This window comes from Streptomyces sp. TSRI0281, assembly GCF_001905125.1.
GTDB lineage: Bacteria > Actinomycetota > Actinomycetes > Streptomycetales > Streptomycetaceae > Streptomyces.
This window is the reverse complement of the sequence record NZ_LWLE01000006.1, coordinates 116,230-225,539: the sequence shown is the minus strand read 5'-3', so window position 1 is coordinate 225,539 and position 109,310 is coordinate 116,230. Positions and strand designations below refer to the sequence as shown.

Below are 109,310 nucleotides of genomic sequence, written 5' to 3'. Positions count from 1 at the left end.
ACCATCCTCAACAGCCTCACCGGCGCCGAGCCCTACCCCCTCCCACAACGCACCGCCTTCACCACCTTCGGCCTCACCCCCCAACCCACCCCCCTAATCACCGCACAGGGCCCCGCCCTCATCCCCCTCACCCAAAGCAACTGACCCACCCCCAGGACCCCCGGCGAACCCCATACCCCCAGCGCACCCAGCCCATAAAAAAGGGCGGCCGCCCCCGAAAACCCACCGGAGACGGTCGCCCCACACCACAAGCCCACCCGAACTAGAACACCGGCACACCATCCCGCGTCAAACGCCATCCCACCGAAGCGAACGCCGCCGGATCCACCGACCCCTTCGCCTGAACCCAGCCGATGATCGTGTTCCGGATCTCATCCGAATTCGCCCACAGCTGCTTCGCACCCGGCACATGCGGGAAGTTACCCCCACCGCTCGCCCGGTAGTTATTCACCGCAAACACAAACTGCGCCGCCGGATCGATGGCCTTCCCCTCAAAGGAAAGCCCCACGATCCGCGAACCCACCGGCTTCGCGATATCGACGTCGTACGTCACACCCGACACCGCATCATAATTGTAATCCGGAGTGTTGTCCGCGTTCGTCAGCTTCGACGTATCCACCGGAGCGCCGGCCGCCGTCCGCACGTAATACTTCGCCGAATACTCCAGATAATCCTTGAGCTGCGCACCCGTCAACAACCGCGCCTCAAGCGTGTTCTCGAACGGATACAGACCGGCCGCATCCCGAATCGTCACCTCACCCGCCGGAATCGCCGCCGTCCGCGAGAAGCACGACGCCTGCGACAACACCGGCAGCGCCGCGTACTCGCCACCCGCCAGAGCCGCCTTCACCGTCTCCGCCTGAACCTGATTGATCAGATCGATGATCGGCTCGTCCTTCCACGGCGCCGCCGCCGTCGACATCGCCACCACCGACGTACCGATGACCTGATTCACATAGGCCACCACCTTCCGGTGCTCGTCCCGCAACAGCGACGTCACCTTCCGGTCCTCCGCCACCGCATTCGAGTTCAGCACCTGCGCCCCGGCCCTCTCGACCGTCCAGCGCCCCTTCTTCCACACCAGATCGAAGTCGAACAGCGTCAGCCGCTGCCCCCACTTCGCCGGCTCCGACAGAACAACCTGCTTACCCGTCGCCTTGTTCGTCACGAAATGCTCAGGAATCTCCAGATGGGCATGCCCCACCAGAATCGCATCGATTCCCGGCACCTGCTCCGCCACCAGACCCGCCGCATTCTCCACATACGGCAACTGATCACCGTACGACGACGTACCCGACGAACCTGAATGCGCCGACACGATCACCACATCCGCGCCCATCGACCGCAGCTTCGGCACCCACTTCGCCGCCTGCTCCTCAAGACCCGGGAACACCATCTTCCCGCCCACATTCGCCTTGTCCCAGATCGCGATCCCAGGATTCGTCAACCCCAGCACCGCCACCCGCACATCACGACCGTGCGGAGTACGCAGCCGCTTGATCACATACGGGGCGAACGCCGGCCGCAACGTCTTCGCATCCAGCGCATTCGCACCGAGCAGCGGGAAATCACACTGCTCCTCGAACTTCCGCAGCACCGGAATACCGTAATTGAACTCGTGATTCCCCAGCGCGGCCGCGTCGTACCCGATCGCGTTCATCGCCTGCGCCATCGGATGGACCGGGCCACGCCTCGCCGTGATCGGATCGATCTTCGCGTAGTAGTACGACAACTGGGTGCCCTGGATCGTGTCACCCGCATCGATCAGCAGCGTATTGCGGCGGCCCTTCTCCTTCCGCACCTGATCCACGAGCGTGGAGATCTTCGCCAGGCCCACATCGTTGTGCGCCGCGTCGTCGAACTCCTTGTCCGTGAAGTAGTCCCAGTTGAAAACATTGCCGTGCAGATCCGTCGTGCCCATCACCGTGAACGAATACCGCTTCGCCGGACGGCCATGGCCATGACCGTGCCGCCCCTCCGCCCCCGCAGCCCCGGCAGACCCCACGACAGCCCCGCCGGCCATCGCCACACCCGCACCGGCGGCTGCCGAACGGCCCAGAAACGTCCTACGGTTCAACGGCATTCTTACTCCTCGTTCAGTTGGGCAACGCGCGTAGATTCTGGCCCAGCAACCACACCCGGCAACACCCCGCGCAGGTTTCGATCTGATGACCACCGGAGCACACATCCCCCGTGCCAGAGTGAACGCATGACCGACACCACCCACCACCACCCGTACGGCACCCCCCAAACCCCCCACCTCACCGTCCGCGGCGAAGCCCACCTCGAAGTCGACCCCGAGACCGCCCACGTCACCATCACCCTCAGCGCCCGCGGCACCGACCGACGCACCACCCTCGACGACCTCACCCGCCGCAACACCCACACCATCGACCTCATCAAGAGCTACGGAGACGCCGTCGACACACTCCAGACCGGCACCCTCACCATCAGCCCCGAACTCACCCGCCACGGCCGCGGCGAACGCGTCCGCGCCTACCACGGACGCATCCAACTCACCGCCACCCTCACCGACTTCACCGCTCTCGGCGAACTCACCGCCCGCCTCGCCGACCAGGACCTCACCCGCGTCGACGGACCCTGGTGGGGCCTGCGCCCCGACTCACCCGTCCACGCCGCCGCCCGCCGCCAAGCCGTCCACGAAGCCCTCCAGCGCGCCCGCGAATACGCCGAAGCCCTCGACACCCGACTCGGCGCCCTCCTCGAACTGGCCGACACCGGCACCGGAAACACCCGACGCACGGCCCGCGCCGACTTCGCCCACCGGGCCATCCCCTTCAGCGCCGCCGGATCCACCGAAATGGCCGACGAGGCCACCCCCATCGACCTCGAACCCGTACGCCAGAACGTCGACGCCCAGGTCGAAGCCTCCTTCACCCTCGACCCACCCCCACTGCACTGAACGCTCATCGGAGCGCCCGGGCGCACAATTCAACACTTGTCAATAACCCTTCACCCAAAGGTTGTTGAGGTGTCATACGGAGCCAAATACCTACCCGTAGGTAAGGTCTAGGCTCAAACCATGCGCCGAGCAAAAATCGTTTGTACCCTGGGACCCGCCACCGACACATACGACCAGATCAAGGCCCTGGTCGAAGCCGGAATGGACATCGCCCGCTTCAACCTCAGCCACGGCACCTACGCCGAACACGAAGAGCGATACCACCGTGTACGCAAAGCATCCGAAGAGACCGGCCGCAGCGTAGGCATCCTCGCCGACCTTCAAGGCCCGAAGATTCGCCTCGGACGCTTCCGCGAAGGACCTGTACTCCTTGAACGCGGCGACACCTTCACCATCACCGTCGAACCCCTCGAAGGCGACCGCCACACCTGCGGCACCACCTACGACGGCCTCGCCGCCGACGTCACCACCGGCGAACGCATCCTCGTGGACGACGGCCGCGTCACCCTCGAAGTCACCCGGGTCGAGGGCCCCCGCGTCCACACCACCGTCATCGAAGGCGGCATGGTCTCCGACAACAAGGGACTCAACCTCCCCGGCGTCGCCGTCTCCGTACCCGCACTCTCCGAAAAAGACATCGAAGACCTCCGCTGGGCCCTGAACATCGGCGCCGACATCATCGCCCTCTCCTTCGTCCGCAGCGGACGCGACATCGACGACGTCCACCGGATCATGGAAGAAGAAGGCCGTCGGCTCCCGGTCATCGCCAAGGTCGAGAAGCCCCAGGCCGTCGAGAACATCGACGACATCGTCGCCGCCTTCGACGGCATCATGGTCGCCCGCGGCGACCTCGGCGTCGAAATGCCCCTGGAGCAGGTCCCGATCGTCCAGAAGCGCGCCATCAAACTCGCCAAGCGCAACGCCAAGCCGGTCATCGTCGCCACGCAGATGCTCGACTCGATGATCGAAAACTCCCGCCCCACCCGCGCCGAGGCATCCGACGTCGCCAACGCGATCATCGACGGCACCGACGCGGTGATGCTCTCCGGCGAGACCAGCGTCGGCAAGTACCCCGTCGAGACCGTCCGCACCATGTCCCGCATCGTCGAAGCGGCCGAGGAGGACATCCTCGGCAAGGGCCTCCCGCCCCTCACCGACCGCAACAAGCCCCGCACCCAGGGCGGCGCCGTCGCCCGCGCGGCGGCCGAGATGGGTGACTTCCTCGGCGCGAAGTTCCTGGTGGCCTTCACCCAGAGCGGCGACACGGTCAAGCGCCTCTCCCGCTACCGCTCGCCCATCCCGCTCCTGGCCTTCACCCCCGACGAGGCCACCCGCGCCCAGCTGAACCTCACCTGGGGCGTCGAGACCTTCCTCGGCCCGCACGTGGAGTCCACGGACGCGATGGTGGCCCAGGTCGACGAGGAACTGCTGCGGATCGGCCGCTGCCAGAAGGGTGACGTCGTGGTGATCACGGCGGGCTCCCCGCCCGGAGTCGCGGGCTCCACGAACCTGGTCCGCGTGCACCACATCGGTGAGGACGACAGCCCGAAGTAGGGCGGCTCAGTATTTCGGCCCGACGTGAGCATCCATGAGGGCGACGGATGCCCGTCGGGCTACGGAGATGTTGTACGCCTTCCCGGCGCGCGTGCAGTGCTTCCAGTCGACGCCGAGCTTGTCGAGGGTGTCGGTGTAGAGCTGCCGGATGTCGTCGGAGACGTTGGTGAAGTAGTAGCGCGGATACTCATAGCGCTTCCGTACGCCGTCGACCACCCGGGTCGTCCAGTTCATGTTCCGGCAGCCGTCGGAATGGATGAGACCCCGGACGAAGTCCCAGCGGTGCGCGTTCACGATGTCTTGCTGCCAGGGTTCGAGGACGATGGGCCGCTCGTGTTTCCGCCCCGGGCCGTGCTGAGGGAACAGGCAGGGAAGGTGCTTGGAGTAGACCTTGATGTTGTGGCAGCCCGTTCTGCGCACCCGGCATGTCGCGTTGTCCGGGAACACCTTGCGCATCGCTGCCTCGGCCTCGTTCTGAATGCCGGGCCAGGAATCATCGAGAGTGATCATGAGATTCGGCACTCGGTGCTGGAAGGGCCGGCTTATGTGGCCATCACCCAGGTACAGGGCCAGCAGATACGCGTAGGCCGTCGTGTCGAGGGGAATGCCGTCACACCGATGACACGGTGGATTGTGTCTGCCCGGGCACTCGCCCCGCTCGGAGCGATCCATGTGGAGCCAGTACGCGACGGTGCCGCGCGGCACATTCAGCTCGCGTGCCACATCCGCGCCTTTCGAGCCGGACCGGAGGAGGGCGAGCGCCTTCTGACGCACTTCTATGCCGTGGAGGTTCACATCGCCACTCTGCGTGAGGCGATGTTGCCGCAGGTAGCGAAAAGCGGATGTTCACGAGAACGTGAACATCCGCTTCCTTGATCCGTGCCGAGTGCGGGATTCGAACCCGCAAGCTCTTTCGAGCAGATGTGTTTGAGACATCCGTGTATACCCTTCCACCAACCCGGCGAGGGTGCTGCCGAGGAGTGTACCGGGTGACCTGTCGCCCCCGCTGCTAGGTAGGCTGAATCGCAGCAGCACCTGCCCTGAATCAAGGAGCCCCGTGACCACCCCCGAGTCGCCCCAGCCCGTAGACGCCGCCGACGACGACAAGTCGCACGTCCCGCCGCTGACGACCCGTGTCGTCATCGCCGAGGACGAGGCTTTGATCCGTCTGGACCTCAAGGAGATGCTGGAGGAGGAGGGCTACTCCGTCGTCGGTGAGGCCGGGGACGGTCAGCAGGCCGTCGAGCTGGCCCGGGAGCACAAGCCCGACCTGGTCATCCTCGATGTGAAGATGCCGGTGCTCGACGGGATCTCCGCGGCCGAGAAGATCGCCGAGGAGTCCATCGCGCCGGTCCTGATGCTCACCGCGTTCTCGCAGCGCGACCTCGTGGAGCGGGCCCGGGACGCCGGGGCGATGGCGTACCTGGTGAAGCCGTTCAGCAAGAGCGACGTGGTGCCGGCCATCGAGATGGCGGTGTCGCGGTTCGCGGAGCTGAAGGCGCTGGAGGGCGAGGTCGCGGACCTGGCGCAGCGGTTGGAGACCCGGAAGCTGGTGGACCGGGCGAAGAGCATTCTGCAGACGGATTACGGGCTCTCCGAGCCGGCCGCGTTCCGGTGGATCCAGAAGACGTCGATGGACCGGCGGCTGTCGATGCAGCAGCTGGCCGAGGCGTTGATCGAGGACGCCGAGGAGAAGAAGAAGTCGGCCGAGTAGCTTTCGCCGTACGGATACGGACGAAGGAGGCCCGCACCCCGGATCGATCGGGGTGCGGGCCTCCTTCGTGTGTACCGGTACGGGAGGGTCAGTCCTCGCCGAGGTAGGCCTTGCGGACCGACTCGTCGTGCAGGAGGTCCGGGCCGGTGCCGGAGAGGACGATCTTGCCGACCTCCATGACATGTCCCTGGTCCGCGAGGGAGAGGGCGGCCTGGGCGTTCTGTTCGACGAGCAGGATCGTGGTGCCCGCCGCCTTCAGCTCGACGATGGTCTCCATGATCTTCTGCATCATGATCGGGGAGAGGCCCATGGAGGGTTCGTCGAGCATGAGCAGTTTGGGCTGGGACATGAGGGCGCGTCCCATGGCGAGCATTTGCTGTTCGCCGCCCGAGAGGGTGCCCGCGGCCTGCTTTCGGCGTTCCCCGAGGATGGGGAAGAGGCTGTAGGCGCGGTGGATGTCCTTCTCGATGCCCGCCTTGTCGTTGCGGAGGTAGGCGCCGAGGAGGAGGTTCTCGGTGATCGTCAGCCGGGGGAAGATGTGGCGTCCCTCGGGGGAGTGGGCGATGCCGAGGGAGACGATCTTGTGGGCGGGGATGTTGGTGAGGGGTTTGCCCTCGAAGAGGATGCGGCCGCCGAGCGGCTTGAGCAGTCCGGAGAGGGTGCGCAGGGTGGTGGTCTTGCCCGCGCCGTTGGTGCCGATGAGGGTGACGACCTGGCCGGCATCGACGCTGAAGGAGATGCCCTTGACGGCTTCGATCTTGCCGTAGGCGACGCGGAGGTCCTCGACCTCTAGCAGTGCGGTCATCGGGTGTCCTCCTCCTCGGTGCGAGGGGTGTCGGGTGTGGTGTCGGTTGCGGCGGGGGCCGTCCCGGCCGCTTCGGCTTGCGCTTCCGCCTCGGCTGCTTCGACTTCGGCGACTTCTTCGGCGCCGGGGGCGCCTTCGAAGGGGGTACCGAGGTAGGCGGCGACGACGCGTTCGTCGCGCTGGACGACGTCGGAGGTGCCTTCGACGAGCTTTTCGCCCTGGACGAGTACGGCGACGCGGTCGCAGAGGTTGAAGATGAACCGCATGTCGTGCTCGATGACGAGGATGGCGATGCCCTGGTCCCGGATGGCGAAGATGAGGTCTTCGGTGACGCGGGTTTCCTGGGGGTTCATCCCGGCGGTGGGCTCGTCCAGGAGCAGGAGGCCGGGGTCGCTGGCGAGGGCGCGGGCGATCTCCAGCTTGCGCTGGTCTCCGTAGGGGAGATTGCGCGCGAGGTGGTCGGCCTTGTCCTGGAGTCCGATGAACTCCAGGAGTTCCATGGCGCGTTCGCGGCTGGCGTTCTCGGCCTTCTTGTAGCCGGGTAGGCGCAGGAGGGCGGACCAGAGGCCCTCTTTGGTCCTGGTGTGGCGTCCGACGAGGACGTTCTCCAGGACGGTCATGTTGGCGAAGAGCCGGATGTTCTGGAAGGTGCGGGCGATGCCTGCCTGGGTGACGAGGTGGGGCTTGGGCGGCAGGACGGTGCCTTTGTAGCTGACCTTGCCCTCGGTGGGGACGTAGAGGCCGGTGAGGCAGTTGAAGAAGGTGGTCTTACCGGCACCGTTGGGGCCGATGAGGCCGACGATCTCGCCGGAGTTGACGGTGAGGTCGACGTTGCGTACGGCGGTGAGGCCGCCGAAGCGCATGGTGACGCCGCTGGCGTCGAGCACGGTGGTGGCGGTTTGGGTGGTGGCTGTTGTGGTCATGATGGTCACGCCCCCGCCTTCGTGGTGCCGGCGGCTGTGTCGGTGAGTGGTGTGTCGGGTGGTACGTCGAGCTGGCCGGTCTCGTGGAATTCGAGCTGCTTCCTGCGGTCGGCGACGAGGCCCTCGGGGCGGAAGCGCATCAGGAGGATGAGCGCGATGCCGAAGAGGAGCAGCTGGTAGTCCTGCATGAACTGCAGCTTGGCCGGGATGAGGTAGAGCAGCGCGGCGCCGACGAGGGGTCCGCTGAGGGTTCCCATGCCGCCGAGGATGACGGCGGCGAGGAGGAAGGCGGAGTTGGGCGGTGCCGAGCCGGCGAACTGGTACTGCTCGGGCGTCACCGTGTAGGAGACGTGTGCCTGGACGGTCCCGGCGAGTCCGGCGAGGGTGGCGCCGAGGGCGAAGGCGAGCAGTTTGAGCCGGAAGGCGTTGATGCCCATGGCGGTGGCTGCGGTTTCGTCCTCGCGGATGGCGACCCAGGCGCGGCCGATGCGGGATTCGCCGGAGCGGCGGAAGACCATGACGACGACGGCGGTGAAGACGAGCATCAGCAGGTAGTAGTTGGCGGACCTGCCGAGGGTGAAGCCGCCGATGTCGTGGCTGATTCCGAAGTCGAACCCGAAGAGGTTGAGGTCGGGGATGCTCGGGATGCCCTGGGAGCCGTTGGTGAGGTCCGGGCCGCTGACGCCGTTGAGGGCGTTGACGGTGAGGCGGAAGATTTCACCGAAGCCGAGGGTGACGATGGCGAGGTAGTCGCCGCGCAGCCGCAGGGTGGGGGCGCCGATGACGACGCCGAAGACGAGTGATGCGGCGGCGCCGGTGAGGACGGCTGCCCAGAAGGGGAACTGGACGCCGATGGGGGAGAGCGGCGAGCCGGATACGAGGGCGGCGGCGTAGGCGCCGACGCCGAGGAAGGCGACGTATCCGAGGTCGAGGAGCCCGGCGAGGCCGACGACGACGTTGAGGCCGAGTGCGACGGTCGCGAAGATGAGGATGTTGGCGCCGATGAGGGCGTATTCCTCGTTCTGCTGGGTGAAGGGGAAGCAGAAGGCGGCGACGAGTGCGGCGGCGAGGGTGACGTTGCGGTGCTTGGTGGTGAGTGCGGTGATCCGGGCGATGAGGCCGGCCCGGTTGAGCGCGGTGAAGCCGAAGCCGACGCTGATCAGGAAGCCGATGAAGAGTTCGGCGTATTCGGTGTCGATGCCGTACGTGAAGACGTAGAGGGCGACGCCGAAGGATCCGGCGATGATCAGGATTTCGGCCCAGGAGGGGAGTTCCTTGGCGCGTGCGGGCGCGGGGGCGCGCAGGCTGTTGCGGAAGCGTTCCCAGGGGTTGGGCGTGGTGGTGTCGGTGATGTCCTGGTCGGCGGGGAGGCCGAGGGCGGCGATGACGGCGATGAGTGCGCCGATGCCGCTGACCCAGGCTCCGGGTTCGAGGTTGACGACGCCGCCGAGTTTGGAGGAGATGGCGCCGATGGTGTAGCCGGTGGTGCCGAGGACGCCGAGTGCGGCGAGTCGGACGGGGCTGTTGGTGCCGCCGGGGGTGAGCCAGCCGAGGCCCTTGATGCCGTACCCGGAGAGGGCGAGGAGCAGGGTGAGGGCCGCGCCGATGAGGGTGAGGACCTGGAGGCCGCCGGGGTAGCCGGTGACGGTGAGGTCGCCGGGGAATTCGTCGGTCCAGGTCCAGGCGAGGAAGGTGCCGATGAGGGCGACGGCTGCGCCGAGGGTGGTGAGGGCGCGGGCCGCGTTGGCGGGCAGGGGGAGGAGGGCGCCGGTGTGGGGCGTGGTTTTGGTGGTCATCCGTATCACGCCCGATCCGCGACGCGTTCGCCGAGTAGGCCCTGGGGTCGGACGAGGAGGACGATGATGAGGAGGGCGAAGGCCCATACGTCCTTCCAGGCGCCGCCGCCGAAGAGTTCCATGCCGGGCACCTCGCTCATGTAGCCGGTGGCGAGTGCTTCGGCGACGCCGAGTACGACGCCGCCGAGCATGGCGCCGTAGATGTTGCCGATGCCGCCGAGTACGGCTGCGGTGAAGGCTTTGAGGCCCATGATGAAGCCCATGCGGAAGCCGATCTGGCCGTTCTTGAGCCCGTAGGCGACGGCGGCGACGGCGGCGAACGCGGCACCGATGGCGAAGGCCATGACGATGATGCGGTCGGTGTTGATGCCCATGAGCTTGGCGGTGTCGGGGTCCTGCGAGGTGGCTTGCATGCCGCGGCCGGCTCGGGTCTTGGAGACGAAGAGGCCGAGGGCGAGCATGCAGATGGGGGCTGCGACGAGGACGAAGAGGTCGCCGCGCTGGATGTTGGCGCCGAGGACTTCGAAGGCTTCGCCCTTGAACTGGGGGAAGGACCGGTCCTTGGTGGCGTCGGGGTACCACATCCAGACCGCCTGCTGGAGAGCGAGGGAGAGTCCGATGGCGGTGATGAGGGGGGCGAGTCGTGGCGCGGTGCGCAGTGGCCGGTAGGCGAATCGTTCGGCGGCCATGCTGATGGCGACTGCGGCGATGATGCCGCCGACGATCATGAGGGGTATCGCAGCTATGAGGGAGAATCCGGACGGAAGCCCGAGGTAGACCGTGAGGGCTCCGAAGCCTCCGATCATGAAGATCTCGCCGTGTGCGAAGTTGATGAGCTGGATGATTCCGTAGACCATCGTGTATCCGATCGCGATGAGACCGTACATCGCGCCGAGGATGAGTCCATTGGCCAGCTGTTGCGGCAGTTCGTTCACCGCAGGGCCTCCGTGGAGTGGTTCGGATATGGCACCGCGCGGGAGCGCTCGTAGCGCTCCCGCGCGGTCTGGTTGCTTCCGGGTGACCGGGAGGGGCCTGGTCGGTGCTAGTTGACCGACTCGCTGAGCTTGGAGGCCCACTTGCCGCTGGTGACCTGGTAGGCGGTCATCATGGTGTTGGTGGTGTCGCCGTACTCATCGAAGGAGACGGGGCCGGTGACGCCTTCGAACTTGACCTTGGCCATGGCGGCGAGGACCTTTTCGCGGGCGTTCTCGGGGAGCTTGCCATCGTTGTCGGCGACGACGATCTTGACGGCTTCGATGATGGACCAGGTGGCGTCGTAGGTGCCGCCGCCGTAGGCCTCGTAGGCGTCCTTGTAGCCGGCCGTCTTGTAGTCCGCGATGAACTTCTTGGCGGAGTCGAGTTCTTCGACGGGCTTGCCGACGGAGGTGGCGATGTCGCCTTCGGCCTTCTTGTTGAGCTTGATGAAGTCGGCGCTGTACATGCCGTCGCCGCCCATGAGCGGGATCTTGACGCTGTCCTTGAGCTGCTGGCTCAGGGGTGCGCCGGCGGGGTACTCGCCGCCGTAGTAGACGGCCTTGGCCTTGGTGCTCTTGACCTTGGTGACGATGGAGTTGAAGTCGCGGTCGTCGGGGTTGACGTGGTCGGTGCCGACGATCTTGCCGCCGAGTTCGGTGAACGTCGTCTTGAAGGAGGCGGCGAGGCCGGCGCCGTAGGGCTTCTGGTCGTCGATGAGGTAGACGTCCTTGATCTTCGCGTTGTTGAAGAGGTACTTGGCCGCGAAGGCGCCCTGGATCTGGTCGGTGGTGGCGGTGCGGAAGTACGAGGCGTACGGGCGCTTCTTGTCGCCGGTCTTCCAGTTGTTGCCCTGGGTCAGCTCGGTGCCGGTGTTGGCCGGGGAGACCTGGGTGAGCTTGGCGTCGTTGAGGGGCTTCTGCATCGACTGGGAGACGCCGGAGTTCAGCGGGCCGACGACGCCGAGGAGGTCTTCGTTGCCGATGAACTTCTGGGCGTTCTGCTGGCCGACGGAGGGCTGGGCCTGGTCGTCGAGCGGCTGGAGCTCGAACTTGATGCCGGGGACCGTCTTGTCCTTGTTCGCCGTGTTGACGGCGAGGTCGGCGGAGTTCTTGATGCCGAGGCCGAGGGCGGAGAGGTCGCCCGTCAGGGGGGCGTCGACGCCGATGACGACGGTCTGGGTGTCGCCGTCGCCGCCGCTCTTCTTGTCGTCGTCGCGCGACCCGCAGGCGGTGAGCGTCAGTGCTCCGGTGGTGAGCACTGCAGTGAGTATGAGCAAAGAACGGTGTCGCACGAAAGGTCCTTTCCCTGGCGCGGCCTCCTCTGCTTGAGGTGCCGTCCTCGATCGCCGGGGCGTGCTGTGGGACAGAGTCGTGCAGCGGACGCGCCCGGCGGCGCGGTGACTGGCGGTGACTCTAGGCGCAGGTGTGGGGGTCCGGGATGGGTCGAGTCAGGATGTGACTCTCTTGTTATGCCCTTGAGGAAGGCTTGAGGTGGCTGTGCTGACATGTGCCGTTTTTTCACTGAACGGCGAAGTGACCGCATCCTGAGAACGCGCAGCTCTGCTAAGGGGCTTGAGCCGATCATGGTGCTGTCGCACGGCGCGGGGGGTGGCGGTGGAGGGGGGCGTGGCGAGATGGCCCCGTGTCTTTCGGGCCGGTGGAGCGGCCTGTTTTCGCATTGCCTGAATGTTACGCAGCGTGACATTGATCGTGGGGTGTCGGGGGTGCGTCGGCAAGCGGGGCTGCTGAGTGGCTCATGGAACGGCCCTTGTGGTCAAGGGTGTTGACCGAGTGTGTTCGTCAACGCCTTTGATCGGGTGGGGATATGGGTCTGCCCGGCCGGAAATGCGCTGGTGCGTTCCGGCCGGGCAGTGGTGTGTGCTGGGAGCGTTCGGTGGTGGGTGGGATCAGCCGGCGGTGGGCTGGGGGTTGTCGCGCAGGAGGCAGGTGAGGCGGGCGGTGCAGACCCGCTTGTCCTTTTCGTCGGTGATGACGATCTCGTACGTGGCGGTGGAGCGGCCGCGGTGTACGGGGGTGGCGACGCCGGTCACGAGGCCGCCGCGAACGCCGCGGTGGTGGGTGCAGTTGAGGTCGACGCCGACGGCGAGCTTGGTGGCGCCGCCGTGGAGCATCGTGCCGATGGAGCCGAGGGTTTCGGCGAGGACGGCGGAGGCGCCGCCGTGGAGGAGTCCGTAGGGCTGGGTGTTGCCTTCGACGGGCATGGTGCCGACGACGCGGTCGGCGGAGGCTTCGGTGATCGTCACGCCCATGCGCTCGCCGAGGTGTCCGGCGGAGAACAGTGCGGGGAGGTCGACGCCGAGTGCCGCGTACTCGTCGATGACTTCCTGGGGGAACTTCGGGGTGGTCTGCTCGCCCATGGGGTCCGGCTCCGATCGTCTGTGCTGGTTCGTTGCTGTGTGCACTGTTCTTATCAGACGGCTGAGCGAACGCTTAGGGGGGTGGGGCGTGTGCTTGTCAGTGGGTGTTCTCGAACCGCACGACGACGGATTTGCTGGCCGGGGTGTTGCTGGTGTCGGCGGTGGAGCCGAGGGGGACGAGCACATTGGTCTCGGGGTAGTAGGCGGCGGCGCAGCCGCGTGCGGTGGGGTAGTGCACGACGCGGAAGCCCGCCGCTCGGCGTTCGGCGCCGTCCTTCCACTCGCTGACGAGGTCGGTGTAGGCGCCGTCGGGGAGGCCGAGGGTGTGGGCGTCGTCGGGGTTGACCATGACGATGCGGCGGCCGCCCTTGATGCCGCGGTAGCGGTCGTCGAGGCCGTAGATCGTGGTGTTGTACTGGTCGTGGGAGCGCAGGGTCTGCAACAGCAGTCTGCCTTCGGGGAGTTCGGGGTACTCGACGGGTGCCGCGGTGAAGTTGGCCTTGCCGGTGGCGGTGGGGAAGCGGCGTTCGTCGCGGGGGGCGTGCGGGAGCGTGAAGCCGCCGGGGTGGGCGACGCGGGTGTTGAAGTCGTCGAAGCCGGGGACGACGCGGGAGATGCGGTCGCGGATGGTGGCGTAGTCCTTTTCGAACGCTTCCCAGTCGGTGCGGGAGGCGGGGCCGAGGACGGCGCGGGCGAGGCGGGCGACGATGGCCGGCTCGGAGAGCAGATGGGGGCTCGCGGGGGTGAGGTTGCCGCGGGAGGAGTGGACCTTGCCCATGGAGTCCTCGACCGTGACGAACTGTTTGCCGGCTGCCTGGATGTCCTTGTCGGTGCGGCCCAGGGTGGGCAGGATCAGGGCGCGGGTGCCGGTGACCGCGTGCGAGCGGTTGAGCTTGGTCGACACCTGGACGGTGAGGCGGGCGCGGCGCATGGCGGCTTCGGTGACGGTGGTGTCGGGCGTCGCGGCGACGAAGTTGCCGCCCATCGCGAAGAAGACTTTCGCTTCTCCGTCGCGCAGGGCCTGGATGGACCTGACGACGTCATAGCCGTGGTGGCGCGGGGAGGTGATCCCGAATTCCTTGTCGAGGGCGTCGAGGAAGGCGGGTGCGGGCCGTTCGAAGATGCCCATGGTGCGGTCGCCCTGGACGTTGGAGTGGCCGCGGACGGGGCAGACTCCGGCGCCGGGGCGGCCGATGTTCCCGCGGAGCAGGAGGAAGTTGACGACTTCGCGGATGGTGGGCACGGAGTGTTTGTGCTGGGTGAGGCCCATGGCCCAGCAGACGATGGTGCGTTTCGAGGCGAGGACCATGGCGAGGGCCTGCTCGATGGCGCCGCGGTCGAGACCGGTGGCGGTGAGGGTGTCGTCCCAGTCGGCGGCGCGGGCGGTCTCGGCGAACTCTTCGTATCCGTGGGTGTGTTCGGCGACGAAGGCGGTGTCGACGGCGCCTTCGGTGTCCAGGATCATTTTGTTGAGGAGGCGGAAGAGGGCCTGGTCGCCGCCGATGCGGATCTGGAGGAAGAGGTCGTTGAGAGCGACGCCCTTGATCATGCCGGTGGGGGTCTGAGGGTTCTTGAACCGCTCCATCCCGGCTTCCGGCAGCGGATTCACCGAAATGATCTTCGCTCCGGCGGATTTGGCCTTCTCCAGGGCGGAGAGCATCCGGGGGTGGTTGGTGCCGGGGTTCTGTCCGGCGACGAGGATCAGGTCCGCCTGGTGGAGGTCTTCCAGGGAGACGCTGCCCTTGCCGACGCCGATGGTCTCCGTGAGTGCGGACCCGGAGGATTCGTGGCACATGTTGGAGCAGTCCGGCAGGTTGTTGGTGCCGAATTCGCGGGCGAAGAGCTGGAGGAGGAACGCGGCCTCGTTGCTGGTGCGGCCGGAGGTGTAGAAGAGGGCCTCGTCGGGGGAGGCGAGTGCCCGGAGCTCCTCGGCGATGATCGCGAAGGCGCGTTCCCAGGTGACGGCCTCGTACCGGTCGGCGCCCTCGGGCAGATACATGGGCTGGGTGATACGGCCCTGCTGGCCGAGCCAGTATCCGCTGCGGGCGGCCAGGTCGGAGACCGGGTGCGCGGCGAAGAAGTCGGGGGTGACGCGGCGCAGGGTCGCTTCTTCGGCGACGGCCTTCGCCCCGTTCTCGCAGAATTCGGCGGTGTGCCGCTTGTCGCCCTCGGGCCAGGCGCAGCCGGGGCAGTCGAAGCCGTCCTTCTGGTTGACCTTGAGGAGTGTCTGCGCGGTGCGCCGCACTCCCATCTGCTGCTGGGCGACGCGCAGGGTGTGGGCGATGGCGGGCAGCCCGGCGGCGGCGTGCTGGGCCTCCGCTACCTGCGGGGCGTCCTGGACCGGGTCACCGGTCGGGGGCTTGGTGGCCATGGTGCTCCTCTTCGAGCGCTTTTTCCTCCTCTCGATCCTGTCACGTGCCACCGACAGGGCGCCTGCCCGGACACGGAGGTGATGTGCGGGGGCGGTGGCGCGGGGCCGTGGCCGGTCCGGAATGTCAGTGGGCCGTGGCAGGATCGGGGGCGTGGCTGAGACGGCATCGAAGAAGACGGCAGACAACCGACCGCGCCTGCTCCTGATGGACGGGCACTCCCTGGCGTACCGGGCGTTCTTTGCGCTGCCTGCGGAGAATTTCACGACGGGGGCGGGGCAGCCGACGAATGCTGTGTACGGCTTCGCGTCGATGCTGGCGAACACGCTGCGTGATGAGGCGCCCACGCACTTCGCGGTGGCTTTCGACGTGTCCCGCAAGACGTGGCGTTCGCAGGAGTTTCCCGAGTACAAGGCGAATCGTTCCAAGACCCCCGATGAGTTCAAGGGGCAGGTCGAGCTGATCGGTGAGCTGCTCGACGCGATGCACGCGGACCGGTTCGCGGTCGACGGTTTCGAGGCGGACGACGTCATCGCGACGCTTGCCACGCAGGCGGAGGCGGCGGGCTTCGAAGTGCTGATCGTCACCGGTGACCGTGACTCGTTCCAGCTGATCACGGACAACGTGACCGTGCTGTATCCGACGAAGGGTGTCTCCGAGCTGACGCGGTTCACCCCGGAGAAGGTCGAGGAGAAGTACGGGCTGACGCCGCAGCAGTATCCGGACTTCGCGGCGCTGCGCGGCGACCCGTCGGACAATCTGCCGGGGATCCCGGGGGTCGGTGAGAAGACGGCCGCGAAGTGGATCAACCAGTTCGGTTCGTTCGCGGAGCTGGTGGAGCGTGCGGACGAGGTGAAGGGCAAGGCCGGGCAGAATTTCCGGGATCACCTGGACGCGGTGCGGCTGAACCGCAGGCTGACCGAGATGGTCCGCGATGTGGAGCTGCCGAAGGTCCCGGCGGATCTGGAGCGTGCGCCGTACGACCGCACGGCGGTCACCGGGGTGCTGGATGTTCTGGAGATCCGTAACCCGAGTCTGCGGGAGCGGCTGCTGGCCGTCGACCCGGGTGCGGCCGAGGACGAGGGACCGGCTCCGGCGGCCGGTATCGAGCTGGACGGTGTGGTGCTGGGTGCGGGTGAGGTCGCCCCGTGGCTGGCGGCCCATGGTGGGCAGCCGCTCGGTGTCGCCACCGCCGATACCTGGGCGCTGGGCAGCGGCGCGGTGACGGAGGTCGCGCTCGCGGCCGCCGACGGCGCCGCCGCCTGGCTGGATCCGGCGCAGCTCGACGAGGCCGATGAGCAGGCGTTCGCGGCGTGGATCGCGGATGCGGCGCAGCCGAAGGTCATGCACAACGCGAAGAGCGTCATGCGGGTCTTTCCCGAGCACGGCTGGCAGGTCGAGGGCGTCACGATGGACACGGCGCTGGCCGCCTATCTGGTGAAGCCCGGCCGCCGGTCCTTCGCTCTGGACGCGCTGGCCGTGGAGTATCTCGGCCGGGAGCTGGCCCCGGCCGCCGCGGCCGACGGGCAGCTGGCGTTCGGTGCCGACGACCGGGCGGAGGCCGACGCGCTGATGGCGCAGGCGCGTGCGGTCCTGGATCTCGGTGACGCGTTCACGACGCGGCTGAAGGAAGTCGGGGCGGCCGGGCTGCTGCATGACATGGAGCTGCCCACGTCGATCCTGCTGGCCCGTCTGGAGCGGCACGGTATCGCCGCGGACCGGGCCCATCTGGAGGGCATGGAGCAGCAGTTCGCCGGTGCGGTGCAGCAGGCGGTGAAGGAGGCGCACGCGGCGGTGGGCCGTGAGTTCAACCTCGGTTCGCCCAAGCAGCTCCAGGAGGTTCTCTTCGGCGAGCTGGGCCTGCCGAAGACGAAGAAGACGAAGACGGGTTACACGACGGACGCGGACGCGCTGGCCTGGCTCGCCGGGCAGACGGAGCACGAGCTGCCGGTCATCATGCTGCGCCACCGTGAGCAGGCGAAGCTGCGGGTCACTGTCGAGGGTCTGGTCAAGACGATCGCGGCGGACGGCCGTATCCACACCACGTTCAATCAGACGGTGGCGGCGACCGGCCGGCTCTCGTCGACCGATCCGAACCTGCAGAACATCCCGGTCCGTACGGACGAGGGGCGGGCGATCCGCCGGGGCTTCGTCGTCGGTGAGGGCTTCGAGTCGCTGATGACGGCGGACTACAGCCAGATCGAGCTGCGGGTGATGGCCCATCTCTCGGAGGACGCCGGGCTGATCGAGGCGTTCACGTCGGGGGAGGACCTGCACACGACGGTCGCCTCGCAGGTGTTCGGCGTCGACAAGTCGGCGGTCGACCCGGAGATGCGGCGCAAGATCAAGGCGATGTCCTACGGGCTGGCGTACGGGCTGTCCGCGTTCGGCCTCTCCCAGCAGCTGAACATCGAGGCCGGTGAGGCCCGTGGCCTGATGGACACCTACTTCGAGCGGTTCGGCGGGGTGCGCGACTATCTGCACCGTGTGGTGGAGGAGGCCAGGGCCACGGGTTACACGGAGACGGTCTTCGGCCGCCGCCGCTACCTCCCCGATCTCAACAGCGACAACCGCCAGCGCCGTGAGACGGCCGAGCGGATGGCGTTGAACGCCCCGATCCAGGGGACGGCCGCCGACATCGTGAAGGTCGCGATGCTGAAGGTGGACCGGGCGCTGACCGAGGCGCGGCTGACGTCACGGATGCTGCTCCAGGTCCATGACGAAATCGTCCTGGAGATCGCGAAGGGTGAGCGCAAGCGGGTGGAGGAGATCCTTCGCCATGAGATGTCGACGGCGGTGGAGCTGCGTGCGCCGCTGGACGTCTCGGTCGGCGTGGGCACGGACTGGGAGTCCGCCGCACACTGATCCGCCGCGTACGGATCTGTCCAGCTCCGACCCGTCGAGCTCCGATCCGTCGGGGCGGACCCGCGCACAGCGGGTCCGCCCCGACGGATCGTCGCTTCAGCCGCTGGTTTAGTCAGCGGTCCGGCCGCCGGACCTGCCGCTGGTTTCGGCGCGGTCCCGGACGGGAGCGTTCCGCGGATTCTCCGGGCGGGTGTGTGGCGGTGGGGTCCAATGCGGGCACGGCCCGGTTCGCCGGGGGCCGGCCGCCGGTGCCGCGCATGCGCAGCCGTATCCCCGCCCCGTACAGCACCAGCCCGACGGCCAGTCCGGCCCCGGCGCCGAAGCACGCGGTGGGGATGATGTCGAGCGGGGTCGCGATGTGCCCGAAGTAGGCGTACCAGCGGGCGCACCGGTGGAGGACGCCGAGGAGCACGCAGAGTGCCAGCAGACCTCCCGCGAACCAACGCTCCCGCCGGTCGAGCACCGGGACGGACGGTGGCACCGGGGCAGGCCCGGTCCGGCGCAGCGCGGTGACGGTGAACCAGGCGAGCACCGTGAGGGCCACCGCCGAACTGCCGTACTGCACCACCTGGAACACCGGGTGGCCGCCGACGCTCCGGGTGAGCACCGGCAGCAGTTCCGTCCCCCACCGGCTGTGGTGGGTGAACGCGTCCCATACGACATGGCTGCTCGCGCCGATCGCCGCGGAGAGGACGAACCACGCCCCGTCCAGCGGCCCGAGGGACGCGCGGTCGCGCCGCCGCCCGCTGACGAGGGCGTGTACGCGCCCCTGCTGGGCGGCGGGCAACAGCGCCACCAGCGGTTCGCGCAGCAGCAGCCACACGGCCACCAGGATCGCCGTGATCAGTACATCCACGGTGAACACACCCCAGAGGGCATGTGTCACGTCGCCGAACTCCATCGCTCCGGGGATCACCGAATCCGCGAAGTAGGTGATGTCGGGCGCGAACGAACCGGCGACGAGCGCGGAGGCGAACAGGGGGCCGCGGCCGGTCCCGTTGCGCCGGATTCCCGGGAGTACGGCGGCGGCATGACTGAGCGTGAACGGCATGTCGGTCAGTATGCGTGAGCGCTTCGTGGCCGCCCGGGGCCCCGTACGTCTCACGTTCATGAACGTGAGAAAACAGTAAGAACCGGTCAACGCCCGGTGTTCGGGCGGCACAAGTTGTCGTAGGGTCGCCTGAGTCCTCGCGCTGGGGAGCGCGAGCAGCCGTCGACGGGGAGGGACCAGAACGTATGGCAGCGCAATTCGGCCGCCGACTGCGCAGGGGGGCCACGACCACTGCGGTGGCCGCAGCTGCCGTCGCGGCGCTCTCGGCCTCGCAGGCAGCACCCGCCGCATCACTGGCCGACACCTCCGGGGGCGGTGACCAGCAGGCGGCCGGTGCCGAGTCCGGCGACGGCGCGGCCACCGGCAACTCGCCGTACTACACGGATCTGCCGCCGCTCGTCACGCCCGACAAGCCCGGAGCGTCCAGCAATCTCCCGGTCACCGGCAGCGCGGAATCAGGCATTCCGGCCTCGATCCTGGCCGCGTACAAGGAGGCCGAGCAGACCATCGCGGGCACCGACGCCGCCTGCCGTCTGCCCTGGCAGCTCCTCGCGGCGATCGGCAAGGTCGAGTCCGGTCAGGCGCGTGGCGGCCGGGTCGACGCGAACGGCACCACGTTCTCCCCGATCCTCGGCCCGGCCCTCAACGGCCAGGGCTTCGCGCTGATCAAGGACACCGACGGCGGGGAGTACGACGGCGACGCCACGCACGACCGCGCGGTCGGCCCGATGCAGTTCATCCCCTCCACCTGGGCCACCTGGGGCCAGGACGCCAACGCCGACGGCCGCAAGGACCCCAACAACATCTACGACGCGGCGCTCGCCGCCGGACGCTACCTCTGCGCCGGAACCCGCGATCTGGCCGTCGCGGCCGACCTCGACCGTGCCGTGCTGAGCTACAACCACTCGCAGGAGTACCTGCGGACGGTGCGCTCCTGGTTCGACTACTACCAGCGCGGCACCCACGAGGTCCCCGACGGCACCGGTGCGCTCCCGACCGGCCCCGGCAGCGGTTCCGGCTCCTCGCCGAGCCCGTCGCCCTCCCCGAAGCCGTCCCCGTCCGGCCCCGGCCCCAGCACCAATCCGGGCCCGTCCAAGCCGGGCGACGGTGGCACCACCCCGACGCCCAAACCGCCCACGACCCCGACCCCCAAGCCGACGCCGTCCAACACGTTCGGCAGCATGGAGAACGCGGGCACCGGCACACTGAGCGCCACGGCGGGCGGCGTGTTCACCGAGCGGATCAAGGTGCGGGCCAAGAACACCCTCGGCGCCCCGCTCGCCAAGGTCTCCGTCACCTTCACCGTCACCGGCGACACCGACACGCGCTTCGCGGGCGGGAAGACCACGGTGAAGGTGGCCACCGGAGCCGACGGCACCGCCACCGCACCGGAACTGAAGGCGGGCGAGAAGACCGGCGGGTTCAAGGTGACGGCCGTCGCGGGCACCACCGAACCGCGCACCACCCTCACCTACGCGGCGAGCGTCACCGCCCGCCAGGCGGACAAGATCATCCGGACCGGCGAGAAGGCGCTCGTCGCCGCGCCCGGTGCCGAGTTCGCGGACGCCGTCGAGGTGAAGGCGACGTACAAAAACGCGGTCGCCGCGGGGGTCGCGGTGACCGCCACGATGATCACCGACGACGAGAAGCCCGTCGAGAACGGCAAGGGCCCGTACTTCAAGGACGCGAAGGGCAAGACGGTCCGCACCCTCGCGGACCTGAGGACCGGCGCCGACGGCCTGCTCAAGCTCCCGAAGATCTACGCCGACGACGCCACGGGCACGTACAAGCTGCGCCTCACCACCGAGGGCGGCGCCACGGTCGTCATCGAGCTCACGATCGAAGCGACTCCGACGGCCCCGGCAACCCCGGCGGCCTGACCCCGCACCTGGCAGCCGTATCGTCCGGCCGCACCGGACAACCGCACCGGACAACCGCACCGGACAACCGCACCGCGCAGCCCCACCGAACAGCCCCTTCACCGGCACCCGGTGAAGGGGCTGTTCTACGTGTTCTCATCTCGCGCCCCGATTGCTACGGTGCCCCAGCCCTGACTGACGATGCATCAGATCTTCGCTCCCCGGGAGGCCGAGCATGCGTGCCCTCGTCGCCGCCGCCATCGGGCTGGCCGCCGCCCTCGCGCTCGTGTTCACCGTCACCGTGATCGGCGCGCCGCCCGGAGAGACCTCGCCCAAACCTCTGCTGACCACGGTCCCGGGCCCCAAGAGGTAGCCGATCACGCCGGAAGCTCACGCCGGAAGCTCACGCCGGAAAGAACGAAGCAGAGGGAGGACTCCACCATGCGCCGCCGAGCCAGCCTCGTACTCCTGGCCTTCGCCGTCTTCTTCGCCGCCATGTCGCCACTGCTGCGCTGGTACGCGTTTCCCCGGCTGGCGAAGATCCCGCCGAGCCAATATCAGGAGACGGTCCTGGAGGCGAAGCCGGCCACGCTCCTCGACTACGCCACCCTGAAGGCCAAGAAGGTCGACAAGGTCACGATCGTCCAGACCCTCAAGGGCAATGTGGAGGAGTCCGAGAAGATCGAGCGCAGCTCCGGCCGTGATGTCGTCGTCTGGGACGCGCTTTCCTACATCCAGGGCCCCGACGGCAAGATGGTCTCCCAGATCCCCGAGCGCTACATCTTCGACGCCCACTCCCAGGCGCCCGTCCACGCCACCGGCGAAATGGTCGACGGCGACCCGGTCCGGCGCGAGGGCATCGAGTACAAGTGGCCCTTCCTCACCGAGAAACGGGACTACGAGTACTTCGACGCGCAGAGCCGTACGTCCGCGCCCATCCACTACAAGGGCACCCGGACGTTCCGCGGCATGGACGTGTACTACTTCGAGCAGACCATCCCCTGGACCAACGTCCCCATGCCGCAGAAGATGCCGCTCAAGGGAGTCACCGCCGAGCAGGTCACCAGGACGGGCATGACCCGCTGGTACTCCACCAAGCGGATGTTCTGGGTCGATCCGGTCACCGGCGCACCCGTCAACGGCGAGGAGATCCACAAGGAGGAGATGCGCGACGCGAAGAAGATGGGGATGCCGGAGGACACCGTCACCGCGTTCGCCGGACACGTGAAGATGCGCGAGGACTACATCGTCGCCATCGTCGACCAGGTCAAGTCCCAGCGCGTCCTGATCCTGCTGCTCACCTTCTACCTGCCCTGGGGCTTCCTGTTCGCCGCCGCCGGACTCCTCGCGCTCGCCCTGTGGCTGGAGGCGCGCTCCCGCCGGGCCGCTAGTCCCGCCTGAGCCGCGCCGAGGTGAACCGGGTCGCCTCCATCGTCGTCGGGTCCTCGGGCCACGGATGCTTGGGGTAGCGCCCGCGCAGCTCCGCCCGCACGGCCCGGTAACCCTCCTGCCAGAAGGACGCCAGGTCCGCCGTGACCGCCGCCGGGTGTCCGGCGGGGGAGAGCAGATGGACCAGGACCGGCACCCCGGCCACCCGCGGCGTCTCGCGCAGCCCGAACAACTCCTGGAGTTTCACCGCCAGTACGGGCTGTTCGCCGCCGTACTCCACCCGGATCCGCGATCCGCTCGGCACCGCGATCCGCTCCGGCGCCAGCTCGTCCAGCCGCGCGGCCTCACCGGTCGCCCAGGGCAGCAGCCGCCGCACGGCCTGCCCCGCGTCGATCCGGGCCAGGTCCGAGCGCCGCCGGGCCCGCGACAGCTCCGGCTCCAGCCACTGTTCGGTACGCGACAGCAGGGCCTCGTCCGACACATCCGGCCACGGCGCCCCCAGCACCCGGTGAAGAAACGCGAGCCGCAGCCGCAACTGCTCGCTGTCCCGGGTCCATCGCAGCAACCCGAGTCCCTCCCGGCGCAGCCCCTCCACCAGGGCCCCGCGCACCAGCTCCGGGTCCGGCCGCTTCAGCGGCCGCACCGCCAGCTCCACCGCCCCCAGCCGGTCCACGGAACGCGCCACCACGTCGCCGTCCACCCAGCGGACCTCCTCGCCGCGGAACCGCAGATGCCCGGCGGCCAGCCGGGCGGTCTCCTCGTCCACGACGGCTGCCAGCCGCACCTGGGCGGACGCCGCGTGCGCGGGCCGGTCCGCGACCGCGACGGCCAGCCACGGCGCGCTGCGCAGCCGCGAACCCTCCCGCAGCTCCGCGCCCGTCCCCGACACCATCAAGAACGCCCCCTGGCCCCGCGCCCGCGCCACCCGCTCGGGAAACGCCAGCGCCGCCACCAGCCCGGCGGCGGCATCGTCGGAACCGGCCTCCCCCTTCACCCCCGCGACCGACTTCACCCCCGTGACCGACGAGGACAGCCGCCTGACCTCCTGCCGCCAACGTGCCGCGTAGCCGTCGCCACCCCGGCGTGCGGTACGCAGCGCGGCCGCCAGATCGTCCCCGTAATCCCTGGGCGGCTCCTCGCTCAGCAGTGCCACCACCTCTGCGGCCCGCCGCCCGCCGACCTCCGCCGCCCCGTCCAGCAGGGCCCGCGCCAGTCGGGGGTGCAGACCCAGCCGCGACATCCGTACGCCGCGTTCCGTCACCCGCCCCGTCCCGTCCACCGCGCCGACCGCAGTCAGCACTTCCCGGGCCGCGCCCATCGCCCCGGCGGGCGGCGGATCGAGCAGCGCGAGGCCGGTGGCGTCCGGGTCGCCCCAGCACGCGGCCTGGAGGGCGAACGCCGCGAGATCGGCGACCTTGATCTCCGGGGACGGGAACCGGGCCAGACGCCCGTCCTCCGCCTGCTCCCAGCACCGGTACACCGCACCGGGCGCCTCCCGCCCCGCCCGGCCCGCCCGCTGTCGGCCCGCCGCCTGCGAGGCCCGTACGGTCGTCAGCGCGCTCAGACCCCGTGCGTGGTCGGTGCGCGGCTCCCTGGCCAGCCCCGAGTCGACGACCACCCGCACGCCCGGCACCGTCAGGGACGACTCCGCCACCGAGGTCGCCAGCACCACCCGGCGGCCGGTGGACGACCCGGCCAGCACCGCGTCCTGCACGGCGGCCGGGGCCCGGCCGTGCACCTGGAGCACCTCGGCGGCCACCCCGGCGAGCTGCCCGGCCACCCGGCCGATCTCACCGACACCGGGCAGAAAACACAGCACGTCCCCGTCCCGCTCGGCGAGCGCCCGGCGCACCATCGAGGCCACATGCGTCAGCAGCGCCGGATCGACCCGCATCCCGTGGGGCGGGCGCACCGGTCGCGCGGGCGGCGCCCACACGACTTCGACCGGGTACGACACCCCCTGCGCCGCCACCACCGGGGCATCGCCCAGCAGTCGCGACCAGCCCTGGGCGTCCGTCGTCGCCGACGCGGCCACCAGCCGCAGGTCGGGCCGGATCGCCTCCCTTACGTCGAGCAGGAACGCGGCGACGGTGTCGGCGTCCAGATGCCGCTCGTGGCACTCGTCGATGATCACGACATCGACCCCGGCCAGTTCCTGGTCGCGCTGGAGGCGCTGGAGCAGTACCCCGGTGGTCACGACCTCCACCACGGTGTCCCGCCCCACGAGGCGCTCGCCCCGGACGGTGAAGCCGACCCGTCCGCCGGCCTGCTCGCCCAGGAGCCAGGCCATCCGCCGTGCCGCCGCCCGTGCGGCGATCCGGCGCGGCTCGGCGACCACGACCCGGCGGACGGGGCCGCCACCGTTCAGCCCGGCCAGGACCAGGGGGACGAGGGTCGTCTTCCCGGTGCCCGGCGGCGCGCAGAGCACCGCCACACCCCGGTCGTCGAGCGCCCGCTCCAGGGCGGGCACGGCGGTGCGTACGGGCAACTGCTCCAGGGCTTCGGTACGGATCACGCCCCCAGTCTGGTCCAGGACCCCGGCGCGGATCACGCCCCCGGTCCCGTACGCGCTCCCGCCGGGCTTGCTTGCGCGCGCCGGCGGGAGTTTCCTGCGCGCTCCCGTCGAGTTTGCCTGCGCGCGCTCCGGCGGGAGCCTGCGTGCGCGCTCCCCGCCGAGTTTCCCCACGCGCTCCGCCGAGAGATTCCGCGCGCTCCCCGCCGAGCTTCCTTGCGCGCTACCGGCGGGAGCTCCCTCGACGGGGAGGGCGAGCTTTCCTGCGCGTTCCGCGCGAGCTTCCGTGCGCCCCCTGGGCTCAGTCCCGCTCGCAGACGAAGATCGCGGTTCCCGGGATCAGGTTCCCGCGCAGCGGCGACCAGCCGCCCCACTCCTGGTTGTTCCAGGCGGGCCATTCCGGTTCGACCAGGTCGACCAGCCGGAATCCGCCCGCCACCACGTCCCGTACCCGGTCGCCGAGCGTCCTGTGGTGCTCGACGTAGACGGCGTCGCCCCGCTCGTCCTGCTCGACATAGGGGACGCGGTCGAAGTAGGAGGCGGCGACCGAGAGGCCCTCGGGCCCCGGCTCGTCCGGGAACGCCCAGCGGATCGGGTGGGTCACGGAGAAGACCCAGCGTCCGCCGGGCCGCAGCACCCGGCGCACCTCGCGGAACACGCGCACGGGGTCGGCGACGAACGGCACCGCGCCGTAGGCGGAGCAGGCCAGATCGAAGCTGCCGTCCCGGAACGGCAGCTTCCCCGCGTCCGCCTCGACCAGCGGGACGTCCTCGCCGATCCTGAGGGCGTGCTGGAGCTGGCGGTGGGAGAGATCCAGCGCCACGGGCCGCGCCCCCTGACCGGCCAGCCAGCGCGAGCACTGGGCGGCGCCGGCGCCGATCTCCAGGATGTCCCGGCCCTTCAGCGACGCGGCGGGCCCCAGCAGGGCGGCCTCGGCCTCGTCGAGCCCTTCGGGGCCCCAGACGAACCGGTCGTCGCCGAGGAAGGCTCCGTGGTCGTTCTGGTACTCGTCGGCGTTCCGGTCCCACCAGCCGCGACTGGCCCGGCTGCTCTCCGGTTCCCCCGCGTCGCGGCGGGTCGCTTCGGGTTCGGACCCGTGGATCTCTTGGCTCATCGTGCCCGTCGTTGTAGTTTGCCTTCACTCGCCCGGCGCGCGGTACATACCCGGAGGTACCCGGCAGTACCGGTGGAGTACGGATGCGCGTGGGCGAAACCTTGCCGTGCGTCACCGCGGCCGACGCGGCCCCGGAGAACATGAGTTGTGCCGGGTATGGGCTGTTGCGCCCCGGGTGTGCGCCTTCGCGCATTGACCCTGTCCGGCTGCCCCCGTATGCTACAAGTTGCGCCGCGAGCCTGCGCGCTTCAGACCTAGCAGGCCGCGCTCGCATCTGTTGTATGACCCTCGGTTGTCGAGGCGCCTCCTCCCGGTCACGGGTCGGGCGCTTTCCAGGCTGTCCGGCTGCTGCAGAGGCGATACGGGCTTACGGCGTAGCAGTACCTACGACTCACTGTCCGTACCGGAGCCCTTTCCCACATGACGAGCAGCACCGAGACCACCGCCACCACTCCGCAGGTTGCGGTCAACGACATCGGCGACGCGGACGCGTTCCTCGCGGCGATCGACGAGACGATCAAGTACTTCAACGACGGCGACATCGTTGACGGTGTCATCGTCAAGGTTGACCGGGACGAGGTTCTCCTCGACATCGGTTACAAGACCGAAGGCGTCATCCCGAGCCGCGAGCTCTCGATCAAGCACGACGTCGACCCGAACGAGGTCGTCAAGGTCGGCGACGAGATCGAGGCCCTGGTTCTCCAGAAGGAGGACAAGGAAGGCCGCCTGATCCTCTCGAAGAAGCGCGCTCAGTACGAGCGTGCCTGGGGCACCATCGAGAAGATCAAGGAAGAAGACGGCATCGTCACCGGTACCGTCATCGAGGTCGTCAAGGGTGGTCTCATCCTCGACATCGGCCTCCGTGGCTTCCTCCCGGCGTCGCTCGTCGAGATGCGTCGTGTCCGCGACCTTCAGCCCTACGTGGGCAAGGAGCTCGAGGCGAAGATCATCGAGCTGGACAAGAACCGCAACAACGTGGTCCTGTCCCGCCGTGCCTGGCTCGAGCAGACCCAGTCCGAGGTTCGCCAGACGTTCCTCACGACCCTGCAGAAGGGTCAGGTCCGCTCCGGCGTCGTCTCCTCGATCGTCAACTTCGGTGCCTTCGTGGACCTGGGTGGCGTCGACGGTCTCGTGCACGTCTCCGAGCTCTCCTGGAAGCACATCGACCACCCCTCCGAGGTTGTCGAGGTCGGCCAGGAAGTCACCGTCGAGGTTCTCGACGTCGACATGGACCGCGAGCGCGTCTCCCTGTCGCTCAAGGCGACGCAGGAAGACCCGTGGCAGCAGTTCGCCCGGACGCACCAGATCGGTCAGGTCGTCCCGGGTAAGGTCACCAAGCTCGTTCCCTTCGGTGCGTTCGTGCGCGTCGACGAGGGCATCGAGGGTCTGGTCCACATCTCCGAGCTGGCCGAGCGCCACGTGGAGATCCCGGAGCAGGTCGTCCAGGTCAACGACGAGATCTTCGTCAAGGTCATCGACATCGACCTTGAGCGTCGTCGCATCAGCCTCTCGCTGAAGCAGGCCAACGAGTCCTTCGGTGGCGACCCGGCCTCGGTCGAGTTCGACCCGACGCTGTACGGCATGGCCGCGTCGTACGACGACCAGGGCAACTACATCTACCCCGAGGGCTTCGACCCCGAGACCAACGACTGGCTCGAGGGCTTCGAGGCTCAGCGCGAGGTGTGGGAGACCCAGTACGCCGAGGCGCAGACGCGCTTCGAGCAGCACCAGGCTCAGGTCATCAAGTCCCGCGAGGCCGACGAGGCCGCTGCGGCCGAGGGCGCTGCTGCCCCGGCCGGCGCCGCTCCGGCCGCCTCCGGTGGCACCGGTGGTGGCGGCGGCGGTTCGTACTCCTCGGAGTCCGCGGACAACTCCGGCGCCCTGGCGTCGGACGAGGCCCTGGCCGCGCTGCGCGAGAAGCTGGCGGGCGGCCAGAGCTGACGCTCTGACCCCCTTCGCTCCTCGGCTGCGTCAGCTGTAGAGCAGTAAGTGAGGCCCGCTCCCTTCGGGGGGCGGGCCTCACTCGTGTTCCAGGGGCAGCTTCTGCGGGGGTGCGGTGGTTTGCGGTGGTTTGCGGTGGTTGGGGGGGGCTTGCGGTGGCTTGCGGGGGGTGCGGTGGCTACGGGGTGACGGCGATGTTCGTCAGGCCCTTGCCGCCGGTGACGGTGTTGCTGCCGTACACGGTGGTCCGGCAGCTGGTGCTGCTGTTGGTGACGTTGATGGCGAGCTGCTTGTCCCCGGTGGCGCCGGAGAGGTTGGAGGCGTTGTTGCGGAAGACGGTGCCGCATCCCCAGCCGCTCTGCTGGGTGTGGGTCTCGTAGCCGTTGTTGGTGGTGCGGGAGCCCTTGTTGTCCTCGACCAGGACGTTGTTGCCCTTCACGTCGACCCAGGAGTCGTCGTAGTTGGCGCCGGTCAGCCCGTTGCCGTCGAAGGTGTTGCCGATGATCTTCGCCCCGGTGGTGCCTTCCTTGATGTCGATGCTCTCGCCGCCGACACCGGGGCCGATCGTGTTGTTCAGGATCTGGGCGTCGTCGCTCCGGTCGCCGAGGTCGCCCGCCGTACCGACGTACACGCCCTCGCCCATGCCCCGGCCGTCGTGCCCGGTGTCGTAGATCCGGGAGTTCTTGAGGACCCCGTTCCTGCTGGACTTCCGGAAGTGGACGCCCTCCATGTCGAGGTCGTGCACGGTCACCGAGTCGATGAGGACGCCGTTCGCGGTGTCGGTCATGATGCCCTTCTGGCCGCCGGTGACGGTGATGCCCCGGACGGTCCAGTAGGAGGCGCCGTTGAGATGCAGCCCGTAGCCGCCGCCCGCGGTGAGCACCGCTTTCGCGGAACCGGTGAGGGTGATCCGGGCGCCGGAGGTGCCGGGGGTGGTGGCCTTGAAGTTGCCGGTGTACGTGCCGTCGGCGAGCCGGATCGTGTCACCGGGGGCGGCGGCGGTGAGTGCCGACTTGAGCTGGGCCGCGGTGCTGACATCGATGACGGCCGCGGCGTTCGCCGGACCGGCGGCGACGAGGGTGAGGCCACCGGTGGCGAGGGCGGCGGCCAGCAGGGCGGTGAGTGAAGTGCGGGTGCGCATGGGGGTGCCTTCCCGTCGGAGGTGCGGATTCGCAGCTTTCTCGAACGCTGCACACGTTCTCGTACGTGAATGTGGGGCGCGTTTGTGAACGTGTGCTGCCCAGTGACGGTAGGGACCGGGGGTGGTCGCGTCAAGGTCTGGACCAGTACTCGACCCGTAAGGCCCCCTTCCGGACGGGCGGCAGGGGCGACTTCGCGCTCGGCGGGGGCTCGCTGTCGGGCCGGCGGCCGCAACTCCACTACGCGAAAAAGGAGTTCGTCCTCGGCGTCTGCGGCCGTGCTTCCCGGTGGGCCGGCGGGCGGCGTTCAACGGGGCGGGAGTACGGGGACACTTCACCGGTGAACACACCGCGCACCAGGGGCCTCATGCGATCACCCGGGAAAGGGCACGGGCGGGGAATGCCCGTGCTCCCGGGGGTGTTCTTCACTAGGAACACGAGGAGGAGCGGTAACCGTGCCTGATCCGCAGAGTTTGTACGAATGGGAGCCGAAGGGCCTGGCCGTCGTCGACATGGCGCTGGCGCAGGAGTCGGCCGGCCTGGTCATGCTCTACCACTTCGACGGATACATCGACGCGGGTGAGACCGGGGAGCAGATCGTCGACGGTCTGCTCGAAACGCTGCCCCACCAGGTCGTGGCCCGATTCGACCACGACCGGCTCGTCGACTACCGCGCACGGCGCCCGCTGCTGACCTTCCGGCGCGACCGCTGGACGGCCTTCGAGGCCCCCACGCTGGACGTCCGGGTGGTTCAGGACGCCACCGGTGCCCCCTTCCTGCTGCTGTCGGGCCCCGAGCCGGACGTGGAGTGGGAGCGGTTCGCCGCCGCCGTCGAGCAGATCGTCGAGCGCCTCGGCGTACGGCTCGCGGTCAATTTCCACGGCATCCCGATGGGCGTCCCGCACACCCGCCCCGTCGGCATCACCCCGCACGGCAATCGCACCGATCTCATGCCCGGCCACCGCAGTCCGTTCGACGAGGCGCAGGTTCCCGGCTCCGCCGAGGCCCTGGTCGAATACCGGCTGATGGAGTCCGGTCACGATGTGCTCGGTGTGGCCACGCATGTGCCGCATTACGTCGCGCGCTCCGCGTACCCGGACGCCGCGCTCACCGCGCTGGAGGCGATCACCGCCGCGACGGGCCTGGTCCTGCCCACCCTCGCGCACTCGCTCCGCACGGAGGCGCACCGCACCCAGACCGAGATCGACCGCCAGATCGGTCAGGGCGACGAGGAGCTCGTCTCGCTCGTCGAGGGTCTTGAGCATCAGTACGACGCGGTCGCGGGCTCCGAGACCCGGGGCAACCTGGTGGCCGAGCCGGTGGATCTGCCGTCCGCCGACGAGATCGGCCGCGAATTCGAGCGGTTCCTCGCCGAGCGCGAGGGCGACGGCTGACGAGGCGGCCCGGGGCCGTAGGCTGCGGCCCATGCTGAAAGTGGGCCTGACCGGTGGCATCGGCGCCGGCAAGAGCGAAGTGTCACGGTTGCTCGTCGGCTACGGGGCCGTGCTGATCGACGCCGACCGGATCGCGCGTGAGGTCGTCGCGCCCGGCACCCCCGGACTCGCGGCCGTCGTGGACGCCTTCGGTACCGGAATCCTTCATGCCGACGGCACGCTGGACCGCCCCGCGCTCGGCGCGATCGTCTTCGCGGACGCGGACCGCCTCGCGGCACTCAATGCGATCGTCCACCCCTTGGTCGGCGCCCGCTCCGCCGAACTGGAACGGGCGGCGGGCCCGGACGCGGTCGTCATCCATGACGTCCCCCTCCTCACCGAGAACGGCCTCGCCCCGCTCTACGACCTGGTCGTCGTGGTGGACGCCACCCCCGAGACCCAGCTCGACCGGCTCGTACGGCTGCGCGGTATGACGGAGGCCGACGCCCGCGCCCGGATGGCCGCCCAGGCGACCCGCGAGGAGCGCAGGGTCGTCGCGGATCTGATCGTCGACAACGACGGACCGCTGGAGGCGCTGGAGCCCCAGGTCCGCGAGGTCTGGGACGAGCTGACCCGGCGGACCGCGGCTCACTGATCCGGCCTCCGTGGGGTCTGCGGTCGGAATACCGTGTCCCGAACGGACGTTGGAGACCCGCGAGTGAAGGGAAGGATGTGACCGTGCCCGAGAGCAATCCGGAAACCCATGTCATCGATTTCCGTGCGGCGGAGCAACTGCTCGCGGCCCGGGATCCACGGGGCGCGGTCAAGCTGCTCGACTCGGTGATAGCCGCCCACCCGGAGAACACGGCGGCCCGGCTGCTGCGGGCCCGCGCGTTCTTCGCGGCGGCCCAACTGCGCCCGGCCGAGCTGGAATTCGAGCTGGTTCTGGAGCGGGAGCCGGACAACGCGTTCGCCCACTTCGCGTTGGCCCGGACCTTCCAGCGCGCGGGCCGCCCGGCGCAGGCCACCCGGCACTTCCGGCTTGCCGCCGCCCTCGATCCGAACCCGGAGTATCTGCAGGCGGCGCGCTTCGACGAGCAGGGCTGACGCGGGGGGTTCGACGAGCAGGGCTGACGCCGTGGTCCGTGAGCGTCGGGCCCGGTGGTTGTGGTTGCTGCCGCGTGTGGCGGTGTGCCCCGCCGGTTCGCGCGGCCACGGCGTTTCGCGCCTCGCCCCGCTGCCCCGCCCCTTCGTGTGGTCAAGCCGCCCGGTCGTGCGGTCGGCCCGGACGGGGGTGCCCCCTGCGGTCGGGTTCGTACGGTGGGATGTTCCGGCCCGGCTGGTAGTGCGGCCCCTGGTGGATGCGGTGGACGATCACGCAGAAGTCCAGGACCGTGATCAACAGCAGCGCTCCACAGGCCGCCGCCCAGCCCGGCCGGCCGACCAGTACGAAAGCCACCAGGCCGAAGAGCGCCCAGATCGTGCCCCATAGACTCAGCCACAGCCGCATCCGCAGAGGACTGCGGGCGGTCGCGGGTTCATTGCCGGTACGCATACGGATCGCCTCACTTACCAGCATGGACCCGCCGCGCGGCAGACGGAACAGCGACAAGGGGAGCCGCTTGTGAGCGGCGGGACAGGGGAGGGCGGCGCGGTCCGGCGGGCGCGGGTACGGGGCTGTCTGCTGGGCGGCGCGATCGGCGACGCGCTGGGAAACCCGGTGGAGTTCCTGTCGCTCGACGGCATCCGCCGGGCCCACGGGGAGCACGGTGTGCGCGGGTTCGTCGCGGACGGGGACGGGGTCGTCGGACGCGTCACCGATGACACCCAGATGACGCTCTTCACGGTCGAGGGCCTGATCAGGGCGCGTGTCAGAGCCTCCGCGAAGGGGATCGGCGGCGCACGCACGGCCATCGTGCGCCATGCCTACCTGCGCTGGCTGGACACCCAGAACCACCCGTCCCCGCCGGCCCGTGGCGGCGACGACCTCATACGGACGGGGTGGCTGCGGCAACAGCCCTGGCTGTACGCGCGCCGGGCCCCCGGCAATGCCTGCCTGACCGGACTCGCGGCCGGGCACACGCCGGACGGGGACACTCCGCTCTCCGTGCCGGGGCCGGTCAACACCGGTTCCAAGGGCTGCGGGACCGTGATGAGGTCCGCCCCGTTCGGGCTGATGGGGGAGCCCTCGTGGGTGGTGTTCGAGGACGCCGCCCGGTGCGCGAAGATCACCCACGGCCACCTCACCGGTGCGTACGCCGCCGGGGCGTTCGCCGTGATCGTCACCCACCTGCTGGAGGGCGACTCGACGGAGGGCGCCGTGCTGCGGGCGATGGAGCTTCTCGCCCGCCATCCCGGCCACGAGGAGACGACGGCGGCACTGCGGGCAGCGGTCGACCTGGCCGCGAGGGGCAGGCCGACCGCCGAGAAGGTGGAGTCGCTGGGGGCGGGCTGGGTGGCCGAGGAGGCCCTCGCCATCGCCGTGTACTGCGCGCTGGTCCTGCCGGGCGCCCGGGACGTGGAGCGGGCGCTGCTGCTCTCGGTCAACCACTCGGGCGACAGCGACTCCACCGGTTCGGTCTGCGGAAATCTGCTCGGTGCCCGGCACGGCGACGGCGAACTCCCCTCTTCCTGGCTCGCGTCGACGCAGGGCCGCGCCGTGATCGCGGAGCTGGCCGACGACTTGTCGATGGAATGCGAAGAGCCGGTGGACTGGCCCGCCGACCGCTACCCGGGCTGCTGAGAGCGTCGGAGCCCGTGCGCCACTCACGGGGAGTGGACCCGCATGCGAGGGAACGGCCGCCGGTGGCCGGACGTTTGACACGGTATGAGCGGACGACTGGTACGTGAGGGATATGCGGGGACCGGGCCCGGCGTCATCACCCCGGACGGCTGCGCGGTCGAGCTGTACGCACGGCTGTCCGTGGGCGAGGAACCGGACGTGATCCAGGCGGCCGTGCCCGCCGGAGCGAGTGTGCTGGAGCTGGGCTGCGGCGCGGGCCGGGTGACGCGGCCGCTGGTCGAGCGCGGCTTCGCCGTGACGGCCGTGGACGAGTCGCCGGCGATGCTGGAGCGCGTCGGCGGCGCCCGTACGGTCTGCGGGCCCATCGAGTCGCTGGACCTCGGTGAGGAGAGGTTCGACGTGGTGATGCTGGCGTCGTTCCTGGTCCATGCTCCCGAGCACCGGGTGCGGGACGGAATGCTGCGGGTCTGCCGCAGGCATGTGAAGGACGGCGGGGTCGTGCTCCTCCAGCGCGAAGGTGCCGCACACCGCTCCGATCTGCCCTGGGAACGGGAGGACCCGGCGGGCGGCACCATACGGATCGTCTCGGCGGAGCCCGTCGGGGACGGGGTGCGTTCGGTGCACGCGGAGTATGTCTTCGACGACGCGCGGTGGACGCAGACCTTCCTGTCGCGGGAGCTGTCCCGGGAGGAGTTCGAAGGGCATCTGGCGGCCGCCGGGCTCACCGTCGACCGGTATCTCACCGACGACGGGATGTGGGTGCGCGCACTCCCCGTGTAGCGGAGGCCCGGCCCCGGCGCCCGGCGGACCCGAGGGCGTCCGGTCCCGCGGCGCGGGGGTCAGGCGGCGCGGGGTCAGCGGCGCGGCGGATCGGTGGGCCATGGGCTGCCCGCCGGGTCAGTGCACGATGCTGTAGCTGCGCCAGGGGAGGCTGGGGGGAGCCTTGGTGTCGGTGAATGTGGTGGGCACATACGTCGTGTCGCGACCGGTGCAGTTCCGGGTGCGGTACATCACGACATCGACCAGCGTCCGGTTCTCGACCTCGTGGACACCGGCGGGGGCCAGCCGGTGGCAGCCTTTGACCGAGGGGCTGTTCACCAGGATCACGGCGTCCCGTTCGGTGGAGTAGATGACCGGTCCGACGGCGGTGCGGCCGAGACCGGAACAGCCCGAGACGGCCAGGGTGAGGAGCGCTGCTCCGGCCGCGACACCGAGGCGGCGGGGTCGGCGGCGGTGATCGGTCGCGGGCGTGGTCGCGGGCACAGTCGCGTTCGCGGTCACGGACATGGGCGGGTCCTCGTCTGCTCGTCCGGCTCATCTGTACGTCACATGCTGTGCCTGTACGTCACGGGGACGTCCGGCCCTGGTCACGCTGCCCGCTCCGCGACGGCCCGGCATCCGGAGGGCGGCCGACCGGGCGAGCTTCGGCGCGACGGAGGTTCGACGGGTGTGCATATTGGGCATACCGTGTTAATAGAGCTCAATTGCTGAGACTTCGATCTTGTCAGGGGGCCGTCATGGTCCAGGAGCTAGTGATCGCGATCGTGGCGGTACTGTGCGTCGGCGCGCTGTACGCGGCAAGCGCGGCCCGCGTGGTCAAGCAGTACGAGCGCGGTGTGGTGCTGCGGCTCGGCAGGCTCCGTAACGATGTGCGAGGACCTGGATTCACCATGGTTCTGCCCGGCGTGGAGCGGCTCCGCAAGGTGAACATGCAGATCGTGACGATGCCGGTGCCCGCCCAGGACGGAATCACCCGGGACAACGTGACGGTCCGGGTGGACGCCGTCATCTACTTCAAGGTGGTCGACGCGGCGAGCGCGGTCGTCGAGGTGGAGGACTATCGGTTCGCGGTGTCGCAGATGGCCCAGACGTCGCTGCGGTCGATCATCGGTAAGAGCGATCTGGACGACCTCCTGTCCAACCGGGAGAAGCTGAACCAGGGCCTGGAGCTGATGATCGACAGCCCGGCCGTGGGCTGGGGTGTGCAGATCGACCGGGTGGAGATCAAGGACGTATCGCTGCCCGAGACGATGAAGCGCTCCATGGCACGTCAGGCGGAGGCCGACCGTGAACGGCGCGCCAGGGTGATCAACGCCGACGCGGAGCTGCAGGCGTCGAAGAAGCTGGCCCAGGCGGCCGAGCAGATGTCCACCCAGCCGGCGGCCCTGCAACTGCGACTCCTCCAGACCGTGGTCGCGGTCGCGGCCGAGAAGAACTCCACCCTCGTCCTGCCGTTCCCGGTGGAGCTGCTCCGCTTCCTGGAACGGGCGCAGCAGCCGCAGCAGCAAATCGCGCAGCAGCCGCCGCAGGCGGGACAACAGCCGCAGCCGCAACAACCGCAACAACAGCAGCTGCCGGAGGCCGTGCCGCCTGTGGCGCGGGAAAGCGCTCAGCAGGCATCGCCCGTGCAGTCGGCACCATCGCCGTCGATGCGACGGCCGTCGCGGGTTGCGCAGCGAAAGGGCCCCTCGGGGTCCACCGCCGCTCCGGCAGCGGCGAACGCGGACACGGACGATCGGTCCGGTGCCGAACCGTTCGCCCACCACTGACGCCCGTCCACTGCCGATGATCTCCCACGGCTGACGCCCGTCCACCGCTGATGATCGTCCACGACTGACATCCACCCACCGCTGATGATCGTCCACCCTTGATCGCACTCCGCTCGCCGACCGGTCCTGAGCTGCGGGAACGTGGCCAGGTCGGACGTTGTCAGACCCCCCGCCTAGACTCGCGGAGTCAGAGGGAACAGACACGAATCAGGGCGGGAGGGGGTGGCCGGAGATGACGGCACGGGACCTGCGGGACGCGCGGGACGCGCGCATCGGCCGTCTGCTGCGCTGTCCGGCGGTCTTCCTGCCCGCCGCCCTGCCGAGGGACGGCCGGATCGCCTTCTGGGACCCCGAGGAGCGCGGAGACACCGCGCGGGCCGGGAATCCTTTCGCGTACGCCGCCGATCCCGCACCGGCCGGGAATCCCGCTCACGCCACCACCGGACCGACCGAACCGACCACGCTGACCGTGGTCCGGCGGGACGGCACGGGTGGCGCGGGCGGCACGCATGGCATCCGTGCCCGCACCGTGCCCGCGGTGCTGCTGCCCGTGGCGGACGCGCTGCCGCTGCTCGCCCTCGCCCGCCATCAGGCGTCCGCCCATACCGCCACCCGCTGCTGGGGTGCCGCCGCACTGCACGCGCTGAATCTGGTGGCACGCGGCAGGCTGCTGCCCGGACTGACAGCCGACGACCACGACGCCTGGCGGGCCGGTCCGCGTGACGCCGAGGACATCGCGCATCTGCGGGCCGTCGCCGCCGCCATGCCTCCCGAGGGGTACGCGGTGCCGGTGGACGACCTCGCGCCGCTCCGGCTCACCGACCCCGAGTTCCTGATCGGGGCCTTCCTCGACGCGGTCGCCGACACCCTGCCCCGTACGCCGGCCGCGGCCTACGCGATGGGCGCCCCGTTCGCCGCCCGGGAGGCCCAGCATCTTCCCGGCGCCGCCGCCTGGGCCGTCGAGGTCGCGTCCGGCCTGGACGCGGGTGTCCGGGTCTCGCTGCGGCTCGACCTCTCCGCGTACGAGCTCTTCGACACCGCGGACACCTACGCCATCGCCGCCGCGGACGACCCCGACGGTCCCGGCAGCCCGGACGATCCCGCCGTACGCCATGCCGCAGCGGCCGTCGTCCAGGTGCACAGCCTCGCCGACCCGACGTACGTCATCGACGCCGCCGCCCTGTGGAACGGCGGGGGAGGGGAGCCGTTCGGACCGCGTGCCCAGGTCGACGCGGTGCTCGCGCTGCGCCGCGCCGCGCGTGTCTGGGCGCCGCTGGAGCGGCTGCTCGACCAGCCCGTCCCCGACGTGCTCGCCCTCACCGAGGACGAGCTGTACGAGCTGCTGAGCGATGCCGGGGCCCGCCTGACCGCGGCCGGGGTCAACATCCACTGGCCGCGGGAGCTCGCCCGTTCGCTCACCGCGGCCGCCGTCGTCCGGCCCGCACCCGGCTCGGCCACCGACGGCACCTCGTTCTTCGACGCGGAGCAGCTCTTCGCCTTCAACTGGCAGCTGTCGCTCGGTGACGAGCAGCTGACCGAGGCCGAGATGGACACCCTGGCCGAGGCCCACCGCCCGGTGGTGCGGCTGCGTGACCAGTGGGTGGTCGTCGACCCCGCGCTCGTACGCAAGGCACGCAAGCGGGAGCTCGGCCTGCTCGACCCGGTGGACGCCCTCGCCGTCGCCCTCACCGGCAGTGCCGAGGTCGACGGCGAACAGGTCGACGCGGTGCCGGCCGGTGCGCTGGCCGCGCTCCGGGCCCGGATCCTCGCCGAGGACGCGACCGTCCCGCCGCCGCCCGGCCTGGACGCGACCCTGCGCGACTACCAACTGCGCGGTCTGGCCTGGCTGGACCGGATGACCTCGCTCGGACTCGGCGGCTGCCTCGCCGACGACATGGGCCTCGGCAAGACGATCACGGTGATCGCCCTGCATCTGCACCGCGCCCATCCCGCGCCGACGCTGGTGATCTGCCCCGCCTCCCTCCTCGGCAACTGGCACCGGGAGATCAACCGCTTCGCCCCCGGCGTTCCGGTGCGCCGGTTCCACGGCACCGACCGGACCCTGACGGACCCGGACGGCGGTTTCGTGCTCACCACGTACGGCACGATGCGTTCCAGCGCGGCCCAACTCGCCGCACAGTCCTGGGGGCTGGTCGTCGCCGACGAGGCGCAGCACGTGAAGAACCCGCACTCCTCCACGGCCAAGGCGCTGCGCACCATTCCGGCCCCGGCCCGCGTCGCCCTGACCGGTACCCCCGTGGAGAACAACCTCTCCGAGCTCTGGGCGCTGCTCGACTGGACGACCCCCGGGCTGCTCGGCCCGCTCAAGGCCTTCCGGTCCCGGCACGCCCGGATCGTGGAGAACACCGGCACGGCCGCGGGCCTGGGCAACGACGAGGCGGTCGAGCGGCTGGCCCGGCTCGTCCGCCCCTTCCTGCTGCGCCGCAAGAAGTCGGACCCCGGCATCGCCCCCGAGCTGCCGCCGAAGACGGAGACCGACCACCCCGTCTCCCTCACCCGTGAACAGGTCGCGCTCTACGAGGCTGCGGTGCGCGAGACGATGGCGCAGATCGAGGCTGCGGAAGGCATCGCCCGACGCGGCCTGGTGATGAAGCTGCTGGCCTCGCTCAAGCAGATCTGCAACCACCCCGCGCAGTATCTGAAGGAGGAGCCGACCCGGCTCACGGGCCGCTCCGGCAAGCTCGCGCTCCTGGACGAACTCCTCGACACGATCCTGTCCGAGGGCGGGTCAGTCCTGATCTTCACCCAGTACGTGACGATGGCCCGGCTCCTCTCCGCCCACCTGGCGTCCCGGGCCATCCCCTCCCAACTGCTGCACGGCGGCACACCGGTGCCCGAACGCGAACGGATGGTGGACCGCTTCCAGGACGCCGAGATCCCGGTCTTCCTGCTCTCCCTCAAGGCGGCCGGCACCGGGCTGAATCTCACCCGCGCCGCTCATGTCATCCACTACGACCGCTGGTGGAACCCGGCGGTCGAGGAGCAGGCAACCGACCGGGCGTACCGCATCGGCCAGACGCAGCCCGTGCAGGTCCACCGACTGATCGCGGAGGGGACGGTGGAGGACCGGATCGGTGAGCTGCTGGAGTCCAAGAGGGCCCTGGCCGACGCGGTCCTCGGCACCGGTGAGACCGCCCTGACCGAGCTCAGCGACCGTGATCTCGCCGATCTCGTCTCACTCCGGAGGCCGGTGTGAGCCCCCGCCCCGCGCCGCGCACGGCGCCCCGGTCCCGGCCGGGCCCCGACGATCTACGACGGACCTTCGAAGCGGTGCCCGCCCGCACGTCCGCCGACGGGGAGCCCTTCGCGGACAGCTGGTGGGGACGTGCCTGGGTGGCCGCCCTGGAGTCCCTGTCGATGGACGAGGCGCGGCTCACCCGCGGCCGTACGTACGCGGACGGCGGCCATGTCGCCGCGATCACCGTCACCCCCGGCCGCGTCGTCGCCTATGTCCACGGCAGCCGCCCCCGCCCGTACCGTGCCGAACTGCGCCTGCGCACCTTCACGGACACCGGGTGGGACGCCCTCCTCGACGCGGTCGCCGCTCGCCCCGGGCATCTGTCCGCGCTGCTGGCCAAGGAGATGCCGCACTCCCTGGCCGAGACGGCCCAGGAGGCCGACACCCGGCTGCTGCCGGCCGCCGGCGACCTCGATCCGAGCTGCTCGTGCCCCGACCACGGGCGGCCCTGCAAACATGTCGCGGCACTCTGCTTCCAGATGGCCAGGCTGCTCGACAGCGACCCGTTCGTCCTGCTGCTGATGCGGGGCAGGGGCGAGCGGGAGCTCCTCGACGAGCTGGGCCGCAGGAACGCCGAACACTCCGCGCGTGAGCGTCCCGCCGCCTCCGCCGCTCCCTCGGTGGCGGCCGGTGCGGCGCTGGCCGACCGGTTCCTGCCGCCGCTCCCCCTGCCCCTTCCGGTCCCCCCGCACCCGGGCCAGCCCCCCTCGTACCCGGATCTGCCGGGCGCGCGCGACCCGTTGGGCCTCGACCACCTCGCGACGGACGCGGCGGCCCGCGCCCATGGCCTGCTGACCACCGGCCGGGACCCGCTCGCGGGCCTCACCGCGTGGCAGGACGCGGTCCGGCTGGCGGCTGCCCGCCCCACCGCCGGGCTCACCGCCACCACCCGGGCCCTCTACCGGGAGCTGGCCTACGCCACCGGCCGTACCACCACCGACCTGGCCCGCGCCGTCGCCGCCTGGCGTCAGGGCGATGCCGAAGGACTCACGGTTCTGGAAACCCCCTGGGACCCCCCGGCCGGACCGTTCGACCGGGCCCGCCCCGCCCTGGCCGCCGCCGACTTCCCCCGCTTCCAGCCCTGGCGCAATCACCTCACCCACCCCGGCGGCGCGCTTCAGCTCCGCTTCGGCCACGACGGCCGCTGGTACGGCTACGAGTCCGACCCCGGCGCCGACGACTGGTGGCCCCGCGCCACCCCGGACACCGACCCGGTGAGCGCCCTCGAAGCCCTGCTGGGTGGCTGATCCCGGCCGAGCGTGCCCCGGGTGTGCGTGACTGCCGGGTCGGTGTCGCTGTTGTCCGTGCCGCCGGGTCGGTGCCGTCGAGTGCGGCGCCGGTCCCGGCTGCCGCGGACCGCCGGACGACTCGTGCCGATGAGTACGAACGCTGCGGCGCGTAGCCGTAAAAACCCTTTGGATCACCGAAGTTGACGGTGCTAGGTTCCTGCGTGTGGCGAAACTCAATCAGATCATCGCAGTGGAGAAGGGCGTCAAGTCCAAGGCTCATCAGGACCTGACGGCGGCGCATCACGGCCTCCAGAAGGCCGGATTGCTGGCCGGGATCTCCCGGACCTACCAGCCGAAGGACGAGGAGGGCGAGCAGCTTCCGCCCGAGTCGACGCTGGTGCAGGTCAAGGCCGAGGACGTCCTGCGGGAGACCTCGGTGACGCTGACCCGGCTCTTCGACGTGACCGCCACGAAGGACTGGGCGAACTGCTCGGCCCGGGCCGATGTGCTGGTCGACGGACGGGTGCTGGTGAGTGCGGTGCCGGTGTCGTATCTGCTCTTCCTGGAGAAGCAGCTGACCGACATCAACACCTTCGTCCGCAAGCTGCCCGTGCTCGACGCCTCCGAGGCGTGGACGCAGGACCCGTCGACGGACTCCTGGAAGACCGAACCGGTCAGGACGCTCCGTACGAAGAAGGTGCCCCGCAACCATGTGAAGGCGGAGGCCACCGAGAAGCACCCGGCGCAGGTCGAGGTGTACTACGAGGACATCCCGATCGGGTACTGGACGACGGTGAAGTTCTCCGGAGCCCTTCCCGCGCGGCGCGTCAACGAACTGCTGGACCGGGTGGAAAAGCTCCAGCAGGCCGTGAAGTTCGCCCGCGAGGAGGCCAACGGCGGAGATGTCACCGACCAGCGGGTGGGTGATGCGGTATTCGGTTACCTCTTCGGGTGACCGACCATGGATTCCCCGGCCACCACGACACACGGCCGGGGTGCGCGAGGAGCGCAAGCTGACACTGAAGCTTGTCGTGACGACGCGGTTCCAGTGGAGGTTCGATTCCTCCCTCCGGCACTTCCCGCGTACACAGCCCGCAGGTGTACGTGTCCGGGCCGGAGTAGCCCAAAAGGCAGAGGCAGACCGCGATCAATCTCAGACTCTTGCTCCAGATTCAGCATTCGCCGCCGATCGCCGGATCAAACGGGCCTGGGCCCAAGGGCGTCGAGATGCCGGTTCGACTCCGGCCCGCAGAGCTTCGATCTGCGGTCGTCTAAAGGCAGGACGCGACGACATAACGACTGACCCAGGTCCTTAAAAGTGCCGGCGTGCCGTATGGGCGGCAACCACAGGGCCCGGAGGCCGGCTACGCCTCCGGGCCCGCTCCCGTTCCGGGGCCCGTGCCTGTGCCTGTTCCCGTTCCGGGGCCCGTGCCTGTTCCCGAGCCCGTTCCCATGCTCCGCACCGGACCGGGGCCCAGCGAAATGCCGCGACCGGCGAAGAAGCGCTCGAAGTCCGCCAGCGGCAGCTGCGCAGCCCGCGTCCCGGCGTCCGTCCCGGACGGATTGTGGAAGTGCACCCCGTCCCCGTCGGGTGTGCGGGACGTCACCAGCACCAGATGCCCGCCCCGTCCGGGAGCGGGCCGCTCGGGGTGCCGGATCCCGTAGTGCACGGACGTCATCACCATCCGGCCCTCGTCCAGCAGCCCGAGGATCTCGTCCGGAGCGAGGTGCCGGTGCACCGTCGCGTCGATGCCGTGCGTCTCCCGTACGTACTGGGCGAACGGGGCGTAGACCAGACCGTGGATCTCGCTGTCGTCGTCCACGGTGTACGCCCCGTACGTCAACGCCCCGTCGCGCAGGGCGAACAAGGAAGGGACGGGGGCGCCGGGAGCCGCGGGGGCTTCACCGCCGAGGGCCATGCGCAGGCAGGTCATCCCGCACAGATGACCGGCCCAGCGCGCGTACTCGGCGGGCGACCGAGCGCCCGAGCCGGCCCAGCCCGGATCGTCGGCCGGATCGAATCCGCCCTCGATGATCGGCCCCACCAGCTCCGCGGTGGCGAACTGGGTATGGACGGGAACCGGGCAGAAGGAGCAGGTCACTGACGGTATCCGTTCAGGAAGCGGCCGATGCGGCTGATCGCCGCGTCAAGATCGTCAGCGTACGGGAGGGTCAGAATCCGGAAATGGTCAGGACGCGGCCAGTTGAAACCGGTGCCCTGGACCACCTGGATCTTCTCGCGCAGCAGCAGATCGAGGACGAACTTCTCGTCGTCGACGATGGGGTGCACCTTCGGGTCGATGCGAGGGAACGCGTACAGCGCGCCCTTCGGCTTCACGCAGGACACGCCGGGGATCTCGTTGAGCTTCTCCCAGGCCCGGTTGCGCTGTTCGTAGAGCCTGCCGCCGGGAGCCACCAGCTCCCGGATGGACTGCCGGCCGCCCAGCGCCGCCTGGATGGCGTACTGCGAGGGCGCGTTGGGGCACAGCCGCATGGAGGCGAGCATGGTCAGGCCCTCCAGATAGCTGCGGGCGTGCTGCTTCGGCCCGGACACCACCATCCAGCCCGAGCGGAATCCCGCGACACGGTAGGTCTTCGACAGCCCGCTGAAGGTGAGGCAGACCAGGTCGGGGGCGAGGGCCGCCACACTGTGGTGCACGGCGTCGTCGTAGAGGATCTGGTCGTAGATCTCGTCGGCGAACACCATCAGCCCGTGTCTGCGGGCGAGATCGAGGATTCCTTCGAGGATCTCGCGCGGGTACACGGCACCGGTCGGGTTGTTCGGGTTGATGATCACGACGGCCCTGGTGCGGTCGGTGATCTTCGACGCCATGTCGGCGAGGTCCGGGTTCCAGTCCGCGGACTCGTCGCAGACGTAGTGCACGGCCTTACCGCCCGCGAGCGTCACCACCGCGGTCCACAGCGGATAGTCGGGGGACGGGATCAGGACCTCGTCGCCGTCCTCCAGCAGCCCTTGTACGGACATGGAGATGAGCTCGGAGACCCCGTTGCCGAGGAAGATGTCGTCCACGCCGACATCCGGCAGCCCCATGGCCTGGTACCGCTGTGCCACGGCGCGCCGCGCGGAGAGGATGCCGCGTGAATCGGTGTAGCCGTGGGCCTGCGGGAGCATCCGGATCATGTCCTGGACGATCTCCTCCGGTGCCTCGAAGCCGAAGAGCGCCGGATTGCCCGTGTTGAGGCGGAGCACGCTGTGGCCCGCCTCCTCAAGGGCGTTGGCGTGCTCGATGACCGGGCCCCGGATCTCGTAACAGACCTCGTTGAGCTTGCTGGACTGCTGGAACTCCATGCGGTGCCTCCCCGAGCCGAATTGCGATACTTGGTTTTACCAAGCTGGAGCTTGGAAAGTCCAACAACATGTCTAGACTGCGTCGCATGCCACGTCAGCAGCAGCAAGCAGCACGCCCCGTCCGCCGCCGGAGCTACGACCAGTTCTGCGCCGCCGCCCGCGCCCTCGACTCCGTCGGCGACCGGTGGACCCTGCTGATCGTCCGTGAACTGCTGGCGGGCCCCCGCCGCTACACCGATCTGCACGCCGACCTGCCCGGCGTCAGCACCGACGTCCTGGCCTCCCGCCTCAAGGACATGGAGCAGAGCGGCCTCGCCGTACGCCGCCGGCTCCCGCCCCCGGCCGCCGCGTCCGTGTACGAGCTCACCGGGCGCGGCCGGGGCCTGCTGCCCGTCCTGGCCGCTCTCGCCGAGTGGGGGGCGCCCGCGCTGGACGAGCGGCGCCCCACCGACGCGGTACGGGCGCACTGGTTCGCACTGCCGCTGCTGCGCGCCCTGGACGGCCTGACGCACGCCGGAGTCGTCGAAGTCCATCTGGACGAGGGCGAGTTCCATGTCCGTACGGGAAGGGGCCCGGGGGTCGGTTCGGAGCGCAGGACGGCGGACGGGGAAGTGGGGGACGTGTACGGATACGGTCCCGCCGAGCGCCCCGATGTCCGGATCGCCCTCGACGCCGAGTTGTGTCTGGCGCTCGGGCGGGGAGAGGCGACCGTCCTGGAGGCGGTCAAGGACGGCCGGATCGAGGTGGTGGGCGAGGGGCCGCTCGCCGCCGAGCTGCGCGGTGAATGACGCCGTGGCGAGGTGAGGCGGGTCGTGGTGAGGTGAAGCGGGTCGTGGCGGTTGCGGTGCGGGAGCCAGGGGTAGCGTGGCCGCGCCCGGTCCCGTGCCACGGACCGGGGCGGAGGGGAGCGGCCGTTCATGGACGACGACGCGCACTGCGGCCACGTACCGCACGGTGACGCTCCGGACTGCGGCGACGCGTCCCTCGATCCGGCGTGCCGTGCCGCGTTCGCCCAGGACCTGTTGCGTGCGCTGCGCGCCCACAGCCCCGGCTCCCGTGCCGAACTGAGAGGGTCGCCGGCCCGGGGGACGGCGGATGTCTACAGCGATATCGACATCAACTGGACCGTGCCCGACGACCGCTTCGCGGCCTGTGTCGAGGCCGCACCGGACGTTCTCCGTGCGCTCCAGCCCCTCGAATCACTGCGCACCGACCCCGACCTCCGGCATTCCCCGAGGCGACGCCTGCTCTTCGCGTCCTTCCTGGACCATCCGCTCTTCTGGCGCCTCGATCTGGAGATCGGCGCCGCGTCGGCCGTCGGCCTGCCCGACGCATGCCTGACCTACGGCCTGCCCGACGACTGCCCCGGTGCGCGCGGCGAGGCCTGGTCCAGACCCGCCAGCGCGCTCGCCAACGCCGTCGCCGCGGTGAAAGCGGTGGTGCGCGAGCAGCCGCAGACCGCCCTGGGCCTGTTGGAGCGCGGCTTCCGGCGCATCGACGCACCGGACACCGTCACCGGCGACTGGCCCGCCGACATCACCCGCCTCGCCCGGACCGCCGCCGCCCGCGAACCCGGCCTCGGTCCGCGGGCCGACCGGGTGGTCCGCCTCGTGGAGCGGCACCTCGGACGTCGTCCGCCCCCGGCGGCGGAGCGGCCCGGCGGGGGAGCGGCCCGGCGGGGGAGCGGCCCGGCGGGGGATGATGGGCCTGTGCGACTCGAAGCGATCACCTGGGACGGGCTGGCCGACGCCCTGTCCGCGCACATCGACGGCCTGACACCCGCGGACGGTGGCGCCTGGCTCAAGGCCGGTATCGACGGCGCCCCGGCGGCCCGTACCGGCGAACTGGCCGACCGTGTCGCTCAGCGGCTGCGGGTGCGCGGCCGTGCGGTGCTCACCGTCGCGACCGAGGGGTTCCTGCGTCCGGCGAGCCTTCGGTACGAGTACGGCAAGGAGGACCCCGACTCGTACGCCGACGGCTGGTTCGACACGGGCGCGCTGTGGCGCGAGGTGTTCGGCCCGCTGGAGGCGGGCGGCAGCGGAAGGGTGCTGCCGGACCTGTGGGACCCGGTGACGGACCGGGCCACCAGGAGCCCGTACCGGACGCTGCCGGAGGGCGGGGTGGTGCTCGTGCACGGGCCGCTGCTGCTGGGGCGCTGGTTCCCGTTCGACCTGAGTGTCCATCTGCGGCTCTCACCGGGGGCTCTGCTGCGGCGCACCGGGGACGCCGACCGGTGGACGCTGCCCGCCTTCGCCCGTTACGAGGACGAGGTGGCGCCCACCGACCGTGCCGATGTGGTCGTACGGGCCGATGACCCACGGCATCCTGCCTGGTCGGGGCCGACGGCCGAGGGCTGAGGACCGAGGGCTGAGGACCGAGCGGAGGGGCGTGCCCGCGCCAGGGCTACGCGGGGGGTCTGCCGCCGACCGTCGTGACCGCTTCGGCTCCCGCCCGGCAGCCCGCCGCCGCTGCCGACGCGTCGTCCGCCCCGGCGAGGCGGGCCGCGAGGAAGCCGCCGGTGAACGCGTCACCCGCCCCCGTCGAGTCGACCGGATCGCGGACCGGCACGGCGGCGACGTGGCCGGTCACCGCTCCCTCGGCGGCCAGCAGGGCGCCCCGGTCGCCGAGGGTGACGACGACCTGGGAGAACTGCCGGCTCAACTTGGCCGCCGCGTCGGCGGGTTCGGGCAGACCGGTCAGCATCCTGGCCTCGTCCGCGTTGGGCAGCAACAGGTCCGTCCCCTCGGTGAACTCCAGGAACCGGTCGACGCCGAGTCCGGCCAGAAATCCCGCGGAGGCGGGGTCCACGCTCACCGGGATGTTCCGCTGCCGGGCCGCCCCGGCCGCGCGCAGGGCCGTCGCGCGGCTCGTCGCGCCGAAGAGGAGATATCCGGAGAGGTGGAGGTGGGCGATGCCGTCGAGCATCGAGGGCGAGAAGTCGTCGGGGCGCAGGCGCAGTACCGCGCCGCTGTCGGTGAGGAAGGTGCGCTCGGCGGCCCGGTCCACCAGTGCGATGACCGTCGCGGTGGGCGTCTCGGCGTCCACGGCCAGCAGCGGACGTACGCCCGCCCGTTCCAGGGCCTCCCGGTGCCAGGTCACGGAACCGGCGCCCGCGCGGGCCAGCAGGGTGACGTCCCGGCAGCCCGAACGGGCCGCCCAGCAGGCCGCGTTGGCACCCGCGCCGCCCGGCAGCGTGCTGATCCGGGCCGCCGTGTCTGTGCCGTGGACGAGCGCCGACGCATGCCGGGCCACGATGTCCGTGACCACCTCGCCGACGACGAGGAGCCCGCCGGACGGGGAGCGGTCGCCCGCCTCCGTCACCGTACGGCCGCCGCTGCGATCCGTGCCGCGAGCCGCACATTTCCGCGTACCGTAGCCAAGTTGGCCTCCAGTGACGCGCCTTCGGTCCGCCGCATCAGCTGGTCCAGCAGGAACGGCGTGACGGCCTGCCCCACGATGCCGCGCTCCCGGCACGCGTCCAGCGCCTCGGCCAGCACCCGGTCGTGCGTCGCGGGATCCAACTGGTCTTTCTCCGGCACGGGGTTGGCGACGATCAACGCGGATTCCGGTCCGCCGAGCGCCTCGCGCGCCCGCATCACCTCCGCCACCTCCTCGGGCGTACGGACCGTCCAGTCGACCGGCTCGCCCGAACTGCTGAGATAGAAGCCGGGGAAATACCCGGTGCCGTAGCCGAGCACTCCGACTCCCAGGGTCTCCAGGCGCTGGAGGGTGGCCGGGACGTCGAGGATCGACTTCACTCCCGCGCACACCACGGTGATGCCGGTACGCGCGAGCAGCCGCAGGTCCGCCGACTCGTCCTGGTTCCGCGTCCATTCCCGGTGCACTCCGCCGAGGCCGCCGGTGGCGAAGACGCGCAGACCCGCGCGGGCCGCCAGGAAGGCCGTCGCGGACACCGTCGTCGCCCCGCTCGCGCCCGTCGCCAACGCGGGCGCGAGGTCCCGGTGGCCCAGCTTCCGTATCGCCGGGTCACCGGCGACCCGCTCCAACCCCGCCTTGTCCAGGCCCACATGGGCCCGGCCGTCCAGTACGGCGACGGTGGCGGGGACGGCCCCCGCGGTGCGGACGAGCTCCTCCAGTTCCCTGGCGACCCGAAGATTGCGGGGACGCGGCAGACCGTGCGCGATGATCGTCGACTCCAGGGCGACGACGGGGCGCCGGGCGGCGATGGCCGCGCCCACTTCGTCGGACAGCACCGGTGCGTAGCGCCGGGTGTCGCCCCGCGTGGGGCCGGATGTGTGCTCGGGTGTCCGCTCCGATGTGTTCTGTGGCATGCCCCATCCCTGTCGCGGGCAGGGCGCCCGCAAACACGGAGCGGCACGTTCCCCAGGTGCTTCCCCCGCGGCCCCCGCAGTGCCGGTCCGCGGTGCCCGTCCGCAGTGCCCGCAGGTCGGGCCTGGTGGCGGGGTTGCCGGGGGCGCTCGCTAAGGTGACCGGCCATGACAACACTTGATCAAGCTCCTGCCTCCTTCGCCGTGCACATTCCGGACGCCGAACTGGAGCCGGAACCCCTGGATCCGGCACAGATCGTCTCCGGGGACCCCGTCGTGACGGGGAAGGTGCTGTGGGAGTCCGGGGACGGCAAGCAGGTGCGCGGGATCTGGCAGATCACGCCCGGAGTGGTCACCGACACCGAGGCCGATGAGCTGTTCGTGGTCGTCAGCGGGCGGGCGACGGTCGTGGTCGACGGCGGCGCGACGCTGGAGATCGGGCCGGGGGACGCCTGCGTGCTGCGGGAGGGCGACCGTACGACGTGGACGGTGCACGAGACGCTGCGCAAGGCGTACCACATCAGCCTCTGAGGTCTCTCAGGTCTCTCAGGTCTCTGAGGCCGCTGGGACTGCTGAAGCCGGTCGGGAGCCGTTGGGGCTGTCCGGAGCCGGTCGGGCCGCTGGGGGCCGTTGGAGTTGTCCGGGCTTCTGGTGCCCCTGAGGCCGCCGGAATCCGCCCGGCCCTCGGCTCTGCGCCCTGGCCTTCTCCTAGCCCTCTCGCAGGCCGCGGCGAAGGGCGAGCGCGGCCATCGGCAGCAGCAGGCAGGCGCCGATCGCGTTCAGCGGGCCGTAGCCCCATTGGGCGACGATCACCCCGGCGGCGGCTCCGCCGATGCCCGCCGCCGTGTTCATGGTCAGGTCCGACAGGCCCTGCACGGCGGCGCGGGCCGCCTGCGGCACGGAGTCGGTGAGCAGGGCCGAACCGGCGATCATGCCCGCCGACCAGCCGAGACCGAGCACGAACAGCCCGGCGGCGGTCTGCCCGTGGCGGGCACCGGCGGTGCCCGCCAGCAGCGCGGCGCAGGCGAGCAGGCCGACCGCCAGACCGATGACGGCGAGCCGGCCGAGCCGGTCGGACAGCCACCCCATCACCGGCGAGAACGCGTACATGCCCGCGATATGGCCGCTGATGACCAGGCCGATCAGCTGGATGTCCGCACCGTGCCGTCCCAGGTCCACCGGGGTCATGACCATGATCGAAACCATCGCGGTGTGCGACACGGCCACGGTCACCAGCGCCAGCCGGGCCATCGGCGCGGCCCGGACGGCGGCGATTCCGGTACGCAGCGAACGCTTCCCGGTGGAGCGGCCGTCGCCCGGAGCCAGCGCCCGCGCGGTGAGCAGCGGATCGGGGCGCAGCAGGACCGCGACCACCAGGCCCGCGAGCAGGAAGATGGCGGCCGCGATGAGGTACGGCCCCGCCGTCTCGGACACGGGCGTACCGCGGAAGAGGCGGCCCGCCGGTGCCGCGATGTTGGGTCCGAGCACCGAACCGATCGTGGTGGCCCAGATGACGGTGGAGATGGCCCGGCCCCGCCGTTCCGGCGCCGCGAGATCCGCGGCGGCGAACCGGGCCTGGAGATTGGCCGACGAGCCGGCGCCGAACCCGGCCATGCCGAGCAGCAGCAGCGGAAAGCTCTCCACGATGGTCGCGAGCACCACCAGGCCCGCGCCGAGCGCACCGACCAGATAGGCGAGCACCAGACCGGGGCGGCGGCCCCGCGAGGTCATCAGCGCGGCCAGCGGCAGCGACAGCAGAGCCGTACCGGCCACCGAGGCGGTCGGGGCGAGACCGGACAGCGCTTCGGAGCCACTCACCTCTGTGGCCAGGACCGGGGCCAGGGCGATACCGATGGGCACACCGAGGCCGCCGAGTATCTGGCTGGCGATGAGCACGGCAGAGGTCCTGCGGCGCAGAACGGGCAGGTCGGCAGCCGTGACCGGTGGTACCGGGAGGGTCGTCGTCACCGGCGAAGTGTGCCATTCCTCGTACGTGAGTGCGAAGGCGGCCGTGGTGTCCCTGGCGCGTTCCCTGTCCCAGGTGCGGTCCCTCACCTGCCCCTTCTAGAACAAGGGCTGCGGGAGGACCCCTTCCAGGGCCAGCAGCTGTCGCTTGGTCTCCAGCCCGCCGCCGAAGCCGCCGAGTCCGCCGTCGCTCTCCACCACCCGGTGGCACGGCACCACCACCGGCAGCGGGTTGGACCCCATGGCCGCCCCCACGGCCTGCGCCGCCCCCGGCTGCCCGACCCGCGCCGCCAGGTCCCCGTACCCGACGACCGTCCCGTACGGCACGCCGGACGCCAGCTCGCGGAGGACCTCCCGGTGGAAACCCGAGGTCAGCGACCAGTCCAGGGGGAGCGTGAATTCCTTCAGCCCACCCGCGAAGTACGCCGCGAGCTGGCGTATCGGCTCGGCGAGCCGCGCGGAGCCGGGGGTCTGTACCGGCTCCGCGCCCAGCCGCGTACGCAGCTGCCCGAGCGCCTTCTCCCGCACCGGGGGACGGGCGTGGAAGATCACGCTCACCAGCCCGGTACCGGTGGCGGCGAGCAACAGCGGCCCGATGTCGCTGGGCACGACGGACCACTCCACGGACTGCTCGGCGCTGTTCATGTCGACCACCGTACGACCGGGCACTGACAACGGCGGATTCACGGCCTTTCGTAGCCCGTAGCCCGTAGCCCGTAGCCCGTAGCCCGTAGCCCGTAGCCAGCCGCCAGCCGCCCGGCGCGCTGCTTCGTCCCTGCGTTCCGGGTCAGCGCGTGGCGTCGCGCACGACGTCGGGGTAGTTGGTGATGATGCCGTCGACCCCGAAGCCCTGGACCTTGGCCGCGTTCGCCGCGTCGTTGACGGTCCAGGTGTTCACCCGGAGCCGCTTGCCGTGCGCGCCCTTCAGCGCGTGCACGGCCGCCACGTAGTCCGCGCTGATCGTCGAGTACGAGGGGTTGATCTGGTCGGTGAACGCCGCGTACGACGGCAGATCGGCCACCGCTGGGGTGCCCAGGAAGCCGGTGGTGATGTCGGGGCGGAGCTCGTGCACCTTCTTCACGCTGTCGCCGCCGAAGCTCTGGATGATCAGCTTGTTCCGGACGTGGCCGCGGTCGAGCCAGCCCTCGTGGCGCAGCACCCGGAGAGTCGCCTTCTCGATGCCCGGGTACGTCTCCGGGCTCTTGATCTCCAGCAGCAGCTTCTGGCGGTTCTTCTCGACCCGGTGCAGATACTGCTTGAGCGTCGGCACCCGGGCGCCCGTGAACTGTGTGCCGAACCAGCTGCCCGCGTCCAGTCGGGCGATCTCTGCGGCGGTGAAGTCCTTGACCGCCCAGGGGGCGCGGTCGGGATAGATCTGCTCGGCGTCCGTCGTCCGCTTGAGGTTGGTGTCGTGCAGGACGACCAGCTCACCGTCCTTGGTGAGCTGTACATCGTTCTCCACCCAGTCGATGCCCAGGTCGTCCGCGGCGTCGACGGCGGCCAGGGTGTTCTCCGGCGCGTAGGCCGAGGCACCCCGGTGGGCGAAGACGACCGGGCTGTCGTGCCGGTCGGCGGCCTGTGTCTGGGAGGCGGGAAGCAGCAGGGCACCGGCGCCGAGCAGAGTGGCGACAGCGGTGGACGCAGTTGCGGTGCGTACGGACACGTGTACTCCTCGCGTCAGAGATGCGGACAGGCAGAGAATTGCAGCCGATCACCAACGGAGGACAGGGCACCGATGGCCACCACGTGAACGGAATCTTCGGTACCGGATCAGGGGGCCGATTTCCGTGTCGATAAAATGCGGCTCTTATGTTTGTCTGCCGGGCCTCGCCCCTTAGGGTCACCCCAACCCGGGCTTCCGTGAAGGGCGTACCAGCATGCAGGGCACAGTGGACGGATTCACCTACGGCCTCGTGACTCCGGTCGTGGCTTTTGTCATGGCCTGCCTCGGTGCCGCGCTGGGACTGCGCTGCACGACCCGGTCCCTGCGGACGGAACGCTCCTTCAAGGCCGGCTGGCTCGGGCTGGGCGCCACCTCCATCGGCTCCGGTATCTGGACCATGCATTTCGTCGCCATGATGGGGTTCACCGTCGAAGGGGCACCGATCGCCTACGACAAGGCCCTCACCTTCGCGAGCCTCGCCGTGGCGATCGTGATGGTCGGCATCGGCATTTTCATTGTCGGCTACCGCGGCGCGACGCGCATGGCGCTGATCACCGGCGGGACGATCACCGGCCTCGGTGTGGCCTCCATGCACTACCTCGGCATGGCCGGAATGCGGCTGCGGGGACAGTTCACGTACGACACGGTCACCGTGTCCCTCTCCGTCGTGATCGCGGTGGTGGCCGCGACGGCCGCGCTCTGGGCCGCCGTCTCCGTCCACGGCTTCGCGGCCAGCCTGGGCGCGAGCCTGGTCATGGGGGTGGCGGTGAGCGGAATGCACTACACCGGCATGGCCGCGCTCGACGTCCATCTGCATGCCGACGCCGGCTCGGGCGCCCTGGCCGGTGACACCTCCGCCACCCTGATCATCCCGATGCTGATCGGCCCCACCTGTTTCCTGCTGCTGGCCGGGGTGGTCGTGATGTTCGACCCGCTGGTGGTCATGGGGGAGCCCGACCGGCACGACCCGCGGGGCGGCCGTGGCGCGCGCGACGGCGGCCGGCCCCGGACCACGCCCGTCCAGCGGCAGCGCGCGACCCACGAGACCCCCGCCCGCAGGGACACCCGGCCCCCGCGCCACCGCTGATCCGACCCCGTTGTCAGTGGGGGGTCGTACGGTGGTTGCATGCGGCCCGTTTCGAAGATCGAACGTTCGGTGGCGCCTTTCGAGGTCGTCAGCTCCTACCAGCCCAGTGGCGACCAGCCGGCGGCCATCGCCGAGCTGGAGCGGCGTATCCGCGCGGATGAGAAGGACGTGGTCCTGCTCGGCGCGACCGGCACCGGCAAGTCGGCGACCACCGCGTGGATGATCGAGAAGCTTCAGCGCCCCACCCTGGTGATGGCGCCGAACAAGACCCTCGCCGCCCAGCTGGCCAACGAGTTCCGCGAGCTCCTGCCCAACAACGCCGTCGAGTACTTCGTCTCGTACTACGACTACTACCAGCCCGAGGCGTACGTACCGCAGTCGGACACCTACATCGAGAAGGACTCCTCGATCAACGAGGAGGTCGAGCGGCTGCGCCACTCCGCGACGAATTCGCTGCTCACCCGGCGGGACGTCATCGTGGTCGCCTCCGTCTCCTGCATCTACGGCCTCGGTACGCCCCAGGAGTACGTGGACCGGATGGTCCAGCTCAAGGTCGGCGAGGAGGTCGACCGCGACCAGTTGCTGCGCCGGTTCGTCGAGATGCAGTACAGCCGCAACGACCTGGCGTTCACCCGCGGCACCTTCCGGGTGCGCGGCGACACCATCGAGATCTTCCCGGTCTACGAGGAGCTCGCCGTCCGCATCGAGATGTTCGGCGACGAGATCGAGGCCCTCTCCACCCTCCACCCGCTCACCGGCGAGGTCATCAGCGAGGACCAGTCGCTCCACGTCTTCCCCGCCAGCCACTACGTCGCGGGACCCGAGCGCATGGAGAAGGCGGTCGGCGGCATCGAGCGGGAGCTGGAACAGCGCCTGGCCGAGCTGGAGAAGCAGGGCAAGATGCTGGAGGCCCAGCGGCTGCGCATGCGCACGACGTACGACATCGAGATGCTCCGCCAGATCGGCACCTGTTCGGGCGTCGAGAACTACTCGATGCACTTCGACGACCGCGCCCCCGGCACCGCTCCCAACACCCTCCTCGACTACTTCCCCGAGGACTTCCTCCTCGTCCTCGACGAGTCGCACGTCACGGTGCCGCAGATCGGCGCGATGTACGAAGGGGACGCCTCCCGTAAACGGACGCTCGTCGACCACGGATTCCGGCTGCCGTCGGCCATGGACAACCGCCCGCTGAAGTGGGAGGAGTTCCTGAAGCGCATCGACCAGACCGTCTATCTCTCCGCCACCCCCGGGAAGTACGAGCTCTCGCGCGGCGACGGCTTCGTGGAGCAGATCATCCGGCCCACCGGCCTCATCGACCCCGAGGTCGTCGTCAAGCCCACCGAGGGCCAGATCGACGACCTGGTGCACGAGATCCGCAAGCGCACCGAGCGGGACGAGCGGGTCCTGGTGACCACCCTCACCAAGAAGATGTCCGAGGACCTCACGGACTACTTCCTGGAGCTGGGCATCCAGGTCCGCTATCTGCACAGTGACGTCGACACGCTGCGCCGTATCGAGCTCCTGCGTGAACTGCGCTCCGGTGAGTACGACGTCCTGGTCGGGATCAACCTCCTGCGCGAGGGGCTCGACCTGCCCGAGGTCTCCCTGGTGGCCATCCTCGACGCGGACAAGCAGGGGTTCCTGCGCTCCGGCACCTCGCTCATCCAGACCATCGGACGTGCGGCCCGTAACGTGTCCGGCCAGGTCCATATGTACGCGGACAAGATCACCCCGGCGATGGCGCAGGCCATCGACGAGACCAACCGCCGCCGCGAGAAGCAGATCGCGTACAACACCGAGCGCGGCATCGATCCGCAGCCGCTGCGCAAGAAGATCAACGACATCGTCGCGACCATCGCCCGGGAGGAGATCGACACCGAGCAGCTCCTCGGCAGCGGCTACCGCCAGACGAAGGGCGCGAAGGCCCCGGTTCCGGCGCTCGGCGGAAAGGCGGCCAAGGGCGGCGCCCCGGGCAGGGCCAAGTCGAACGGTGCGGTGGTCAGCGACCGGCCCGCCACCGAACTGGCCGGAATCATCGAGGAGATGACCGACCGGATGCGGGCGGCCGCCGCTGACCTGCAATTCGAGGTCGCCGCCCGGCTGCGCGACGAGGTGGGCGAGTTGAAGAAGGAACTGCGCCAGATGAAGGAGGCGGGCCTCGCCTGAACCGGGCGTACCCGGTGTGTTGCAAGAACGACACAAAGACGGCGCGAACCTGCTGCCGTCCGGTGAGAACTGCGTAGTGTGCGAGGAAACCGCACACGGACGGATGCGGGGCAAATGCGGAGAGGGGACAGCGCGTGACGGTCAATATGACCAAGGGTCAGGCCATCAGCCTGCAGAAGAGCGACGGGGGGACCCTGACCGCGGTACGGATGGGGCTCGGCTGGCAGGCGGCTCCGCGTCGCGGACTGTTCGGCTCGCGTACCCGGGAGATCGACCTGGATGCCTCGGCCGTGCTGTTCGCCGACAAGCAGCCCATTGACGTCGTGTTCTTCCGGCACCTCGTCAGCGACGACGGCTCGGTCAAGCACACCGGCGACAATCTGGTCGGCGGCGCCGGTTCGGGCGGAGACGACGAGGCGATCCTCGTCGACCTCCAGCGCGTCCCGGTCCACATCGACCAGATCGTCTTCACGGTGAACTCCTTCACCGGGCAGACGTTCCAGGAGGTGCAGAACGCCTTCTGCCGCATCGTCGACGAGACCAACGGCCAGGAGCTCGCCCGGTACACACTCGACGGCGGCGGCCAGTACACCGCCCAGATCATGGCGAAGGTGCACCGCGCGGGGAGCGGCTGGCAGATGACGGCCCTCGGCAACCCGGCCAACGGCCGCACCTTCCAGGACCTGATGCCCTCGATCCTGCCGCACCTGTAGGCGCGACAGCACCTGGTCCGCATCGGTACGAGCAGCTCCCGGAGGCACCCGCCGCCGGGAGCTGCACCACATCGCACGACACCACGACAGGCGCCGGACACCGAACGCGCCCGTCCGACGGACACACACCACGAAGCAGCGGCAGCGCCGCCGAGCAGCACCGCACCGCCGGGCAGCGCCGCCGAACAGCACGGCACCGCACCGCGGGCCATCGTCGAGGGGGACAGGGCAGCAATGACGGCCGAACTGGTCCGGGGGCAGAATCACACCTTGCCCCAGACCCGTCTGGAGATCCGGGTATCGGCGGGCTCACCCGTCGTGGCCGGAGCCACCCTCGGCGACGAACGGGGCACGGTGCGCGGCATCGAGTGGATCGCCCACCCCGGATCGCCTCAGCTCCCCGGGCTCGAAGTGTCCAAGCAGGCCGCCGCGGACCACCGGCTCGCCGTCGACCTCGACGCCCTGCCCGACGAGGTCCACCGCGTCACCGTGCTGCTGGCCCTCCCGATGGGCGTCGGCGGCCCGGTCAGGTTCGGCGCGGTCGCCGCGCCCTTCGTCGCCGTCACCGGGCTCGACGGCACCGAGATCGCCACCTTCACGCTCACCGGCCTGGACGCCGAGTCCGCGGTCAGCGCCCTGGAGCTCTACCGCAGACAAGGGGCATGGAAGGTTCGCGCCGTCGGCCAGGGATACGCCGACGGACTCGCCGAGATGCTCGCGGACCAGGGAGTGGCCCGCGCGGCGGAGCTGGCCGGCTCGATCCAGGAAGCGGTCGCCCGTGGCATGGCCCGCTCGGTGGCTCCGCCACCGCCCCGCGCTCCGGACGGCGACCGGGTACGGCCCGGCGCGGGGACCACGTCGGCCCCGGCCGACCGGGAGCCGCCCGCGCCCCCGGCAGTCAGGCCCCCCGAGCCGCTGCCCGACCCCGCCACGACCACGACCGACCCCGCCACGACCGGCTCCGCCACGACCGCGGCCGGCGCGTCCGCGCCCGGTGCCATGGGGGGTGCCACGGTGGGCGGCCCCATCAACTACGCACACCCGCGCCGCCGGAGCGCCGCGCCCCCGCCGCCCCCGCCCGCGGCACCTCCGGCCCCGCCGGGGCAGGCTGCGCTGCCCGTCGCCGGTGACGCGAGCGGATGGTCCATGGACGAGCGCCTCTACAACCAGATCTGGGGCATGTTCGAGGACCTGGCCCGCGCCACCGCCGCCTACCGCAGCGCCGTGGACTTCGCCGAGTCTCGCATGGGGCAGGAGCTCGACCGGACCCTGTCCGACCCGCGCAACCGGATCGGCGGCGCGGGCGACCGGGCCCGCGAGGAGGCCCGCGCCAAACGCGACGAGCTGACCACCCGGGCGCGCGAGGCCCTGAACCGCGACCTCGCCCAGCTCGCCGCCGAGTCCGCCGTGGTGGAGCCCGCGCTCCCCGCCGCCTACGCGGGCTGGGACAACCCCGTCTGGCACGCCCACCGCGTCCCGATGGAGATTCCGATGGCCCTGCGCATCGGCGACCTCCATCTGCCCGAACGCCCCGATCTCCGCATCCCGCTGCTCGTACGCCTCCCCCTGGAGCGCGGCATCTGGATCGACAGCGGCCGCACGGCATCCGAGGAGGCCGCGCTGATGGACACCGACCAGCTGCGCCGCCTCGCCATGGAGACCGCGGTCGTCCACGCCGCCCGCCTGCTCGCCGTCTACCCCACCGGGGAGTTCTCGGTGCACGTCATCGATCCGGCGGGCTCGGCTGCCGGGGCGCTCGCGCCCCTGGTCGGCGCGGGAGTCCTCACCGGGCCGCCGGCCGCCGGACCCGGGGGAGTGGCCTCGGTCCTCGCCCACCTCACCCGGCGGGTGGACCTGGTGCAGATGGCGGTCAGAGCCGGTGCCGCCGACTCGCTGCCGCCCGACCTGGACACGGGCGAGCAACTCCTCATCGTCAACGACTTCCCGCACGGTTTCGATGACCGGGCCGTGACCCAGTTGCGCTACCTCGCCGACGAGGGCCCCTCGGTCGGGGTGCATCTGCTGATGGTCGCGGACCGGGAGGACGCCGGGGCGTACGGCCCGGTCCTCGACCCGCTGTGGCGCTCCCTGCTGCGGATCACCCCCGTGGCCGACAGTCATCTCGCCGATCCCTGGGTCGGTCATGCCTGGACGTACGAACCGCCGGCGCTCCCGCCGGGCAGCGGAGTCCTGGAACAGGTGCTCGCCGCCGTGGCCGCGGCCCGACGCACCGGCGGTCGCTGAGCCCCACCTCCCGGCCGCCGGGACTCCCCTGACCGGCCGGTCGGGGGAGTCCCGGCCCGGCCGCTGTCCATGTCCCTCTGCGAGATTCGCGCGGCTCTGACCTGCTGTTTTGGCGGTTCCTTTACTCTTCTCTTTACCTTTTCTTGGTGTTACCTGTACTGTTCTCAGGACGGAGGGGAGTACTCCCATACGCGACGTTCCCGTCAGTACGGACTGTGACCGGTCCCGGGGCGTCGGCCAGGCGCGCATCCCGTGCGCTCAGGTGGAAGAGACCTCCGGCAGCGACGACGCTGATCAGTAGCCGTAGCGAACTGCCGGAGGCGCAGTGGACGTTTCATGGACCCTTTGGGTGCTGACCATTCTTGGTCTGTGCGCCTTGATCGCCGTCGACTTCTTCATCGGGCGCAAGCCTCATGACGTGTCGACCAAAGAAGCAGGAATCTGGACCATCGTCTGGATCACGCTGGCCGTCCTCTTCGGACTGGGCCTGCTGGTCTTCGGCGAGAGCCAGGCCTCCGGCGAGTTCTTCGCCGGCTTCATCACCGAGAAGTCGCTCAGTGTCGACAACCTCTTCGTCTTCGTCCTGATCATGGCGAAGTTCTCGGTGCCGTCCCACCTCCAGCAGCGCGTGCTGCTCATCGGCGTGTTGATCGCGCTGGTACTGCGAGCGATCTTCATCGCCGCCGGTGCCGCCGTCATCGCCAACTTCTCGTGGGTCTTCTACATCTTCGGCGCGTTCCTGATCTACACCGCCTGGAAGCTCATCCAGGAGGCGCGGGCCGGCGACGAGGAAGAGGACTTCGAGGAGAACCGACTCCTCAAGTCGATCGAGCACCGCTTCGGTGTCGCCGACAAGTACCACGGCACCAAGCTCTTCATCAGGAACAACGGCAAGCGCGTCCTGACCCCCCTGATGGTGGTCATGCTCGCCATCGGCACCACCGATGTGCTGTTCGCGCTGGACTCCATCCCGGCGATCTTCGGCCTGACCCAGGACCCGTACATCGTCTTCACCGCCAACGCCTTCGCCCTGATGGGGCTGCGTCAGCTGTACTTCCTCATCGGCGGTCTGCTGAAGAAGCTGGTTCACCTCAGCTACGGCCTCTCGGTGATCCTCGGCTTCATCGGCGTCAAGCTGGTGCTGCACGCGCTGCACGAGTCCGGGGTGCATGTCCCCGAGATCTCCATCCCGTTCTCGCTCTCCGTCATCTGCGGCGTGCTGGTGATCACCACGATCACCAGCCTCATCGCCAACAAGAAGCAGGAGGCGGCGGCCGAGGCCGAGGCGGCGAAGACGGCCGAGCCGACCGACGAGGAGACCAAGAGCATCTCCGGCTGAGCCACTGAGCCACTGAGCCACTGAGGCGGTACAGCGCGCCGGCCGCAGAGGCTGCGCGGGAACGTCCGGCACCGGCCGGGGCGTGTGCGGAGGTGTCCGCCCGCCCCGGCCGGTGTGCGTACGGGGCCGGGGCGGCGCGGACGCTCCCGGGGACCCGTCGGCAACGACGGTCACGGGGCGTCCGAGGGCCACCCACGGCGTCCGAGGCTCACCTCACGGCGTCCGAGGCTCACCCCCGGCGTCCGTGGGTCACGCGTCGCGCAGGCGGGTCACCAGCCGCGGGCGCGCCAACCGGGGAGCTGCGGACGCTCGTCGCCGAGCGTGGTGTCGTGCCCGTGCCCGGGATAGACCCAGGTCTCGTCGGGCAGCCGGTCGAACAGCTTGGTCTCCACGTCGTGGAGCAGGCTCGCGAAGGCCGCCGGGTCCTTGCGCGTATTGCCGACCCCGCCGGGGAAGAGGCAGTCGCCGGTGAACAGGTGCGGAGCTCCGTGCGGGTCGTCGTAGACCAGCGCGATGGAGCCCGGCGTGTGTCCGCTCAGATGGCGGGCGGTCAGCGAGACCCGGCCGACGCGGATCGTGTCGTTGTCCTCGACGAGTACGTCGGTCGGGACCGGGATGCCCTCGGCGTCGTACCGGCCCGCGTACGTACGTGCTCCGGTGGCCGCCACCACCTCGCCCAGCGCCTGCCAGTGGTCGCCGTGCTGATGGGTCGTGACGACGGACGCGATGCCGTCGTCACCGATCAGCCCGAGCAGGGTCCGCGCCTCGGCGGCCGCGTCGATCAGGAGCTGCTCGCCGGTGGCCCGGCAGCGCAGCAGATACGCGTTGTTGTTCATCTGGCCGACGGCGACCTTGGAGATCATCAGATCCGTCAGCTCGTGCACATCCGCAGGTCCGCCGACCTTGACCGCTCCGCTGTACGTCATACGGCCCAGCCTATAGCGGCGGCAGCGCGGGCAGCGGGCCGTTCAGCACGGTCAGCGCGGAGCCGTCACGGCGCCCGCAGAGCCAGCCGAGCAGGTCGGCCGCCGGACCCCGGACGGCTGTCGGTCCGCCCTCGGCGCCGCCGCCCGTGGACCATTCGCGGCCGTCCTCGTCGGTCACGGTGGTGGCCACCACGTCGGGGTGCCCGGCGAAGCGGCCGGTGAGGAAGGCGATCTCCAGGGTCACGAACTCCTCCGGCAGGTCCTCCAGCTCGTAGCCGATGCCCAGGTCGACCTGGTGCAGCTCCAGCTCGTTCCGGCGGCGGAAGGGGACCCGGGACGCCGAGTCCGTGACCCCGTTGCGCAGGGTGACCGTACGGGACCAGTCGGCCGGTTCCGCGGCCGCCGCGAGGAAGCGGGCCTCGCTCTCGCGGAGGTCGGCCAGCTGTTCGGCGAGAGGGCGGGGGGCGTCGCGGGCGATGTCGTGGTCCCGGGTTTCGCTGCTCGCGTACATCGGCAGGCCCCGGAGAACATTTGCCAGCGCGTCGGCGTTACGTGACAGGTGGGCCAGTACATGGCCCCGGCTCCAGCCGGGCAACCGTGACGGCTCGGCGACAGCGGCGTTGTCCCATTTGCCCGCTGCGGTGAGCAGTCGTTCGGTCGCTTCGCGTACAGCTTCCAGGTCGCGCGCATGATCAATCATGAGGCCGAGCCTAGCTTCGCCACTCATTCGGGTGAAGGAGTTCAGGGCCGACCGTAAATCGAATGCGCGTGCTATACGCTCGGAGTCGAAAGCCTCATGCATCGCTGTGGCGCCCCCCATACCCTGGGAGGGGGGCTCAGTTCCCCCGCTTCACTCAAGAAAGGTGCGGACCGGCGTGGCCGACCGTCTCATCGTCCGTGGCGCGCGCGAGCACAACCTCAAGAACGTCTCGCTCGACCTCCCCCGCGACTCCCTCATCGTCTTCACCGGGCTCTCCGGGTCGGGCAAGTCGTCCCTCGCGTTCGACACGATCTTCGCCGAGGGTCAGCGGCGCTATGTGGAGTCCCTCTCCTCGTACGCCCGGCAGTTCCTCGGTCAGATGGACAAGCCGGACGTCGACTTCATCGAGGGCCTCTCGCCCGCTGTCTCCATCGACCAGAAGTCGACCTCGCGCAACCCGCGCTCGACGGTCGGCACGATCACCGAGGTCTACGACTACCTCCGGCTGCTCTTCGCCCGGATCGGCAAGCCGCACTGTCCGGAGTGCGGGCGGCCCATCTCCCGCCAGTCGCCGCAGGCCATCGTCGACAAGGTGCTCGGCCTGCCCGAGGGCAGTCGCTTCCAGGTGCTCTCGCCGCTGGTGCGCGAGCGCAAGGGAGAGTTCGTCGACCTCTTCGCCGACCTCCAGACCAAGGGCTACAGCCGGGCCAGGGTCGACGGCACGACCATCCAGCTCTCCGAGCCGCCCACGCTGAAGAAGCAGGAGAAGCACACCATCGAGGTGGTCGTCGACCGCCTCACCGTGAAGGACAGTGCCAAGCGCCGGCTGACCGACTCGGTCGAGACCGCGCTCGGCCTCTCCGGCGGCATGGTCGTGCTCGACTTCGTCGACCTCCCCGAGGACGACCCCGAGCGTGAGCGGATGTACTCCGAGCACCTCTACTGCCCGTACGACGACCTCTCCTTCGAGGAGATGGAGCCCCGCTCCTTCTCCTTCAACTCGCCCTTCGGCGCCTGCCCCGACTGCACGGGCATCGGTACGCGCATGGAGGTCGACCCGGAGCTGATCGTCCCGGACGAGGAGAAGTCCCTCGACGAGGGAGCGATCCACCCCTGGTCGCACGGCCACACCAAGGAGTACTTCGGGCGGCTGATCGGCGCACTCTCCGAAGCCCTCGGATTCCGTACAGACATCCCCTGGGCCGGACTGCCGCAGCGTGCCAAGAAGGCCCTGCTCTTCGGCCACAAGATCCAGACCGAGGTGCGCTACCGCAACCGGTACGGCCGCGAGCGCGCCTACACGACCCCCGCCTTCGAAGGCGCGGTGCAGTTCGTGAAGCGGCGCCACTCCGAGGCCGAGAGCGACTCCAGCCGTGAGCGCTTCGAGGGCTACATGCGCGAGGTGCCCTGCCCGACCTGTGAGGGCACCCGGCTCAAGCCGATCGTGCTCGCGGTGACGGTGATGGAGAAGTCCATCGCCCAGGTCTCCGCCATGTCGATCAGCGAATGCGCCGAGTTCCTCGGCCGGATGAAGCTGAACGCCCGCGACAAGAAGATCGCCGAGCGCGTGCTCAAGGAGGTCAACGAGCGGCTGAGGTTCCTCGTCGACGTCGGCCTCGACTACCTCTCGCTCAACCGGGCCGCGGGCACCCTGTCCGGCGGCGAGGCCCAGCGCATCCGGCTCGCCACGCAGATCGGCTCCGGCCTGGTCGGTGTGCTGTACGTCCTGGACGAGCCGTCCATCGGGCTGCACCAGCGGGACAACCACCGTCTGATCGAGACCCTGGTCCGGCTCCGCGACATGGGCAACACCCTCATCGTGGTCGAGCACGACGAGGACACCATCAAGGTCGCCGACTGGGTCGTCGACATCGGCCCCGGCGCCGGTGAGCACGGCGGCAAGGTGGTCCACTCCGGCTCGCTCAAGGAGTTGCTGGCCAACAAGGAGTCGATCACCGGCCAGTATCTGTCCGGCAAGCGGGCGATCGCGATGCCCGACATCCGGCGCCCGGTCGACCCCGGCCGCCGCCTCACGGTGCACGGTGCCCGGGAGAACAACCTCCAGGACATCGACGTCTCCTTCCCGCTCGGCGTCCTCACGGCCGTCACGGGTGTCTCGGGGTCCGGAAAGTCGACCCTGGTCAACGACATCCTCTACACCCACCTGGCCCGCGAGCTGAACGGTGCCAAGTCGGTCCCCGGCCGGCACACCCGGGTCGACGGGGACGACCTCGTCGACAAGGTGGTGCACGTCGACCAGTCGCCGATCGGCCGTACACCCCGGTCCAACCCGGCCACGTACACCGGAGTCTTCGACCATGTCCGCCGGCTGTTCGCCGAGACGATGGAGGCGAAGGTGCGCGGCTATCTGCCGGGCCGCTTCTCCTTCAACGTCAAGGGCGGCCGCTGCGAGAACTGCTCCGGCGACGGCACCATCAAGATCGAGATGAACTTCCTGCCCGATGTGTACGTCCCGTGCGAGGTCTGCCACGGAGCGCGCTACAACCGGGAGACCCTGGAGGTCCACTACAAGGGCAAGTCCATCGCCGAGGTGCTGGACATGCCGATCGAGGAGGGCCTGGAGTTCTTCGAGGCCGTCCCGACGATCGCCCGCCACCTCCGTACGCTCAACGAGGTGGGTCTCGGATACGTCAGGCTCGGACAGTCCGCGCCGACGCTCTCCGGCGGTGAGGCCCAGCGCGTGAAGCTGGCGAGCGAGCTCCAGAAGCGCTCCACCGGCCGCACGGTCTACGTCCTGGACGAGCCGACCACCGGTCTGCACTTCGAGGACATCAGCAAGCTGATCAAGGTGCTCTCCGGCCTGGTCGACAAGGGCAACACGGTGATCGTCATCGAGCACAACCTCGATGTCATCAAGACCGCGGACTGGGTCGTCGACATGGGCCCCGAAGGGGGCAACGGCGGCGGTCTGGTCGTCGCCGAGGGCACCCCGGAGAAGGTCGCCTCGGTGCCCACCAGCCACACCGGCAAGTTCCTCCAGGGCATCCTGGACGCGGACCGGATCAGTGAGGCGGCGCTGCCCACGGCCCGTAAGCCTGCCCGCAGGACGGCGGACAGGAAGACGGCCGCGGCGAAGGCCGCCCCGGCCGCACGCAAGACGGTCGCCGCCACCGGCACGGCCAAGGCCGCCAAGACGGCCAAGACGGCAAAGAGCACGACGGCGGCAAAGAGCACAGCGGCTGCCAAGAGCACGGCGGCGAAGAAGACGGCCCGCGCCCGCAAGGCGTGACCGCCCTGCAGCGCTGATGTCGTACTGATGGTGGTGGCCCCCGATCCGGGGGGCCGCCACCGTCGAGTTCCGGGCCAGGACCGGCCCGGCCGCAGGCCCGCCGATCTCCGCCGGTATCGTCGTTTCTGTCACCGGGAGCGTCGGCCACTGTGGTCACGGGTACGCACCGGCGACTGCCCGCACCACCCCCGAAGACCGACCCGTGGAGATACGCATGCCCGGCCAGCCCGCCGCCCGCCGCACCGTGCTGAAGGGTGCCGCTCTCGCCGGTGCCGCCGGGCTGGGAGTGGCCGCCTGCTCGACCGATTCCAAGCTCGGCCACGCGCAGACGCCCACGCCGACCGCGCCCGTCGACCTCGGCGCCGCCTCCGAGGTCCCGGTCGGCGGTGCCAAGCTCTACCGCGAGCAGCGCCTCGTCGTGAGCTGCCCGGTGAAGGGCGAGTACAAGGCGTTCAGCGCCCAGTGCACCCACGGTGGCTGCGTCCTGGACAAGGTCGAGGGCACCGAGGGCCACTGCCCCTGCCACGGCAGCCGCTTCGACATGACCACCGGCAAGGCGATCCACGGACCGGCCACCGTGCCGCTGCCCTCCATCCCGGTCACGGCCGAGGGCGGAAAGCTCGTCGCGGGCCCCGAAGCCTGACGCACGGGTACCGGCAAGGACGCCGCCGCCGGGCCACCGGGGCACAGGCACCCCGCACGGGAACCGCCCGCGGCCGGCTACCGGGACTCATCGCAGTGCATCGGGCTTCAGCCCGGTGGTGAAGCGATTCTGAACGCTGCTCTGACCGGCAGGCTGGAGCGGACGGTTCCGCTGCTCGATGTACTGACGGACGATGGACAGAGGAGCCCCGCCCACCGATCCGGCGAAGTAGGAGCCGGACCACAGGTGCTGGGCCCGCCAGTAGTGCCGGACCAGTTCTGGGTACTCCTGGCGGAGCCTGCGTGAGCTGACGCCCTTGAGTGAGTTGACCAGCTTGGACAGGGCCACCTTCGGTGGGAAGTTCACCAGCGGATGCACGTGGTTGTTCTCGCCGTTGAACTCCACCAGCTCGCACCCGAAGTCCTCACAGACGGCTCGCATGATCTCCTCCATGCGTCTCAGGTGCATGTCCTCGAAGACCTTGTGCCGGTACTTCGTCACGAAGACCAAGTGTGTGTGGAGGACGAAGGCGCAGTGACGACCAGTACGAATGTTCTGATACTCAGCCATAAACCAGGCGTAGTAGTTTGATTGGTATGCAGCTTCGGTACACCTTTCGCGTGTACCCGAACGGTCCTCAGCGTGCCGCGCTGGCCCGGGCGTTCGGGTGCGCCCGAGTTGTGTTCAACGACGCGTTGCGCGCCCGCAAGGATGCCCGCGAACAGGGCCTGCCGTACCCGAAGGCCGGCGACCTGTCCAAGCAGGTCATCACCGAGGCGAAGAAGACCGGGGCCCGTGCCTGGCTCGGTGAGGTCTCTGCCGTGGTGCTGCAACAGTCCCTGCGGGACCTGGACACCGCGTACACGAACTTCTTCGCGTCACTGAAGGGCACCCGCAAAGGACCGAAGATCGCTGAGCCGCGGTTCAAATCCCGCAAGGACAGTCGGCAGTCGGTCCGCTTCACCCAGAACGCGCGGTGGAAGAATACTCCCGGCGGGGACCTGATGCTGCCGAAGATCGGTGCGGTGCGGGTGAAGTGGTCCCGTGCTCTGCCGTCGGTCCCCTCGACGGTGACCGTGATCAAGGATGCGGCCGGGCGGTACTTCGCGTCCTTCGTCGTGGAGACCGGGCCCGAAACGCTGCCCGAGGTGGAACCGGTCGTCGGCGTCGACCTCGGTCTGGGGCATTTCGCGGTCCTCTCCGACGGGACCAGGATCAGCAGCCCCCGGTTCCTGAGGCGTGCGGAGAAGAAACTGAAACGGGAGCAGCGCGGTCTGTCCCGTAAGGCGAAGGGGTCGAAGAACCGGGAGAAGGCCCGGATCAAGGTCGCCCGTGCACACGCACCGGTGGCTGATGCGCGGCGCGAGTTCCACCACCAGCTCTCCACACAGATCATTCGCGAGAACCAAGCGGTGGCTGTGGAGGACCTGGCGGTGAAAGGGCTCGCCCGTACGCGTCTTGCCAAGTCCGTGCACGACGCGGGATGGTCGGCGTTCGTCGCGATGCTGGAGTACAAAGCGGCACTCTATGGGCGTGTGTTCGTCCGGATCGGTCGTTTCGAGCCCACGAGCCAGGTCTGTTCTGGCTGTGGCGTCAAGGACGGTCCAAAGCCCCTGCATGTCCGCGTCTGGCAGTGCCAGGCGTGCGGGGCGGTCCTGGACCGGGACATCAACGCGGCAGTCAACGTCGCACTGGCCGCCGGACTGGCGGTGACAGCCTGTCGAGCGCAGGTAGGACCAGGACTTCGTATCCCGGCACAGCGCGAAGAAGCAGGAACCCGCCGAGACGGTCAGTCGACCGTGGCAGGAATCCCCGTCCTTTAGGGCGGGGAGCGGAAGTCAATCCCAGTCCCAGTCGATGCCGACGAGACCGGGCCGTACCCCCTGCTCCACCAGATGTACGGTCCGGTGCCGGCCGGTGAGAGTCAGGTCGGTCCGGGCACCGCGCGCCGCTCCCGCCGATACCTGGACGAAGCGCCGGCACCGTACCGGCAGCGCCGCCTCGTCGAAGCGGATCTGGAGCACGTACTGCCCGCCGCCGAAGGTGAAGCCACGCACGTACTCGGCGCAGGGCTCACCCGTACCGTCGTCGAAGGCGTAGCCGAAGAGGTACGTCTCACCGGCCCGCAGCCGGGTGTCGAACAGCAGTTCCGCCACGAGCACCCCCGTACCCCGGTCCCAGCGGACCCGGCCGGTCCGGCAGTTCTCCCGGGCCCGTACGGTGATCCGCGACGGCTCACAGCCCGGATCGCCCCGGTAGACCGCGAGGTAGCGGTCGACGCCGTCGCGATGCGCCCGCACGACGTGCTGCGAGTCGCGGCCCGCCATCTCCCGGCCCGCCCCTATCCGGACCCGCTCCTGATGCCCCACGGTGTGCAGCCCGCCGTCCACCGGTGACTCCATCGCCGCCAGCAGCCGCTCCACCGCACCCGACGCCTCCATCAGCGAGCGGTACGAGCGTGCCGCCGGACGCTCGGAGTCCGCGGGCGCGTCCCCGGTCTCCAGCAGCCGCAACAGCGAGTTCTCCGGCAGCGCGAGAACGGCCTCCAGCGCCCGCACGGCACGCAGCGACTCGGCGCGCCGCGGGCGACGCGCGCCCTGCTGCCAGTAACTGAGGCTCGTCACCCCGACCTTGATCCCCCGGTGCGCGAGGTGGTGCTGGACCCGCTGGAGCGGCAGCCCGCGCACGGACAGGGCGGTGCGCAGGGCCAGATGGAAGGGGCCGGTGTGCAGCACCTGGGCGAGTTCGGTCTCGGTGTGCCGCATGTCGGGCCTCCGGTGAACGTTCACGACGGGGAGCGGGGACATCACCCCGGTGGGAGCGGGGGGCCAGGTGACCGGGGCGGGACTGTTCACACATCCGTCGCGCCGTTCACACCGTGATGTCACCCCGCATTGAAGCGTGTTGACCGGTTCCGGACAACGGTCGATGCTCCTGAACAGCGTCCGGACGCGCTCCTCCGATCCCACCCCCCCGCCATGGGAGGAACGCCATGCACAACCGAAGAATCAGGCCGGGAAGGTTCCCGTTCACGGCACTCCTGGCCGCCGTGCTCCTCGCCGTTCCGGCGGCGACCGCCACCGCCGCCCAGATCCCGGCCGTCACGCCGGACAGCAGCGCCGTCGCCGCCACCCAGCGGCTGAACATCACCATGCAGGCCCAGCAGAAGACCAACTGGTGCTGGGCGGCGGCGGGCAACACCATCGCCACCTGGTTCGGGCGGAACTACTCCCAGAACCAGTTCTGCAACGCCGCCTTCAACCGGTCCCAGGGCTATGAGTGCCCCAACTCGCAGGCCACGCTGGGCAATGTCCAGGACGGTCTGTCCTGGGCCGGCGTCAACCCCGGTTCGTACGTCACGGGCTACCTGCGTTACGCGACGGTGCAGGGCGAGATATCCGCCGGCCGCCCCGTCGAGACACGCATCCAGTGGTCCTCCGGCGGCGGGCACATGCACGTCCTGTACGGCTACGACGACGCCAGCAGCTGGGTCTACTGGGGCGACCCCTGGCCCTCCAGCAACCGCTACAACTGGGCCTCGCACGCCTGGTACGTGAACAACAACGAGTTCTCCTGGACCCACTCGCTGTACCGGATCGGGGCGTGACGGCATGACTTCCACGACCCGGCGCATCGTCACGGCCACCGCGCTCACCGGCGCCGCCCTGTTCGCCGCCGCCTCTCCCCAGGCCGTGGCGGACGGCGGCCCGGCGGCGCGCCCCGCTCCCACCGCGCCCGCCTTCGCCGCCCCGACCCTCACCGCCCCGGCCCTGGCGGCCGCCCACGAGGCGGCCGTCTCGGCCTCCACCCTGGACACCCTGTCCCGGTTCTTCGCCAGGGAGGGCGCGGTCACCCGGGCGGCGGCCGCACCACGGATCGAGGGAGCGGCCGTCCCCGTACGCACGCTCTCCGCGGCCTTCGTCGCCGGGAAACCGGGAGCCGCCCTCAGCACGCTCGACTACCTCGCCTCCACCGCGGTCTCCTCGGACGGGCAGAAGGCGTCCCTGTGGACCGTCCCGAAAGCGGGCCGGGGCGCCGACTGGCAGGTGGTGAACATCGCCACCGGCGACGACGAGGCGCGCTACACCGCGGCGGGCGCCCGCAAGCTCCCCGGCGGCACCGTCTTCCGGGAGCCGCAGATCGACGCCTGGTACGTCCACAAGGGGAGCAGGGTGCTCCCGCTGGACGAGGACGCCGCCGGGGCGGTCGGTGCCGCGGGAACCACGCTGACCGCCTACGGGAGCCGGGTGCGGGAGGCGTACGGGGACAAGCTCCCCGGCTCCGGCTACGCCCGCTCCGGTAAGGCGGGCGGCTACGGCCCCGACGCGGCGACGGGCTCCGGACCCGCGCCGGGACCCGCCTCGGGTCCGGGCTCCGGACCCGTCATGGCCGCCACCGCGGCCGGTGCCCCGGACACCGCCGCCGACGGGGCCCTGACCGCCACCTCGGCCGTCGCCGGAGCCGGGGCCCTGCTGGCCCTGGCACTCTGCGGCGCCACCGCGGCCCGCCGCCACCGCCGTACCCGGGAAACCCCCGCGTCCGGCGTCTGACCGGCCCCACCGGCCCGCGCTCCGGGGTGCGCACACCTCACCCGCACCCCGGAGCGCGGCACCACCCTCGGCGAGGGCCCGTTGTCACACTCCGCAAGTAGGGTGTGAGACATGGCAGACCCCTCCAGCTACCGCCCCAAGCCGGGACAGATCCCCGACTCCCCGGGGGTCTACAAGTTCCGCGACGAGCACCGCCGGGTGATCTACGTCGGGAAGGCGAAGAACCTGCGCCAGCGCCTGGCCAACTACTTCCAGGACCTGGCCGGTCTGCACCCGCGTACCCGCACGATGGTCACGACGGCCGCCTCCGTCGAATGGACCGTCGTCTCCACCGAGGTCGAGGCGCTCCAGCTGGAGTACTCCTGGATCAAGGAGTACGACCCCCGGTTCAACGTCAAGTACCGCGACGACAAGAGCTATCCCTACCTCGCGGTCACGCTCAACGAGGACTTCCCGCGGGTCCAGGTCATGCGCGGCGCCAAGAAGAAGGGCGTGCGCTACTTCGGCCCCTACGGGCACGCGTGGGCGATCCGCGAGACCGTCGACCTGATGCTCCGCGTCTTCCCCGTCCGTACGTGCTCCGCGGGCGTGTTCAAGAACGCCGCCAGGACCGGCCGTCCCTGCCTGCTCGGCTACATCGGCAAGTGCTCGGCCCCCTGCGTCGGCCGGGTCACCCCCGAGGAGCACCGCGAACTGGCCGAGGACTTCTGCGACTTCATGGCCGGCCGGACCGGGACGTACATCCGCCGGCTGGAGAAGGACATGATGGCGGCGGCGGAGGAGATGGAGTACGAGCGGGCCGCCCGGCTCCGCGACGACGCCGAAGCGCTCAAGCGGGCCATGGAGAAGAGCGCCGTCGTCCTCGCCGACGCCACCGACGCCGACCTGATCGCCGTCGCCGAGGACGAGCTGGAAGCGGCCGTCCAGATCTTCCACGTCCGCGGCGGCCGGGTGCGCGGCCAGCGCGGCTGGGTCACGGACAAGGTCGAGGCGGTCGACACCTCGGGCCTGGTCGAGCACGCCCTCCAGCAGCTGTACGGCGAGGAGACGGGCGACTCGGTCCCCAAGGAGGTCCTGGTACCGGCCCTCCCCGAGGAGACCGAAGCGGTCGCCCAGTGGCTCGCCGACCGCCGGGGTTCCCAGGTCAGCCTGCGCATCCCGCAGCGCGGCGACAAGAAGGACCTGATGGTCACCGTCCAGCGCAACGCCCAGCAGGCGCTCGGACTGCACAAGACCAAGCGCGCCTCGGACCTCACGACCCGCTCCCGTGCCCTGGAGGAGATCACCGAGGCGCTCGGCCTCGACACGGCACCCCTGCGCATCGAGTGCTACGACATCTCCCACCTCCAGGGCGACGACGTGGTGGCGTCCATGGTGGTCTTCGAGGACGGGCTCGCCCGCAAGAGCGAGTACCGCCGCTTCCAGATCAAGGGTTTCGAGGGCCAGGACGACGTGCGCTCGATGCACGAGGTGATCGGGCGCCGCTTCAAGCGCTATCTCCAGGACAAGGAGCGGACGGGGGAGTGGGAGGAACCCCAGGAACCCGGCCCGGCGCCCACGGGTCCCGTCCCCGCACCGGCGCCCAGCGGTCCCGCGCCCAGCGGCCCCGTCCCCGCACCGGGGCCCGCCGGGGAGCTCGGTCCCGTCACCCATGACGCCCGTCCCGGGGAGAGCGAGCCCCGCGAGGACCCGCACGACCCCGGTCCCGGGGAGAGCGAGCCCCGTGAGGACGACGGCCGTCCCAAGCGGTTCGCCTATCCGCCGCAGCTCGTCGTGGTCGACGGCGGGCAGCCCCAGGTGGCCGCCGCCAAGCGCGCCCTGGACGAGCTGGGGATCGACGACATCGCCGTCTGCGGGCTGGCCAAGCGCCTCGAAGAGGTCTGGCTGCCCGGTGACGACGACCCCGTCGTCCTGCCCCGCTCCAGCGAGGGCCTCTACCTCCTCCAGCGCGTCCGCGACGAGGCGCACCGCTTCGCCATCACCTACCAGCGGGCCAAGCGGGCCAAGCGCATCCGCAGCAGCCCCCTGGACGACGTCACCGGCCTCGGCGAGACCCGGAAACAGGCGCTGATCAAGCATTTCGGTTCCGTGAAGAAGCTGAGGCAGGCGACAATCGATGAGATCTGCGAGGTCCCGGGGATAGGCCGCAGGACGGCGGAATCGGTGGCCGCCGCCCTCGCCTCGACCGCCCCGGCCGCGCCTGCCGTGAACACGGCCACAGGAGAGATCATTGAAGAGGACGACGGGGGCACGTCATGAATGAGCACACGCACGAGACCGAGAACGGCACCACGCCCGCGCACGAACCCGAGCGCGACCATGAACACGAGCACGAAGACCGAGCAGACGGAGCAGCAGACGTGAGTACGGGCACCGCGAACGAGACGGGCGAGACCGCCACGGCAGCCATTCCCGAACTGGTGATCATCTCCGGGATGTCGGGCGCCGGGCGCAGCACCGCCGCCAAGTGTCTGGAGGACCTCGGCTGGTTCGTCGTCGACAATCTGCCGCCCGCGCTGATCCCCACCATGGTGGAGCTCGGCGCCCGCTCGCAGGGCAATGTGGCCCGGATCGCCGTCGTCGTCGACGTGCGGGGCCGCCGCTTCTTCGACAACCTCCGGGAGTCCCTCGCGGACCTGGAGGCCAAGCACGTCACCAGGCGGATCGTTTTCCTGGAGTCCTCCGACGACGCCCTGGTGCGCCGCTTCGAGTCGGTGCGCCGCCCGCACCCGCTCCAGGGCGACGGCCGGATCGTCGACGGCATCGCGGCCGAGCGCGATCTGCTGCGCGAGCTGCGCGGCGACGCCGACCTGGTGATCGACACCTCCAGCCTCAACGTGCACGAACTGCGGGCCAAGATGGACGCCCAGTTCGCGGGCGACGAGGAGCCGGAGCTGCGGGCCACGGTGATGTCGTTCGGCTTCAAGTACGGCCTGCCGGTCGACGCCGACCTGGTCGTGGACTGCCGGTTCCTGCCCAACCCGCACTGGGTCCCGGAGCTGCGCCCGTTCACCGGCCTCAACGAGGAGGTGTCCGCGTACGTCTTCGACCAGCCGGGCGCCAAGGAATTCCTCAACCAGTACACGGAGCTGCTCCAGCTGATCGCCGCGGGCTACCGGCGCGAGGGCAAGCGGTACGTGACCATCGCCGTCGGGTGCACGGGCGGCAAGCACCGCTCCGTCGCGATGTCGGAGAAGCTCGCCGCCCGGCTGGCCACGGAGGGGATCGAGACCGTCCTCGTCCACCGGGACATGGGGCGCGAGTGACCGGGCGCAATCTGCGTCTGCGGAGACTCAGCAGAGCCACCTCGGCGCTCTCCGGCCGCAAGCGCGGCGCCCAGCCCAAGGTCGTCGCGCTCGGCGGCGGCATGGGACTGTCGGCGTCCCTCGCGGCGCTGCGCCGGATCACCGGCGATCTCACGGCCGTGGTCACCGTCGCCGACGACGGGGGCTCCAGCGGCCGGCTGCGCGAGGAGCTGGGCGTCCTGCCGCCCGGCGACCTGCGCAAGGCGCTCGCCGCGCTCTGCGGGGACGACGACTGGGGCCAGACCTGGTCCCGGGTCATCCAGCACCGCTTCGAGTCCAAGGGCGATCTGCACGAGCACGCGGTCGGCAATCTGCTGATCGTCGCCCTCTGGGAGCAGCTCGGCGACCATGTCCAGGCCCTCGACCTGGTCGGCAAGCTGCTCGGCGCGCACGGCCGGGTGCTGCCGATGTCGGCCGTGCCGCTGGAGCTCCAGGCGCTGGTACGGGGGCACGACCCCGACCGTCCCGAGGACATCGTCACGGTGCGCGGCCAGGCCACGGTGGCGCTCACTCCGGGCGAGGTGCAGTCCGTGCATGTCGTCCCGATCGACCCGCCGGCCGTCCCCGAAGCGGTCGAGGCCGTCCTCGACGCGGACTGGGTGGTGCTCGGTCCGGGCTCCTGGTTCTCCTCCGTGATTCCCCATCTGCTGGTGCCGGATCTGCTCGACGCGCTGGTCGCCACGAAGGCCCGGAAGGTCCTTTCGCTGAACCTCGCGCCACAACCCGGTGAAACAGATGGCTTCTCTCCGCAGCGTCATTTGGAGGTTTTGGGACGACACGCCCCTAAACTCGCCCTGGACGTGGTGCTGGCCGACGAGGCCGCCGTGCCCGATCGCGAGTCCCTCGCCGATGCCGCAAAACGGCTCGGTGCCGCGGTCGAGCTGGCGCCTGTGGCCTCACCCGACGGCGTTCCGATTCATGATCCGGAGCTGTTGGCCGCCGCGTACGACCGTATTTTTCGGATGCATGGAAGGATCGGCCCATGGCGATGACGCCAGCGGTGAAGGACGAAATCTCTCGGCTTCCCGTCACCCGGACCTGCTGCAGGAAGGCAGAAGTCTCGGCGATTCTTCGTTTCGCGGGCGGGCTGCACCTGGTGAGCGGCCGGATTGTGATCGAGGCGGAGCTGGACACAGCGATGGCGGCGCGCCGGCTCAAGCGCGACATTCTCGAAATCTTCGGGCACAGCTCCGAACTGATCGTGATGGCTCCCGGCGGGCTGCGGCGCGGCTCGCGCTATGTCGTCCGCGTGGTGGCGGGCGGTGACCAGCTGGCCCGCCAGACCGGCCTGGTGGACGGCCGCGGCCGTCCCATCCGCGGGCTCCCCCCGCAGGTGGTCTCGGGGGCCACCTGCGACGCGGAGGCAGCCTGGCGCGGGGCGTTCCTGGCGCACGGCTCGCTCACCGAGCCGGGCCGCTCCTCCTCGCTGGAGGTGACCTGCCCGGGTCCGGAGGCGGCGCTCGCACTGGTCGGCGCGGCCCGCAGGCTCTCCATCGCGGCGAAGGCGCGCGAGGTGCGAGGCGTGGACCGTGTCGTCGTCCGGGACGGCGACGCGATCGGCGCGCTGCTGACCCGGCTCGGCGCCCATGAGTCGGTGCTGGCCTGGGAGGAGCGCCGGATGCGGCGCGAGGTCCGGGCCACGGCGAACCGGCTGGCCAACTTCGACGACGCCAACCTCCGCCGCTCGGCACGGGCCGCGGTGGCCGCCGGGGCCCGGGTGGGGCGCGCGCTGGAGATCCTGGGCGAGGAGGTGCCCGAGCACCTCGCGGCCGCCGGACGCCTGCGCATGGAGCACAAGCAGGCGTCCCTGGAGGAGCTCGGCGCGCTCGCCGACCCGCCGCTGACCAAGGACGCGGTCGCGGGCCGGATCCGCCGGCTGCTGGCCATGGCCGACAAGCGGGCCCAGGACCTGGGCATCCCGGGGACGGAGTCCACCCTGAGCGAGGAGCTGGCCGACGGCCTCGTCGGCTGACCGGGCTCCTCGCACCGGCCGCCGGCCGGCACACGACCGCCCGAGCCGACCGGGTCGTGACCGCCCGAGCCGACCCAGGTCGTGACCGCCCGAGCCGACCGGGTCGTGACCGCCCGGCCGGCACACGGCGCGGGCCGACAGCACACGACCGCGCCGACCGCCCCCCGGACCTCCTCGGGAAGGCGCCGCGACCCCTTCACGAAGGCGCCGCGAACCCTCCGGCGCCGATGCTCCGTACCGCCTGTCGCGGGCCCGGGACCAAGGTCCCGGGCCGCGTAGGGACCAAAGGACTCAAGGCCCGTACTCCTACCCGGGAGTAAGGGCCCGCCTGCTCGTCCAGCCCTCTCGATGTCACTCCCGGGCCCTTGGAGAGGTAGGGTCGGAGGCGGTCGGGGACATCCCATACAACTCGCCGGCGTCGAAAACCGGCGTACCTAACGAGGAGATCGGTTCGTGACGATCCGCGTAGGCATCAACGGCTTTGGCCGCATCGGTCGTAACTACTTCCGCGCGCTGCTGGAGCAGGGTGCGGACATCGAGATCGTGGCTGTCAACGACCTGGGTGACACTGCGACCACGGCCCACCTGCTGAAGTACGACACCATTCTGGGTCGTCTCAAGGCAGAGGTGAGCCACACCGCCGACACCATTACCGTCGACGGTCACACCATCAAGGTGCTCTCCGAGCGCAACCCGGCCGACATCCCCTGGGGTCAGCTGGGCGTCGACATCGTGATCGAGTCGACCGGCATCTTCACCAAGAAGGCCGACGCCGAGAAGCACATCGCCGGTGGCGCCAAGAAGGTCCTCATCTCGGCTCCGGCCAAGGACGAGGACATCACCATCGTGATGGGCGTCAACCAGGAAAAGTACGACGCGGCCAACCACCACATCATCTCCAACGCCTCCTGCACCACCAACTGTGTGGCGCCGATGGCCAAGGTTCTCGACGAGAACTTCGGCATCGTCAAGGGCCTGATGACGACGGTCCACGCGTACACCAACGACCAGCGCATCCTGGACTTCCCGCACTCGGACCTGCGTCGCGCCCGCGCCGCGGCCGAGAACATCATTCCGACCACGACGGGTGCCGCCAAGGCCACCGCCCTGGTCCTTCCGCAGCTCAAGGGCAAGCTCGACGGCATCGCGATGCGCGTCCCGGTCCCGACCGGTTCCGCCACCGACCTCGTCGTGGAGCTGCAGCGCGAAGTCACCAAGGACGAGGTCAACGCCGCGTTCAAGAAGGCGTCCGACGACGGCGACCTCAAGGGCTTCCTGACCTACACCGAGGACCCGATCGTCTCGTCCGACATCGTCGGCGACCCGGCGTCCTGCACCTTCGACTCCTCCCTGACGATGGTTCAGGAAGGCAAGACGGTGAAGATCCTCGGCTGGTACGACAACGAGTGGGGTTACTCCAACCGCCTCGTCGACCTGACCGTCTTCGTCGGCGGCCAGCTCTGATCCTCGGATCGGCAGGCATCTCGATGTGAGAGTGGGGCTCGAACGGCGCAACGCGGCGTCGTTCGAGCCCCCTTGCATGCTCATCCGTCGTTGCAAGGAGTAACGGAACTGATGAAGACGATCGACGAACTTCTCGCCGAAGGGGTCGCGGGGAAGCGGGTATTCGTCCGCGCCGACCTCAATGTGCCGCTCGACGGCACCACCATCACCGACGACGGCCGCATCCGGGCCGTCGTCCCGACGGTCGCCAAGCTCGCCGACGCCGGTGCGCGGGTCATCGTCGCCTCGCACCTGGGCCGCCCCAAGGGTGCCCCGGACCCGGCCTTCTCGCTGGCGCCCGCCGCCGCCCGCCTGGGCGAGCTCCTCGGCAAGGACGTCGCCTTCGCGACCGACACCGTCGGCGAGTCCGCCCGCGCCACGGTCGCCGCGCTCACCGACGGCCAGGTCGCCGTCATCGAGAACCTCCGCTTCAACGCCGGTGAGACGGCGAAGGACGACGCCGAGCGCGGTGCCTTCGCCGACCAGCTGGCCGAGCTCGCCGATGTGTACGTGGGCGACGGCTTCGGCGCCGTCCACCGCAAGCACGCCTCGGTCTTCGACCTCCCGGCCCGGCTGCCGCACTACGCGGGCTTCCTCATCGCCACCGAGGTCGGCGTACTGAAGAAGCTCACCTCCGACGTCAAGCGGCCGTACGCCGTCGTCCTCGGCGGCGCCAAGGTCTCCGACAAGCTCGGGGTCATCGACCACCTGCTGGAGAAGGCCGACCGCATCCTGATCGGCGGCGGCATGGTGTACACCTTCCTCAAGGCCCAGGGCCACGAGGTCGGCAACTCGCTGCTCCAGGAGGACCAGGTCCCGGCCGTCCAGGGCTACCTCAAGCGGGCCCAGGAGCTCGGCGTGGAGTTCGTGCTCCCCGTCGACATCCTGGTCGCGGGCGAGTTCCCGGACCTGAGGACCAAGGCCCCGGCCCACCCGAGCACGGTCGCCGCCGACGCCATCCCGGCCGGCCAGCAGGGTCTGGACCTCGGTCCCGAGACCCGCAAGCTGTACGCATCGAAGCTCGCCGACGCGGCCACCGTCTTCTGGAACGGCCCCATGGGCGTCTTCGAACACCCCGACTACGCCGAGGGCACGCGCGCGCTCGCCCAGGCACTCGTCGACTCCCCGGCCTTCAGCGTCGTCGGCGGTGGCGACTCCGCCGCCGCCGTCCGCATCCTGGGCTTCGACGAGAACGCATTCGGCCACATCTCGACCGGTGGCGGCGCCAGCCTCGAATACCTCGAGGGCAAGACGCTTCCCGGCCTCGCCGCACTGGAGGACTGACTCTTCATGACCACCCGCACCCCGCTGATGGCGGGCAACTGGAAGATGAACCTCAACCACCTTGAGGCCATCGCCCACGTCCAGAAGCTCGCCTTCGCCCTGGCCGACAAGGACTACGACGCCGTAGAGGTCGCCGTCCTGCCGCCCTTCACCGACCTGCGCTCCGTGCAGACCCTGGTCGACGGCGACAAGCTGAAGATCAAGTACGGCGCCCAGGACATCTCGGCGCACGACTCCGGCGCGTACACCGGTGAGATCTCCGGCGCCATGCTCGCCAAGCTGAAGTGCACGTACGTGGCCGTCGGCCACAGCGAGCGCCGCCAGTACCACGCCGAGACCGACGAGGTCTGCAACGCCAAGGTGAAGGCCGCGTTCAAGCACGGCCTGACCCCGATCCTCTGTGTCGGCGAGGGCCTGGACATCCGCAAGGCCGGTGACCAGGTCTCCTACACGCTCGCGCAGCTCGACGGTGCCCTCAAGGACATCCCGGCCGAGCAGGCCGAGTCCATCGTGATCGCCTACGAGCCGGTCTGGGCCATCGGGACCGGCGAGGTCGCCACCCCCGAGGACGCCCAGGAGGTGTGCGGAGCGATCCGCCGCCGGCTGGCCGAGCTGTACTCGCAGGAGCTGGCCGACGCCGTCCGTATCCAGTACGGCGGCTCGGTGAAGTCCGGCAATGTCGCGGCGATCATGGCCCAGACCGACGTGGACGGGGCCCTGATCGGCGGCGCCGCGCTGGACACCGACGAGTTCGTCAAGATCGTCCGCTTCCGCGACCAGTGAGTATGCGCTAGCGCGGATCCGTCGTACCCTTGCGGGGGCCGAGGGGGGTAACACCCTCCGGCCCCCGTTGTCCGTACATGCAGTCCTAAGAATTCCGGAAAGTAGGGACCAGCCGTGATTTTGGGGTTCGAGATCGCCCTGATCGTCTTCAGCCTGCTGCTGATGCTGCTGGTGCTGATGCACAAGGGAAAGGGCGGCGGCCTCTCCGACATGTTCGGTGGCGGTATGCAGTCCTCCGTCGGTGGTTCCTCGGTCGCCGAGCGCAACCTCGACCGCATCACCGTCGTGGTCGGTCTGGGCTGGTTCGCCTGCATTGTGGTCCTTGGGCTGCTGATCAAGCTGGACAACTGACCCGTCGTCCGCGAATCCCGGTGAGGGTGTAACTCCTTTCACTGGACGCGCGTTGGGCCTTACGTAGACTGGGGCATCTTCGAGCACCATCACGCAGGGAGTTACGACCGTGGCAAGTGGCAACGCGATTCGGGGAAGCCGGGTCGGAGCGGGGCCGATGGGGGAGGCCGAGCGGGGCGAGTCCGCACCGCGCCTCCGCATCTCCTTCTGGTGCTCGAACGGGCACGAGACGCAGCCGAGCTTCGCCCATGACGCGCAGGTACCGGAGACCTGGGACTGCCCGCGCTGCGGCTTCCCGGCCGGCCAGGACCGGGACAGCCCGCCTGACCCGCCCCGCACCGAGCCGTACAAGACGCATCTGGCGTACGTACGGGAACGGCGCAGCGACGAGGACGGCGAAGCCATTCTCGCCGAGGCACTTGCCAAACTCCGCGGCGAAATCTAGAAGACGTTCACCGGCCGGGCACCCCAGGGTGTCCGGCCGGACTGCAATTCCCGCGCAGTCGCCCGCGTTTCCCGTGCCGCAGCCCGCCCTCGCGCCCCGATGACCTCGGATCAATTAGGTTGGAGGGGCAGCGGGGATGCGCAAGTACGAGAAGAAGTGGGCTGATATCCGCGATGAACGCACAAAGCCGAACCAGGCTCCATCAGATGCCCGAGTGGACGGCTCTCGGCAAGCACCGTGAAGAGCTCGGCGGGACCCATCTGCGACAGCTGTTCGCGGACAGTCCGGACCGCGGCAGCGCCTACACCCTGCGGGTCGGCGACCTCCACCTCGACTACTCCAAGCACCTGGTCACCGACGAGACGCTCCGCCTGCTGCGCGAGCTCGCCGCCGCCACCGGGGTCGCGGAGCTGCGGGACGCGATGTTCCGCGGCGAGAAGATCAACACCACCGAGGACCGGGCCGTCCTGCACATCGCGCTCCGCGCCCCGCGCGACGCGGTGATCGAGGTCGACGGCGAGAACGTGGTGCCCGGCGTGCATGCCGTCCTCGACAAGATGGCCGCCTTCTCCGAGAAGGTCAGGGCGGGGCAGTGGACCGGTCACACCGGCCGTCCCATCAAGAACATCGTGAACATCGGCATCGGCGGCTCCGACCTGGGCCCCGCCATGGCGTACGAGGTGCTGCGTTCCTTCACGGACCGCTCGCTCACCGTCCGCTTCGTCTCCAACGTCGACGGCGCCGACCTCCACGAGGCGGTCCGTGACCTCGACGCGGCCGAGACGCTGTTCGTCGTCGCGTCCAAGACGTTCACCACGATCGAGACCATCACCAACGCCACCTCCGCGCGCGACTGGCTGCTCACCGAGCTGAAGGCCGGTCAGGACGCCGTAGCCAAGCACTTCGTGGCGCTGTCGACCAATGCCGAGAAGGTCGCGGACTTCGGTATCGACACGGCCAACATGTTCGAGTTCTGGGACTGGGTCGGCGGCCGGTACTCCTACGACTCCGCGATCGGCCTCTCGCTGATGATCGCCATCGGCCCGGAGCGGTTCCGCGAGATGCTCGACGGCTTCCACCTCGTCGACGAGCACTTCCGTACCGCACCCGCCGAGGAGAACGCCCCGCTGCTGCTCGGCCTGCTGGGTGTCTGGTACGGCGCCTTCTTCGACGCCCAGTCGCACGCGGTGCTGCCCTACAGCCACTACCTGTCCAAGTTCACCGCGTACCTGCAGCAGCTGGACATGGAGTCCAACGGCAAGTCCGTCGACCGGGACGGCAACCCGGTCGACTGGCAGACCGGTCCGGTGGTCTGGGGCACGCCCGGCACCAACGGTCAGCACGCCTACTACCAGCTGATCCACCAGGGCACGAAGATGATCCCGGCGGACTTCATCGGCTTCGCCGCCCCGGTGCACGACCTGCTGCCCGGACTGATCGCCCAGCACGACCTGCTGATGGCCAACTTCTTCGCCCAGACCCAGGCCCTCGCCTTCGGCAGGACGCCCGACGAGGTCCGTGCGGAAGGGGTGCCCGAGGAGCTGGTTCCGCACAAGACGTTCCGGGGCAACCACCCGACGACCACGATCCTCGCCGACAAGCTGACCCCCTCGGTCCTCGGCCAGCTGATCGCGCTCTACGAGCACAAGGTCTTCGTCCAGGGCGCCGTCTGGAACATCGACTCCTTCGACCAGTGGGGCGTCGAGCTCGGCAAGGTCCTCGCCAGGAAGATCGAGCCGGTCCTGACCGAGGGCACCGGCGGCGAGCGGCTGGACAGCTCCACCGCCGCGCTGGTCGCCGCCTACCGCACGCTGCGGGGGCGCTGAGCCGATGCCGCGGGGGGAGGGAACGGTACGGCTCCGGCCGCCGAACAACAGACTCGACGGGCGGGCCGTCGGCTGGTGGCGGGCCCAGTGGGCGCTGCTGACCGCGTTGCCGGTCGTGGTGCTCGGTGTGCTGGGCGCGATCGTCGAGCCCGCCCGCCTCTGGCTGCTGCTGCCCGCCGCGGTGCTGGCGGCGGCCGGATCGGCCTGTGCCGTCCTTCTCCCCCTGTGGTGGTTCCGTACGCACCGCTGGGAGGTCACCGAGGACGCGGTGTACGTCCGCACCGGCGTCTTCCGGCAGGAGTGGCGGATCGCGCCGATGTCCCGCATCCAGACCGTGGACACCGTGCGCGGTCCGCTGGAACAGCTCTTCCGGCTCGCCACGGTCACCGTCACCACCGCGTCGGCCAAGGGCGCGGTGAAGATCGAGGGCCTGGACCACGAGGTGGCGGCGGAACTGGCCGAGCGGCTGACGCGGATCACCCGGGACACCCCCGGCGACGCCACATGAGCGCGGTGGACGACTGGCGCCGCCTGCATCCCCGTACGGTGCTCGTCACCGCGCTCGTCACGGCGGGCGTCGTGGCGGGCGCGGCCGTACCGACCACCGTCGGTCTCTCCGGCCGCCTCGGGACGGGAACGGCCGCGCTGTGGGTGCTGGCCGGGGCCGTCCTGCTGATCGGCTGCGCGACGGCCGGTGACTACGTCCGCTGGCGCCGCACCCGCTACCGCGTCGGCCCCGAACGCGTCGACCTCCACACCGGCCTCCTGCTCGTCAAGCAGCGCTCCCTGGCCCGCGAACGCATCCGCAGCGTCGACCTCACCGCCCACCTGATGCTGCGTCTCCTCGGCCTCGTCACGGTCAGGATCGGCACCGGGGAGCACACCGGCGGTGAATCCACCCTGGAACTCGACCCGGTGACCCGCGGCGAGGGCGAACGGCTGCGCAGGCTTCTGCTGGAACGCACCGCCACCGGCACCGAAGGCACCCACCGCGAGGGTGAGCTGGTCACCCTCGACCCGCGCTGGATCCGCTACGCCCCGGTCTCCTTCGTCGCCCCGATGCTCGGCGGAGCCGCGGCCGGAGCGGTGCTGCAGGTCAGCGAGTGGGTCGGGGCACAGCGTCAGGTCATCGCCTGGGTCGGCGACCGTTTCCGGGACACTCCGGTGCTCTGGACGGTCGTGACCCTGGTCGTGGCGGCCGTCGTCGCGGGGGCCGTCGGAGCGCTCGGACTCTGGGTCGAGATGTGGTGGAACTACCGCCTGGAGCGTGAGCCGGGCGGCACCCTGCGGGTCCGGCGCGGGCTGCTGACCACCCGGTCCATCTCCGTCGAGGAGGCCAGGCTGCACGGGGTGGACCTCGTGGAGCCGCTCGGCGTCCGGTTGCTCGGCGCCGCCCGGCTGGACGCGATCACCACCGGGATGGCCAAGGACGAGGACTCGAAGAACGCCGACCACAACACCCTGCTCCCGCCCGTGCCCCGGAAACTGGCCGACACCGTCGCCGCCGAGGTGCTGCGGGAGACACGCACTCCGACCGGGGTCCCGCTCACCGGGCACCCCCGTGCCGCCCGCCGCCGGAGAGTGGGCTGGGCGCTCTGGTCGACCCTCGCTCCCGCCCTGGTCCTGGCCGTGCTCGGGGCACTGCTCACGCCCGTCCTGCTCTGGATCGCGCTCGCCTGCGCGGTGGTGTTCCCGCCCGTCGCGGTCCTGCTCGCGCTGGACGCGTACCGGGCGCTCGGACATGCCGTCGGCGGCCGGTACCTGGTGACCCGGTCGGGCACCGTGAGCCGCTCCACCGCGGCCCTGGAGCGGGCCGGAGTGATCGGCTGGACGGTCAAACAGTCGTACTTCCAGCGGCGGGCCGGACTGCTGAGCGTCACGGCCACCACGGCCGCCGGAGCGGGCGCCTACACGGCGTACGACACCGACGCGGCCGAGGGCCTCACCTTCGCCGCCGAAGCCGTCCCCGGCCTCCTGGAGCCCTTCCTGGAGCGCACCCCGAGGAGCCCGGAGCGCACCCCGAGGACGCCCGGGCGAATCCCGGCGCCCGAGCACGCCCCGAGCACGCCCGAGCCCGCCCCGAGGACACCGGAGCCCGCCCCGAGGACACCGGAGCTCGCTCCGAAGGACGTCTGAGGGCGGTCAGCCGCCGTGCTCCGTGTCGATCACGCAGAACCTGTTCCCCTCGGGGTCGGCCAGCACGACGAAGTCCGGGTCCGGCGGGTAGAGCTCCCATGCCACCCGGACCGCGCCGAGCGCGAGCAGCCGTTCCACCTCGGCGTCCTGGGCGGCGGAGTAGAGGTCCAGATGGACCCGCGGGACCTCCTGCACCGCGGACTCGCTGCGCCCCAGCGACAGCCCGGCCCCCGTCCCCCCGTCCGGGACCAGCACCACCCAGTCGTCCGTCGCGGGCTCGCGCTCCACATAGTCCAGCGCCGCCTTCCAGAAGGCCGCCGCCCGCGCCACGTCCGACGCGCCCATCACCACGCTTCCGATGCGCACCATGGGCCGAGCCTTTCACGGCGCTGGTCATGACGGAGGCCCGGCCGCTCCATGAGCGAACCGGGCCTCCGTACCGTCCTGCTGACGGCCTCTCAGGAAGAGGCCGGCGGATACAGCGCACGCGGCAGCCGCGAGGCCGCCGGGGCGTCCAGCAGCCACAGCGTCCTGGAGCGTCCGTACGCCCCCGCCGCCGGTGCCTGGATCTCCCCGGCACCGGACAGCGCGATGGCCGCGGCCTCCGCCTTGTCCTCGCCCGCCGCCAGCAGCCACACCTCGCGCGCCGCCCGGATCGCGGGCAGCGTGAGGGAGACCCTGGTCGGCGGCGGCTTCGGGGCGCCGTGCACACCGACGACGGTGCGCACGGTCTCCCGTACCGCGGGCAGCTCCGGGAAGAGCGACGCGACATGCGTGTCCGGGCCGACGCCCAGCATCAGCACGTCGAACGTCGGTACGGGGCCGTGGTCCTCCGGCCCCGCCGCGGCGGCGAGTTCGGCGGCGTATCCCTCGGCCGCCTCGTCCGCGTCACCGCCGTACGGGCCGTCGGAGGCCGGCATCGCGTGCACCCGGGCCAGGTCCAGCGGTACCGAGTCCAGCAGGGCCTCGCGGGCCTGCGTGACATTGCGCTCGGGGTCACCCTCGGGCAGGAACCGCTCGTCGCCCCACCACAGGTCGAGCCGTGCCCAGTCGACCGCGTCCCGGGCGGGCGCCGCGGCGAGTGCGGCCAGCAGGCCGTTGCCGTTGCGCCCACCGGTCAGCACCACCGAGGCGCTGCCGCGCGCCGCCTGGGCGTCCACGATCTTCGTGATCAGCCGGGCAGCCGCGGCCTGCGCCATCAGCTCCTTGTCGCGGTGCACGACCAGTTGGGGCACCGTCACTTGGACGCCGCCTTCTTGGCCGGGGCCTTCTTCGCGGCGGCCTTCGGCGCGTCGCCGGCCGGCTGCTCCGCCGGCCGGTCCGCGGCCGTCTCCGCCGCCCGGACGGTCTTCGCCGCCGGTGCCCGCGTCGGACCGGCGAGGCGCTCCACACCGAACTTCACCGCGGACTCATAGGTGTTGTCCGGGTCGAGCCGCCGCAGCTCCTCCGCGAGCAGCTCGGCGGGCTCCCGTCGCTTGAGCGCCACCGCGCGGTCCGGCTGGCCCTCCATGGAGAGCGTGGCCAGTGAGCCGTCGGCGCGGTCCAGGACGATGACGCCGTCCTTCGTGTCCAGCCGGACCGCGGTCAGACCGGGACCGCCGGAGAGCGTGCGCTCCACCGGGACCCCCAGCCGGTCCGCGAGCCACATGGCGAGCAGTTCGCAGCTGGGGTTGTCGCTCTCGCCCTCGACGGTCGCGGCGGTGACCTCGGCGGGCTGCTGGTCCAGCGCGGCGGCCAGCATCGAGCGCCACGGCGTGATGCGGGTCCAGGCCAGATCGGTGTCGCCGGGGTGGTACGTCGCCGCGCGGACCGCCAGCTCGTCGAGCGGGCGCTCGGCGGAGTAGGCGTCCGTGATCCGGCGCTGGGCGAGGGCGCCCAGCGGGTCCTTCGCCGGTTCGGCGGGCGCGCCCTCGGGCCACCACACCACGACCGGGGCGTCCGGCAGCAGCAGCGGCAGGACCACCGACTGGGCGTGGTTGGCCAGTTCGCCGTGCAGACGCAGGACGACGGTCTCGCCGGTGCCCGCGTCGGAACCGACCCGGACCTCGGCATCCAGCCGGGCGTCGCGGCGGCTGCGCGGCGACCGGCTGAGCCGCTTGATCACCGCGATGATGCGCGAGGGGTGCTCGCGCGAGGCGTCGCCCGCCGACCTGAGCGCGTCGTACGCGTTCTCCTCGTCGGTGACGATGACCAGCGTGAGCACCATGCCGATGGCCGGGGTGCCGATGGCCCGGCGGGCCGACACCAGGGCCTGGTTGATCTTGCTGGACGTGGTTTCCGTGAGATCGATCTTCATGGCCGGCGCCAGCTCCGTCCGTCGCGTGCGAGCATCTCGTCGGCTTCGGCCGGACCCCAGGTACCGGCCGCGTACTGCGCGGGCTTGCCGTGCGTGTCCCAGTACTCCTCGATCGGGTCGAGGATGGTCCAGGAGAGCTCGACCTCCTGGTGACGGGGGAAGAGGTTGGCATCGCCGAGCAGCACATCGAGCAGCAGCCGCTCGTACGCCTCGGGGCTCGACTCCGTGAAGGACTCGCCGTACGCGAAGTCCATCGTGACGTCCCGGACCTCCATCGAGGTGCCGGGCACCTTGGAGCCGAACCGCACGGTCACACCCTCGTCCGGCTGGACCCGGATGACCAGGGCGTTGCCGCCCAGCTCCTCGGTCGCGCCGGACTCGAAGGGCAGATACGGGGCCCGCTTGAAGACGACCGCGATCTCGGTGACCCGGCGGCCGAGCCGCTTTCCGGTACGGAGATAGAACGGCACGCCCGCCCAGCGGCGGTTGTTGATCGTGAGCTTGATCGCCGCGAAGGTGTCGGTCGTCGACTTGGGGTCGATACCGTCCTCCTCCAGGTAACCGGGGACTTCCTCGCCGCCCTGCCACGCGTGCGCGTACTGGCCGCGCACGGTGTGCTTGCCCAGGTCCTCCGGCAGCTCGACCGCCGTGAGCACCTTGAGCTTCTCGGCCACCAGCGCCTTCGGGTGGAAGGAGCCGGGCTCCTCCATCGCGGTCAGCGCCAGCAGCTGGAGCAGGTGGTTCTGGATGACGTCACGGGCCGCACCGATGCCGTCGTAGTACCCGGCCCGGCCGCCGATGCCGATGTCCTCGGCCATCGTGATCTGGACGTGGTCGACGTAGGAGCGGTTCCAGATGGGCTCGAACATCGTGTTGGCGAAACGCAGCGCCAGGATGTTCTGGACCGTCTCCTTGCCCAGGTAGTGGTCGATCCGGAAGACCTCGTGGGGCGGGAACACGTCGTGCACGAGCTGGTTGAGCTCCTGCGCGCTGGTGAGGTCGTGCCCGAACGGCTTCTCGATGACGGCACGCCGCCACGAGCCTTCCTTCTGGTCGGCGAGCCCGTGCTTCTTGAGCTGCTGGACGACCTTGGGGAAGAACTTCGGCGGCACGGACAGATAGAAGGCGAAGTTGCCGCCCGTGCCCTGTGCCTTGTCGAGTTCCTGGATGGTGGCCTTCAGGGTCTCGAAGGCGTCGTCGTCGTCGAAGTTGCCCTGGACGAAGCGCATCCCCTGGATGAGCTGCTGCCAGACCTCTTCGCGGAAGGGGGTACGGGCGTGCTGCTTGACGGCGTCGTGGACCTCTTGGGCGAAGTCCTCGTCCTGCCACTCGCGACGGGCGAAGCCGATGAGCGAGAAGCCCGGCGGCAGCAGGCCGCGGTTGGCCAGGTCGTAGACAGCGGGCATCAGCTTTTTGCGGGACAAATCGCCCGTGACGCCAAAGATGACCAGGCCCGACGGCCCCGCGATACGCGGGAGCCGTCGGTCCTGGGCGTCACGAAGCGGGTTGGCTCCGGGAACACCAGACAAGGTGGTCAGCCCTCCGAAGGGGCGAGGCGCTTGAGCTCTGCCTCAGTGGACGTGAGCAGGTCGTTCCAGGACACCGCGAACTTCTCGACGCCCTCGTCCTCCAGGACCCCCACGACGTCGTCGTAGGAGATCCCGAGCTTCTCGACGGCGTCGAGCTCGGCGCGTGCCTGCTCGTAGGTGCCGGCGATGGTGTTGCCGATGATCTGTCCGTGGTCCGCCGTGGCGTCCAGCGTGGCCTCGGGCATGGTGTTCACCGTGCCGGGGGCGACCAGGTCGTCGACGTACAGCGTGTCCTTGTACGCGGGGTCCTTGACGCCGGTCGAGGCCCACAGCGGACGCTGCTTGTTGGCCTGGCCCTTGTCGAGCGCGGCCCAGCGGTCCGAGGAGAAGACCTCCTCGTACGCCTGGTAGGCGAGACGGGCGTTGGCGAGCGCCGCCTTGCCCTTCAGCGCCTTGGCCTCGTCCGTGCCCAGCGCGTCGAGCCGCTTGTCGATCTCGCTGTCGACCCGGGACACGAAGAACGACGCCACCGAGTGGATCTTGGAGAGGTCCAGGCCCGCGGCCTTCGCCTGCTCCAGGCCCGCCAGGTAGGCGTCCATGACCTCGCGGTAGCGCTCCAGCGAGAAGATCAGCGTCACATTGACGCTGATGCCCTTGCCGATGACCTCGGTGATCGCCGGCAGACCGGCCTTCGTCGCCGGGATCTTGATGAGCGTGTTCGGCCGGTCCACCAGCCAGGCCAGCTGCTTGGCCTCGGCGACGGTCGGCGCGGTGTGGTGGGCCAGACGCGGGTCCACCTCGATGGAGACCCGGCCGTCCTGGCCGTCCGTCGCGTCGAAGACCGGACGCAGGATGTCGGCGGCGTCACGGACGTCCGCCGTCGTGATCATCCGGATGGCTTCGTCGACGGTCACCTTGCGGGTGGCGAGGTCGGTGAGCTGCTGCTCGTAACCGTCACCCGAGGAGATCGCCTTCTGGAAGATCGACGGGTTGGTCGTGACACCCACGACGTGGCTCTGGTCGATCAGCTCGGCGAGATTGCCGGAGGTGATCCGCTTGCGCGACAGGTCGTCGAGCCAGATCGCCACGCCCTCGTCGGAGAGGCGCTTGAGTGCGTCTGTCATGAGAATTGCATCTCCTACTAGTCGTCTATACCGGCGTCAGCGCGCGGCGGCGGCGAGAGATTCCCGCGCGGCGGCGGCCACGTGCTCGGCGGTGAAGCCGAACTCGCGGAACAGCACCTTCGCGTCGGCCGACGCACCGAAGTGCTCCAGCGACACGATCCGGCCGGCGTCCCCGACGTACCGGTACCAGGTCAGACCGATGCCCGCCTCGACGGCGACCCTGGCCTTCACGGACGGCGGCAGAACGCTGTCCTTGTACGCCTGGTCCTGCTCCTCGAACCACTCGACCGACGGCATCGAGACGACCCGGGTCGGCACACCGGCCGCCTGGAGCTGCTCGCGCGCCTCCACGGCGAGCTGCACCTCGGAGCCGGTACCGATCAGCACGACCTGCGGCTCGCCGCCGTCGGCGTCGAAGAGCACGTAGCCGCCCTTGGCCGCGTCCTCGTTCGCCTCGTACGTCGGCACGCCCTGCCGGGTGAGCGCCAGACCGTGCGGGGCGCCCTTGCCGAACACCTTGGTGTAGCGGCGCAGGATCTCGCGCCAGGCGATCGTGGTCTCGTTGGCGTCGGCCGGGCGCACGATGTTCAGGCCCGGGATGGCGCGCAGCGCGGCCAGGTGCTCCACCGGCTGGTGGGTCGGGCCGTCCTCGCCGAGGCCGACCGAGTCGTGCGTCCACACGTAGGTCACCGGCAGGTGCATCAGCGCGGACAGGCGCACGGCGTTACGCATGTAGTCGGAGAACACCAGGAAGGTGCCGCCGTAGATGCGGGTGTTGCCGTGCAGCGCGATGCCGTTCATGGCGGCGGCCATGGAGTGCTCGCGGATGCCGAAGTGGATCGTGCGGCCGTAGGGGTCCGCGCCCGGCAGCGGGTTGCCCGCCGGGAGGAACGAGGAGGTCTTGTCGATCGTGGTGTTGTTCGAGCCCGCGAGGTCGGCGGAGCCGCCCCACAGCTCGGGGATGATCCCGCCGAGCGCCTGGAGCACCTTGCCGGAAGCGGCACGGGTGGCGACGCTCTTGCCCGGCTCGAAGACCGGGAGCTTCTCCTCCCAGCCCTCGGGCAGCTCGCCCGCGGCGATCCGGTCGAACTCGGCGGCGCGCTCCGGATGGGCGGTGCGCCACGCGGCGAAGGACTTCTCCCAGGTGGCCTTGGCCTCACGGCCGCGGTCCAGTGCCTGGCGGGTGTGCCCGATGACCTCGTCGGAGACCTCGAAGGTCTTCTCCGGGTCGAAGCCCAGGACCCGCTTGATGGCCGCGACCTCGTCGTCGCCGAGCGCCGAGCCGTGCGCGGCCTCGGTGTTCTGGGCGTTCGGGGCCGGCCAGGCGATGATCGAACGGGCCGCGATGAACGAGGGACGCTCGGTCTCCGCCTTGGCCGCCAGCAGCGCGTCGTACAGACCCTTGGGGTCCAGGTCGCCGCTGGGCAGCTGGTCGACGCGCTGGACGTGCCAGCCGTACGACTCGTACCGCTTGAGGGTGTCCTCGGAGACCGCGGTCTCCGTGTCGCCCTCGATGGAGATGTGGTTGTCGTCCCACAGCATGGTCAGGTTGCCGAGCTTCTGGTGCCCGGCCAGCGAGGACGCCTCCGACGAGATGCCCTCCTGGAGGCAGCCGTCACCGGCGATGACCCACACGTTGTGGTCGAACGGGGAGGTGCCGGGAGCCGCGTCCGGGTCGAACAGGCCGCGCTCGTACCGCGCCGCCATGGCCATGCCCACGGCGTTGGCGACACCCTGGCCCAGCGGCCCGGTGGTCGTCTCCACACCGGTGGTGTGCCCGTACTCGGGGTGGCCCGGCGTCTTGGAACCCCAGGTGCGGAACGCCTTCAGGTCATCGAGCTCCAGGCCGTAACCGGCCAGGTAGAGCTGGATGTAGAGGGTCAGGCTGGTGTGGCCGGCAGAGAGGACGAACCGGTCGCGGCCGGTCCAGTCGGCGTCCGCGGGGTCGTGCCGCATCACCTTCTGGAAGAGGGTGTACGCGGCGGGAGCCAGGCTCATCGCCGTACCCGGGTGGCCGTTTCCGACCTTCTGTACGGCGTCCGCGGCGAGGACGCGGACAGTGTCCACGGCCCGCTGGTCCAATTCGGTCCACTGGAGGTCTGTGGTGGTCGGCTTGGTGCTCACCCTGAGTCAGGGCTCCTCTCCACTGTTGTAACCGGTGGCTGATACCGCACCGGGCATTGTCGAGCCTACCCCCGTCACCACGCTCGATTTCCGGGCACTTTCCAGGGTGCGGGCGACCTGTCCACTTCGCCTCCCGACGGAATGCGTCCGTTCACCGCGGCGCCACCCCAACACGACCCCACCCCCGCGAAGAACGGCGTATCCGCAACGTCTACAGTGGACTGGTTCGCGCAAGTATTTACCGGGCCTTCACGCCTGGAGCTTGCTGGGATTTCTCTGTCAGGGGTGTGCGTGACGGCCGTCGAGTCCCGACCCGCAGGGGTCGCCTTGACTCCGAGCCCAGGGGGCCATCGCCCGTTCGGGGCCCGCATCAAGGCATTCGTGGCGCTTACCAAGCCGCGGATCATCGAGCTGTTGCTCATCACCACCGTTCCGGTGATGTTCCTCGCCGCTCAGGGTGTGCCAGACCTGTGGCTCGTACTCACTACCACCACCGGCGGATATCTTTCCGCGGGCGGTGCCAATGCGCTGAACATGTACATCGACCGTGATATCGACGCGTTGATGGACCGTACGTCGCAGCGTCCGCTGGTCACCGGCATGGTGAGCCCACGCGAGTGCCTGGCTTTCGGAATCGCCCTCGCGGTGATTTCCACCCTCTGGTTCGGGTTCTTCGTCAACTGGCTCTCGGCGTGGCTCGCGCTCGGCGCGCTCCTCTTCTATGTCGTCGTCTACACGATGCTGTTGAAGCGCCGTACCTCGCAGAACATCGTCTGGGGCGGAATCGCGGGCTGCCTTCCGGTCCTCATCGGCTGGTCCTCGGTGACCAACTCGATGTCGTGGGCCGCCGTCATCCTCTTCGCCGTCATGTTCTTCTGGACCCCGCCGCACTACTGGCCGCTGTCCATGAAGGTCAAGGAGGACTACGCCCGGGTCGGCGTCCCGATGCTCCCGGTCGTCGCCTCCAACCAGGTGGTCGCCCGCCAGATCGTCCTCTACAGCTGGGTGATGGTCGCCGTCTCGCTCCTGCTGACCCCGCTGGGCTACACCGGCTGGTTCTACACGGTGGTGGCGCTGCTCGCCGGCGCCTTCTGGCTCTGGGAGGCGCACGGCCTCCAGAGCCGCGCCAAGGCCGGGGTCACCGGCGGCAAGCTCAAGGAGATGCGGCTGTTCCACTGGTCCATCACCTATGTGTCGATCCTCTTCGTCGCGGTCGCGGTGGACCCCTTCCTCCGCTGACGCGGCACCTGCCTCCACGGGCGGGGTACGTGGCCCAGGCCACGTACCCCGCCCGTCGCCGTTTGATCTACCCGTCGGTAGCATCCTGTGCATGGCAGAGACGGCAGCAGACACGGCAGAGACCCAGCGGGCGGACAGCAGGCAGGCGGCCCGTGCGGAGCGCAGGGCGGCGAAGCTCGCCAAGCAGATCGGCGCCTTCGCCAAGGCGCACGGCGGTGCCGAGGGACAGCTCGCCTACACCGGGCAGACCGGCACCCGCATCGTCCTCGTCGGCGAGGACGGCGGCTGGGGCGACCTCGTGGCACCGTCGTACGCCGTCGCGGAGAACGCCGCGCGGAAGTCCGGGATCACGATGCACGAGTCCTTCGACGGCGAGTTCGCGGCCAAGGTCCGCACCGGCCCGTACGAGTGGTCGAGGATGGCCGGCATCCAGGTCGGCGGCCCGTCCAACGACCGCTGAGCCGCCCGCTCCGGCAGCGGGCGGCACCCGGGCCCGTGCAGCACGCGGGCCCGGACCGGATCCGGAGCCGGAGTTCACCCGTCGGGTCGTACGCACGCGTGCGGCCGGGTGGGTCAGGGACGCCGAAACGCCGCCTCCCGCAGACCGGGGGCGGCGTTTCGCTGTCCGGGGTGAGGGCGACGGGCGTCGGCCGCCGCGCCGGGTTCAGCTCGCGGGCGCGGTCTCCGGCCGCTCGGCGGACGGGCCGGGCACCGGGGCGGCCACGACGGCAGCCCGCTCCCGCATGCTCAGCGCCAGCCGCAGTACGGCGATCCACATCAGGGACGAGCCGAACATGTGGATGCCGACCAGGACCTCGGGGACGTCGCTGAAGTACTGCACGTAACCGATCGCGCCCTGCGCCACCAGCACGATCAGCAGGTCACGGGAGCGTGCCCGGGTGTCGGCGGGCGCGTCCACCATCCGCAGGGCCAGCCACATGGCGATGGCCAGGGCGCAGACCACCCAGGCACCGATGGCGTGCACATGGGCCGCCGCGTTCCAGTCCCACGGCATGCGCGGGACGTCGCTGCTGTCACCGGCGTGCTTGCCGGAACCGGTGACCGTCGTGCCGAGGGCGATCAGGACGACCGTGGTGGCGACGATGGCCCAGGACAGATTGCGTACGGGGCGCGGGGCGCGCGGGACGGCCGGGCCGTCGCCCTCGCCGACCCGCACCCAGGTGATGACGGCGACGGTGAGCAGGCCGTTGGCCAGCAGGAAGTGCCCGGCCACGGACCACGGGTTGAGGCCGGCCCAGACCGTGATCCCGCCGATGACGGCGTTCCCCATCACGAGCCAGAACTGCGACCAGGCGAGCCGCGACAGTCCGCGGCGGCGGGGCTTGACGGAGCGCACCGCGATGATCGCCCAGCCGACCGCGGCCGACAGGACGTAGGTGAGCATCCGGTTGCCGAATTCGATGGCGCCGTGCAGACCCTGCTCGGGCGTGGCGAAGAGGCTGTCGTCGGTGCACTTGGGCCAGGTGTCGCAGCCCAGGCCGGAGCCGGTCAGCCGGACGGCGCCGCCCGTGACGATGATGAACACGGTCATCACGACCGCGGAGAGCGCGGCGCGCCGGACCACCTTGGTGGACGGCGTCCAGCGCTTGGCGATGGAGGAGAGGGGGGTTTCCACGCGGACCATCGTAGGCCGGGGCTTGTGCATGTTTTCACGAGGGGTGGGGTCGTTCCCGGACGACTCCGGACATCACCGGAATGTCAGCGACCGCTCACTCCCAGCGGAAGAGGCGCGCCGCCGCGCCCAGCCCCAGCACCGCCCAGACCGCCAGGATGCCGAGATCGCCCCAGGGCATGGACGCCCCGTGCTGGAGCACGTCCCGCAGCCCGCCGGAGAGCGCCGAGATCGGCAGCAGGTCCAGCACGGACCGCACCGCGTCCGGGAACTTGTCCAGCGGCACGATGACCCCGCCGCCGACCAGCAGCAGCAGGAAGACCAGATTGGCGGCCGCGAGTGTCGCCTCCGCCTTCAGCGTCCCCGCCATCAGCAGTCCGAGCCCGGAGAAGGCCGCGGTGCCCAGCACCAGGAGCAGCAGGACGGCGAAGGGGTTGCCGTGCGGCGACCAGCCGAGCGCGAAGGCGATCACCGTCAGCAGCACGATCTGGAGCACCTCGGTGACCAGCACCGACAGCGTCTTCGCGGTCATCAGGGCCCAGCGCGGCAGGGGAGAGGCGCCGAGCCGCTTGAGCACCCCGTAGCGCCGTTCGAAGCCGGTGGCGATGGCCTGGCCGGTGAAGGCCGTCGACATCACCGCGAGCGCGAGGATGCCGGGCGTCAGGAAGTCGACCGACTCGCCCGAGCCGGTGTCCACGATGTCGACCGCGCCGAACAGCACCAGCAGCAGCGCCGGGATGATCACCGTCAGCAGCAGCTGCTCGCCGTTGCGCAGCAGCATCCGCGTCTCCAGCGCGGTCTGCGCGGCGATCATGCGGGACAGCGGGGCGGCCCCCGGGCGGGGGGCGTACGTACCGGCGCTCATGCGCGCAGCTCCTTGCCGGTCAGTTCGAGGAAGACGTCCTCCAGGGTGTGCCGCTCCACGGAGATGCCGTCCGGCATGACGCCGTGCTGGGCGCACCAGGAGGTGACGGTGGCCAGCAGATGCGGGTCGATCTGTCCGGTGATGCGGTACGTCCCCGGGACCGGCTCGGCCGCCTCGCTGCCGTCCGGCAGCGCCTTGAGCAGCGAGCCGAGGTCCAGGTCCGGGCGGCCGGTGAAGCGCAGGGTGTTCTCGGCGCCGCCCCGGCACAGCTGCTCGGGGCTGCCCCGGGCGATCACCCGGCCCGCGTCGATGATCGCGACGTCGTCGGCCAGTGCCTCGGCCTCGTCCATGAAGTGGGTGGTCAGGACGGTCGACACGCCGTCGGCGCGCAGCTCCCGTACGAGGTCCCAGGTGGAGCGGCGGGCCTGTGGGTCCAGGCCCGCGGTCGGCTCGTCCAGGAACAGCAGCTCGGGGCGGCCGACGACCGCCATGGCGAGCGAGAGGCGCTGCTGCTGGCCGCCGGAGAGTCGGCGGTAGGAGGTCCGCCCGCAGCTGCCGAGGCCGAGGCGCTCGATCAGGGCGTCGACGTCCAGGGGGTGGGCGTGCAGTCTCGCCATGTGCCGGAGCATTTCCTCGGCCCGCGCACCCGAATAGACCCCGCCGGACTGAAGCATGACGCCGATCCGCGGGCGGAGCTTCTCCGCCTCGGTGACGGGGTCGAGGCCGAGGACCCGTACGGTGCCCGCGTCGGGGCGGCGGTAGCCCTCGCAGGTCTCGATCGTGGTGGTCTTCCCGGCGCCGTTCGGTCCGAGGACCGCGGTCACCGCGCCGGCCGGGACGGCCAGGTCGAGGCCGTCGAGTGCGGTCTTGGTGCCGTACCGCTTCACCAGGCCCTTGACCTGTACGACAGGCTCGCTCTTCATGGCGGGTAAGTCTAGGCAGGGCCGGGAGCGGGGCGGTCTCCGGGGAGGGGCGCGGGCGGTCTCCGGGGAGGGGCGCGGGCCCCGGCGAGGGAGGCCCACAGGCCGGTGCGGGGAGGCCTGCGGGCCCGTCGGGGAGGCTCGCAGGCCGGTCCGCGAGGCCAAATTAGGTAACCCTAAGTGACGAATCGCACCGTTGATCGTTCCGGACCGTGGTTGTCAAGGCCGGATGAATTACGCAACAATGGCGTTGTGAAATACGTTGGCGAGGCTCCGCAGGAGGAACTCGCGACCGGTGAGCGCTCGACGCGCAACCGGGTCGCGCGCTCCATCCTGGACCACGGCCCGTCCACCGCCGCCGATCTGGCCAAGCGCGTCGGCCTCACCCAGGCCGCCGTCCGCCGCCACCTCGACGCCCTCGTCTCCGACGACGTCGTCGAAGCCCGCGAACAGCGGGTGTACGGGGCACGGACCCGCGGCCGTCCCGCCAAGGTGTTCGCCCTGACGGACTGCGGCCGGGACGCTTTCGACCAGTCCTACGACAAGCTCGCCGCGGACGCGCTGCGCTGGATCGCCGAGACCTCGGGCGACGAGGCCGTGCTCGCTTTCGCCCGTGCCCGGATGGCCGTCCAGGCCGAGGGGTACCGCGAGGCGGTCGAGGCCGCGGCCCCCGAGGACCGCGCCGAGGCGTTGGCCAAGGCCTTGTCGGCCGACGGGTACGCTGCTATGGCGCGAAGCGCGCCGGGCCCCCAGCAGGGCGAGCAGCTGTGCCAGCACCACTGCCCGGTCGCGCATGTCGCCGAACAGTTCCCGCAGCTGTGCGAGGCGGAGACGGAATTCTTCTCCAGCCTCCTGGGAACCCACGTGCAGCGTCTGGCCACCCTCGCCCACGGCGACGGCGTGTGTACGACGTTCGTGCCGCGCAGCGGTCACGCACCACCACAGACCACCCCATCAGCATCCGCAAGTACGGCCGGGAGGAACCCCGCATGACGCTCCCTACGGAGACTGCCCACCCTGAGCTCGAGGGTCTGGGCACGTATGAATTCGGCTGGGCCGACTCCGACGCGGCAGGCGCGGCGGCGAAGCGCGGTCTCTCCGAGGCTGTCGTCCGCGACATCTCGGACAAGAAGAACGAGCCCGAGTGGATGCTGAAGCTCCGGCTCAAGGGCCTGAAGCTCTTCGGCAAGAAGCCCATGCCGAACTGGGGCTCCGACCTGTCGGGCATCGACTTCGACAACATCAAGTACTTCGTGCGGTCCACCGAGAAGCAGGCGGAGTCCTGGGAGGACCTGCCCGAGGACATCAAGAACACGTACGACAGGCTCGGCATCCCCGAGGCGGAGAAGCAGCGCCTCGTCGCCGGTGTCGCAGCCCAGTACGAGTCCGAGGTGGTCTACCACCAGATCAACGAGGAGCTGGAGGCGCAGGGTGTCATCTTCATGGACACCGACACGGCGCTGAAGGAGCACCCGGAGCTCTTCAAGGAGTACTTCGGCACCGTCATCCCCGTCGGTGACAACAAGTTCGCCTCGCTGAACTCGGCCGTGTGGTCCGGTGGCTCGTTCATCTACGTGCCCAAGGGTGTCCACGTCGAGATCCCGCTCCAGGCCTACTTCCGTATCAACACGGAGAACATGGGCCAGTTCGAGCGGACGCTGATCATCGTCGACGAGGACGCCTACGTCCACTACGTCGAGGGCTGCACCGCGCCGATCTACTCCTCGGACTCGCTGCACAGCGCCGTGGTCGAGATCATCGTGAAGAAGGGCGGCCGCTGCCGCTACACGACCATCCAGAACTGGTCGAACAACGTCTACAACCTCGTCACCAAGCGCGCCGTGGCGTACGAGGGCGCGACCATGGAGTGGGTCGACGGCAACATCGGCTCCAAGGTCACCATGAAGTACCCGGCCGTCTACCTGATGGGCGAGCACGCCAAGGGCGAGACCCTCTCCATCGCCTTCGCGGGCGAGGGCCAGCACCAGGACGCCGGCGCCAAGATGGTGCACATGGCTCCGAACACCTCCTCCAACATCGTCTCCAAGTCGGTGGCGCGAGGCGGCGGCCGGACCTCCTACCGCGGTCTGATCGAGATCGGCGAGGGCGCGCCGGGCGCGAAGTCCAACGTGCTCTGTGACGCGCTGCTGGTCGACACGATCTCGCGCTCCGACACCTACCCCTACGTCGACGTCCGCGAGGACGACGTGTCGATGGGCCACGAGGCGACCGTCTCCAAGGTCTCCGAGGACCAGCTCTTCTACCTCATGAGCCGCGGACTCACCGAGTTCGAGGCCATGGCGATGATCGTGCGTGGCTTCGTCGAGCCGATCGCCAAGGAGCTGCCCATGGAGTACGCCCTGGAGCTCAACCGGCTGATCGAGCTGCAGATGGAGGGTTCGGTCGGCTAGTACGGCCGAGCGCCGTACCACCGCACGAATCCCCCGAGTTCTTGACTGAGAAAGCGAGCACTACGACAGCCATGGCTGAGGCTCAGAACATTCCGGCGGGCTCCACCACCGCCGGGTCCATCGCGGTGGCCGCCGAGTCGACCGTCGCCACGCGCATGAGCGCGCCCCCGTCCTTCGACGTCGCGGACTTCCCGGTCCCGCACGGCCGCGAGGAGGAGTGGCGGTTCACGCCGCTGGAGCGGCTGCGCGGGCTGCACGACGGCACCGCCGTCGCCACCGGCGGCGGCGTCAAGGTCGCGATCGAGGCGCCCGAGGGCGTCACCGTCGAGACCGTCGGCCGCGACGACGCACGGCTCGGCAAGGCCGGCACGCCGGTGGACCGGGTCGCCGCCCAGGCGTACTCGGCCTTCGAGCAGGCCTCGGTCGTCACGGTCGCCAAGGAGGCCGTGCTCACCGAGCCGATCCGCATCGCGGTGCACGGCGAGGGCGGCGTGGCGTACGGCCACCAGGTCATCGAGCTGGGTGCCTTCGCCGAAGCGGTCGTCGTCATCGACCACACCGGTGACGCGGTCCTCGCCGCCAACGTCGAGTACATCGTCGGCGACGGCGCGAAGCTGACCGTCGTCTCCGTCCAGGACTGGGACGACACCGCGGTCCACGTCGGCCAGCACAACGCGCTGATCGGCCGGGACGCCTCGTTCAAGTCGATCGTCGTCACCTTCGGCGGAGACCTGGTGCGTCTGCACCCGCGGGTCGCCTACGCGGGCACCGGCGGCGAGGCCGAGCTGTTCGGCCTGTACTTCACCGACAAGGGCCAGCACCAGGAGCACCGCCTCCTGGTCGACCACAACACCCCGCACTGCAAGTCCAACGCGGTGTACAAGGGCGCGCTCCAGGGCGACGGCGCACACGCCGTGTGGATCGGTGACGTCCTCATCCAGGCGAAGGCCGAGGGCACCGACACCTACGAGATGAACCGGAACCTCGTCCTCACGGACGGTGCCCGGGTCGACTCCGTACCGAACCTGGAGATCGAGACCGGCGAGATCGTCGGCGCCGGCCACGCCTCGGCGACCGGCCGCTTCGACGACGAGCAGCTCTTCTACCTCCAGTCGCGCGGTATCCCCGCCGAGGAGGCCCGCCGTCTCGTCGTGCGCGGCTTCTTCGCCGAACTGGTCCAGCAGATCGGCCTGCCGGACGTCGAAGCGCGTCTCCTCGACAAGATCGAGACCGAGCTGAAGGCGTCCGTCTGATGGCCTTCGTCAAAGCCTGTGCGCTGAGTGAGCTGGAGGACGACACCCCCAAGCGGGTGGAGCTCGACGGCACACCCGTCTCCGTCGTCCGTACCGAGGGCGAGGTGTTCGCGATCAACGACATCTGCTCGCACGCGAACGTCTCGCTGTCGGAGGGCGAGGTGGAGGACTGCATGATCGAGTGCTGGCTGCACGGATCGAGCTTCGACCTCCGCACCGGTAAGCCGTCCGGCCTTCCCGCGACGCGCCCCGTCCCCGTATACCCCGTAAAGATCGAAGGGGACGATGTGCTCGTCTCCGTCACCCAGGAGTCCTGAGTCACCCATGGCAACGCTTGAAATCCGCGACCTGCACGTCACCGTCGAGGCCGACAACGCCACGAAGGAGATCCTCAAGGGCGTCGACCTGACCGTGAAGCAGGGCGAGACCCACGCCATCATGGGCCCCAACGGGTCCGGCAAGTCCACCCTCGCGTACTCGCTGGCTGGTCACCCCAAGTACACGATCACGCGGGGCACGGTCACCCTCGGCGGCGAGGACGTCCTGGAGATGTCCGTCGACGAGCGCGCCCGCGCCGGCCTGTTCCTCGCCATGCAGTACCCGGTCGAGATCCCCGGTGTCTCGGTCTCCAACTTCCTGCGCACCTCCGCCACCGCCGTCCGCGGCGAGGCACCCAAGCTGCGTACGTGGGTCAAGGAGGTCAAGGAGACGATGGCCGGCCTCCAGATGGACCCGGCCTTCGCCGAGCGCAACGTCAACGAGGGCTTCTCCGGCGGCGAGAAGAAGCGCCACGAGATCCTTCAGCTGGAGCTCCTCAAGCCGAAGATCGCGATCCTCGACGAGACCGACTCCGGCCTGGACGTCGACGCGCTGAAGACCGTCTCCGAAGGCGTCAACCGGGTCCGCGAGGGCGGCGAGGTCGGCACCCTGCTGATCACGCACTACACGCGGATCCTCCGCTACATCAAGCCCGACTTCGTCCATGTCTTCGCCAACGGCCGCATCGCCGAATCCGGCGGCGCCGAACTCGCCGACAAGCTGGAGAACGAGGGCTACGAGGCATATGTGAAGGGTGGCGCTTCCGCGTGACTGACGCCCGACAGGGGCTCACCGGCCTCCTCGACACCGAGGCGATCCGCAAGGACTTCCCCATCCTGGACCGCACGGTCCACGACGGCAAGAAGATCGTGTACCTGGACAGCGCGGCGACCTCGCAGAAGCCGCGCCAGGTGCTCGACGCGCTCAACGAGTACTACGAGCGGCACAACGCCAACGTCCACCGCGGTGTCTACACCCTCGCGGAGGAGGCCACCGCGCTGTACGAGGGCGCCCGCGACAAGGTCGCCGCCTTCATCAACGCGCCCAGCCGCAACGAGGTGATCTTCACCAAGAACGCCTCCGAGTCGCTCAACCTCGTGGCCAACATGCTGGGCTGGGCGGATGAGCCCTATCGGGTCGACCGCGACACCGAGATCGTCACCACCGAGATGGAGCACCACTCCAACATCGTGCCGTGGCAGCTGCTCTCGCAGCGCACCGGCGCGAAGCTGAAGTGGTTCGGCATCACGGACGACGGCCGTCTCGACCTGTCCAACATCGACGAGATCATCACCGAGAAGACGAAGATCGTCTCCTTCACGCTGGTCTCGAACATCATGGGCACGATCAACCCGGTCGAGAAGATCATCCGCCGCGCCCAGCAGGTCGGCGCGCTGGTCTGCATCGACGCCTCGCAGGCGGCACCGCACATGGTGCTCGACGTACAGGCGCTGCAGGCCGACTTCGTGGCCTTCACCGGCCACAAGATGGTCGGCCCGACCGGCATCGGCGTGCTGTGGGGACGGCAGGAACTCCTGGAGGACCTGCCCCCGTTCCTCGGCGGCGGCGAGATGATCGAGACCGTGTCGATGCACTCGTCGACGTACGCCCCCGCGCCGCACAAGTTCGAGGCGGGTACGCCCCCGATCGCCCAGGCCGTCGGCCTCGGCGCGGCCGTGGACTACCTCTCCGCGATCGGCATGGAGAAGATCTACCGCCACGAGCACGCGATCACCGAGTACGCGGTGAAGCGCCTCCTGGAGGTCCCGGACCTCAAGATCATCGGCCCGGCGACGGCCGAGGACCGCGGCGCCACGATCTCCTTCACGCTCGGCGACATCCACCCGCACGACGTGGGCCAGGTCCTCGACGAGCAGGGCATCGCCGTCCGGGTCGGCCACCACTGCGCGCGGCCGGTCTGCCTGCGGTACGGAATTCCCGCAACGACGCGAGCGTCGTTCTATCTGTACTCCACGCCCGCCGAGGTCGACGCCCTGGTGGACGGTCTGGAGCACGTCCGGAACTTCTTCGGCTGAGGGCTGACTGGTGAAGCTGGAATCCATGTACCAGGAAGTGATCCTGGACCACTACAAGCACCCCCACGGGCGTGGCCTGCGGGACGGCGACGCCGAGGTGCATCACGTCAACCCGACGTGCGGTGACGAGATCACACTCCGGGTGAAGTACGACGGCGAGACCATCGTCGACGTGAGCTACGAGGGACAGGGCTGCTCCATCAGCCAGGCCAGCGCCTCGGTTCTCAACGAGTTGCTGGTCGGCAAGGAGCTCGCCCAGGCGCGGAAGATCCAGGACGCGTTCCTGGAGCTGATGCAGTCCAAGGGCCAGCTGGAGCCGGACGACGAGATGGAGGAGGTGCTGGAGGACGCGGTCGCGTTCGCCGGTGTCTCCAAGTACCCGGCCCGGGTCAAGTGCGCGCTGCTGAGCTGGATGGCGTGGAAGGACGCGACGGCGAAGGCGCTGTCCGAAGGGAAGACGGCATGAGCGACAACGAGACTCTCACCACCAAGCCGGCCTCCGAGGAGGAGGTCCGCGAGGCGCTGTACGACGTGGTCGACCCCGAGCTGGGCATCGACGTCGTCAACCTGGGCCTGATCTACGGCATCCACGTCGATGACGCCAACATCGCCACCCTCGACATGACCCTGACGTCCGCGGCCTGTCCGCTGACCGATGTCATCGAGGACCAGGCGAAGTCCGCCACCGACGGCATCGTCAGCGAGTTGCGGATCAACTGGGTCTGGATGCCGCCGTGGGGCCCGGACAAGATCACGGACGACGGGCGCGAGCAGCTGCGCGCGCTGGGCTTCAACGTCTGAGACATGCGGCGAACGGCCATGCCCGCCAGGGGATACTGGCGGGCATGGCCGTTCGCTTGTACCACCACGTCGTCGATTCCCACGATCTGCCCCTGCTCGCCCCCTGCTGGTGCCAGGTGCTGGACTGGCAGGTGCCGGACGCCAAGGCGTGACTCGGGGCGCGTACAGGGTCACTCCGGGGTCGCTCACGGCACCTGCGGGAATGCGGGTACGTCTGCACCGTGCCGCGGCGAGGCACCTAGGTGCACGACCGCGGCGAGGACGAGTACCAGGACACGCAGCACACCCAGCGGGCATGCGCCACGGGGCAGCGCACGGACGGGGCCGTCGGGAGACCGCTCACGCGGTCGAGGCAGGGTCGAAGTACCCCGGCGTGCGGAACAGACCGGTGAAGGTCCCCGGGCCGTGCCGCTCGTCCAGCCACGCCCCCAGTACGGTCGCGTCACCGCTGATGACGGCTCCGAGGAGCCGTGTGTGGCACTCGCCTTCCTCACCGGGTGCGAACTCCTCAAGGAAGCGCGCGTAGCGACGATTGACGCCATTCTCGTAGCCGGTGAGGGCCTTTGCGTATCGCGTCTGCTCGTCGCTTCCCGACAGCCCCGCCGCACGGTCGGCGTCCCCTTCCGTCAGCGTTCCCGTCACGTCTCGAAACGCGAGGGAACCGAGAATGTCCGAGGGCTCCGGCACGCCGAAGCACTCTGCCGTCCGCCGGGTGATGGAACGCGCCTCTTTGTCGCACACACCTTCCATGACGATTCCGATATTGCGGGTGTGGTGACTTCCGTGCTGGTCGGCAGCCGAATAGGACTGTCCGGTTGACCGGCGGTAGTTGATTCCATACTGAGTTCGGACGGGTACGCCTGCCACTTCCACATACCGCCGACGCGATCCGTAGTGAAGGCAGTCATGGGCGTACGCGCGAAGCAGGTCGAGAAGGGCCAGCGCGGGGCGCTCGGGATTCCGGCGTTCCATGGGTCCGTACATGGTGATGACGGCCACCATCTGAAAGTGCCGGTATCCCTGGTTCGGGTGGTGAAATCCGCCGAAGGCACCGGAACGCGAAGAGTCACAGCCGACCCAAACGCGATCAAGCGGCAGCATCCTGGCCAGCCCGTACCCGGTGTACCGGCGCGTGGCATTTTCGACACCAGCATGAAACGGGATGGTATCGATCCCGTCTGCCGCCCACCGGCTGAGCATTTCCGAGAGGGGCCGAAAGATGTGAGCGGGGTGCTCTCCCGTCAGCGGAGACGCGTCGGCACGCATAGCTTCCAGTGCGGCGATTGCCCTCGCGCCGGTTATGGACTCGTTCGGCGCTAGTCCCGCTACGTCGGTGAGCCCGCCTTGACGAGCTGAACGTGACTCTCTTGCATCCCCTCCGGGAGCGCATCCGGGCTGAACCATTTCGCCTCCAGAATCTCGAACCCGTCGAGCTTGAGAGTTCCACCCGTGTGAAGTGCCTCGTAGGCGATTTCCACGCGCAGCTTGTAGCCGCTGGTTACCTGAACCAGTCTTCCTGGAACGACTTCAAGACCCGTCTCTTCCCGAACTTCCCGAACGATCGTCTTCGGGAATTCCTCGCTCTTGACGGCGTAGCCGGTAGGAAGGCCCCATGGGCGGTCGGCGGGCCACATCCGGTGCTTGAGCAAAAGGACTTGGCCTTGTTCGTTTCGCACCACGCCCGTCACGCCGACCATGAATGTGGCGTGTGCAAACCACAGGACACGCCATTGCAGAGGCCCGCGAATAAGTTTCCACACACGAGCAACGATCCTTTTCATGCGCACCCCTTCGACAGGGCAAGCGCCGGGGCGCCTGCGGTAGCTGATCAACTGGAGCTGTGGGGGGTGGGTCACGGCCCAGCTCGCCGGCTCCGAGTTGGAGACGGCCGGTCGCGGCCAGTGCGGGCAGCGCGCTTGCCGCAGCCGCAACGAACCCCGGAACCGATCGGCCACCGCGCCGCGCACGCTTCGTCGGCATCCGGCATCCGGCATCCAGCCTCAGCGGAACGGCGACCGGTGCACTTGGGGAGGTTCGCGGCTCGCTCATGCCGACCCCTTCACGTCGTCTGAATCACGACAACGCTAGGGAGGTCAGGACCTCAACTCATAGTCGATTGCACGTGATTGCAGACCAGTCAGACGATCGAGTCGCGTGCCTTGCAGATCAAGGCACGCGCACGCGCACCGTAGACAGCCATGTCGGCGAGCTTGGTGTAGGTATCCGAGTACGCCTTGACCTCGCTGGGCTGAGTCAGCGTCAAGTATCCCGACACCAACTCCACATTTACTTGTGTGTTGTCATAGATCCAAAAGTTCTCAACCGGAAGTTGAGGGCGTCGCTGAACGATTGGAACAACACCGAGACTGACATGAGGAAAAGAACTTACAGTGAGCAGATGCTCAAGCTGTTCTTCCTGCGCTTCCGCAGTGCTGAGTGTGTTCCTGAGAACGGGTTCTTCCATCAGGAAAGCGAACACCCGCTGTCCCTCGTGCAGTACTCGCTGCCGCTCCATACGGGCAGCCACCGCGTCGGCCACGTCATCCACGGGCACCCGCTGCTGCTGAATCGTCCGAAGTACGTCCTCGGTGTACTGGTAGGTCTGAAGAAGTCCGGGAAGTGCCCACACGCTGTACGAACGGAAACGTCGCGTGCGCTGGTACAGCGGTAGCCTTTCCTCTTGGGACCGTTTGAGTCCCGCGCGCTCCAGCCGACGCCACGTCAGCCATGTGCCCTCTGCGGCCCGCAGTGAGGCGATCAAGTCGCCTGTTTGATCCTCGGCATCACACGCGCGGCACCACGACCGAATATCGCCCTCACTCGGTTGTGTCTTCGCTGTCGAGATTCGAGAAACCTTTGAAGGGTGCCAGCCGCACAAGGCCGCGAGATCCTTGCCATCCAGCCCGGCATCCTTGACCAACTCGCGAAGGCGATCAGCCAAGACCTTCCGGGCCTCTTGGGCGCTGGATGATACTGATTGCACTAGACCGGCTTGTACTCCTCGTGAGGCGTGGCCCGCTCCCAGACGGCATCGAATGCATCAACGCACCACGCAGCCAAGGCTACGTCGTTCACGTACTCGCGTTCCGTCAGGACGCCGTCCCCGCTGAAGTGATGAAAAAGCACCAACTCGTCGTCGAATACCCAGAAATCCACAGCAGGCACCGCGAGGTACTTCGCTTGGCTTCGGGCAAGCCAGCGAACATCCTCACCCGCGATGATGTTGGTCACCGTGTAGTCGTGTTCCCACCGAATGTACTCAGTCAGAGGCTCGGATACCACGCGGGCACGACGAACCGAGACCCCACGCGAAACGGCAGCCTGCACCGCGTCGTGCCAGCCTTCCCACCAGTCCGCACGGTTGTCCGGCGTGAAGGTGCGACGCCCCTCACACCATTCGAGGAAATCGGGATCAGTGCTCGCGTACTGATCACGGACCTCTAGATGGATGGCGGTTCGCCGCGCACGGGACAACGGCTCACGTGCCGGAGGCTTCACGGGCAATGGCTCCGTCCGGTCGAGGAATGTACTGGATCATGGCCTTGGGCAGCCGAATGATCGCTTCGTGGTCCGGGACGTCCGTGCCGTGGCCGGGGATCGAACCGATCTCCTGGCACGCCTTCACCTCCTCCGCGGTGGCCCGGTAGGACTGGATCAGCAGGTCTCCGCTGTCCTCGTCCAGCCAGATGGTGGGCGAATCGTCCTTGCCGGTGTCCGGGATGATCCCCAGGAAACGCAAGCGCATGACCCCTCCCTGTGCCGAACCGATTGCAGCGGATTGCTTGAGCGTCACCCACTCGGCTCACCCGGTCAAGGGGCCCTGGCAAGAAGTCGGACACCAGCCGACCCGCCGAGCTGCGGACGGTTGAACGGGCCGAACGCGGACGCGCTCACGTCAAGGTCGGCGGCGTCGCGGAGCTGGTCACCTTCGCCAAAGTCGATGGTGAGTGCGGCGGTTATCCGGAACGGCCGGTCGGGCCGGGGCTCTGGCCGACCGGGTGTTCAGGGTGGGCCGGGTCAAGGGAGCGCTACGACCGTCACACCGCGCAACTCCCGGTGGAGACGGGTCGCGAGCATGCCGGGATAGCGGGGCTTGCTGTACGGGGAGAGCTGGTCATGTTCGGAGGTGACCCACCCGTTCGCGGTGAGCCGGTAGAGGGCCCCCGCCACCCCGTAGAGGTGGGGTTTGCGCACGCGGAGCACGGCGAACCGACCACGGCGCAAGTGCGGGCATTGTCCGACCGATACCCGTGCGTGCTCGGCGCACAGGGGTGGCATCGCGGTCACGGACCGTTCGGGCCACGTCGGGGGCGAGTCCTCGCGCAGCCAGTCGATGAAGAGCCAGCCGTCCTTGTTCCGGTCCGCGGGGCCCGCGCAGATCTGGCACAACATGCCTTCCATGCAGAGGCGTTGGCGGATCGGATGCATGGAGTCGTACAGGACGCGTCCGCCGGGCCGGTCATGGACACGCACCCACAGGTTGCCGTGTTTGTCCCGGTCCTCCGGGCGCATGTTCCGGTACGCGAGCTGAGGCCCGTTGGCACCGTCACCAATGGTCAGTTCGGAATGCGACACGCCTTGATCGGTACTTCGTGAGGCGACGAACGGGGTCAACACGCGTCTCCCCCGACTCCGGTGCGGCGCCCCCGGACCGGTACGCCCCATTCTACGAAGCGCTCACGGAGCCACGGGCGGCTGACGCCGTACTCCGCGGCCAGAACCGCCATCCCCGCCCCCTCCTGGTACGTGGCGGTCAGAGCCGCGCGTGAGGCGTACACCCGGTCCTGCGCGGCTCTCACATCCGCGTTGGTCCGGCGGGTGCGGCTGCGCTGGTCGAACATGGGGCCCATCTGCTCCTGCTCTCTTTCGTGTGCGGGGGTCGGCGGAGTCACGCGTGCACCGGGGGTATGCCGGTTCGGGGTGTGCCCGGCAGGGGACAGGGGCGGGCGGCGAGTCCGTACCAACAGGCGTCGTCGCGCGCGATGAACTCGAACGTGAAGCCCGCGGCGAGTCGCCGCAGCGCGTAGTCCTGGTGCCCGATGTCCTCGGCCCACGCGCGAAGGTCGGCGGGTGCGTCCCGCCCGGCGTGTGTCACCGGGTGCAGGGCGGCGGGCGGCACCCACGGTGCGTGGGCGGCCGGGTCCAGCGCTTCGGCGAACCACAGCGCCCGGCCACGGAGCCAGCGGAGCGCCAGCCGCCGGGACGGTGCGACGAACCCGCCGAGCTCCACGCGCCTCACCGCGTCACCGCCGCTGACCTCGGCCGCGTAGTGCGTAGCTGTCCTCCCGGTCACAGCAGCCGCCCCTCACTCCGGGCGTTGCACCGCGCGGTCTCGGCCCGCAGCCGCTCTATGCGGTTCGCGGGGCGGAGGTGTTCGGGGTCGGCTTCCCATTCGACTCCGCCCCGGACCGGGCGCAGCGCCCAGTACGGGCCGGCGACCCCTCGGAACTCTCCGACACGGTCTTTGCGGCTGGTGTCCACCATGAGTGTGCCGGGGGTCGGTACGCGGGGGGCTTCCTGTGGTTCGACAGGCATAGTCCCGCTCCTCTCCGTAGCCGTTTCACTACCAAGGTGGACCAGCGTGACCTACAGTCGGACTGTCTTCAACTGGACTGATTTGCTTGATGAGTGAGGAAACTCGCATGGTGAACCGGAAGGCACTCGACCCGGAGGCGTCGCCCATGCAGGCGTTTGGCCAGTGCTTACGGCAGGCCCGGGACGAGCGCGGGTGGACGCAAGACGAGCTGGGCGTGCGCATGGGCATTACCGGGTCGCATGTTTCTGCCGTCGAAACTGGCCGTCGCCCACCAACTAATCGCTTCGCGCGGAGTGCTGACAGTGCGTTGCGCACCGGAGACAAGTTCGAGCGCCAGACCCGTGCACTTAAGAACACGGCGCTACTGGAGGGGTTCCCAGAGTACGTGCGGCAAGAGGTGCGCGCCGCAGAGATCAGGCTCTATGAAGTCGGCGTCATCCCTGGACTGCTCCAGACGCCGGATTACGCGGCGACGCTGGAGGCGGACGCGGTACGTAGGGAGGCAATCACTGCTGAGCAAGCCAGTGAGCGGGTCGCTTTGGTAGCAGAGCGACAAGCCGCACTTGCCCGTTCCCCATCACCCCTGATCTTCGCGGTACTTGACGAAGGGTGCATCCTTCGACCGATGGGCGATCCTGCGGTCATGGATGCTCAGTTCGCCCAGTTGCTGGAGTTCGCCGAGCGGCCGAACACCCTGCTTCAAATTGCTCCGTTCCGTATGGGAGCACGTCGGCCGTTCAGCCTGCCCATCACGGTGCTGACACTTCCGGACCGCTCGCTTGTGTCGTACGCCGAGTCCTCGCAGCGGGGGCATTTGGAACGCGAAACCAGCTTCGTACTGCCCATACTGACGGCCTACCATCAGCTTCAGGCCGAAGCCCTGTCCCAAGCGGCATCCGTGGCCATGATCGAGCAGGTACGAAAGGGCACCCCGTGACCGAATCCCCCGGTTGGTTCAAATCCTCATACAGCGGCAACGGTGGCCAGTGCGTCGAGGTCGCTGCCAACCTTGCCTCCTCACGCGGCATCGTCCCCGTACGTGACTCCAAGGATCTGAGCGGCCCCGTTCTGGGTTTCCGCGCCGGCTCGTTCGCCTCCTTCGTGGTGGGCGTCAAAGCCGGAGAGTTCGGCACCGTCTGATCCATCCGGTCCAGCGCCATCCGGTTCGAGGACGCCCCATCGTGCGGTGCATGGTGGGGCTTCTCGCTGTCCGTTGCCGAGCCACCGTCGTGGGCCGCACCTCCGGGGCGCGGGCAGAGATCGCCGCCATGGCCGCCGAGGCCGAGGCCACCCCCACGCAGGTCGCTCTCGCCTGGCTGCTGGGTCACTCGCCGGTCATCCTCCCCATTCCGGGCACGGCCCGCATCGACCACCTGGAGGAGAACCTCGCCGCCGAACGCCTCCGGCTGACCCCGGCCCAGCGCGATCGGCTCGACCGTCTGCCCGCGCCGGCATAGGTCCGGACAGGCAACAGCCCCGGCGGTCGCGGGGACTGCCGGGGCTGTGCGCGGGCGGAGGCGCGGGGTGCGCGGTGGTGTTACGCGGAGGCCGGGGGCGGACCGTACTGCTCGGGCAGTACGACGGACGCCTCGGCCAGGACCGGGCCCAGGTTCTCCGTACGCATGCGCCGGTCCACGTAGAGCAGGCCGACGATCAGCGGCGGGAAGATGGTCGAGAACAGCTGGCTGATGAGTTGGCTGATCAGCATGACGACGAAGAGGCCGCCCATGGCGGCCAGGATCTCGACGCCGGACGGTTCGGCGCCGAGGTCCGAGGTGTCGGTCATGCCCGGCAGCGAGCCCAGGACCGAGAACGGCATCTGGAGCAGTGAGCCGGCCATCGACGCCATCACGTACCCGAGCAGCGAGATCCCCAGGACGCGCCACCAGTCGCCGCGCACCAGCCCGGCCGAGCGGCGCAGGGCCGCGAACGGGCTCTGGTTCTCGAAGACCACGATCGTCGGAGCCAGCGAGAACTTCACCCAGAGCCAGACCGCCAGCGGCGCGAGGGCCAGGGTGCCGACGACGGAGATCCACATCATCGGCAGGACGCCGTCCGCGTCGCCCAGCGTGATGAAGTAGATCATCACGCCGATGAAGGCGGTCATGGCGAGTACGACCGGTACGAAGGCGATCAGCGCCGTGAGGAACACCGTGCCGATCATGGCCCCGACCCGCGACCAGGCGCGGCGCCAGGCCGCACCGAAGGTGATCTGCCGGCCCAGTACGGCTTCCTGGAGTATCGCCGGGACCGCTGCCTGCATCAGGGCGGCGGCCACGATGTACACGGCGATGCCGACGACCATCAGCACGC

At 69.7% G+C, this 109,310-nt stretch carries 98 protein-coding genes, 1 tRNA gene and 3 pseudogenes (1 of these 102 running past the window's edge); 56 read left to right on the top strand and 46 right to left on the bottom strand.

Annotation, left to right across the window (positions count from 1 at the left end):
* Nucleotides 1–262: 262 nt before the first annotated feature.
* Nucleotides 263–2,083, bottom strand: coding sequence for a bifunctional metallophosphatase/5'-nucleotidase (locus A6A29_RS13735; RefSeq protein ID WP_073720342.1), 1,821 nt, complete (start codon nucleotides 2,081–2,083; stop codon nucleotides 263–265).
* A gap of 126 nt (nucleotides 2,084–2,209) precedes the next feature.
* Here A6A29_RS13735 and A6A29_RS13730 point away from each other — a divergent pair, with 126 nt between their 5' ends.
* Together A6A29_RS13730 and pyk are read left to right on the top strand one after the other, a co-directional pair.
* On the top strand, nucleotides 2,210–2,923 hold the full coding sequence (locus A6A29_RS13730; RefSeq protein ID WP_073720341.1) for an SIMPL domain-containing protein: 714 nt from the start codon (nucleotides 2,210–2,212) through the stop codon (nucleotides 2,921–2,923).
* A 120-nt stretch (nucleotides 2,924–3,043) separates the two neighbouring features.
* Nucleotides 3,044–4,477, top strand: a complete 1,434-nt coding sequence (pyk, locus tag A6A29_RS13725; RefSeq protein ID WP_073720340.1) for a pyruvate kinase — start codon at nucleotides 3,044–3,046, stop codon at nucleotides 4,475–4,477.
* Between the two features lie 6 nt (nucleotides 4,478–4,483).
* Here pyk and A6A29_RS13720 read toward each other — a convergent pair whose 3' ends face one another.
* Complete coding sequence (locus tag A6A29_RS13720; RefSeq protein ID WP_073720339.1) at nucleotides 4,484–5,272, bottom strand: helix-turn-helix domain-containing protein; 789 nt, start codon at nucleotides 5,270–5,272, stop codon at nucleotides 4,484–4,486.
* 85 nt (nucleotides 5,273–5,357) lie between these two features.
* Nucleotides 5,358–5,440 (bottom strand) — tRNA-Leu (locus A6A29_RS13715).
* A 94-nt stretch (nucleotides 5,441–5,534) separates the two neighbouring features.
* Here A6A29_RS13715 and A6A29_RS13710 point away from each other — a divergent pair.
* Nucleotides 5,535–6,191: an ANTAR domain-containing response regulator gene (locus tag A6A29_RS13710; RefSeq protein WP_073720338.1), complete on the top strand. Its 657-nt coding sequence runs from the start codon at nucleotides 5,535–5,537 to the stop codon at nucleotides 6,189–6,191.
* 88 nt (nucleotides 6,192–6,279) lie between these two features.
* Here A6A29_RS13710 and A6A29_RS13705 read toward each other — a convergent pair whose 3' ends face one another.
* The 7 genes from A6A29_RS13705 to A6A29_RS13675 form a co-directional block, all read right to left on the bottom strand.
* On the bottom strand, nucleotides 6,280–6,996 hold the full coding sequence (locus tag A6A29_RS13705; protein ID WP_073720337.1) for an ABC transporter ATP-binding protein: 717 nt from the start codon (nucleotides 6,994–6,996) through the stop codon (nucleotides 6,280–6,282).
* On the bottom strand, nucleotides 6,993–7,919 hold the full coding sequence (locus tag A6A29_RS13700) for an ABC transporter ATP-binding protein (protein ID WP_073720359.1): 927 nt from the start codon (nucleotides 7,917–7,919) through the stop codon (nucleotides 6,993–6,995). Before A6A29_RS13700 ends, A6A29_RS13705 begins: the two co-directional genes overlap by 4 nt.
* Nucleotides 7,920–7,924: 5 nt before the next feature.
* Nucleotides 7,925–9,715: a branched-chain amino acid ABC transporter permease gene (locus tag A6A29_RS13695; RefSeq protein WP_073720336.1), complete on the bottom strand. Its 1,791-nt coding sequence runs from the start codon at nucleotides 9,713–9,715 to the stop codon at nucleotides 7,925–7,927.
* Nucleotides 9,716–9,720: 5 nt separating this feature from the next.
* Nucleotides 9,721–10,650 (bottom strand): branched-chain amino acid ABC transporter permease, encoded by a 930-nt coding sequence (locus A6A29_RS13690; RefSeq protein WP_073720335.1) that lies wholly within the window; start codon nucleotides 10,648–10,650, stop codon nucleotides 9,721–9,723.
* Nucleotides 10,651–10,757: 107 nt separating this feature from the next.
* Nucleotides 10,758–11,966, bottom strand: coding sequence for a branched-chain amino acid ABC transporter substrate-binding protein (locus A6A29_RS13685; protein ID WP_073720334.1), 1,209 nt, complete (start codon nucleotides 11,964–11,966; stop codon nucleotides 10,758–10,760).
* A 630-nt stretch (nucleotides 11,967–12,596) separates the two neighbouring features.
* Complete coding sequence (locus A6A29_RS13680; RefSeq protein ID WP_073720333.1) at nucleotides 12,597–13,067, bottom strand: PaaI family thioesterase; 471 nt, start codon at nucleotides 13,065–13,067, stop codon at nucleotides 12,597–12,599.
* Nucleotides 13,068–13,164: 97 nt separating this feature from the next.
* Nucleotides 13,165–15,438 (bottom strand): FdhF/YdeP family oxidoreductase, encoded by a 2,274-nt coding sequence (locus A6A29_RS13675; RefSeq protein WP_073720332.1) that lies wholly within the window; start codon nucleotides 15,436–15,438, stop codon nucleotides 13,165–13,167.
* A gap of 151 nt (nucleotides 15,439–15,589) precedes the next feature.
* Between A6A29_RS13675 and polA the strand changes: the two genes are divergently transcribed.
* Nucleotides 15,590–18,301 (top strand): DNA polymerase I, encoded by a 2,712-nt coding sequence (polA, locus tag A6A29_RS13670; protein WP_073720331.1) that lies wholly within the window; start codon nucleotides 15,590–15,592, stop codon nucleotides 18,299–18,301.
* A gap of 112 nt (nucleotides 18,302–18,413) precedes the next feature.
* On the opposite strand, the gene A6A29_RS13665 is transcribed toward polA, so the two are convergent.
* Nucleotides 18,414–19,352, bottom strand: a complete 939-nt coding sequence (locus A6A29_RS13665; protein ID WP_079182732.1) for a DUF4184 family protein — start codon at nucleotides 19,350–19,352, stop codon at nucleotides 18,414–18,416.
* 185 nt (nucleotides 19,353–19,537) lie between these two features.
* Here A6A29_RS13665 and A6A29_RS13660 point away from each other — a divergent pair, with 185 nt between their 5' ends.
* The 3 genes from A6A29_RS13660 (at nucleotide 19,538) to A6A29_RS13655 (ending at nucleotide 22,612) form a co-directional block, all read left to right on the top strand.
* Entirely contained in the window at nucleotides 19,538–21,232 is a 1,695-nt protein-coding gene (locus tag A6A29_RS13660; protein ID WP_073720330.1) for a lytic transglycosylase domain-containing protein, read from the top strand.
* Nucleotides 21,233–21,446: 214 nt separating this feature from the next.
* Nucleotides 21,447–21,584, top strand: a complete 138-nt coding sequence (locus A6A29_RS43945; protein ID WP_107468206.1) for an SPW_0924 family protein — start codon at nucleotides 21,447–21,449, stop codon at nucleotides 21,582–21,584.
* A 68-nt stretch (nucleotides 21,585–21,652) separates the two neighbouring features.
* On the top strand, nucleotides 21,653–22,612 hold the full coding sequence (locus tag A6A29_RS13655; protein ID WP_073720329.1) for a DUF3068 domain-containing protein: 960 nt from the start codon (nucleotides 21,653–21,655) through the stop codon (nucleotides 22,610–22,612).
* On the opposite strand, the gene hrpB is transcribed toward A6A29_RS13655, so the two are convergent.
* Both hrpB and A6A29_RS13645 read right to left on the bottom strand, forming a co-directional pair.
* Nucleotides 22,599–25,115, bottom strand: a complete 2,517-nt coding sequence (hrpB, locus tag A6A29_RS13650; protein WP_073720358.1) for an ATP-dependent helicase HrpB — start codon at nucleotides 25,113–25,115, stop codon at nucleotides 22,599–22,601. The genes A6A29_RS13655 and hrpB overlap by 14 nt on opposite strands.
* Before the next feature lie 298 nt (nucleotides 25,116–25,413).
* A complete protein-coding gene (locus A6A29_RS13645) occupies nucleotides 25,414–26,226 on the bottom strand; it encodes a class I SAM-dependent methyltransferase (protein ID WP_073720328.1) in 813 nt (270 codons plus the stop codon).
* 420 nt (nucleotides 26,227–26,646) lie between these two features.
* Here A6A29_RS13645 and rpsA point away from each other — a divergent pair, with 420 nt between their 5' ends.
* Complete coding sequence (rpsA, locus tag A6A29_RS13640; RefSeq protein ID WP_073720327.1) at nucleotides 26,647–28,167, top strand: 30S ribosomal protein S1; 1,521 nt, start codon at nucleotides 26,647–26,649, stop codon at nucleotides 28,165–28,167.
* A gap of 178 nt (nucleotides 28,168–28,345) precedes the next feature.
* Here rpsA and A6A29_RS13635 read toward each other — a convergent pair whose 3' ends face one another.
* The gene (locus tag A6A29_RS13635; RefSeq protein ID WP_073720326.1) at nucleotides 28,346–29,308 is read right to left on the bottom strand and encodes a right-handed parallel beta-helix repeat-containing protein; all 963 of its coding nucleotides are present in this window, start codon (nucleotides 29,306–29,308) and stop codon (nucleotides 28,346–28,348) included.
* Between the two features lie 453 nt (nucleotides 29,309–29,761).
* On the opposite strand from A6A29_RS13635, the gene A6A29_RS13630 reads away from it, so the two are divergent.
* The 3 genes from A6A29_RS13630 (at nucleotide 29,762) to A6A29_RS13620 (ending at nucleotide 31,786) form a co-directional block, all read left to right on the top strand.
* Nucleotides 29,762–30,700, top strand: coding sequence for a PAC2 family protein (locus tag A6A29_RS13630; protein ID WP_079182731.1), 939 nt, complete (start codon nucleotides 29,762–29,764; stop codon nucleotides 30,698–30,700).
* Nucleotides 30,701–30,731: 31 nt separating this feature from the next.
* Nucleotides 30,732–31,334 (top strand): dephospho-CoA kinase, encoded by a 603-nt coding sequence (coaE, locus tag A6A29_RS13625; RefSeq protein ID WP_073720324.1) that lies wholly within the window; start codon nucleotides 30,732–30,734, stop codon nucleotides 31,332–31,334.
* Nucleotides 31,335–31,417: 83 nt separating this feature from the next.
* Nucleotides 31,418–31,786: a tetratricopeptide repeat protein gene (locus A6A29_RS13620; RefSeq protein WP_073720357.1), complete on the top strand. Its 369-nt coding sequence runs from the start codon at nucleotides 31,418–31,420 to the stop codon at nucleotides 31,784–31,786.
* Between the two features lie 151 nt (nucleotides 31,787–31,937).
* Here A6A29_RS13620 and A6A29_RS13615 read toward each other — a convergent pair whose 3' ends face one another.
* The gene (locus A6A29_RS13615) at nucleotides 31,938–32,258 is read right to left on the bottom strand and encodes a DUF6343 family protein (RefSeq protein ID WP_073720356.1); all 321 of its coding nucleotides are present in this window, start codon (nucleotides 32,256–32,258) and stop codon (nucleotides 31,938–31,940) included.
* A 45-nt stretch (nucleotides 32,259–32,303) separates the two neighbouring features.
* On the opposite strand from A6A29_RS13615, the gene A6A29_RS13610 reads away from it, so the two are divergent.
* Together A6A29_RS13610 and A6A29_RS13605 are read left to right on the top strand one after the other, a co-directional pair.
* Nucleotides 32,304–33,422 (top strand): ADP-ribosylglycohydrolase family protein, encoded by a 1,119-nt coding sequence (locus tag A6A29_RS13610; RefSeq protein WP_073720323.1) that lies wholly within the window; start codon nucleotides 32,304–32,306, stop codon nucleotides 33,420–33,422.
* 84 nt (nucleotides 33,423–33,506) lie between these two features.
* Nucleotides 33,507–34,202 (top strand): class I SAM-dependent methyltransferase, encoded by a 696-nt coding sequence (locus A6A29_RS13605; protein ID WP_073720322.1) that lies wholly within the window; start codon nucleotides 33,507–33,509, stop codon nucleotides 34,200–34,202.
* A gap of 117 nt (nucleotides 34,203–34,319) precedes the next feature.
* Here the strand turns inward: A6A29_RS13605 and A6A29_RS13600 are convergent, their stop codons facing one another.
* Nucleotides 34,320–34,709, bottom strand: coding sequence for a hypothetical protein (locus A6A29_RS13600; protein WP_073720321.1), 390 nt, complete (start codon nucleotides 34,707–34,709; stop codon nucleotides 34,320–34,322).
* Nucleotides 34,710–34,939: 230 nt separating this feature from the next.
* On the opposite strand from A6A29_RS13600, the gene A6A29_RS13595 reads away from it, so the two are divergent.
* From A6A29_RS13595 to A6A29_RS45230, 5 genes and pseudogenes are all read left to right on the top strand, one after another.
* Nucleotides 34,940–35,971 carry a slipin family protein gene (locus A6A29_RS13595; RefSeq protein ID WP_073720320.1) on the top strand — a complete coding sequence of 344 codons (1,032 nt, stop codon included), beginning with the start codon at nucleotides 34,940–34,942 and terminating at the stop codon, nucleotides 35,969–35,971.
* A gap of 232 nt (nucleotides 35,972–36,203) precedes the next feature.
* Nucleotides 36,204–39,188 (top strand): DEAD/DEAH box helicase, encoded by a 2,985-nt coding sequence (locus A6A29_RS13590; RefSeq protein ID WP_073720319.1) that lies wholly within the window; start codon nucleotides 36,204–36,206, stop codon nucleotides 39,186–39,188.
* Nucleotides 39,185–40,477, top strand: coding sequence for an SWIM zinc finger family protein (locus A6A29_RS13585; protein ID WP_073720318.1), 1,293 nt, complete (start codon nucleotides 39,185–39,187; stop codon nucleotides 40,475–40,477). The genes A6A29_RS13590 and A6A29_RS13585 overlap by 4 nt, the downstream gene beginning before the upstream one ends.
* 205 nt (nucleotides 40,478–40,682) lie before the next feature.
* Nucleotides 40,683–41,414 carry a DUF7873 family protein gene (locus A6A29_RS13580; RefSeq protein ID WP_073720317.1) on the top strand — a complete coding sequence of 244 codons (732 nt, stop codon included), beginning with the start codon at nucleotides 40,683–40,685 and terminating at the stop codon, nucleotides 41,412–41,414.
* Nucleotides 41,415–41,448: 34 nt separating this feature from the next.
* Nucleotides 41,449–41,534, top strand: a pseudogene (locus tag A6A29_RS45230).
* 289 nt (nucleotides 41,535–41,823) lie between these two features.
* On the opposite strand, the gene A6A29_RS13575 reads toward A6A29_RS45230, so the two are convergent.
* Nucleotides 41,824–42,561: a peptidase gene (locus tag A6A29_RS13575; protein WP_241838448.1), complete on the bottom strand. Its 738-nt coding sequence runs from the start codon at nucleotides 42,559–42,561 to the stop codon at nucleotides 41,824–41,826.
* On the bottom strand, nucleotides 42,558–43,769 hold the full coding sequence (locus A6A29_RS13570) for a pyridoxal phosphate-dependent aminotransferase (protein ID WP_073720316.1): 1,212 nt from the start codon (nucleotides 43,767–43,769) through the stop codon (nucleotides 42,558–42,560). The genes A6A29_RS13575 and A6A29_RS13570 overlap by 4 nt, the downstream gene beginning before the upstream one ends.
* An 86-nt stretch (nucleotides 43,770–43,855) precedes the next feature.
* On the opposite strand from A6A29_RS13570, the gene A6A29_RS13565 reads away from it, so the two are divergent.
* Complete coding sequence (locus tag A6A29_RS13565) at nucleotides 43,856–44,557, top strand: winged helix-turn-helix transcriptional regulator (RefSeq protein ID WP_241838447.1); 702 nt, start codon at nucleotides 43,856–43,858, stop codon at nucleotides 44,555–44,557.
* Between the two features lie 921 nt (nucleotides 44,558–45,478).
* Complete coding sequence (locus A6A29_RS13560; protein ID WP_073720355.1) at nucleotides 45,479–46,126, top strand: uridine kinase; 648 nt, start codon at nucleotides 45,479–45,481, stop codon at nucleotides 46,124–46,126.
* Nucleotides 46,127–46,172: 46 nt separating this feature from the next.
* Here A6A29_RS13560 and A6A29_RS13555 read toward each other — a convergent pair whose 3' ends face one another.
* Both A6A29_RS13555 and A6A29_RS13550 read right to left on the bottom strand, forming a co-directional pair.
* Nucleotides 46,173–47,090 (bottom strand): carbohydrate kinase family protein, encoded by a 918-nt coding sequence (locus A6A29_RS13555; RefSeq protein WP_073720314.1) that lies wholly within the window; start codon nucleotides 47,088–47,090, stop codon nucleotides 46,173–46,175.
* Nucleotides 47,087–48,061 carry a pseudouridine-5'-phosphate glycosidase gene (locus A6A29_RS13550; protein WP_079182730.1) on the bottom strand — a complete coding sequence of 325 codons (975 nt, stop codon included), beginning with the start codon at nucleotides 48,059–48,061 and terminating at the stop codon, nucleotides 47,087–47,089. The genes A6A29_RS13555 and A6A29_RS13550 overlap by 4 nt, the downstream gene beginning before the upstream one ends.
* Before the next feature lie 165 nt (nucleotides 48,062–48,226).
* On the opposite strand from A6A29_RS13550, the gene A6A29_RS13545 reads away from it, so the two are divergent.
* Nucleotides 48,227–48,589 carry a cupin domain-containing protein gene (locus A6A29_RS13545; RefSeq protein ID WP_073720313.1) on the top strand — a complete coding sequence of 121 codons (363 nt, stop codon included), beginning with the start codon at nucleotides 48,227–48,229 and terminating at the stop codon, nucleotides 48,587–48,589.
* Between the two features lie 177 nt (nucleotides 48,590–48,766).
* Here A6A29_RS13545 and A6A29_RS13540 read toward each other — a convergent pair whose 3' ends face one another.
* The 3 genes from A6A29_RS13540 to A6A29_RS13530 form a co-directional block, all read right to left on the bottom strand.
* Nucleotides 48,767–49,954, bottom strand: a complete 1,188-nt coding sequence (locus A6A29_RS13540) for an MFS transporter (protein ID WP_079182736.1) — start codon at nucleotides 49,952–49,954, stop codon at nucleotides 48,767–48,769.
* A 168-nt stretch (nucleotides 49,955–50,122) separates the two neighbouring features.
* Nucleotides 50,123–50,668 carry a methylated-DNA--[protein]-cysteine S-methyltransferase gene (locus tag A6A29_RS13535; protein WP_073720312.1) on the bottom strand — a complete coding sequence of 182 codons (546 nt, stop codon included), beginning with the start codon at nucleotides 50,666–50,668 and terminating at the stop codon, nucleotides 50,123–50,125.
* 142 nt (nucleotides 50,669–50,810) lie between these two features.
* Nucleotides 50,811–51,686 carry a glycerophosphodiester phosphodiesterase gene (locus tag A6A29_RS13530; RefSeq protein WP_073720311.1) on the bottom strand — a complete coding sequence of 292 codons (876 nt, stop codon included), beginning with the start codon at nucleotides 51,684–51,686 and terminating at the stop codon, nucleotides 50,811–50,813.
* A gap of 214 nt (nucleotides 51,687–51,900) precedes the next feature.
* On the opposite strand from A6A29_RS13530, the gene A6A29_RS13525 reads away from it, so the two are divergent.
* From A6A29_RS13525 to A6A29_RS13505, 5 genes are all read left to right on the top strand, one after another.
* Nucleotides 51,901–52,773: an MHYT domain-containing protein gene (locus tag A6A29_RS13525; RefSeq protein ID WP_073720310.1), complete on the top strand. Its 873-nt coding sequence runs from the start codon at nucleotides 51,901–51,903 to the stop codon at nucleotides 52,771–52,773.
* Nucleotides 52,774–52,812: 39 nt separating this feature from the next.
* Nucleotides 52,813–54,942 carry an excinuclease ABC subunit UvrB gene (uvrB, locus tag A6A29_RS13520; RefSeq protein ID WP_073720309.1) on the top strand — a complete coding sequence of 710 codons (2,130 nt, stop codon included), beginning with the start codon at nucleotides 52,813–52,815 and terminating at the stop codon, nucleotides 54,940–54,942.
* Nucleotides 54,943–55,076: 134 nt separating this feature from the next.
* Nucleotides 55,077–55,655, top strand: a complete 579-nt coding sequence (locus A6A29_RS13515; RefSeq protein WP_073720308.1) for a TerD family protein — start codon at nucleotides 55,077–55,079, stop codon at nucleotides 55,653–55,655.
* A 234-nt stretch (nucleotides 55,656–55,889) separates the two neighbouring features.
* Nucleotides 55,890–57,899: a TerD family protein gene (locus tag A6A29_RS13510; protein WP_073720307.1), complete on the top strand. Its 2,010-nt coding sequence runs from the start codon at nucleotides 55,890–55,892 to the stop codon at nucleotides 57,897–57,899.
* 325 nt (nucleotides 57,900–58,224) lie between these two features.
* Nucleotides 58,225–59,238: a TerC family protein gene (locus tag A6A29_RS13505; RefSeq protein ID WP_073720306.1), complete on the top strand. Its 1,014-nt coding sequence runs from the start codon at nucleotides 58,225–58,227 to the stop codon at nucleotides 59,236–59,238.
* Nucleotides 59,239–59,507: 269 nt separating this feature from the next.
* Here A6A29_RS13505 and A6A29_RS13500 read toward each other — a convergent pair whose 3' ends face one another.
* Together A6A29_RS13500 and A6A29_RS13495 are read right to left on the bottom strand one after the other, a co-directional pair.
* Nucleotides 59,508–60,164 carry an MBL fold metallo-hydrolase gene (locus A6A29_RS13500; protein WP_073720305.1) on the bottom strand — a complete coding sequence of 219 codons (657 nt, stop codon included), beginning with the start codon at nucleotides 60,162–60,164 and terminating at the stop codon, nucleotides 59,508–59,510.
* A gap of 10 nt (nucleotides 60,165–60,174) precedes the next feature.
* Nucleotides 60,175–60,864 carry a maleylpyruvate isomerase family mycothiol-dependent enzyme gene (locus tag A6A29_RS13495; protein ID WP_073720304.1) on the bottom strand — a complete coding sequence of 230 codons (690 nt, stop codon included), beginning with the start codon at nucleotides 60,862–60,864 and terminating at the stop codon, nucleotides 60,175–60,177.
* A 175-nt stretch (nucleotides 60,865–61,039) separates the two neighbouring features.
* Between A6A29_RS13495 and uvrA the strand changes: the two genes are divergently transcribed.
* Both uvrA and A6A29_RS13485 read left to right on the top strand, forming a co-directional pair.
* Nucleotides 61,040–64,114, top strand: a complete 3,075-nt coding sequence (gene uvrA, locus A6A29_RS13490) for an excinuclease ABC subunit UvrA (RefSeq protein WP_073720352.1) — start codon at nucleotides 61,040–61,042, stop codon at nucleotides 64,112–64,114.
* Between the two features lie 214 nt (nucleotides 64,115–64,328).
* Entirely contained in the window at nucleotides 64,329–64,757 is a 429-nt protein-coding gene (locus A6A29_RS13485; RefSeq protein WP_073720303.1) for a Rieske (2Fe-2S) protein, read from the top strand.
* Between the two features lie 159 nt (nucleotides 64,758–64,916).
* On the opposite strand, the pseudogene tnpA reads toward A6A29_RS13485, so the two are convergent.
* Nucleotides 64,917–65,327: pseudogene (tnpA, locus tag A6A29_RS13480) on the bottom strand (IS200/IS605 family transposase); the annotation flags it as partial.
* 26 nt (nucleotides 65,328–65,353) lie between these two features.
* Between tnpA and A6A29_RS13475 the strand changes: the two are divergent.
* Complete coding sequence (locus A6A29_RS13475) at nucleotides 65,354–66,580, top strand: RNA-guided endonuclease InsQ/TnpB family protein (RefSeq protein WP_073720301.1); 1,227 nt, start codon at nucleotides 65,354–65,356, stop codon at nucleotides 66,578–66,580.
* Between the two features lie 15 nt (nucleotides 66,581–66,595).
* On the opposite strand, the gene A6A29_RS13470 is transcribed toward A6A29_RS13475, so the two are convergent.
* Nucleotides 66,596–67,522, bottom strand: a complete 927-nt coding sequence (locus A6A29_RS13470) for a hypothetical protein (RefSeq protein ID WP_073720300.1) — start codon at nucleotides 67,520–67,522, stop codon at nucleotides 66,596–66,598.
* Between the two features lie 227 nt (nucleotides 67,523–67,749).
* Here A6A29_RS13470 and A6A29_RS13465 point away from each other — a divergent pair, with 227 nt between their 5' ends.
* The 14 genes from A6A29_RS13465 (at nucleotide 67,750) to A6A29_RS13400 (ending at nucleotide 82,912) form a co-directional block, all read left to right on the top strand.
* Nucleotides 67,750–68,364 carry a papain-like cysteine protease family protein gene (locus A6A29_RS13465; protein ID WP_073720299.1) on the top strand — a complete coding sequence of 205 codons (615 nt, stop codon included), beginning with the start codon at nucleotides 67,750–67,752 and terminating at the stop codon, nucleotides 68,362–68,364.
* Between the two features lie 4 nt (nucleotides 68,365–68,368).
* Entirely contained in the window at nucleotides 68,369–69,307 is a 939-nt protein-coding gene (locus A6A29_RS13460) for a hypothetical protein (protein ID WP_073720298.1), read from the top strand.
* A gap of 111 nt (nucleotides 69,308–69,418) precedes the next feature.
* Nucleotides 69,419–71,566 carry an excinuclease ABC subunit UvrC gene (gene uvrC / locus A6A29_RS13455; protein ID WP_073720297.1) on the top strand — a complete coding sequence of 716 codons (2,148 nt, stop codon included), beginning with the start codon at nucleotides 69,419–69,421 and terminating at the stop codon, nucleotides 71,564–71,566.
* On the top strand, nucleotides 71,563–72,573 hold the full coding sequence (rapZ, locus tag A6A29_RS13450; protein ID WP_073720296.1) for an RNase adapter RapZ: 1,011 nt from the start codon (nucleotides 71,563–71,565) through the stop codon (nucleotides 72,571–72,573). Before uvrC ends, rapZ begins: the two co-directional genes overlap by 4 nt.
* Nucleotides 72,570–73,604: a gluconeogenesis factor YvcK family protein gene (locus A6A29_RS13445; RefSeq protein WP_073720295.1), complete on the top strand. Its 1,035-nt coding sequence runs from the start codon at nucleotides 72,570–72,572 to the stop codon at nucleotides 73,602–73,604. The genes rapZ and A6A29_RS13445 overlap by 4 nt, the downstream gene beginning before the upstream one ends.
* Nucleotides 73,595–74,584, top strand: coding sequence for a DNA-binding protein WhiA (whiA, locus tag A6A29_RS13440; RefSeq protein WP_030919772.1), 990 nt, complete (start codon nucleotides 73,595–73,597; stop codon nucleotides 74,582–74,584). The genes A6A29_RS13445 and whiA overlap by 10 nt, the downstream gene beginning before the upstream one ends.
* 453 nt (nucleotides 74,585–75,037) lie before the next feature.
* Nucleotides 75,038–76,048, top strand: coding sequence for a type I glyceraldehyde-3-phosphate dehydrogenase (gap, locus tag A6A29_RS13435; protein ID WP_073720294.1), 1,011 nt, complete (start codon nucleotides 75,038–75,040; stop codon nucleotides 76,046–76,048).
* A 111-nt stretch (nucleotides 76,049–76,159) separates the two neighbouring features.
* Nucleotides 76,160–77,371, top strand: coding sequence for a phosphoglycerate kinase (locus A6A29_RS13430; protein ID WP_073720293.1), 1,212 nt, complete (start codon nucleotides 76,160–76,162; stop codon nucleotides 77,369–77,371).
* 6 nt (nucleotides 77,372–77,377) lie between these two features.
* Nucleotides 77,378–78,154 carry a triose-phosphate isomerase gene (gene tpiA, locus A6A29_RS13425; RefSeq protein WP_073720292.1) on the top strand — a complete coding sequence of 259 codons (777 nt, stop codon included), beginning with the start codon at nucleotides 77,378–77,380 and terminating at the stop codon, nucleotides 78,152–78,154.
* Between the two features lie 114 nt (nucleotides 78,155–78,268).
* A complete protein-coding gene (gene secG / locus A6A29_RS13420) occupies nucleotides 78,269–78,505 on the top strand; it encodes a preprotein translocase subunit SecG (protein WP_018104607.1) in 237 nt (78 codons plus the stop codon).
* Between the two features lie 109 nt (nucleotides 78,506–78,614).
* The gene (locus A6A29_RS13415) at nucleotides 78,615–78,950 is read left to right on the top strand and encodes an RNA polymerase-binding protein RbpA (RefSeq protein WP_073720291.1); all 336 of its coding nucleotides are present in this window, start codon (nucleotides 78,615–78,617) and stop codon (nucleotides 78,948–78,950) included.
* A 173-nt stretch (nucleotides 78,951–79,123) separates the two neighbouring features.
* Nucleotides 79,124–80,776: a glucose-6-phosphate isomerase gene (pgi, locus tag A6A29_RS13410; protein ID WP_073720290.1), complete on the top strand. Its 1,653-nt coding sequence runs from the start codon at nucleotides 79,124–79,126 to the stop codon at nucleotides 80,774–80,776.
* 4 nt (nucleotides 80,777–80,780) lie between these two features.
* Nucleotides 80,781–81,284 (top strand): PH domain-containing protein, encoded by a 504-nt coding sequence (locus tag A6A29_RS13405; RefSeq protein WP_073720289.1) that lies wholly within the window; start codon nucleotides 80,781–80,783, stop codon nucleotides 81,282–81,284.
* Nucleotides 81,281–82,912 carry a PH domain-containing protein gene (locus A6A29_RS13400; RefSeq protein ID WP_079182729.1) on the top strand — a complete coding sequence of 544 codons (1,632 nt, stop codon included), beginning with the start codon at nucleotides 81,281–81,283 and terminating at the stop codon, nucleotides 82,910–82,912. The genes A6A29_RS13405 and A6A29_RS13400 overlap by 4 nt, the downstream gene beginning before the upstream one ends.
* 6 nt (nucleotides 82,913–82,918) lie before the next feature.
* Here A6A29_RS13400 and A6A29_RS13395 read toward each other — a convergent pair whose 3' ends face one another.
* The 6 genes from A6A29_RS13395 to tkt form a co-directional block, all read right to left on the bottom strand.
* On the bottom strand, nucleotides 82,919–83,281 hold the full coding sequence (locus tag A6A29_RS13395) for a VOC family protein (RefSeq protein ID WP_073720288.1): 363 nt from the start codon (nucleotides 83,279–83,281) through the stop codon (nucleotides 82,919–82,921).
* A gap of 89 nt (nucleotides 83,282–83,370) precedes the next feature.
* Complete coding sequence (gene pgl, locus A6A29_RS13390) at nucleotides 83,371–84,153, bottom strand: 6-phosphogluconolactonase (protein WP_073720287.1); 783 nt, start codon at nucleotides 84,151–84,153, stop codon at nucleotides 83,371–83,373.
* Nucleotides 84,150–85,208, bottom strand: a complete 1,059-nt coding sequence (opcA, locus tag A6A29_RS13385) for a glucose-6-phosphate dehydrogenase assembly protein OpcA (RefSeq protein ID WP_073720286.1) — start codon at nucleotides 85,206–85,208, stop codon at nucleotides 84,150–84,152. Before opcA ends, pgl begins: the two co-directional genes overlap by 4 nt.
* Nucleotides 85,205–86,737: a glucose-6-phosphate dehydrogenase gene (gene zwf / locus A6A29_RS13380; protein ID WP_073720285.1), complete on the bottom strand. Its 1,533-nt coding sequence runs from the start codon at nucleotides 86,735–86,737 to the stop codon at nucleotides 85,205–85,207. Before zwf ends, opcA begins: the two co-directional genes overlap by 4 nt.
* A gap of 5 nt (nucleotides 86,738–86,742) precedes the next feature.
* Nucleotides 86,743–87,861: a transaldolase gene (gene tal / locus A6A29_RS13375; protein ID WP_073720284.1), complete on the bottom strand. Its 1,119-nt coding sequence runs from the start codon at nucleotides 87,859–87,861 to the stop codon at nucleotides 86,743–86,745.
* 36 nt (nucleotides 87,862–87,897) lie between these two features.
* Nucleotides 87,898–89,985, bottom strand: coding sequence for a transketolase (tkt, locus tag A6A29_RS13370; RefSeq protein WP_073720283.1), 2,088 nt, complete (start codon nucleotides 89,983–89,985; stop codon nucleotides 87,898–87,900).
* A 285-nt stretch (nucleotides 89,986–90,270) separates the two neighbouring features.
* Here tkt and A6A29_RS13365 point away from each other — a divergent pair, with 285 nt between their 5' ends.
* Both A6A29_RS13365 and A6A29_RS13360 read left to right on the top strand, forming a co-directional pair.
* Nucleotides 90,271–91,224, top strand: coding sequence for a heme o synthase (locus tag A6A29_RS13365; protein ID WP_073720282.1), 954 nt, complete (start codon nucleotides 90,271–90,273; stop codon nucleotides 91,222–91,224).
* A 91-nt stretch (nucleotides 91,225–91,315) separates the two neighbouring features.
* Entirely contained in the window at nucleotides 91,316–91,684 is a 369-nt protein-coding gene (locus A6A29_RS13360) for a hypothetical protein (protein ID WP_073720281.1), read from the top strand.
* Between the two features lie 204 nt (nucleotides 91,685–91,888).
* Here the strand turns inward: A6A29_RS13360 and A6A29_RS13355 are convergent, their stop codons facing one another.
* From A6A29_RS13355 to A6A29_RS13345, 3 genes are all read right to left on the bottom strand, one after another.
* A complete protein-coding gene (locus A6A29_RS13355; RefSeq protein ID WP_073720280.1) occupies nucleotides 91,889–92,869 on the bottom strand; it encodes a COX15/CtaA family protein in 981 nt (326 codons plus the stop codon).
* 85 nt (nucleotides 92,870–92,954) lie between these two features.
* A complete protein-coding gene (locus A6A29_RS13350; RefSeq protein WP_073720279.1) occupies nucleotides 92,955–93,722 on the bottom strand; it encodes an ABC transporter permease in 768 nt (255 codons plus the stop codon).
* On the bottom strand, nucleotides 93,719–94,645 hold the full coding sequence (locus A6A29_RS13345; protein ID WP_073720278.1) for an ABC transporter ATP-binding protein: 927 nt from the start codon (nucleotides 94,643–94,645) through the stop codon (nucleotides 93,719–93,721). The genes A6A29_RS13350 and A6A29_RS13345 overlap by 4 nt, the downstream gene beginning before the upstream one ends.
* Before the next feature lie 249 nt (nucleotides 94,646–94,894).
* Between A6A29_RS13345 and A6A29_RS13340 the strand changes: the two genes are divergently transcribed.
* The 8 genes from A6A29_RS13340 (at nucleotide 94,895) to A6A29_RS13305 (ending at nucleotide 101,461) form a co-directional block, all read left to right on the top strand.
* Nucleotides 94,895–95,635 carry a helix-turn-helix transcriptional regulator gene (locus tag A6A29_RS13340; RefSeq protein ID WP_073720277.1) on the top strand — a complete coding sequence of 247 codons (741 nt, stop codon included), beginning with the start codon at nucleotides 94,895–94,897 and terminating at the stop codon, nucleotides 95,633–95,635.
* A complete protein-coding gene (gene sufB, locus A6A29_RS13335) occupies nucleotides 95,632–97,053 on the top strand; it encodes a Fe-S cluster assembly protein SufB (RefSeq protein WP_073720276.1) in 1,422 nt (473 codons plus the stop codon). The genes A6A29_RS13340 and sufB overlap by 4 nt, the downstream gene beginning before the upstream one ends.
* 71 nt (nucleotides 97,054–97,124) lie before the next feature.
* Nucleotides 97,125–98,306: a Fe-S cluster assembly protein SufD gene (gene sufD / locus A6A29_RS13330; protein ID WP_073720275.1), complete on the top strand. Its 1,182-nt coding sequence runs from the start codon at nucleotides 97,125–97,127 to the stop codon at nucleotides 98,304–98,306.
* Nucleotides 98,306–98,623, top strand: a complete 318-nt coding sequence (locus A6A29_RS13325) for a bifunctional 3-phenylpropionate/cinnamic acid dioxygenase ferredoxin subunit (RefSeq protein WP_073720274.1) — start codon at nucleotides 98,306–98,308, stop codon at nucleotides 98,621–98,623. The genes sufD and A6A29_RS13325 overlap by 1 nt, the downstream gene beginning before the upstream one ends.
* A gap of 7 nt (nucleotides 98,624–98,630) precedes the next feature.
* Nucleotides 98,631–99,395 carry a Fe-S cluster assembly ATPase SufC gene (gene sufC / locus A6A29_RS13320; RefSeq protein WP_073720273.1) on the top strand — a complete coding sequence of 255 codons (765 nt, stop codon included), beginning with the start codon at nucleotides 98,631–98,633 and terminating at the stop codon, nucleotides 99,393–99,395.
* A complete protein-coding gene (locus A6A29_RS13315) occupies nucleotides 99,392–100,660 on the top strand; it encodes a cysteine desulfurase (protein WP_073720272.1) in 1,269 nt (422 codons plus the stop codon). Before sufC ends, A6A29_RS13315 begins: the two co-directional genes overlap by 4 nt.
* Nucleotides 100,661–100,670: 10 nt before the next feature.
* Nucleotides 100,671–101,126 (top strand): Fe-S cluster assembly sulfur transfer protein SufU, encoded by a 456-nt coding sequence (gene sufU / locus A6A29_RS13310; protein ID WP_073720271.1) that lies wholly within the window; start codon nucleotides 100,671–100,673, stop codon nucleotides 101,124–101,126.
* Nucleotides 101,123–101,461, top strand: coding sequence for a metal-sulfur cluster assembly factor (locus tag A6A29_RS13305; RefSeq protein WP_073720270.1), 339 nt, complete (start codon nucleotides 101,123–101,125; stop codon nucleotides 101,459–101,461). Before sufU ends, A6A29_RS13305 begins: the two co-directional genes overlap by 4 nt.
* A 339-nt stretch (nucleotides 101,462–101,800) precedes the next feature.
* Here the strand turns inward: A6A29_RS13305 and A6A29_RS13300 are convergent, their stop codons facing one another.
* From A6A29_RS13300 to A6A29_RS13260, 9 genes are all read right to left on the bottom strand, one after another.
* Nucleotides 101,801–102,727, bottom strand: a complete 927-nt coding sequence (locus A6A29_RS13300; RefSeq protein WP_198953061.1) for a hypothetical protein — start codon at nucleotides 102,725–102,727, stop codon at nucleotides 101,801–101,803.
* A gap of 59 nt (nucleotides 102,728–102,786) precedes the next feature.
* Complete coding sequence (locus A6A29_RS13295) at nucleotides 102,787–103,242, bottom strand: NUDIX domain-containing protein (protein WP_073720350.1); 456 nt, start codon at nucleotides 103,240–103,242, stop codon at nucleotides 102,787–102,789.
* Nucleotides 103,243–103,598: 356 nt separating this feature from the next.
* Complete coding sequence (locus tag A6A29_RS13290; protein WP_241838446.1) at nucleotides 103,599–104,402, bottom strand: helix-turn-helix domain-containing protein; 804 nt, start codon at nucleotides 104,400–104,402, stop codon at nucleotides 103,599–103,601.
* A gap of 41 nt (nucleotides 104,403–104,443) precedes the next feature.
* Nucleotides 104,444–104,959: a DUF6879 family protein gene (locus A6A29_RS13285; protein ID WP_073720268.1), complete on the bottom strand. Its 516-nt coding sequence runs from the start codon at nucleotides 104,957–104,959 to the stop codon at nucleotides 104,444–104,446.
* The gene (locus A6A29_RS13280; RefSeq protein WP_073720267.1) at nucleotides 104,940–105,206 is read right to left on the bottom strand and encodes a hypothetical protein; all 267 of its coding nucleotides are present in this window, start codon (nucleotides 105,204–105,206) and stop codon (nucleotides 104,940–104,942) included. The genes A6A29_RS13285 and A6A29_RS13280 overlap by 20 nt, the downstream gene beginning before the upstream one ends.
* A gap of 272 nt (nucleotides 105,207–105,478) precedes the next feature.
* Nucleotides 105,479–106,036, bottom strand: a complete 558-nt coding sequence (locus A6A29_RS13275; RefSeq protein ID WP_073720266.1) for a hypothetical protein — start codon at nucleotides 106,034–106,036, stop codon at nucleotides 105,479–105,481.
* A 35-nt stretch (nucleotides 106,037–106,071) separates the two neighbouring features.
* Nucleotides 106,072–106,302: a hypothetical protein gene (locus tag A6A29_RS13270; RefSeq protein WP_073720265.1), complete on the bottom strand. Its 231-nt coding sequence runs from the start codon at nucleotides 106,300–106,302 to the stop codon at nucleotides 106,072–106,074.
* Nucleotides 106,303–106,349: 47 nt separating this feature from the next.
* Nucleotides 106,350–106,754: a hypothetical protein gene (locus A6A29_RS13265; RefSeq protein ID WP_073720264.1), complete on the bottom strand. Its 405-nt coding sequence runs from the start codon at nucleotides 106,752–106,754 to the stop codon at nucleotides 106,350–106,352.
* Nucleotides 106,751–106,996 (bottom strand): hypothetical protein, encoded by a 246-nt coding sequence (locus tag A6A29_RS13260; protein WP_073720263.1) that lies wholly within the window; start codon nucleotides 106,994–106,996, stop codon nucleotides 106,751–106,753. Before A6A29_RS13260 ends, A6A29_RS13265 begins: the two co-directional genes overlap by 4 nt.
* A gap of 107 nt (nucleotides 106,997–107,103) precedes the next feature.
* On the opposite strand from A6A29_RS13260, the gene A6A29_RS13255 reads away from it, so the two are divergent.
* The 3 genes and pseudogenes from A6A29_RS13255 to A6A29_RS13245 all read left to right on the top strand — a co-directional run.
* Nucleotides 107,104–107,934 carry a helix-turn-helix domain-containing protein gene (locus A6A29_RS13255; protein WP_073720262.1) on the top strand — a complete coding sequence of 277 codons (831 nt, stop codon included), beginning with the start codon at nucleotides 107,104–107,106 and terminating at the stop codon, nucleotides 107,932–107,934.
* Nucleotides 107,931–108,137 carry a DUF397 domain-containing protein gene (locus tag A6A29_RS13250; protein WP_073720261.1) on the top strand — a complete coding sequence of 69 codons (207 nt, stop codon included), beginning with the start codon at nucleotides 107,931–107,933 and terminating at the stop codon, nucleotides 108,135–108,137. Before A6A29_RS13255 ends, A6A29_RS13250 begins: the two co-directional genes overlap by 4 nt.
* A 101-nt stretch (nucleotides 108,138–108,238) precedes the next feature.
* Nucleotides 108,239–108,454 (top strand): annotated as a pseudogene (locus A6A29_RS13245) (aldo/keto reductase); the annotation flags it as partial.
* 80 nt (nucleotides 108,455–108,534) lie between these two features.
* On the opposite strand, the gene A6A29_RS13240 reads toward A6A29_RS13245, so the two are convergent.
* Nucleotides 108,535–109,310, bottom strand: partial view of a DUF7847 domain-containing protein gene (locus A6A29_RS13240; RefSeq protein ID WP_241838444.1) — the 3' portion only. 226 nt of this gene lie beyond the right edge of the window; 776 of the gene's 1,002 nt are visible here — the last part of the coding sequence; its start codon lies beyond the right edge, outside the window; it ends in the stop codon at nucleotides 108,535–108,537.

Excerpts from the sequence above, each read along its gene's own strand:
- A6A29_RS13735 (WP_073720342.1), bottom strand. The coding sequence starts at position 2,083 with ATGCCGTTGAACCGTAGGACGTTTCTGGGCCGTTCGGCAGCCGCCGGT.
- A6A29_RS13730 (WP_073720341.1), top strand. The coding sequence starts at position 2,210 with ATGACCGACACCACCCACCACCACCCGTACGGCACCCCCCAAACCCCC.
- pyk (WP_073720340.1), top strand. The coding sequence starts at position 3,044 with ATGCGCCGAGCAAAAATCGTTTGTACCCTGGGACCCGCCACCGACACA.
- A6A29_RS13705 (WP_073720337.1), bottom strand. The coding sequence starts at position 6,996 with ATGACCGCACTGCTAGAGGTCGAGGACCTCCGCGTCGCCTACGGCAAG.
- A6A29_RS13700 (WP_073720359.1), bottom strand. The coding sequence starts at position 7,919 with ATGACCACAACAGCCACCACCCAAACCGCCACCACCGTGCTCGACGCC.
- A6A29_RS13695 (WP_073720336.1), bottom strand. The coding sequence starts at position 9,715 with ATGACCACCAAAACCACGCCCCACACCGGCGCCCTCCTCCCCCTGCCC.
- A6A29_RS13680 (WP_073720333.1), bottom strand. The coding sequence starts at position 13,067 with ATGGGCGAGCAGACCACCCCGAAGTTCCCCCAGGAAGTCATCGACGAG.
- A6A29_RS13675 (WP_073720332.1), bottom strand. The coding sequence starts at position 15,438 with ATGGCCACCAAGCCCCCGACCGGTGACCCGGTCCAGGACGCCCCGCAG.
- A6A29_RS13665 (WP_079182732.1), bottom strand. The coding sequence starts at position 19,352 with ATGCCGTTCACGCTCAGTCATGCCGCCGCCGTACTCCCGGGAATCCGG.
- A6A29_RS13660 (WP_073720330.1), top strand. The coding sequence starts at position 19,538 with ATGGCAGCGCAATTCGGCCGCCGACTGCGCAGGGGGGCCACGACCACT.
- A6A29_RS43945 (WP_107468206.1), top strand. The coding sequence starts at position 21,447 with ATGCGTGCCCTCGTCGCCGCCGCCATCGGGCTGGCCGCCGCCCTCGCG.
- A6A29_RS13655 (WP_073720329.1), top strand. The coding sequence starts at position 21,653 with ATGCGCCGCCGAGCCAGCCTCGTACTCCTGGCCTTCGCCGTCTTCTTC.
- A6A29_RS13645 (WP_073720328.1), bottom strand. The coding sequence starts at position 26,226 with ATGAGCCAAGAGATCCACGGGTCCGAACCCGAAGCGACCCGCCGCGAC.
- rpsA (WP_073720327.1), top strand. The coding sequence starts at position 26,647 with ATGACGAGCAGCACCGAGACCACCGCCACCACTCCGCAGGTTGCGGTC.
- A6A29_RS13635 (WP_073720326.1), bottom strand. The coding sequence starts at position 29,308 with ATGCGCACCCGCACTTCACTCACCGCCCTGCTGGCCGCCGCCCTCGCC.
- coaE (WP_073720324.1), top strand. The coding sequence starts at position 30,732 with ATGCTGAAAGTGGGCCTGACCGGTGGCATCGGCGCCGGCAAGAGCGAA.
- A6A29_RS13615 (WP_073720356.1), bottom strand. The coding sequence starts at position 32,258 with ATGCTGGTAAGTGAGGCGATCCGTATGCGTACCGGCAATGAACCCGCG.
- A6A29_RS13605 (WP_073720322.1), top strand. The coding sequence starts at position 33,507 with ATGAGCGGACGACTGGTACGTGAGGGATATGCGGGGACCGGGCCCGGC.
- A6A29_RS13600 (WP_073720321.1), bottom strand. The coding sequence starts at position 34,709 with ATGTCCGTGACCGCGAACGCGACTGTGCCCGCGACCACGCCCGCGACC.
- A6A29_RS13595 (WP_073720320.1), top strand. The coding sequence starts at position 34,940 with ATGGTCCAGGAGCTAGTGATCGCGATCGTGGCGGTACTGTGCGTCGGC.
- A6A29_RS13590 (WP_073720319.1), top strand. The coding sequence starts at position 36,204 with ATGACGGCACGGGACCTGCGGGACGCGCGGGACGCGCGCATCGGCCGT.
- A6A29_RS13570 (WP_073720316.1), bottom strand. The coding sequence starts at position 43,769 with ATGGAGTTCCAGCAGTCCAGCAAGCTCAACGAGGTCTGTTACGAGATC.
- A6A29_RS13565 (WP_241838447.1), top strand. The coding sequence starts at position 43,856 with ATGCCACGTCAGCAGCAGCAAGCAGCACGCCCCGTCCGCCGCCGGAGC.
- A6A29_RS13550 (WP_079182730.1), bottom strand. The coding sequence starts at position 48,061 with ATGCCACAGAACACATCGGAGCGGACACCCGAGCACACATCCGGCCCC.
- A6A29_RS13545 (WP_073720313.1), top strand. The coding sequence starts at position 48,227 with ATGACAACACTTGATCAAGCTCCTGCCTCCTTCGCCGTGCACATTCCG.
- A6A29_RS13535 (WP_073720312.1), bottom strand. The coding sequence starts at position 50,668 with ATGAACAGCGCCGAGCAGTCCGTGGAGTGGTCCGTCGTGCCCAGCGAC.
- A6A29_RS13525 (WP_073720310.1), top strand. The coding sequence starts at position 51,901 with ATGCAGGGCACAGTGGACGGATTCACCTACGGCCTCGTGACTCCGGTC.
- uvrB (WP_073720309.1), top strand. The coding sequence starts at position 52,813 with ATGCGGCCCGTTTCGAAGATCGAACGTTCGGTGGCGCCTTTCGAGGTC.
- A6A29_RS13510 (WP_073720307.1), top strand. The coding sequence starts at position 55,890 with ATGACGGCCGAACTGGTCCGGGGGCAGAATCACACCTTGCCCCAGACC.
- A6A29_RS13500 (WP_073720305.1), bottom strand. The coding sequence starts at position 60,164 with ATGACGTACAGCGGAGCGGTCAAGGTCGGCGGACCTGCGGATGTGCAC.
- A6A29_RS13495 (WP_073720304.1), bottom strand. The coding sequence starts at position 60,864 with ATGATTGATCATGCGCGCGACCTGGAAGCTGTACGCGAAGCGACCGAA.
- A6A29_RS13485 (WP_073720303.1), top strand. The coding sequence starts at position 64,329 with ATGCCCGGCCAGCCCGCCGCCCGCCGCACCGTGCTGAAGGGTGCCGCT.
- A6A29_RS13475 (WP_073720301.1), top strand. The coding sequence starts at position 65,354 with ATGCAGCTTCGGTACACCTTTCGCGTGTACCCGAACGGTCCTCAGCGT.
- A6A29_RS13470 (WP_073720300.1), bottom strand. The coding sequence starts at position 67,522 with ATGCGGCACACCGAGACCGAACTCGCCCAGGTGCTGCACACCGGCCCC.
- A6A29_RS13465 (WP_073720299.1), top strand. The coding sequence starts at position 67,750 with ATGCACAACCGAAGAATCAGGCCGGGAAGGTTCCCGTTCACGGCACTC.
- A6A29_RS13460 (WP_073720298.1), top strand. The coding sequence starts at position 68,369 with ATGACTTCCACGACCCGGCGCATCGTCACGGCCACCGCGCTCACCGGC.
- uvrC (WP_073720297.1), top strand. The coding sequence starts at position 69,419 with ATGGCAGACCCCTCCAGCTACCGCCCCAAGCCGGGACAGATCCCCGAC.
- rapZ (WP_073720296.1), top strand. The coding sequence starts at position 71,563 with ATGAATGAGCACACGCACGAGACCGAGAACGGCACCACGCCCGCGCAC.
- whiA (WP_030919772.1), top strand. The coding sequence starts at position 73,595 with ATGGCGATGACGCCAGCGGTGAAGGACGAAATCTCTCGGCTTCCCGTC.
- A6A29_RS13430 (WP_073720293.1), top strand. The coding sequence starts at position 76,160 with ATGAAGACGATCGACGAACTTCTCGCCGAAGGGGTCGCGGGGAAGCGG.
- tpiA (WP_073720292.1), top strand. The coding sequence starts at position 77,378 with ATGACCACCCGCACCCCGCTGATGGCGGGCAACTGGAAGATGAACCTC.
- pgi (WP_073720290.1), top strand. The coding sequence starts at position 79,124 with ATGAACGCACAAAGCCGAACCAGGCTCCATCAGATGCCCGAGTGGACG.
- A6A29_RS13405 (WP_073720289.1), top strand. The coding sequence starts at position 80,781 with ATGCCGCGGGGGGAGGGAACGGTACGGCTCCGGCCGCCGAACAACAGA.
- A6A29_RS13400 (WP_079182729.1), top strand. The coding sequence starts at position 81,281 with ATGAGCGCGGTGGACGACTGGCGCCGCCTGCATCCCCGTACGGTGCTC.
- A6A29_RS13395 (WP_073720288.1), bottom strand. The coding sequence starts at position 83,281 with ATGGTGCGCATCGGAAGCGTGGTGATGGGCGCGTCGGACGTGGCGCGG.
- opcA (WP_073720286.1), bottom strand. The coding sequence starts at position 85,208 with ATGAAGATCGATCTCACGGAAACCACGTCCAGCAAGATCAACCAGGCC.
- tal (WP_073720284.1), bottom strand. The coding sequence starts at position 87,861 with ATGACAGACGCACTCAAGCGCCTCTCCGACGAGGGCGTGGCGATCTGG.
- A6A29_RS13360 (WP_073720281.1), top strand. The coding sequence starts at position 91,316 with ATGGCAGAGACGGCAGCAGACACGGCAGAGACCCAGCGGGCGGACAGC.
- A6A29_RS13355 (WP_073720280.1), bottom strand. The coding sequence starts at position 92,869 with ATGGTCCGCGTGGAAACCCCCCTCTCCTCCATCGCCAAGCGCTGGACG.
- A6A29_RS13350 (WP_073720279.1), bottom strand. The coding sequence starts at position 93,722 with ATGAGCGCCGGTACGTACGCCCCCCGCCCGGGGGCCGCCCCGCTGTCC.
- A6A29_RS13345 (WP_073720278.1), bottom strand. The coding sequence starts at position 94,645 with ATGAAGAGCGAGCCTGTCGTACAGGTCAAGGGCCTGGTGAAGCGGTAC.
- sufB (WP_073720276.1), top strand. The coding sequence starts at position 95,632 with ATGACGCTCCCTACGGAGACTGCCCACCCTGAGCTCGAGGGTCTGGGC.
- sufD (WP_073720275.1), top strand. The coding sequence starts at position 97,125 with ATGGCTGAGGCTCAGAACATTCCGGCGGGCTCCACCACCGCCGGGTCC.
- A6A29_RS13325 (WP_073720274.1), top strand. The coding sequence starts at position 98,306 with ATGGCCTTCGTCAAAGCCTGTGCGCTGAGTGAGCTGGAGGACGACACC.
- sufC (WP_073720273.1), top strand. The coding sequence starts at position 98,631 with ATGGCAACGCTTGAAATCCGCGACCTGCACGTCACCGTCGAGGCCGAC.
- A6A29_RS13305 (WP_073720270.1), top strand. The coding sequence starts at position 101,123 with ATGAGCGACAACGAGACTCTCACCACCAAGCCGGCCTCCGAGGAGGAG.
- A6A29_RS13300 (WP_198953061.1), bottom strand. The coding sequence starts at position 102,727 with ATGCGTGCCGACGCGTCTCCGCTGACGGGAGAGCACCCCGCTCACATC.
- A6A29_RS13295 (WP_073720350.1), bottom strand. The coding sequence starts at position 103,242 with ATGAAAAGGATCGTTGCTCGTGTGTGGAAACTTATTCGCGGGCCTCTG.
- A6A29_RS13280 (WP_073720267.1), bottom strand. The coding sequence starts at position 105,206 with ATGCGCTTGCGTTTCCTGGGGATCATCCCGGACACCGGCAAGGACGAT.
- A6A29_RS13270 (WP_073720265.1), bottom strand. The coding sequence starts at position 106,302 with ATGTTCGACCAGCGCAGCCGCACCCGCCGGACCAACGCGGATGTGAGA.
- A6A29_RS13260 (WP_073720263.1), bottom strand. The coding sequence starts at position 106,996 with ATGCCTGTCGAACCACAGGAAGCCCCCCGCGTACCGACCCCCGGCACA.
- A6A29_RS13255 (WP_073720262.1), top strand. The coding sequence starts at position 107,104 with ATGGTGAACCGGAAGGCACTCGACCCGGAGGCGTCGCCCATGCAGGCG.